The 115,343-nt window shown below is 39.8% G+C and carries 106 protein-coding genes, 2 pseudogenes and 1 other annotated feature (2 of these 109 running past the window's edge); of the genes and pseudogenes, 75 read left to right on the top strand and 33 right to left on the bottom strand.

Going from position 1 to position 115,343, the window contains the following annotated elements; genetic code table 11:
• Both COD92_RS07755 and COD92_RS07760 read left to right on the top strand, forming a co-directional pair.
• On the top strand, positions 1-390 hold the end of the coding sequence (locus COD92_RS07755) for a BglG family transcription antiterminator (RefSeq protein WP_098996114.1). Its footprint begins 1,575 nt before the window's first position; the window shows 390 of its 1,965 coding nt (coding positions 1,576-1,965); the start codon falls outside the window, past its left edge; the stop codon is at positions 388-390.
• A 20-nt stretch (positions 391-410) separates the two neighbouring features.
• A complete protein-coding gene (locus tag COD92_RS07760) occupies positions 411-1,532 on the top strand; it encodes a glycerate kinase (RefSeq protein WP_098996115.1) in 1,122 nt (373 codons plus the stop codon).
• A gap of 42 nt (positions 1,533-1,574) precedes the next feature.
• On the opposite strand, the gene COD92_RS07765 is transcribed toward COD92_RS07760, so the two are convergent.
• Positions 1,575-2,678, bottom strand: a complete 1,104-nt coding sequence (locus COD92_RS07765; RefSeq protein WP_098996182.1) for a 5-methyltetrahydropteroyltriglutamate--homocysteine S-methyltransferase — start codon at positions 2,676-2,678, stop codon at positions 1,575-1,577.
• Between the two features lie 234 nt (positions 2,679-2,912).
• Between COD92_RS07765 and COD92_RS07770 the strand changes: the two genes are divergently transcribed.
• The 3 genes from COD92_RS07770 to COD92_RS07780 all read left to right on the top strand — a co-directional run bounded on the left by COD92_RS07770 (position 2,913) and on the right by COD92_RS07780 (position 5,001).
• Positions 2,913-3,875 (top strand): bile acid:sodium symporter family protein, encoded by a 963-nt coding sequence (locus tag COD92_RS07770; RefSeq protein ID WP_098996116.1) that lies wholly within the window; start codon positions 2,913-2,915, stop codon positions 3,873-3,875.
• A 326-nt stretch (positions 3,876-4,201) separates the two neighbouring features.
• A complete protein-coding gene (locus COD92_RS07775; protein ID WP_098996117.1) occupies positions 4,202-4,627 on the top strand; it encodes a CBS domain-containing protein in 426 nt (141 codons plus the stop codon).
• Positions 4,628-4,701: 74 nt separating this feature from the next.
• Positions 4,702-5,001, top strand: coding sequence for an MTH1187 family thiamine-binding protein (locus tag COD92_RS07780; RefSeq protein WP_098531271.1), 300 nt, complete (start codon positions 4,702-4,704; stop codon positions 4,999-5,001).
• An 83-nt stretch (positions 5,002-5,084) separates the two neighbouring features.
• On the opposite strand, the gene COD92_RS07785 is transcribed toward COD92_RS07780, so the two are convergent.
• The 4 genes from COD92_RS07785 to COD92_RS07800 all read right to left on the bottom strand — a co-directional run bounded on the left by COD92_RS07785 (position 5,085) and on the right by COD92_RS07800 (position 8,027).
• The gene (locus COD92_RS07785) at positions 5,085-5,747 is read right to left on the bottom strand and encodes an amino acid ABC transporter permease (protein WP_098531270.1); all 663 of its coding nucleotides are present in this window, start codon (positions 5,745-5,747) and stop codon (positions 5,085-5,087) included.
• A gap of 12 nt (positions 5,748-5,759) precedes the next feature.
• The gene (locus COD92_RS07790) at positions 5,760-6,398 is read right to left on the bottom strand and encodes an amino acid ABC transporter permease (protein ID WP_098531269.1); all 639 of its coding nucleotides are present in this window, start codon (positions 6,396-6,398) and stop codon (positions 5,760-5,762) included.
• Positions 6,399-6,477: 79 nt separating this feature from the next.
• Entirely contained in the window at positions 6,478-7,284 is an 807-nt protein-coding gene (locus COD92_RS07795) for a transporter substrate-binding domain-containing protein (RefSeq protein WP_098996118.1), read from the bottom strand.
• 14 nt (positions 7,285-7,298) lie between these two features.
• Positions 7,299-8,027 carry an amino acid ABC transporter ATP-binding protein gene (locus COD92_RS07800; RefSeq protein ID WP_098531267.1) on the bottom strand — a complete coding sequence of 243 codons (729 nt, stop codon included), beginning with the start codon at positions 8,025-8,027 and terminating at the stop codon, positions 7,299-7,301.
• Positions 8,028-8,344: 317 nt separating this feature from the next.
• On the opposite strand from COD92_RS07800, the gene COD92_RS07805 reads away from it, so the two are divergent.
• The 5 genes from COD92_RS07805 (at position 8,345) to COD92_RS07825 (ending at position 13,244) form a co-directional block, all read left to right on the top strand.
• Positions 8,345-9,109 (top strand): sulfite exporter TauE/SafE family protein, encoded by a 765-nt coding sequence (locus COD92_RS07805; RefSeq protein WP_098531266.1) that lies wholly within the window; start codon positions 8,345-8,347, stop codon positions 9,107-9,109.
• Between the two features lie 139 nt (positions 9,110-9,248).
• Complete coding sequence (locus COD92_RS07810; protein ID WP_098996119.1) at positions 9,249-11,162, top strand: Ig-like domain-containing protein; 1,914 nt, start codon at positions 9,249-9,251, stop codon at positions 11,160-11,162.
• 164 nt (positions 11,163-11,326) lie between these two features.
• Positions 11,327-11,731: a hypothetical protein gene (locus COD92_RS07815; protein WP_098996120.1), complete on the top strand. Its 405-nt coding sequence runs from the start codon at positions 11,327-11,329 to the stop codon at positions 11,729-11,731.
• A gap of 2 nt (positions 11,732-11,733) precedes the next feature.
• Positions 11,734-12,411, top strand: a complete 678-nt coding sequence (locus COD92_RS07820; RefSeq protein WP_098996121.1) for a PspA/IM30 family protein — start codon at positions 11,734-11,736, stop codon at positions 12,409-12,411.
• Positions 12,412-12,482: 71 nt separating this feature from the next.
• Positions 12,483-13,244 (top strand): M50 family metallopeptidase, encoded by a 762-nt coding sequence (locus tag COD92_RS07825; protein WP_098996122.1) that lies wholly within the window; start codon positions 12,483-12,485, stop codon positions 13,242-13,244.
• 606 nt (positions 13,245-13,850) lie between these two features.
• On the opposite strand, the gene COD92_RS07830 is transcribed toward COD92_RS07825, so the two are convergent.
• On the bottom strand, positions 13,851-14,768 hold the full coding sequence (locus tag COD92_RS07830; RefSeq protein WP_098996123.1) for a nuclease-related domain-containing protein: 918 nt from the start codon (positions 14,766-14,768) through the stop codon (positions 13,851-13,853).
• A 246-nt stretch (positions 14,769-15,014) separates the two neighbouring features.
• Between COD92_RS07830 and COD92_RS07835 the strand changes: the two genes are divergently transcribed.
• The 12 genes from COD92_RS07835 to rpiB all read left to right on the top strand — a co-directional run bounded on the left by COD92_RS07835 (position 15,015) and on the right by rpiB (position 25,424).
• Positions 15,015-15,704, top strand: a complete 690-nt coding sequence (locus tag COD92_RS07835) for a FadR/GntR family transcriptional regulator (RefSeq protein ID WP_176541253.1) — start codon at positions 15,015-15,017, stop codon at positions 15,702-15,704.
• Between the two features lie 231 nt (positions 15,705-15,935).
• The gene (locus tag COD92_RS07840; protein ID WP_255295257.1) at positions 15,936-16,706 is read left to right on the top strand and encodes a zinc-dependent alcohol dehydrogenase; all 771 of its coding nucleotides are present in this window, start codon (positions 15,936-15,938) and stop codon (positions 16,704-16,706) included.
• A complete protein-coding gene (locus tag COD92_RS32720; protein ID WP_255295258.1) occupies positions 16,672-16,962 on the top strand; it encodes a hypothetical protein in 291 nt (96 codons plus the stop codon). The genes COD92_RS07840 and COD92_RS32720 overlap by 35 nt, the downstream gene beginning before the upstream one ends.
• Before the next feature lie 115 nt (positions 16,963-17,077).
• Positions 17,078-18,409: an MFS transporter gene (locus COD92_RS07845; protein ID WP_098996124.1), complete on the top strand. Its 1,332-nt coding sequence runs from the start codon at positions 17,078-17,080 to the stop codon at positions 18,407-18,409.
• 224 nt (positions 18,410-18,633) lie between these two features.
• Entirely contained in the window at positions 18,634-19,485 is an 852-nt protein-coding gene (locus COD92_RS07850) for a transketolase (RefSeq protein WP_098531257.1), read from the top strand.
• On the top strand, positions 19,485-20,438 hold the full coding sequence (locus COD92_RS07855) for a transketolase family protein (protein WP_098531256.1): 954 nt from the start codon (positions 19,485-19,487) through the stop codon (positions 20,436-20,438). Before COD92_RS07850 ends, COD92_RS07855 begins: the two co-directional genes overlap by 1 nt.
• A 24-nt stretch (positions 20,439-20,462) precedes the next feature.
• Complete coding sequence (locus COD92_RS07860; protein ID WP_098531255.1) at positions 20,463-21,221, top strand: SDR family NAD(P)-dependent oxidoreductase; 759 nt, start codon at positions 20,463-20,465, stop codon at positions 21,219-21,221.
• A gap of 68 nt (positions 21,222-21,289) precedes the next feature.
• Positions 21,290-22,000 (top strand): FadR/GntR family transcriptional regulator, encoded by a 711-nt coding sequence (locus COD92_RS07865; protein ID WP_098531254.1) that lies wholly within the window; start codon positions 21,290-21,292, stop codon positions 21,998-22,000.
• 355 nt (positions 22,001-22,355) lie between these two features.
• A complete protein-coding gene (locus tag COD92_RS07870) occupies positions 22,356-23,687 on the top strand; it encodes an MFS transporter (RefSeq protein WP_098531253.1) in 1,332 nt (443 codons plus the stop codon).
• Positions 23,688-23,755: 68 nt separating this feature from the next.
• Positions 23,756-24,712 (top strand): 6-phosphofructokinase, encoded by a 957-nt coding sequence (gene pfkA / locus COD92_RS07875; RefSeq protein ID WP_098531252.1) that lies wholly within the window; start codon positions 23,756-23,758, stop codon positions 24,710-24,712.
• A 72-nt stretch (positions 24,713-24,784) separates the two neighbouring features.
• Positions 24,785-24,928 carry a GapA-binding peptide SR1P gene (locus COD92_RS31525; protein WP_141561084.1) on the top strand — a complete coding sequence of 48 codons (144 nt, stop codon included), beginning with the start codon at positions 24,785-24,787 and terminating at the stop codon, positions 24,926-24,928.
• Between the two features lie 28 nt (positions 24,929-24,956).
• Entirely contained in the window at positions 24,957-25,424 is a 468-nt protein-coding gene (gene rpiB, locus COD92_RS07880) for a ribose 5-phosphate isomerase B (protein WP_098531251.1), read from the top strand.
• 121 nt (positions 25,425-25,545) lie between these two features.
• Here the strand turns inward: rpiB and COD92_RS07885 are convergent, their stop codons facing one another.
• Both COD92_RS07885 and COD92_RS07890 read right to left on the bottom strand, forming a co-directional pair.
• The gene (locus tag COD92_RS07885) at positions 25,546-26,787 is read right to left on the bottom strand and encodes an MFS transporter (protein WP_098996125.1); all 1,242 of its coding nucleotides are present in this window, start codon (positions 26,785-26,787) and stop codon (positions 25,546-25,548) included.
• Positions 26,788-26,817: 30 nt separating this feature from the next.
• Positions 26,818-27,765 carry an L-lactate dehydrogenase gene (locus tag COD92_RS07890; RefSeq protein ID WP_098531249.1) on the bottom strand — a complete coding sequence of 316 codons (948 nt, stop codon included), beginning with the start codon at positions 27,763-27,765 and terminating at the stop codon, positions 26,818-26,820.
• Positions 27,766-28,051: 286 nt separating this feature from the next.
• On the opposite strand from COD92_RS07890, the gene COD92_RS07895 reads away from it, so the two are divergent.
• From COD92_RS07895 to COD92_RS07910, 4 genes and pseudogenes are all read left to right on the top strand, one after another.
• Complete coding sequence (locus COD92_RS07895) at positions 28,052-28,459, top strand: hypothetical protein (RefSeq protein ID WP_098531248.1); 408 nt, start codon at positions 28,052-28,054, stop codon at positions 28,457-28,459.
• Between the two features lie 541 nt (positions 28,460-29,000).
• Positions 29,001-30,041 carry a DUF3231 family protein gene (locus COD92_RS07900; protein WP_098531247.1) on the top strand — a complete coding sequence of 347 codons (1,041 nt, stop codon included), beginning with the start codon at positions 29,001-29,003 and terminating at the stop codon, positions 30,039-30,041.
• 70 nt (positions 30,042-30,111) lie between these two features.
• A pseudogene (locus COD92_RS32725) lies at positions 30,112-30,483 on the top strand (hypothetical protein).
• Positions 30,484-30,528: 45 nt separating this feature from the next.
• Complete coding sequence (locus COD92_RS07910; RefSeq protein ID WP_098996126.1) at positions 30,529-31,626, top strand: L-dopachrome tautomerase-related protein; 1,098 nt, start codon at positions 30,529-30,531, stop codon at positions 31,624-31,626.
• A gap of 409 nt (positions 31,627-32,035) precedes the next feature.
• On the opposite strand, the gene COD92_RS33295 is transcribed toward COD92_RS07910, so the two are convergent.
• A complete protein-coding gene (locus tag COD92_RS33295; RefSeq protein WP_306418564.1) occupies positions 32,036-32,164 on the bottom strand; it encodes a hypothetical protein in 129 nt (42 codons plus the stop codon).
• A gap of 195 nt (positions 32,165-32,359) precedes the next feature.
• Here COD92_RS33295 and COD92_RS07920 point away from each other — a divergent pair, with 195 nt between their 5' ends.
• Positions 32,360-32,812: a CBO0543 family protein gene (locus COD92_RS07920; protein ID WP_098531245.1), complete on the top strand. Its 453-nt coding sequence runs from the start codon at positions 32,360-32,362 to the stop codon at positions 32,810-32,812.
• A 226-nt stretch (positions 32,813-33,038) separates the two neighbouring features.
• Here the strand turns inward: COD92_RS07920 and COD92_RS07925 are convergent, their stop codons facing one another.
• Positions 33,039-33,755 (bottom strand): HoxN/HupN/NixA family nickel/cobalt transporter, encoded by a 717-nt coding sequence (locus tag COD92_RS07925; protein WP_098531244.1) that lies wholly within the window; start codon positions 33,753-33,755, stop codon positions 33,039-33,041.
• Positions 33,756-34,519: 764 nt separating this feature from the next.
• On the opposite strand from COD92_RS07925, the gene COD92_RS07930 reads away from it, so the two are divergent.
• The 6 genes from COD92_RS07930 to COD92_RS07955 all read left to right on the top strand — a co-directional run bounded on the left by COD92_RS07930 (position 34,520) and on the right by COD92_RS07955 (position 40,767).
• Positions 34,520-35,221: a GntR family transcriptional regulator gene (locus COD92_RS07930; RefSeq protein WP_098531243.1), complete on the top strand. Its 702-nt coding sequence runs from the start codon at positions 34,520-34,522 to the stop codon at positions 35,219-35,221.
• Between the two features lie 168 nt (positions 35,222-35,389).
• Entirely contained in the window at positions 35,390-36,409 is a 1,020-nt protein-coding gene (locus COD92_RS07935) for a zinc-binding alcohol dehydrogenase family protein (RefSeq protein ID WP_098531242.1), read from the top strand.
• A gap of 15 nt (positions 36,410-36,424) precedes the next feature.
• The gene (uxuA, locus tag COD92_RS07940; RefSeq protein WP_098531241.1) at positions 36,425-37,495 is read left to right on the top strand and encodes a mannonate dehydratase; all 1,071 of its coding nucleotides are present in this window, start codon (positions 36,425-36,427) and stop codon (positions 37,493-37,495) included.
• 6 nt (positions 37,496-37,501) lie between these two features.
• Complete coding sequence (locus COD92_RS07945; RefSeq protein ID WP_098531240.1) at positions 37,502-38,338, top strand: SDR family oxidoreductase; 837 nt, start codon at positions 37,502-37,504, stop codon at positions 38,336-38,338.
• Positions 38,339-38,467: 129 nt separating this feature from the next.
• A complete protein-coding gene (locus COD92_RS07950) occupies positions 38,468-39,733 on the top strand; it encodes an MFS transporter (protein WP_098531310.1) in 1,266 nt (421 codons plus the stop codon).
• Between the two features lie 275 nt (positions 39,734-40,008).
• A complete protein-coding gene (locus COD92_RS07955) occupies positions 40,009-40,767 on the top strand; it encodes an IclR family transcriptional regulator (RefSeq protein ID WP_098531239.1) in 759 nt (252 codons plus the stop codon).
• Positions 40,768-40,929: 162 nt separating this feature from the next.
• Here the strand turns inward: COD92_RS07955 and COD92_RS07960 are convergent, their stop codons facing one another.
• Positions 40,930-41,922 (bottom strand): 5-oxoprolinase subunit C family protein, encoded by a 993-nt coding sequence (locus COD92_RS07960; RefSeq protein ID WP_098531238.1) that lies wholly within the window; start codon positions 41,920-41,922, stop codon positions 40,930-40,932.
• The gene (gene pxpB / locus COD92_RS07965) at positions 41,919-42,665 is read right to left on the bottom strand and encodes a 5-oxoprolinase subunit PxpB (protein WP_098531237.1); all 747 of its coding nucleotides are present in this window, start codon (positions 42,663-42,665) and stop codon (positions 41,919-41,921) included. Before pxpB ends, COD92_RS07960 begins: the two co-directional genes overlap by 4 nt.
• Positions 42,666-42,951: 286 nt before the next feature.
• On the opposite strand from pxpB, the gene COD92_RS07970 reads away from it, so the two are divergent.
• Genes COD92_RS07970 through pcp form a run of 4 tightly spaced genes read left to right on the top strand, consistent with a single transcriptional unit; the run spans position 42,952 to position 46,104 of the window.
• Entirely contained in the window at positions 42,952-43,713 is a 762-nt protein-coding gene (locus COD92_RS07970) for a LamB/YcsF family protein (protein ID WP_098531236.1), read from the top strand.
• 52 nt (positions 43,714-43,765) lie between these two features.
• Positions 43,766-44,455: a DUF969 domain-containing protein gene (locus tag COD92_RS07975; protein WP_098531235.1), complete on the top strand. Its 690-nt coding sequence runs from the start codon at positions 43,766-43,768 to the stop codon at positions 44,453-44,455.
• A gap of 14 nt (positions 44,456-44,469) precedes the next feature.
• A complete protein-coding gene (locus tag COD92_RS07980; protein ID WP_098531234.1) occupies positions 44,470-45,432 on the top strand; it encodes a DUF979 domain-containing protein in 963 nt (320 codons plus the stop codon).
• Positions 45,433-45,456: 24 nt separating this feature from the next.
• Positions 45,457-46,104: a pyroglutamyl-peptidase I gene (pcp, locus tag COD92_RS07985; protein ID WP_098531233.1), complete on the top strand. Its 648-nt coding sequence runs from the start codon at positions 45,457-45,459 to the stop codon at positions 46,102-46,104.
• A 190-nt stretch (positions 46,105-46,294) separates the two neighbouring features.
• On the opposite strand, the gene COD92_RS07990 is transcribed toward pcp, so the two are convergent.
• Positions 46,295-47,686, bottom strand: a complete 1,392-nt coding sequence (locus COD92_RS07990; RefSeq protein ID WP_098531232.1) for an aminotransferase-like domain-containing protein — start codon at positions 47,684-47,686, stop codon at positions 46,295-46,297.
• A 230-nt stretch (positions 47,687-47,916) separates the two neighbouring features.
• On the opposite strand from COD92_RS07990, the gene COD92_RS07995 reads away from it, so the two are divergent.
• Both COD92_RS07995 and COD92_RS08000 read left to right on the top strand, forming a co-directional pair.
• The gene (locus tag COD92_RS07995) at positions 47,917-50,196 is read left to right on the top strand and encodes an EAL domain-containing protein (RefSeq protein ID WP_098996127.1); all 2,280 of its coding nucleotides are present in this window, start codon (positions 47,917-47,919) and stop codon (positions 50,194-50,196) included.
• Between the two features lie 88 nt (positions 50,197-50,284).
• On the top strand, positions 50,285-51,217 hold the full coding sequence (locus tag COD92_RS08000; RefSeq protein ID WP_098531230.1) for a DMT family transporter: 933 nt from the start codon (positions 50,285-50,287) through the stop codon (positions 51,215-51,217).
• A gap of 54 nt (positions 51,218-51,271) precedes the next feature.
• Here COD92_RS08000 and COD92_RS08005 read toward each other — a convergent pair whose 3' ends face one another.
• The 4 genes from COD92_RS08005 to COD92_RS08020 form a co-directional block, all read right to left on the bottom strand.
• Complete coding sequence (locus COD92_RS08005; protein ID WP_098531229.1) at positions 51,272-52,732, bottom strand: alpha-amylase; 1,461 nt, start codon at positions 52,730-52,732, stop codon at positions 51,272-51,274.
• 208 nt (positions 52,733-52,940) lie between these two features.
• On the bottom strand, positions 52,941-54,077 hold the full coding sequence (locus tag COD92_RS08010; RefSeq protein ID WP_098531228.1) for a zinc-dependent alcohol dehydrogenase: 1,137 nt from the start codon (positions 54,075-54,077) through the stop codon (positions 52,941-52,943).
• 16 nt (positions 54,078-54,093) lie between these two features.
• Positions 54,094-54,453: a spore coat protein gene (locus COD92_RS08015; protein ID WP_098531227.1), complete on the bottom strand. Its 360-nt coding sequence runs from the start codon at positions 54,451-54,453 to the stop codon at positions 54,094-54,096.
• Between the two features lie 15 nt (positions 54,454-54,468).
• Positions 54,469-54,678 (bottom strand): spore coat protein, encoded by a 210-nt coding sequence (locus COD92_RS08020; protein WP_098531226.1) that lies wholly within the window; start codon positions 54,676-54,678, stop codon positions 54,469-54,471.
• A 182-nt stretch (positions 54,679-54,860) separates the two neighbouring features.
• On the opposite strand from COD92_RS08020, the gene COD92_RS08025 reads away from it, so the two are divergent.
• Both COD92_RS08025 and COD92_RS08030 read left to right on the top strand, forming a co-directional pair.
• Entirely contained in the window at positions 54,861-55,064 is a 204-nt protein-coding gene (locus COD92_RS08025; RefSeq protein ID WP_098531225.1) for a hypothetical protein, read from the top strand.
• Positions 55,064-55,375: a spore coat protein gene (locus COD92_RS08030; RefSeq protein ID WP_098531224.1), complete on the top strand. Its 312-nt coding sequence runs from the start codon at positions 55,064-55,066 to the stop codon at positions 55,373-55,375. Before COD92_RS08025 ends, COD92_RS08030 begins: the two co-directional genes overlap by 1 nt.
• 427 nt (positions 55,376-55,802) lie before the next feature.
• Here COD92_RS08030 and brnQ read toward each other — a convergent pair whose 3' ends face one another.
• On the bottom strand, positions 55,803-57,155 hold the full coding sequence (gene brnQ / locus COD92_RS08035; protein ID WP_098531309.1) for a branched-chain amino acid transport system II carrier protein: 1,353 nt from the start codon (positions 57,153-57,155) through the stop codon (positions 55,803-55,805).
• A gap of 184 nt (positions 57,156-57,339) precedes the next feature.
• Positions 57,340-57,566, top strand: a binding site (T-box leader).
• 167 nt (positions 57,567-57,733) lie between these two features.
• Between brnQ and COD92_RS08040 the strand changes: the two genes are divergently transcribed.
• On the top strand, positions 57,734-59,029 hold the full coding sequence (locus tag COD92_RS08040) for an amino acid permease (RefSeq protein ID WP_098531308.1): 1,296 nt from the start codon (positions 57,734-57,736) through the stop codon (positions 59,027-59,029).
• 172 nt (positions 59,030-59,201) lie between these two features.
• On the opposite strand, the gene COD92_RS08045 is transcribed toward COD92_RS08040, so the two are convergent.
• The 4 genes from COD92_RS08045 to COD92_RS08060 are packed head-to-tail and all read right to left on the bottom strand — an operon-like array spanning position 59,202 to position 62,603.
• Positions 59,202-60,638 (bottom strand): glycoside hydrolase family 1 protein, encoded by a 1,437-nt coding sequence (locus COD92_RS08045; protein WP_098531223.1) that lies wholly within the window; start codon positions 60,636-60,638, stop codon positions 59,202-59,204.
• Positions 60,631-60,993, bottom strand: coding sequence for a PTS sugar transporter subunit IIA (locus COD92_RS08050; protein WP_098531222.1), 363 nt, complete (start codon positions 60,991-60,993; stop codon positions 60,631-60,633). The genes COD92_RS08045 and COD92_RS08050 overlap by 8 nt, the downstream gene beginning before the upstream one ends.
• Before the next feature lie 23 nt (positions 60,994-61,016).
• Positions 61,017-62,267, bottom strand: coding sequence for a PTS sugar transporter subunit IIC (locus COD92_RS08055; protein ID WP_098531221.1), 1,251 nt, complete (start codon positions 62,265-62,267; stop codon positions 61,017-61,019).
• A gap of 27 nt (positions 62,268-62,294) precedes the next feature.
• Positions 62,295-62,603 carry a PTS sugar transporter subunit IIB gene (locus COD92_RS08060; RefSeq protein ID WP_098531220.1) on the bottom strand — a complete coding sequence of 103 codons (309 nt, stop codon included), beginning with the start codon at positions 62,601-62,603 and terminating at the stop codon, positions 62,295-62,297.
• 160 nt (positions 62,604-62,763) lie between these two features.
• Here COD92_RS08060 and COD92_RS08065 point away from each other — a divergent pair, with 160 nt between their 5' ends.
• Positions 62,764-64,665, top strand: coding sequence for a BglG family transcription antiterminator (locus COD92_RS08065; protein ID WP_098531219.1), 1,902 nt, complete (start codon positions 62,764-62,766; stop codon positions 64,663-64,665).
• Positions 64,666-64,806: 141 nt separating this feature from the next.
• Here COD92_RS08065 and COD92_RS08070 read toward each other — a convergent pair whose 3' ends face one another.
• Positions 64,807-65,652, bottom strand: coding sequence for a helix-turn-helix domain-containing protein (locus COD92_RS08070; protein ID WP_176541251.1), 846 nt, complete (start codon positions 65,650-65,652; stop codon positions 64,807-64,809).
• Positions 65,653-65,842: 190 nt separating this feature from the next.
• Here COD92_RS08070 and COD92_RS08075 point away from each other — a divergent pair, with 190 nt between their 5' ends.
• The 3 genes from COD92_RS08075 (at position 65,843) to COD92_RS08085 (ending at position 69,908) form a co-directional block, all read left to right on the top strand.
• On the top strand, positions 65,843-67,804 hold the full coding sequence (locus tag COD92_RS08075; protein ID WP_098531217.1) for a primary-amine oxidase: 1,962 nt from the start codon (positions 65,843-65,845) through the stop codon (positions 67,802-67,804).
• A 62-nt stretch (positions 67,805-67,866) separates the two neighbouring features.
• Positions 67,867-68,430, top strand: a complete 564-nt coding sequence (locus tag COD92_RS08080; protein ID WP_098531216.1) for a hypothetical protein — start codon at positions 67,867-67,869, stop codon at positions 68,428-68,430.
• Between the two features lie 26 nt (positions 68,431-68,456).
• Entirely contained in the window at positions 68,457-69,908 is a 1,452-nt protein-coding gene (locus tag COD92_RS08085) for an APC family permease (RefSeq protein WP_098531215.1), read from the top strand.
• 131 nt (positions 69,909-70,039) lie between these two features.
• Here COD92_RS08085 and COD92_RS08090 read toward each other — a convergent pair whose 3' ends face one another.
• The 4 genes from COD92_RS08090 to COD92_RS08105 all read right to left on the bottom strand — a co-directional run bounded on the left by COD92_RS08090 (position 70,040) and on the right by COD92_RS08105 (position 72,358).
• Positions 70,040-70,741 carry an HAD family hydrolase gene (locus COD92_RS08090; protein ID WP_098996128.1) on the bottom strand — a complete coding sequence of 234 codons (702 nt, stop codon included), beginning with the start codon at positions 70,739-70,741 and terminating at the stop codon, positions 70,040-70,042.
• A gap of 71 nt (positions 70,742-70,812) precedes the next feature.
• Entirely contained in the window at positions 70,813-71,628 is an 816-nt protein-coding gene (locus COD92_RS08095; RefSeq protein ID WP_098996129.1) for a hypothetical protein, read from the bottom strand.
• Between the two features lie 214 nt (positions 71,629-71,842).
• Positions 71,843-72,061 (bottom strand): hypothetical protein, encoded by a 219-nt coding sequence (locus COD92_RS08100; protein WP_098531212.1) that lies wholly within the window; start codon positions 72,059-72,061, stop codon positions 71,843-71,845.
• Positions 72,062-72,157: 96 nt separating this feature from the next.
• On the bottom strand, positions 72,158-72,358 hold the full coding sequence (locus COD92_RS08105; RefSeq protein ID WP_098996130.1) for a hypothetical protein: 201 nt from the start codon (positions 72,356-72,358) through the stop codon (positions 72,158-72,160).
• 394 nt (positions 72,359-72,752) lie between these two features.
• Between COD92_RS08105 and COD92_RS08110 the strand changes: the two genes are divergently transcribed.
• Positions 72,753-73,997 (top strand): cation:dicarboxylate symporter family transporter, encoded by a 1,245-nt coding sequence (locus COD92_RS08110; RefSeq protein WP_098531210.1) that lies wholly within the window; start codon positions 72,753-72,755, stop codon positions 73,995-73,997.
• Between the two features lie 272 nt (positions 73,998-74,269).
• Here COD92_RS08110 and COD92_RS08115 read toward each other — a convergent pair whose 3' ends face one another.
• The 3 genes from COD92_RS08115 to COD92_RS08125 all read right to left on the bottom strand — a co-directional run bounded on the left by COD92_RS08115 (position 74,270) and on the right by COD92_RS08125 (position 77,651).
• Positions 74,270-75,388, bottom strand: a complete 1,119-nt coding sequence (locus COD92_RS08115) for a S1C family serine protease (protein ID WP_369689347.1) — start codon at positions 75,386-75,388, stop codon at positions 74,270-74,272.
• Between the two features lie 14 nt (positions 75,389-75,402).
• Positions 75,403-76,656, bottom strand: a complete 1,254-nt coding sequence (locus COD92_RS08120; protein WP_098996131.1) for an FxLYD domain-containing protein — start codon at positions 76,654-76,656, stop codon at positions 75,403-75,405.
• Between the two features lie 167 nt (positions 76,657-76,823).
• Positions 76,824-77,651, bottom strand: a complete 828-nt coding sequence (locus COD92_RS08125) for a TetR/AcrR family transcriptional regulator (RefSeq protein ID WP_098996132.1) — start codon at positions 77,649-77,651, stop codon at positions 76,824-76,826.
• A gap of 95 nt (positions 77,652-77,746) precedes the next feature.
• Here COD92_RS08125 and COD92_RS08130 point away from each other — a divergent pair, with 95 nt between their 5' ends.
• The 20 genes from COD92_RS08130 to COD92_RS08230 all read left to right on the top strand — a co-directional run bounded on the left by COD92_RS08130 (position 77,747) and on the right by COD92_RS08230 (position 101,787).
• Entirely contained in the window at positions 77,747-80,830 is a 3,084-nt protein-coding gene (locus COD92_RS08130; RefSeq protein WP_098996133.1) for an efflux RND transporter permease subunit, read from the top strand.
• A 633-nt stretch (positions 80,831-81,463) separates the two neighbouring features.
• Positions 81,464-83,032: a LysM peptidoglycan-binding domain-containing protein gene (locus tag COD92_RS08135; RefSeq protein WP_098996134.1), complete on the top strand. Its 1,569-nt coding sequence runs from the start codon at positions 81,464-81,466 to the stop codon at positions 83,030-83,032.
• Positions 83,033-83,434: 402 nt separating this feature from the next.
• Entirely contained in the window at positions 83,435-83,779 is a 345-nt protein-coding gene (locus COD92_RS08145) for a lmo0954 family membrane protein (protein WP_098996136.1), read from the top strand.
• A gap of 25 nt (positions 83,780-83,804) precedes the next feature.
• Positions 83,805-84,446: a PspA/IM30 family protein gene (locus COD92_RS08150; RefSeq protein ID WP_098996137.1), complete on the top strand. Its 642-nt coding sequence runs from the start codon at positions 83,805-83,807 to the stop codon at positions 84,444-84,446.
• 170 nt (positions 84,447-84,616) lie between these two features.
• On the top strand, positions 84,617-85,447 hold the full coding sequence (locus COD92_RS08155; RefSeq protein ID WP_098996138.1) for an alpha/beta fold hydrolase: 831 nt from the start codon (positions 84,617-84,619) through the stop codon (positions 85,445-85,447).
• Positions 85,448-85,504: 57 nt separating this feature from the next.
• Complete coding sequence (locus COD92_RS08160) at positions 85,505-86,296, top strand: IclR family transcriptional regulator (RefSeq protein WP_098996139.1); 792 nt, start codon at positions 85,505-85,507, stop codon at positions 86,294-86,296.
• Between the two features lie 274 nt (positions 86,297-86,570).
• Positions 86,571-87,848, top strand: a complete 1,278-nt coding sequence (locus COD92_RS08165) for an MFS transporter (RefSeq protein ID WP_098996140.1) — start codon at positions 86,571-86,573, stop codon at positions 87,846-87,848.
• A gap of 159 nt (positions 87,849-88,007) precedes the next feature.
• Positions 88,008-88,544 carry a cupin domain-containing protein gene (locus COD92_RS08170; protein ID WP_098996141.1) on the top strand — a complete coding sequence of 179 codons (537 nt, stop codon included), beginning with the start codon at positions 88,008-88,010 and terminating at the stop codon, positions 88,542-88,544.
• A gap of 141 nt (positions 88,545-88,685) precedes the next feature.
• Positions 88,686-89,600, top strand: a complete 915-nt coding sequence (locus COD92_RS08175) for a VOC family protein (protein WP_098996142.1) — start codon at positions 88,686-88,688, stop codon at positions 89,598-89,600.
• 25 nt (positions 89,601-89,625) lie between these two features.
• A complete protein-coding gene (locus COD92_RS08180) occupies positions 89,626-90,417 on the top strand; it encodes an SDR family oxidoreductase (RefSeq protein ID WP_098996143.1) in 792 nt (263 codons plus the stop codon).
• Between the two features lie 25 nt (positions 90,418-90,442).
• The gene (locus tag COD92_RS08185) at positions 90,443-92,131 is read left to right on the top strand and encodes a thiamine pyrophosphate-binding protein (RefSeq protein WP_098996184.1); all 1,689 of its coding nucleotides are present in this window, start codon (positions 90,443-90,445) and stop codon (positions 92,129-92,131) included.
• Positions 92,132-92,143: 12 nt separating this feature from the next.
• The gene (locus COD92_RS08190) at positions 92,144-93,589 is read left to right on the top strand and encodes an aldehyde dehydrogenase family protein (RefSeq protein WP_098996144.1); all 1,446 of its coding nucleotides are present in this window, start codon (positions 92,144-92,146) and stop codon (positions 93,587-93,589) included.
• A 15-nt stretch (positions 93,590-93,604) separates the two neighbouring features.
• Positions 93,605-94,390 (top strand): aspartate dehydrogenase, encoded by a 786-nt coding sequence (gene nadX / locus COD92_RS08195; RefSeq protein ID WP_098996145.1) that lies wholly within the window; start codon positions 93,605-93,607, stop codon positions 94,388-94,390.
• Between the two features lie 128 nt (positions 94,391-94,518).
• Positions 94,519-95,823 (top strand): aromatic ring-hydroxylating oxygenase subunit alpha, encoded by a 1,305-nt coding sequence (locus COD92_RS08200; RefSeq protein WP_098996146.1) that lies wholly within the window; start codon positions 94,519-94,521, stop codon positions 95,821-95,823.
• A 49-nt stretch (positions 95,824-95,872) separates the two neighbouring features.
• Positions 95,873-96,382 carry an aromatic-ring-hydroxylating dioxygenase subunit beta gene (locus tag COD92_RS08205; RefSeq protein ID WP_098996147.1) on the top strand — a complete coding sequence of 170 codons (510 nt, stop codon included), beginning with the start codon at positions 95,873-95,875 and terminating at the stop codon, positions 96,380-96,382.
• A gap of 26 nt (positions 96,383-96,408) precedes the next feature.
• On the top strand, positions 96,409-97,194 hold the full coding sequence (locus COD92_RS08210) for an SDR family NAD(P)-dependent oxidoreductase (protein WP_098996148.1): 786 nt from the start codon (positions 96,409-96,411) through the stop codon (positions 97,192-97,194).
• Between the two features lie 35 nt (positions 97,195-97,229).
• Positions 97,230-98,192, top strand: coding sequence for a VOC family protein (locus tag COD92_RS08215; protein ID WP_098996149.1), 963 nt, complete (start codon positions 97,230-97,232; stop codon positions 98,190-98,192).
• 104 nt (positions 98,193-98,296) lie between these two features.
• Positions 98,297-99,574, top strand: coding sequence for a LysM peptidoglycan-binding domain-containing protein (locus tag COD92_RS08220; RefSeq protein ID WP_098996150.1), 1,278 nt, complete (start codon positions 98,297-98,299; stop codon positions 99,572-99,574).
• A gap of 52 nt (positions 99,575-99,626) precedes the next feature.
• Positions 99,627-100,838, top strand: coding sequence for a chromate transporter (locus COD92_RS08225; protein ID WP_098996151.1), 1,212 nt, complete (start codon positions 99,627-99,629; stop codon positions 100,836-100,838).
• Between the two features lie 133 nt (positions 100,839-100,971).
• Positions 100,972-101,787, top strand: a complete 816-nt coding sequence (locus tag COD92_RS08230; RefSeq protein WP_098996152.1) for an EcsC family protein — start codon at positions 100,972-100,974, stop codon at positions 101,785-101,787.
• A 124-nt stretch (positions 101,788-101,911) separates the two neighbouring features.
• Here the strand turns inward: COD92_RS08230 and COD92_RS08235 are convergent.
• Together COD92_RS08235 and COD92_RS08240 are read right to left on the bottom strand one after the other, a co-directional pair.
• Positions 101,912-102,974: pseudogene (locus tag COD92_RS08235) on the bottom strand (NAD(P)/FAD-dependent oxidoreductase).
• Positions 102,975-103,106: 132 nt separating this feature from the next.
• The gene (locus COD92_RS08240; RefSeq protein ID WP_098996153.1) at positions 103,107-104,552 is read right to left on the bottom strand and encodes a L,D-transpeptidase family protein; all 1,446 of its coding nucleotides are present in this window, start codon (positions 104,550-104,552) and stop codon (positions 103,107-103,109) included.
• A 414-nt stretch (positions 104,553-104,966) separates the two neighbouring features.
• Here COD92_RS08240 and COD92_RS08245 point away from each other — a divergent pair, with 414 nt between their 5' ends.
• The 3 genes from COD92_RS08245 (at position 104,967) to COD92_RS08255 (ending at position 109,952) form a co-directional block, all read left to right on the top strand.
• Entirely contained in the window at positions 104,967-107,303 is a 2,337-nt protein-coding gene (locus COD92_RS08245) for a YhgE/Pip domain-containing protein (RefSeq protein WP_098996154.1), read from the top strand.
• 150 nt (positions 107,304-107,453) lie between these two features.
• Positions 107,454-108,764, top strand: coding sequence for a S8 family peptidase (locus tag COD92_RS08250; protein ID WP_098996155.1), 1,311 nt, complete (start codon positions 107,454-107,456; stop codon positions 108,762-108,764).
• 126 nt (positions 108,765-108,890) lie between these two features.
• A complete protein-coding gene (locus COD92_RS08255) occupies positions 108,891-109,952 on the top strand; it encodes a tellurite resistance/C4-dicarboxylate transporter family protein (protein ID WP_255295259.1) in 1,062 nt (353 codons plus the stop codon).
• Positions 109,953-110,323: 371 nt separating this feature from the next.
• On the opposite strand, the gene COD92_RS08260 is transcribed toward COD92_RS08255, so the two are convergent.
• The gene (locus COD92_RS08260) at positions 110,324-110,671 is read right to left on the bottom strand and encodes a helix-turn-helix domain-containing protein (protein ID WP_098531327.1); all 348 of its coding nucleotides are present in this window, start codon (positions 110,669-110,671) and stop codon (positions 110,324-110,326) included.
• 184 nt (positions 110,672-110,855) lie between these two features.
• Between COD92_RS08260 and COD92_RS08265 the strand changes: the two genes are divergently transcribed.
• From COD92_RS08265 to COD92_RS08285, 5 genes are all read left to right on the top strand, one after another.
• On the top strand, positions 110,856-111,878 hold the full coding sequence (locus COD92_RS08265; protein ID WP_098996156.1) for an asparaginase: 1,023 nt from the start codon (positions 110,856-110,858) through the stop codon (positions 111,876-111,878).
• A gap of 131 nt (positions 111,879-112,009) precedes the next feature.
• Positions 112,010-112,807, top strand: a complete 798-nt coding sequence (locus COD92_RS08270) for a fumarylacetoacetate hydrolase family protein (protein WP_098996157.1) — start codon at positions 112,010-112,012, stop codon at positions 112,805-112,807.
• A gap of 530 nt (positions 112,808-113,337) precedes the next feature.
• Positions 113,338-114,639, top strand: coding sequence for a pyrimidine-nucleoside phosphorylase (locus COD92_RS08275; RefSeq protein WP_098996158.1), 1,302 nt, complete (start codon positions 113,338-113,340; stop codon positions 114,637-114,639).
• Between the two features lie 151 nt (positions 114,640-114,790).
• Positions 114,791-115,189 carry a cytidine deaminase gene (locus COD92_RS08280; RefSeq protein ID WP_098996159.1) on the top strand — a complete coding sequence of 133 codons (399 nt, stop codon included), beginning with the start codon at positions 114,791-114,793 and terminating at the stop codon, positions 115,187-115,189.
• 50 nt (positions 115,190-115,239) lie between these two features.
• On the top strand, positions 115,240-115,343 hold the 5' end (the start) of the coding sequence (locus tag COD92_RS08285) for a NupC/NupG family nucleoside CNT transporter (RefSeq protein WP_098996160.1). It continues 1,078 nt past the right edge of the window; only the first 104 of its 1,182 coding nucleotides appear in the window; the start codon lies at positions 115,240-115,242; its stop codon lies beyond the right edge, outside the window.

Here is a 115,343-nt window from a genome sequence, read left to right on the forward strand (position 1 = left end):
GATAAGAAAAATCCAAAGGACATCATCAAATCCTTAACAACTATTCTAAATATTAAAGGATTTGTCGATGATTCTTTTCAGCAATCTGTGCTAGAGCGGGAGGAAATCTCACCTACAGCAATCGGTAATCTTGTGGCCATTCCCCACCCCTTAAAACCGAATGCGTTAGGGTCCTGTATTGCCATTGGGATTCTAAAGAAACCAATAAAATGGGGAGAGCATTCGGTTCAATTGGTCTTTTTACTGGCATTGAATGAAAAGGATAAAGAAGAATTCAGCCACCTTTTTAATCATTTATGGCGGTTGGTCCAAAATAAAAAATTAGTGGATGAGCTTTGCTCTAAAGAGAATTTTGCTGATTTTATGAGTCAATTTTACTCGACCAAATAAAGTTAGAAGGAATGAAACCTATGAAAGTTGTAATCGCACCAGATTCTTTTAAAGAAAGTTTATCGGCGACAGAGGTTGCGGGTGCCATTGAAGAAGGATTTCTGAAAGTCTTTCCTCATGCTGAGTTTGTTAAGGTTCCCATGGCTGATGGGGGAGAGGGCCTTGTTCAATCCTTAGTGGATTCGCTAAATGGACACATTATTCAGCAGGAGGTAACCGGTCCGCTTGGTCATAAAGTGACTGGTTTCTTTGGGTTGATTCATAACGGAAAAACGGCTGTCATTGAAATGGCCGCTGCTGCTGGATTACATTTGGTTTCGCATGGAAATAGAAATCCGCTTCATACCACAACCTTTGGAGTAGGAGAACTAATATTGGCTGCTCTTGACCATCATGTAGAAAAAATCATTTTAGGTCTCGGGGGAAGTGCTACTAATGATGGAGGGGCAGGGATGGTTCAGGCGTTAGGAGGGAAATTACTACATGCCAACGGCTGTGAAATTGGATTTGGCGGCGGAGCATTAGCGAGCTTAAACTCTATTAATTTAGAAGGGTTGGATGTACGTTTATCTGAAATTACTTTCGAGGTTGCTTGTGATGTCGAGAACCCATTGCTTGGGCTAACTGGTGCTTCTTCCGTATTTGGTCCGCAAAAAGGGGCAACAGCAGATATGGTTCAGATTCTAGATGAGAATATAGCACATTTTGCAAGAGTGATAGAAAGAGATTTAGGGAAGCGTGTTTTTGACGTTTCTGGTGCAGGAGCTGCAGGTGGCTTGGGTGCAGGTTTATTAGCCTTTCTTCCTTGCAAGTTAAAAAAAGGAATCGAGATCGTCGTTGACGCTACTTGCTTAGAGGAGCATATTCGTGATGCGTCCCTTGTCGTAACGGGAGAAGGGAAGATCGATAGTCAAACCATTTATGGTAAAACCTCGATTGGTGTGGCAAAGGTCGCAAAAAAACATAACATTCGTGTAATCGGGTTAGCAGGTTCCCTTGGTGCCGGCTATGAAGCTGTTTATGATGGTGGCATTGATGCCGTTTTTAGCATTGTACCTGGAGTTACAACACTTGATAATGCACTTGAAAATGCCTATCCCAACATTGTGAATACTGTACGAAATATTGCAAAGCTTTTATAAAAAACAAACCCACATATTAGTGGGCTTGTTGTCGTTTGAAGCTTATTTCCACACATCTTTCGCAATAGAAATGACATGTCTAACTTTATCCCATTGCTGTTCTTCTGTTAGAAGGTTTCCTTCTTCGGTAGAGGAGAATCCACATTGCGGGCTTAGGCATAGTTGATCTAATTCTACATATTTAGCAGCTTCTGCAATACGTGCTTTTATTAATTCTGGGTCTTCTAAATCACCAAACTTAGATGTAATCAGTCCAAGAACAATTTGTAAATCTTTGCGGTTTACGTGTTTAAGCGGTGCAAACCCGCCAGAGCGCTCATCATCAAATTCTAAGAATAAGCCATCTACCTTTAATTCGCCAAAGATATATTCTGAAGCATTATCGTAACCGCCGCTAGCCGTATAAGTAGATTTAAAGTTTCCGCGGCAGATATGCATCGTGATGACCATATCTTCTGGTTTGTTGGCAATCGATTCATTGATGGCACGAGTGAAAATCTTAATTAACTCTTCTGGAGTGTAGCCTTTGTCGGCAATTTGCTGCTGGCCTTTCTCTGAGAAGAAAACTGCCCAAGATGTATCATCTAATTGCAAATAACGGCAGCCTGCATCATAAAATGCCTGAATAGCTTTTTGGTAGGCTTTAATTAAATCATCAAAGAACTCATCTTTGTTTGGATATGCCGCTTCCTCGATAACCCCTCTAAAGAAGAGCATATTTGGACTTGGAATCGTGAATTTCGCTACATGGTCACCCTTGATGCCGTCCAAGAATTTATAGTCTTCGATAAATGGATGCTGACCGAAGTCTAGTTTACCCGTTACTTTTACTCCGTGTGCTCTTGTTTGAACACCATTAAATTGAATACCTGACTCGGCTTCATAAAGCTCAACGCCCTCAAGTCCTGCTAGGAAGTCGAAATGCCACCAAGCACGGCGCAATTCTCCATCTGTTACAGCTGAAAGACCTACTTCTTTTTGTTTTTCTACTAATCTAATGATTTCTTCATCTTCGATGGCACGAAGCTGTTCCGCTGTGATTTCTCCGTTTTCTTTTTGAAGACGTGCTTGCTTAAGTCGTTCCGGACGCAGGAAGCTTCCGACATGGTCGGCTTTAAAAGGTGCTCTAGTGAGTGTTTTTGTCATTTTATCTGCTCCTTTAATAAATATAATTTTAATTATATATAAAATTTTCGAAAAATGCATAGATGGAACATATTCTAAAATCCCTCTTTAAGCTGTAAGCCTTTGCATTTTTGCAGTGTTTTTGTGGAAAAAAATTATTGTATAGAAAACATTGATTTTTTTGAAAATTTATTCTAGTATAGTGAAAGATTAATTATTTAGAAAAGCGAAAAAATTGTTTCGGGGGGTACTATTATGGGAGTTATCGAGAAAATCAGCGGATTTGCCGGAAAAACCTTTACATTATGGGTATTAATCTTTGCTGTTGTTGCTTTTAATTTTCCAGGTCACTTTGTGTGGCTGGGAGGATATATTGTTCCTTTATTAGGAATTGTTATGTTCGGCATGGGGCTGACACTGGAGTTATCGGATTTTAAGGAAGTTTTTAGAAGACCAAAGGAAGTGGCGCTTGGGGTTGTCGGTCACTTTATCATCATGCCGCTCTTAGCGTTTTTATTGGCGGTCGGTCTTGATTTACCAAAAGAAGTTGCGGTAGGGGTTATTTTAGTAGGATGCTGCCCGAGCGGAACGGCTTCGAATGTTATGGTGTTTCTAGCAAGAGGAAATGTGGCGCTGGCGGTTGCGATTGCCTCTGTTTCTACGATTCTAGCACCATTTGTTACACCATTGCTCATCCTTCTGTTTGCAAGTAAGTGGGTTGATGTTAGTGTAGCATCCTTATTCCTTTCGATTGTACAAGTTGTGATTGTCCCATTAGCGCTTGGGTTTATCATTAAAAAGTTCTTTGGAAAACAGGCGAGAGCCGGTGCCAAAGCAATGCCGCTTGTTTCCGTTGTTGCGATTGTGTTGATTGTATCTGCTGTCGTAGCAGGCAGCGCGGCTAAAATTGCCGAAACCGGTCTGCTTATTTTTGGAGTGGTAATCCTTCATAATGTGCTTGGATTCTTGCTTGGTTTCTTCTTTGCCCGTTTATGCGGAATGGATCTTGCGAAACAAAAGGCTGTCGCAATGGAAGTCGGCATGCAGAATTCTGGTTTGGGAGTAGCTATCGCCACGGCGCACTTCTCGCCATTAGCGGCTGTACCTAGTGCGATTTTTAGTGTGTGGCATAATTTATCTGGTTCGGTTTTGGCGAATATTTTTAGCCGGATGAAAGATAAGAATGAAAACGCAGAAAGTAGCAAGCATATAGCATAATCTTGAAACCTCCCAGCTGGGGGGTTTTTTGTATTGGGGTTTTGTTTCCAATTTTTGTAGAATTAGTTCTGATTTTCGTAGAATACTCACTTACTTTTGTAGAATTCTCCTTTATTATGTAGAATTCCCTCGGGCTTTTGTAGAATTTCTCCTTTATTACGTAGAATCCACTCGTACTTTTGTAGATCATCGCTAAATTGCGTAGAATACCCCCTGTTTTCCTCCTTTTAAAAAGAGTATTGCAGCCTGGGCCAATTATGCCCAATGTTTAACAATAAAATAGGACGGGTAGTAATCACATAAGAAGTAATAAAGGAGGAATTAAAGTGAATGTTGCTAGTGTAATGACAAACGACGTTGATTGCTGTACTCCTGAAAGTACTTGTAAAGAAGTAGCGATTAAGATGAAAGAACTTGATGTAGGTGTGATTCCAATTTGTGAAAATGAAAAATTAGTGGGAATCATTACCGACCGCGATTTAGTCATAAAGGGATTAGCAAATGACCTTTCGGATGAATCACCCGTTTCTGAATTAATCACAAATTTGGTAGTAAAAGGTACCAAAGACATGTCTATTGAGGAAGCTGCAAAAATTATGTCTCACGAACAAATTCGCCGTCTTCCTATAGTGGAAAATGAAAAGTTGGTGGGAATGGTCTCTCTTGGTGATTTAGCTGTAAATAATCAGTCGAGTGAAAAGGCTGGAGAAGCCCTTAAAGATATCTCGGTTCCATCCGAACCTAATAAATAAAGCACTTCTTAGAAAGTTCAAAGTTTCTATTTGAATGGATTCCTGAAAAGAAACTAACTTTAGGAGTGAACAAAATGCCGTTACTAGAAATTAGTGTCGTTCCAATCGGAACAGATTCTCCCAGTTTTAGTACACAGGTTACAAATGCTGTTCGTATAATTGAGGAAAAAGATTTAAAGTATGAGTTGACCCCTACCTCAACAGTTGTAGAAGGCGATATTGACCATTTATGGGAAGTTGCCAAAGAGATCCATCAAAAAGCTATATCAAATGGTCCAGAAAGGATTGTGACCAATATTAGTATAGATCATCGGACAGATAAAGAAATGAATATGGATCACCAAATAGACACAGTCCGTAAAGAGCTAGAATAGTTTTTCTAAACCAGACGTATATTTGACTTTTTTACTATTAAAATAGGAGAAAGAAATCCGGCCCAATTAAAGAGCCGGATTTTTTATGTTTGCTTTATTTCTAATCTTCGTGCAACTAGTGACAAGGCATAATTCACGATAAAATATAGTAACGCTACAATCACAAAAACTGGTATCACATACGATCCCTTTTGCGCGTAAATAATTTGTCCATTGTGCAATAGATCCGGCAATGCAATGACGACAGCTAACGATGTATCTTTAAGCAGAGAAATAAATTGACTGACAATAGGTGGAACCATTCTTCTCAGAGCTTGGGGCACGATAATATAGCGTAAAGTCTGGATGTAGTTCAGCCCAGACGCCCGTGCTGCTTCAATCTGTCCTTTTTCAATCGAGTTTAAACCGCTTCGGATAATTTCTGACAGCATAGCTGATTCAAAAACCGTCAACGCTGCGATGGCAGCAGTCGTTATTTCCATTTCGATCCCGATTTCGGGCAATGCAAAATAGGCGAAGAAAATGATCAGCAGCAAAGGAAGGTTACGAATCGTCTCGACAACCACGGCAAGTAATGGAGATACAACAGGGATCCGCGCATATCTGAGAGTGCCAATAAGACCGCCAATAATGAAGCTGAGCACAATTGAAATGGCAGCAACCTTAAGGGTGACACCAAATCCTTCGAGCAAAAATTTAAAATTGTCCAGTTTATATACTTCAATGAACGGTGCTAGAACATCCATCTAGGCACCTCCTCAATTACTTCTAGCCATTCGTTTTTCTAAAAATCCTACGCCAAGACTTAAAGGGATCGTTAAAATTAAATAAAATAAGGCAACAAAAACATAGGTATCAAAGGTTACGTATGTCTTTGCAGAAATTAGGTCCCCCTGATACATTAAATCCCCGCCTGCGACTACTGCTAACAATGATGAATTTTTAACTAAATTGATAAATTGGTTGCCAAGAGGAGGGATTACGATCTTGATAGCCTGGGGGAGTATAACCAATCTCATTGCCTGGCCGTAACTAAGTCCTGTTGAGCGGGCTGCTTCCATTTGCCCGCTTGGAACCGACATGATTCCGGCACGGATTGCTTCAGCTATGAAAGCCGCTGTATAGATGGTCAATCCGATTGTTCCTGCAGCCATCCCGCCAAAGTTTCCAGACAAATAAGTGAAAAACACAATAACGAGTACAGGTATATTCCGAATAAATTCAACATATGCCGTCCCAATCCAGTTAAGAGATTTAAACGGGGCGATCCGCATCACAGCAAGAAGTGTCCCCAAGATAAAGCTGCATAATAAAGCGATCAAACTGGAAATAATGGTTATTTTTAATCCTTGCAAAAACGAATCTATATTAGTTGTTAGTATCGAGAAATCCAGCAAGCGATCTCCTCCTCATAAATCAGGATGAGCAGGTCTGTAAACCCACTGCCCATCCTGACGAGAAACCCGGTATCAATCCTTAATTTTTAATCCATTTATCCTTAATTTCATCATACTTTCCTGAATCCTTCAGGCTTTTTAATGCTTTATTAAGTGCATCGACAAGCTCTTGATTGCCTTTTTTAACAGCAATCCCATAAGGCTCTTCTGTGAACGTTCCTCCGACCAGTTCAAATGACGGATCTTCTTCTGCCATCCCATAAAGAATGGCATCATCTGTTGTCAGGGCATCACCCTTACCTGCCTTTAAGGCTGTAAAGGCTTCGGCATAGTTTTCGTATTCCAGTACGGTTGTTTCAGGTGCTTTCTCACGAATATTGATTGCCGATGTCGAGCCTTTAACCGCAAGCACCGTCGTGCCTTTTTTCAAATCTTTAATGCTTTGAATCTTGCTGCCTTTTTTCACAAGTAGGGATTGACCAGCTTGAAAATAAACATCCGTAAAATCGACTTCTTTTTTACGTTCTTCCGTGATGGTCATTGTAGCGACTACCGCATCAACCTTACCATTATTGAGGAGGCCGACCCTGGTTTTTGAAGTAACCTCAACGTACTCAGGCTTAACATCCTTGCCAAACATTTCTTCTGCCAATGCTTTGGAAAGATCAATATCGAATCCTTCCACCTCACCTGTCGAAGGATTTTTCAATCCAAACAAACGAGTGTCATTTTTTACTCCAAACACGATTTTTTTATGTTCCTTGATTTGGGCAAGAACATCCTTGCTGTTGCCCTTAGAGTCCTTGTCCCCGCCGCAGCCAGCAAGAAAAATGGCAGCCATTATTGATACTACCGCCATTTTTACGAAAGTTTTTGTTTTGAACATTCCATTACCTCCAATTAATGATTTAATATACGACTGAGAAATAAACGAGCCCGTTCTTCACGCGGATTCTCATAAAACTCAGCCGGAACTGCATCTTCTAAAATTCGCCCCTCATCCATAAATACGATTCGGTCTGCCACTTCTCTAGCAAAGCCCATCTCGTGGGTTACCACGACCATCGTCATACCTTCTTTCGCTAGGGCTTTCATCACATCTAGAACCTCCCCGATCATTTCGGGATCAAGAGCCGAGGTTGGTTCGTCGAAAAGCATGATTTTCGGTTTCATTGCTAGGCCGCGGGCTATTGCTACACGCTGCTGCTGTCCTCCGGAAAGCTGAGAAGGATAGGCTTCAGCCTTATCTAAAATACCTACCTTATCGAGAAAATGTCTGGCTGTATCCTTAGCCTCTGATTCGGATTGGCCCAAAACTTTCATGGGAGCAAGAATGATATTTTCAAGAACGGTTTTGTGGGGATATAAATTAAAATGCTGAAAAACCATTCCTATATTGCGCCTTAGCAGATTGATATCTGTTTTTTTATCCCTTACTGATACCCCATTGACGGTGAGTGTCCCGTCAGAGATTGTTTCCAGATGATTGATACAGCGGAGCAAGGTACTTTTTCCTGAACCAGAAGGGCCTATTACTACTACGACTTCCCCTTGATTGATTGTCAGATTTATATCTTTTAAGACTTGAAAATCTCCATAGAACTTATTTACCTGTTTAAATACAATCATTCTGACCTCCTAATAAAAACTTATAATATATGGAAAATCCGGGATTCGTTAATTTATATTCATACCTTGTCTTATTTAAACTAGGCCTAATTTACTTGTTTTTTAGGGGGTCAGACCGGCACTGAGAATAAGTTTTAAGTGGAGACTAGGGCAGACTGTGTTCCTTTTTTATTGTTCGAAAAAATGCAAACCAAAATTTGTTCGTTCATTAGGGAAAAATTATCAGAATCTAGTAAAAAGTTTGTATTTACAAGATGACAATAAAACTATATAATCCTATATAAATACTTGGAATTAAGAATGGGCGTGAGATAGATATGAGTATAGGAATTGCATTAATGGGATTATTGGTCGGCTTTTTGGTAGGGTTAACTGGAGTGGGCGGGGCAGCACTTCTAACCCCTGTGCTAATTTTAATAGGGGTTAATCCTTCGATTGCGGTTGGGACAGACCTTGTTTATAACTCGATTACAAAATTGTTCGGTGTGTTTGGACATTGGAGACAAAAAACGGTGAATCTCCAGATGGTTAAGTATTTAGCGATTGGAAGTATCCCGAGTGCCGCGATTGCGATAGGGGCCCTTCATTTCTTTGAAGCTTCTTACCACAATCAAGAACAGATCATTCGCAATGCCCTTGGATATGTTCTCATATTTGTTTCAGTAGCTATCATCATCAAAACGTTTTTTGAAAAAAGACTACGACCTAATCGCATACAAGCCAAACCTTTGAGTGAGAAAAAGGGGCTAACAATCCTCATTGGCTGCATCTTTGGATTTATTGTCGGACTTACTTCATTAGGATCAGGTTCTTTGTTCGCTGTGGCGATGATTTATCTTTATAAAATGAAGACCTCCGAGATGGTTGGTACGGACATTACGCATGCCTTTTTTCTAGTTACAGTTGCAGGCTTGCTTCACATTGGTTTTGGTACGGTTAACTATATGCTTGTAGGGAATTTGCTTATGGGCTCGATTCCTGGAGTGCTAGTGGGGAGTACGATTTCTGCTAAGGTTCCGACGAGACCGCTGCGGGCGGTGGTGGCGGTATTGATTTTTGTTAGTGGGATAAAGTTAATCTAATTCTGTTTAGAGAAGTGTAATCAGCACTTCTCTTTTTTTCTTTTTAATAGACTTCTACCTAAATTATACCAAAGTGATAATCTATCATGTAAAATGAAGTATATGTCTATTGGAAATAAATAGTTGGGAGAATGAAAGAATGAAATCCATCTTATTAAAAGCGGTCCTTTTAACCTGTGTAATACTCCCGGTTTGGACTCATGAAGAAGCCTTTGCGGAGATGACATGGCCATCTAAATGTGCATCATTTGGAGTGTTTACGCCTAATCAAAATCCATCTTTTCAGTACATCAACTGCTTGCTGACGAATGCAGCTCTACAAGCAAACATTCCTCCGGAAGTAGTAAAAGCAGTCGCTGCACAAGAAAGCGGCTGGCGGCAATTTGATAGTGGCAAGCCTTTAATTACCTCGGACGGCGGAATTGGGATTATGCAAATTACTAATCAATCAAGCTATGATGAGCAGAGATTGAAAGATGATATCACCTACAATATCCAGGCTGGCGTTGATATTCTAAGCAGCATGTACCAGCGTAAAGATCTTCCTAAAATAAAAGAAGCTGGCCCAGAGGTCATTGAGAATTGGTACTTTCCAGTTATGGCTTACAATGGCACAAAGCCTGTAAACAGTCCTTTGGTTCAGAAAGATGGGAGTAGAAATGCGGACGCATACCAGGAAGAAGTCTTTACCAAAATTGAACAAGATAGTTTCTTAGGGAATACCAAACTAGGGCAGTACCCTTTCAGTACAGCTGACTTTGTATATAAATCAGACAGTGCTGAAAATATTTTATTTAATAAGCTACAGTATACTCTTACTGACCAGATGCATGCTTCTCTGTCTCTTTTTCAAACGGGGAACAAGGTAGTGGTCACAATAGATGGGGCAAAATTAAGGTCAGAACCAACTACGACCTCTACAAGTTTAAAAGAGTTAGCAAAAAATACAACGCTAATCATTAATGGAGATTTAAAATATGATCAAGATATAAGCAAAGTAAACCAATTTGTCTGGTACCCTGTCAAAACGGAGGACCAAAAACTAGTTGGTTATATTCCCTCTGCTTATATTATAAAAAAACTAGAATCCCCTGTGGTCAGTCCTGTGGATGATAATGATGCAGCTGTATCTGGGAAAGCACCTGCAAATGCCATAGTAAAAATCATGAATGGAACAAAGTTGATCGGCAGTGCAACGGCTGATTCAACCAGTTCATTTAAGGCTCAAATTCCTGTTCAAAAAGCTGGAACCAAATTGACGATATCGTATAAGGATAAACTAAATGCGCTAAGTCCTTCTGTAACGTTTACAGTAGCTGATAAAACAGCTCCAGCAGCCCCGACAGTGAATTCTGTCACGAATAAGTCTTCAGAACTATCTGGGAAAACAGAAGCCAATGCAACTGTGACCGTGACAATCGCTGGAAAGGGTTATAGTCAAAAAGCGGACGGAAATGGAATATTCAAAGTTCTTATTCCTGTTCAAAATGCTGGAATCAGCATTGCGGTCTCAGCGAAAGATAGTGCGGGAAATATCGGGACAGTTCGGACTGTTACAGTTGTAAAAGCCGCTCCGAATATGCCAAGTGTGAATACAGTGAATAATAAGGCTGTGGCTGTGACGGGAAAAACAGAAGCCAATGTAACCGTGACGGTCGCAATCGCGGGAAAATCCTACACGGCAAAGGCCGATCAATATGGAAACTATAAAGTGACCATACCTGTACAAAATACAGGGACAAGTCTATCCGTCACTGCAAAAGACACAGCAGGCCGTGTAAGTGCCCCAAGAAGTGCTGCAGTCATTCGTGTTGCGCCGAACATGCCGACTGTGAATCCTGTCAGATATTTTTCTACAGCCGTGACGGGGAAAACGGAGAAAAATGTAACAGTAGTGATTCAAATCGGCACGAAGACATATACCACAACGGCCAATGCCTATGGAGATTATAAATTGACTATTTCAAAGCAACGAGCAGGAACTAAACTATCTGTATATGCAAAGGATGCATCTGGAAAGGTAAGCGCAACAAGAACTGTAACGGTGTATTGATGAATCAAGGGGTAAGTCTATTAAAAGAAGGCTGTTTTCTTTGTGAAAACAGTCTTCTTTTATTTTTTTTATCACATTTTAAAAATAGTTTTTTCTTTTCACCAAGTTTTCACCATTCTCTATTAATATTCATTACATCAGGTAACGAAAGGAGGATAAAAGAGATGAATACAATAGCAAAAAAGGGTATTTTCTGGGGAGTCATCATTGCTTCCACGGTGCTAGTGATTAATGTACTCCACTTTCTACTTGGAGGCGGCAGCGCATTTGCTAGAGGTCCACGTGGTGGACATGGTCCTGGTGGAATGGGACAGCAAGGCAGCTTTGGTCACCACCAAATGATGAATGGTGCTCACCATGGAGGAGGATTCCCTTGGTTATTCTTTATTATTGGACTAGCAGTTCTAGTTCTTTTAGTAAGATGGCTTAGAAAGAAATCGAAAGCTTCTTCAATGCAACAGTTTATTGACACATCACTTGTAGGTTCACATATACCGGTAACAAACCAAAATGCTAACATTTTGGATCAATGGGAAAAAACTATTTTAACTAAAAAGGAGAATGAATAAAAATGGGTATTTTTAAACGATTAAAAACAATTACAATGGCGGAAATTAACGGTTTACTAGATGGGATTGAAGATCCAATTGCAATGCTGAATGAGTATTCAAGGGAAATGGAACAGGAAATTGTCAAAGGTCAGAATGCTCTAGCTCGACAAATTTTTGTAGAGAAAAAACAAGCAGCACTCATTTCTGAGACCAAATTAGTAGTGGACAAGCGTACTCGTCAGGCGAAGCTGGCACTTGAGCAGGGTGACGAGGCAATGGCAAAACTAGCAGTACAAGAAAAGCTCAGCAAAGAAAACCAATTGCAAGTATATGTTGACCAATTAGCTTCGATTAAGGGGCAAACTCAAATCCTTGTTGAAAAATTGGACCAGTTCAAGGAAAACTATAACCAAATGCAACAGAAGAAAATCTTGCTAGCATCACGTGCAAATGTGGCACAGTCGATGAAACAAATCCAGAAAGTAACGGTTTCTTTCAATACGGATGATATCGCAAGAGGAGTGGCCCGTGCTGAAGAGAAAATCCTCATGTTGGAAGCGGAAGTGCAGGCAGGCAATCAGTTTGCGACTCCATTAGCTCAGTTTGATGCAGCATACGACAATTATGTGAGCGATGAAGAACTAAATAAGGAACTTGAAAAGTTGAAGGGTGAAAAGGAAAAAGTGGCCGGATTATAATTCAAGGGAGGAGCACCGCCTTATAGGGTTGGTGCTTTTCTTTCTATCTGGCAAAGAGAGGAGGATTTACATTGAGTACGACAACGTTGATTTTGATTTATTTGGGTGTAGCGTTGGTGGGGAGCATGGTTCCTTTTTTAAGGTCCTATTTTGCCCACTTCCATAACTTAGTTAACCTCGTGATCAGTGCTTGCTTGGAAGGTGGTAAAATTCATCTTTATCGGGATGGTTCAGGCCAGACAACGGGGAGTGCTGTTTTACCATTTAAAAGAGCGCTTATTTCGTATGCAGGTTACACGGGCGCTTCGGTGGCAGCGATTGGATTGCTTTATTTAGTATTGAAAGGCCACTATCATTTGGTGATTTATCTATATTTAGGGCTTAGTGTTGTTGCTTTATTGTTGTGGATTCGCAATGCCTATGGGGTCCTTTGGGGACTTTCAACTGTGGTTTTGCTGGCTTTGCCGGTCTTTTTCCGCTATGAAACGGTTTTGGCTATACCTGTTAATATTAATTTCGAAACGTTACTCGTTCATATTGGTATTTTCCTAGCATCGGTTCTATTTCTTCAATCTATGATTGGTGCGGTTCAGGTATGTAGACAAGCTTTTATGTCGAGAAGCAATCCGAAGAGGAAGGCGGTACTGGTTCAAACGAAGTTTATCCCAGCAGTTGTTTTGGGAATTATTCTGTTTGGACAGACCGTTTTAGCTGGCTACTTTTTTGCCCTTAATTTTATAAGTCTACCGTTTAGCTTGGATATGGATTTACCAAATCAACTTCTTGCTGCGAAAGATGTAATTTGGTCCACAGTTAGTGGGAGTTTGAAGTAGTAAGGGATAACCAACCACAATAGTATGGCAATTATCTCGCATTGATTGGGCTGTTTTCGGAAATGAAAACAGCCCGATTTTTTGTGATGGATTTACATTTTAAACACATATAGAATGATATTGTAAAAGAATAAAAAGAGAGCATAGTGTTAGTTGATAGATTTTATTGACGACTGGGTCGGTATAAAAATAGGTACTTGGGTAGTCAATCATGTTTATTAACGACCGAGCAAGAGAAAAAAGAATACGCAGGGTAGCCAATCGGCGGTATTGACGACTGATCAGGTGAAAAATGAGGTACTTGGGTAGTCAATCAGGCTTATTGACGACCGATCAGGTGAAAAATGAGGTACTTGGGTAGTCAATCAGGCTTATTGACTACCGAGCAAGAGAAAAAAGAGCAACCTGGGTAGTCAATCAGGCTTATTGACTACCGAGCAAGAGAAAAAAGAGCAACCTGGGTAGTCAATCAACGCTATTGACTACCGAGCAAGAGAAAAAAGAGCAACCTGGGTAGCCAATCAACGCTATTGACGACCGAGCAAAGAAAAAAAGAGCAGACAGGGTAGTCAATCGAAGTAACTTAATAGAATATAAGATCATTTTTTATTCATAATAAGACCATTGACCAAATCCTATTAAAGTATAGTTTTGTTTAAGGATTCGACTAATTTGCTTTTTAGACTCAATCACCCTGCACCATTCATAAACTATATTAGTAGTGATTTTCATATCAGGAAAAAGCAGCAATAACTCCTCTACACTCCGTAAGACAGCGGAATCAACCGTTTCCACATGACCGCATGTTTCACACACAATCTTCTCCCTTCTTTCCATCGAACAAATTAACGAGTGACACACTGCGCAAATAAAACCCTTTTGCAATCCATTATAGGTATAAGGAGGTAAGCGAGTATAGGGAGAGTATGTTTTATGCATTGAAATTAACTGATCAGCAAGCAATTTATGGCGATTAGTTAGCTGTGACGGGACTTCGTTTAATTTTTTCATAAGGCTATTAAGCTGAGAGGGGTGAATAATCGGCTCGTTTAATGGGGCTTGGTATAAAGTGAAATTGGGGTTTACAAAGGTTAAGGAATCTTCAATAGGTAATTGAAAACCAAGATTTTTAAGTGAAGGGCGGAGAAGGGATTTACTGCGTTTTAATTGATCCAAAGGATTCTTTATTTCGTCCTTATTAGATAACTTAGGATAGAAATTTCCTAATTCATATCTATAATCACCTTCAAAGTTTTTAACTTCAAATGGGTAAATCGTTTGCTGAGAAATGATTAAGGTATCAATTTGAAAAAATGATTTATTATGCTCAAGGCACAAATCATTTAAAATGTACAAATCATTTTGCAGCCTTGACGTTAACTGGTCAAAGACCAGTTCCCCCTGATATCCTTTTTCTAGGTAAGCATAATGCTGCTTGTCTTTTGAAGATAACTCCATTCGTGCGTTTAAAGAGTCCAGGGCCCTCAATTCGTGTGACTTCAATCGCTTTTTATAAGGAGGCATATCAGACTTCCTTTCCCATAATTAAAATACTACTCCACATCAATTTTACAAAAAATTACTAAATTAGTGTTTGAATACTTTGTTAACAATGATAGAATAATCGCATAAAAATTGGCAAATTAATAATTGGATTAAACCTTTAGTATATTAAGTTCATTGCCCTTTTGAATAAATATCATTATAATTAAACATGTCTAATTACTCACTTAGAATACAACGTACAAATCGTAAAAAGAGGTGAATATTATGAATTTTAATCCTGTATCTAGCAAGAAATTATATATGCAAATTTATAATCAAATTCTGTCAGAAATCCAATCGGGTTCATTTAAAATAGGTGATAAACTGCCAGCTGAAAGGGAATTATGCGAAATGTTCGGTGTAAGTCGTGCCCCTATTCGACAGGCTCTTAGCGCTTTGGAGTTAAATGGAATTATTTATTCCCGTCAAGGCGAAGGCGTTTATGTGAAAAGCAATCAACTTGCGACTGATCAATCCTTCTTTAAATCAATCACCCCTGAAGACATTGTTGAGGCAAGAATGAACATCGAGCCGCTTATTGTTAAATTTGCAGCCCAAAGAGCAACGGATGAAGACATAGAGGAGCTTCGTTCAACCATAAAACAGATGGAGGACGAAACAAGGGCTGGCGTATACGTACCAGAAACAGACGAGAAATTACATTGTGGTATTGCTAAGGCCTCTCATAATGATTTATTTATCAACATCATGACTGCTATTATCAATGCGATGAAACAACAGGAAATGTGGAAATTTATTCGTGATCGGACCGTAACTCGACCAGACTACCGGGACGTTAATTTTAGAGAACATCAATTACTTATTAAAGCGATTGAGGAGCGTAACGAAAAAGAAGCAGTGAAAATTATGACTAACCATATGCAAAATTTATATGATCGGTATTGGAAGGATTAGATGAATTAACCTTTCAAACTGTATAGTACCAATACTCTAAATTCCCCATGAAAAATAGTGATGGGGAATTTTTTTATTTTCAATTAATCTAATGTTTCTTATTCATAATGCTTACTTTTCTTATTGACAAACAAAATTAAGAAAAGTATATTAAATACATAACATCTTAGTAGACAAGTGAACAAGAAGACAAGTGAATAGGAATGAAAAACATTAAAAAAGGAGGAGATTATGAGAGCAGCAGTCATCGATAAACCATATTCGATTCGTTTGCAAAAGGTTAGTTCACCGGTAATAAAGCATGCTAATGAAGTCAAAATTCAAGTGGTCGTCACTGGAATATGCGGCTCAGAAATTCATGCTTACCACGGGACCCATCCTTTTCGAATCCCACCAGTCATATCAGGACATGAGCTTGCAGGGGTGGTTGTAGAAACAGGGTCAGAAGTCAAGGGGGTCTCAGTAGGGGATCGAGTTACAGTGGAGCCTCATTATGGATGTGGTATTTGCAGATCTTGCAAAGCTGGAAATTATCATATTTGTAAAGAAAAAAGAGTGTTAGGTACACAAGAATGGATCGGTTCTTTCGGTGAATATATCGTTGTTCCGGAAAACACAATTGTAAAGCTGCCAGATAATATATCCTATGAACAGGGAGCTATAATCGAACCCCTTGCAGTAGGCGTTCATGCTGTTAGAAAGGCTGGAGTAGGTCCCAACGATAAAATAGCTATTCTCGGAGCAGGCCCTATAGGTTTGGGTTTAATGATTGCTGCCAAAAACGCAGGTGTATCCAGGATCTACATAACAGATGCTCTAGATTATAATTTAGAAATTGCCAAAAGGCTGGGTGCCACTTCTCCAATTAATACAAATGATGAGGATGCAGTTGAAAGAATAGTGGAAGAGACAGATGGTGAAGGAGTAGATACAGTATTTATTGCTGTTGGAATTCAATCCGTCCTGAATGATTCTTTCAAGATCGTCAAAAAGAGGCGGTAAAGTATCGGAAGTTGCTCTTTTTGGAAAAAAACCAGAAATTGATATTTCTTACATTCAAAATAAAGAAATCGAATTAATTGGCTCCAACATGTATGTGAGAGAGGATTTTGAGATTGCGCTTGAGGCAATTGCAGCTAATTTATTTGATACCTCTTTGTTCATAACAAAGGTTATACCAATCGATGATATCAAGGATGCTATGAATATAGTTGACCAAAAATTAGAGAATGTTATAAAGGTTTTATTGAAATTTTAAATGTCTATATTATCGTAGCTTCAATCTTTTATGGAGAAAAAAAGAATTAAAAGTTTTTTAAACCGTCTTATGTAAGGGGTTGCAAAAATTCTAGGGAATGATAGGAGGAATTGTTTTGGATATGCTTCAATTAGAGCGTTCAACTACTAAAAAGGTTACGTTAAGATTAATTCCGTTTTTATTTTTATGTTTTACAATATCGATACTAGATCGGGTAAATATTGGATTTGCAGCACTTCAAATGAACCAAGATTTAGGTTTTTCTAATGCGGTTTTTGGATTTGGGGCAGGTATCTTTTTCCTTGGTTATTTCCTTTTAGAGGTCCCGGGCAGTGCCATTATGACCAAAATTGGACCAAGAAAATGGATTAGTAGAATCATGGTTACATGGGCTATCATTGCCATTTTTATGGCTTTTGTAAAAACGCCCATGCAATTTTATACGGCACGATTTCTTTTAGGAGTTGCTGAAGCTAGTTTTTATCCATGCATGGTATTTTATTTAAGCGGTTTTTATCAAACCAAACATCATGCAAAGGCAATTGCAGGATTTATGATTGCTATACCAGGTGCGAATGCATTAGGTTCACCACTTTCCACTTTCTTACTAGGAGTCAACTGGTTAGGATTGGAGGGGTGGCAATGGATGTTTATTATGGAAGCGATTCCAGCTGTGATTTTAGGTATCATATGCTATTTCTATCTTGATGATAAAATTGAAGATGTAAAATGGTTAAATAAAGATGAGAAAAAATGGTTAATTGATATTACAACAAAAGAGAAACTTCAAAAACAGGAAGTCAAACACTACACTTTCTTGCAGGCTTTAAAGGATCGTGATGTTTTAATCTTATCTATCGGATATTTTTGCTGGATGATTGGCTATTATGGAATTGTCATGTTTTTACCAACCATTTCAAAAGGTTTAACGGAAGCAACTTCCCTTAGTACTCAATCAATGGGTTGGGTTTTAGGGCTCATGTATGTTTGTGCTATGGTCACGATGATTCTAGTTGGTAACCACTCCGACAAAAAGAACGAGCGGCGCTGGCATGTTGCCGTATGCTTAACAACCAGTGCAATTGCAATGGTCATTAGCAGCTTGGTTGCCAATACTAGTATTGTTTTATCTTTTGTCTTTTTAACAATCGCCCTTTGTGGAGCATTTGGCGCATACTCACCATTCTGGTCGATTCCTCCATCTTTCTTAACTGAAGCAGCAGCAGCAGGGGCTATTGCACTTATTAACAGTATTGGGAATCTTGGTGGATTCTTTGGACCTTACATTGTTGGATATATTAAAGATCTAACAGGATCATTTAATGCGAGCATGGTCTTCTTAGGTGTAAGTTTGATAGTAGGCTCTTGTATTGTTGTTTTCTTAGTAAAACAGTCAGGCAAGGTTTTAAGGCCGAATGTCGAAAATAAATTGGAAAAGTCTAGTTAAATAGTTAATTAATCTGTGTCTTCTAGCTGACTCAAACCTTCGGATAACAATATTTTGTTGCCCGAAGGTTTTTTTTATATGTAAGGTCAGTTTATATGAATTTTCTAATTTATTAATTTTATAAAAAATCCGTATTGACAAATAGTAGATAGGTGATATACTGAGTCCATAAGTTAACTTAGTAGACAAGTAGACAAGAAGATAACGAGGCAAGCTTATCAAAATTGAATGAGGTGACTAGTATGAAAGATGTTGGTATTAAAGAATTAAAAGAAAAAGCGATTGAGCTTAGAAAAACTGCACTCACAATGATTCACGAGGCACAATCCGGGCATCCGGGAGGTTCCTTATCTGCGGCAGATGTAGTTGCAGCACTTTATTTTAGGGAAATGAATATTGATCCAAATAATCCCCAATGGGAAGATCGTGATCGGTTCGTTCTATCAAAAGGGCATGTTTGTCCGATCCAATATTCAGCCTTAGCTTTACGAGGTTATGTACCTTATGACACCATTTACACGTTAAGAAAGTTTGGTTCTCCATTCCAAGGACATCCAGATATGAAAAAGTGTCCAGGTATTGATATTTCTACAGGGTCTTTAGGACAGGGACTTTCTTGTGCAGTTGGTATGGCACTGGGAGGAAAAAGGGATTCAAAGGAGTATCGAGTTTTCGCTATTTTAGGAGATGGAGAGTGTCAAGAAGGCCAAATTTGGGAGGCTGCACAGAGTGCGGTTAAATATCGGTTAGATAATTTAGTTGTCTTCGTGGATGACAATGGATTGCAAATTGATGGTACAACCGAAGAAATTATGCCAAATCAAGATTTAGAAAAGAAATTCCAGGCATTTGGTTTTGAAACGAGAAGAATTGATGGACATTCTATGGAAGAGATTGTTGAAACATTAGATTATATTCGCGAAGCTAAAAACGGAAAACCAAAATGTATTGTTCTTAACACGGTAAAAGGTAAGGGAGTATCTTTTATGGAACATTCCGTTGGATGGCATGGTGTTGCTCCGAATGATGTCGAGTTTCTGAAAGCAATTGAAGAAGTAGCAGGGGGGTTAAAATAATGAGCTTAATGGAAAAAGATATTGTTGTTAAAAAAGCTACCAGAGAAGCCTTCGGTGATGAAATTGTACGATTGGGGAAAAAGAACAAAAATATTTATGTGGTTGATATTGATATTGGTAAGTCTTGCAAGACGACAGAATTTGCAAAGCAATTTCCAAATCAGCATGTAAATGTTGGTATAGCTGAACAAAATGGTGCTGGATTAGCGGCAGGACTTGCGACAACAGGTAAAATCCCTTTTGTAAGCACTTACGCAGTATTTGGTTCACTAAGAATGGCGGAGCAAATCAGACAAGAAATTTGTTACCCCAACCTAAATGTAAAAATAGCCTGTTCTCATGGCGGACTTACTCCAGCGAATGATGGAGCAAGTCATCAAAGTATTGAAGATATGGGTGTTCTAAGAACTATTCCAAATATGACGGTCATTATGGGTGCTGACTATTATTCTACTAGGAAATTAATAGAACAAGCCGCTGAAATGTATGGTCCGGTATATCTTCGTTTTACTAGAGATACAGTTCCGGTTCTATATGATGAAAATGAAGAATTTACGATTGGGAAAGCAAAGCAGATCAAGGACGGAAAGGATGTCGCAATTATTGCAAATGGTGACACCGTTTATCTTGCCTTAGAAGCAGCAAAGCAATTAGAAAAAGAAGGTATATCCGTAAAACTACTGGATATGCACACAATAAAGCCTCTTGATCGAGAAGCGGTCGTTGACTGTTTAAATATTGGAAAAATCATTACAGTTGAAGACCATAATATTTTAAATGGTCTAGGAAGTGCGGTATGCGAAGTTGTTGCTGAAGAAGGCATGGGGATCGTGAGAAGAATTGGGGTTCAAGATCAATTCGGGCAGTCGGCCCCATATGAAAAGTTGTTAGAGCTTAATGGTATTACAATCGAAAATATTGTCACTACAGCAAAAAATTTAGTCAAAAACTAATAAATTATCGAGGAGAGAAGAAACATGTTTGAATTAGAAAATAGAGTAGCGATCGTTACAGGCAGTGGTTCGAAAAAGGGGATTGGACGCACAATTGCTTTAACCCTAGCAAAACAGGGGGCAGCAGTGGTTATCGCTGACCTTAATATGGACGGAATTCAGGATGTCGTTAATGAGATTAAAGAAGCTGGCGGAAAAGCTTTAGGAGTTGAATTAAATGTAACCAGCAAAGAATCGAATGAAGCCATGGTAGAAAAAGTTCTACAAACCTATGGCAGAATTGATATCCTTGTCAATAATGCTGGAATTTCACAAAAAGTAACAGTTCAAGATATGACCTTAGAGGACATCAACCGAGTATTTAATGTGAACATGTTTGGACTGTTCTTATGCACCCAAGCCGTACTAAAAACGATGAAAAATCAAAAGTATGGCCGAATCGTAAGTCTTTCCTCCGTTTCCGCCAAACGAGGAGGCGGAGTATTTGGTGGACCGCACTATTCTGCTTCAAAGGCTGCCGTATTAGGATTTTCTAAGAATCTTGCTCGTGAAGTTGCTCTTGATGGAATCACCGTAAACTGTGTGGCACCAGGTCTTGTTAATACAGACATTTGGAAGTCCCTTCCTGAAGAGGAAGCAAAGAAAGTGATCGACGGAATTCCAATGGGAAGACCAGGTGAGACTGAAGAGATTGCGGCAACTATTGCTTTCTTAGTTTCAAAAGAAGCATCCTACATTACAGGAGAAGAAATTGATATTAATGGCGGGTCACACATGGATTAATTTTATCCTTACTGTACAGGCATTCCAGTTAGGAATGCCTGTGTAATTTCAATGAACACTACAGAGGAGTGGTTGATATTAATTTTAATCCAGTGGCCAGTAAGAAATTATATATGCAAATTTATCATCAAATCCTTTCTGAAATCGAATTGGGTTCATTTAAAAAAGGTGATAAACTGCCTGCCGAAAGAGAGCTGTGCGAACAATTTGGTGTAAGCCGTGTTCCCATTCGCCAGGCCCTAAGTGCATTAGAATTGAATGGGATTATCTATTCCCGTCAGGGCGAAGGAGTTTATGTAAAAAATAATCAGATAACCCTTGATCATTCTGAATCTGCTATTTTTTTTAAATCGATCTCCCCAGAAGATATTGTGGAAGCAAGGATGACAATAGAGCCGCTCATTATAAAATTTGCAGCTGAAAGAGCAACGGATGAAGACATTGAGGAACTTCATTCGACGATCGAAGAGATGAAGAAAGAAACCATGGCTGGTGTTTATGTACCAGAAACAGATCACAAATTACATTTTAGTATTGCAAAGGCCTCTCATAATGACTTATTTATTAACATTATGGCAGCTATAAGTAATGCAATGAAACAACAAGAAATGTGGGAATTTATTCGAGATCGTACTGTCACACGACCGGATTATCGAGACACTAATTTTAAGGAGCATCAACTACTTATACAAGCCATTGAGGATCACAACGCAAAAGAAGCAGTCGAAGTCATGAATAAGCATATGAAAAACTTATATGACCGGTATTGGAAGGATTAGACCTATTAAGTTTTCAATCCTAACTCGTATTGACAACCCTTACATGCAAGGATATACTTAATGCAAAAAAGGGAACTTAGTATACAAGTAGACAAAGGTATAGGGAGCGACTATGCAGAAATTTTCTATTTATATAATAGAAGAATATGAGAGTCGCCATATCTATTTGTGTTGACGAAGTCAGTTGAATTTTTTTGGAAGCGTTTGATGTATGGGTTTACAAAAGTTTAAATACTAGTAATTTTAAATCTTTCTTAGGGGAACTATCTATTAAAGGAGAATTTAATTCCCTGTAACCTTTAATGAGATGATGGCTTGGAATAAGGAAGGGACAACAACATAAGGGGGAATTATTTTGGATCAACTTGCACTAGAGCGTTCAACTACTAAAAAAGTTACGTTAAGATTAATTCCATTTCTGTTTCTTTGTTTTACAATATCTATACTTGATAGGGTGAATATTGGGTTTGCTGCCCTGCAAATGAATAAAGATTTAGGCTTTTCAAATGCTATTTTTGGATTTGGAGCAGGAATCTTCTTTATTGGTTACTTCCTTTTAGAAGTACCAGCCAGCGCAATGATGGCAAAGGTAGGAGCAAGAAAATGGATTAGTAGAATCATGGTGACATGGGCCATCCTTGCTATATTAGTAGCTTTCGTAAAAACACCTATGGAATTTTATATTGTACGGTTTCTGTTGGGAGTTGCTGAAGCTAGTTTTTATCCATGTATGGTTGCTTATTTAAGTGGTTTTTATCAAACGAAACATCATGCAAAAGCGATCGCAGGATTCATGTTGGCGATTCCTGGTGCGAATGCATTAGGTGCTCCACTCTCAACCTATTTGCTGAGTATCAGCTGGTTTAGTTTGGCTGGGTGGCAATGGCTGTTTATTTTGGAAGCGATTCCGGCACTTATCTTAGGTATTATATGTTTTTTCTATCTTGATGATCAAATTGAAGATATAAAATGGTTGAACAAAGACGAGAAAAAATGGTTAATTGATGTTACAACAAAAGAGAGACTTGAAAAACAGCAGGTAAAACACTATACGTTCTTACAGGCTTTAAAAGATCGTGATGTTCTTATCTTATCTGCAGGATATTTTTGCTGGATGGTTGGCTATTACGGAATTAATATGTTTTTACCAACGATTTCAAAAGGTTTATCTGAGGCTACTGCATTAAGTAATCAAAGTATTGGTTGGATTTTAGGACTTATGTATGTTTGTGCCATGATAACTATGATTCTAGTTGGGAATTCTTCAGACAAGAAAAACGAGAGACGCTGGCATGTTGCCGTATGTTTATCAATAAGTGCGTTTGCCATGATTATTAGCAGTTATATTTCCAATACAAACGTTACGATTTCATTTGTATTTCTAACCATTGCTCTATGTGGAGTATTTGGGGCATACGCTCCATTTTGGGCAATCCCACCTTCTTTCTTAACTGGAACTGCAGCAGCAGGAGCGATTGCTCTCATCAACAGTGTGGGAAATCTTGGTGGATTCTTTGGACCTTACATTGTGGGCTATATTAAGGATACAACAGGATCCTTTCATACTAGTATGATTTATTTAGGTGTCAGTATGATTATAAGTTCTCTTATTGTTGTTTCCTTGGTAAAGCAGTCAGGTAAGGCAGAGAGCAAGAGTATCGAATATAAATTGAAAAAATCTAGTTAAGAAAATCTGTCATTACAGGATTTAAACATTCAATAAAATTCTTAAGTTGCGTATGAGGTGTATTGGTCATGAAAAAACTAGGGGTCCTAACAAGTGGCGGCGATGCCCCGGGAATGAATGCTGCTATAAGGGCAGTCGTAAAAGCAGCAAGTCACTATCATGTGGAAGTAATGGGGATACAGGGCGGATTCCAAGGTTTAATTGATGGTAAAATTCATAAATTAACATCCCAAGAGGTAGAAGATATTGCCGATCGTGGCGGAACGATTTTAAAAACGTCACGATCCTTAGAATTCATGGAGGAAACAGGACGAAAGAAAGCATTTAGTATATTGAAAAATTTGGATATAGATTCCTTGATTGTCATAGGTGGGGAAGGATCTTTAAAAGGAGCCGAAAAGTTACATAAACTAGGTATAAATGTGATCGGAATACCTGGAACCATTGACAATGATTTAGCTTATACAGATTATTCAATAGGATTTGATACCACTTTAAATACGGTATTGGAGTGTATCGGTAAAATTAAAGATACTGATTATTCTCATGATAAAACAACGATTGTCGAAGTAATGGGAAGATATTGCGGCGATTTAGCTTTATATTCTGCTTTAGCAGGTGGAGGAGAAATCATCTCTACTCCAGAAAGACCATTAGATTTATATTCCATCTGTTCAAAATTACGTTTTAGAATGAGTAGTGGAAAAAATGATAATCTCGTCATCGTTACAGAAAGAATGTATGATTTGCAGGACTTGCAGCACTACATTGAAAAGAAGTTAAACATTAGTGTAAGAACTACCTCATTAGGGTTCATCCAAAGAGGGGGAAATGCATCTGCATTTGATCGGGTATTAGCAAGTAATATGGGCGTTAAGGCAGTGGAACTGTTGATGAATGGATATTCGGGTCTAGCTGTTGGAATGAAAGAAAATAAAATGATTCATAAAGAACTTGGCTACGTAAATTCCGAGATAACGGATAAGCAGGATAAATATAGTTTACTAGAAAAGCTTTTAGGTTAGAAAAGTATATCCCTTTATTGTTGTGTGGATCAATAAGTTTTTATTTAACAAAAGTTAAGGGGGAAGCGAATGATGGGCGAGAAACTAATTGAAAAACAAGGTACGATTATATGTCAAGTGTGTGAAAAAGTAATTGACATTGTTGAAAGTACAGAAGGCGTTAAAACGTGGTATGGAAAGTGTCAGGATTGTTCCGAGGAGAAGAAAGAAGATTAACGTTAATGGACTGTTGGAGGAGAGTAAAATGAAAGTAGCGATTGCATCTGATCATGGTGGTATAAATATCCGTAATGAGATCATCTCATTGCTAGAAGAGATGAAAATTGAGTACTTAGATTTAGGGTGTGATTGTGACACCTCTGTTGATTATCCTGATTATGCTATTCCTGTTGCGGAAAAGGTAGCAAGTGGTGAAGTAGAACGAGGTATCTTAATTTGTGGAACGGGGATTGGAATGAGTATTTCGGCAAACAAAGTAAAGGGAATACGCTGTGCACTGGTGCACGATACGTTTAGTGCTAAGGCAACAAGAGAGCATAACAATTCCAATATCTTAGCGATGGGAGAACGTGTCATCGGTCCAGGCTTAGCCCGCGATATCGCGAAAATATGGTTAACAACCCCTTTCGAAGGCGGCAGGCACGCAAATCGTATCAATAAAATAAAGGAATATGAAGCGAGGGGACGGTTCTCTTGCTTCCTCCAAAGTTAAAAACAAACCCCCTTTCGCTAATTCGGCGAAGGGGGTTTTGCTATTTAACTTCCTTTATTCTTTTTGGGCGTCTAATTTCGAAGCACAAGAACCGTCCCCATGCTCCCATGCTCCCACCCACTTATGCTGCTTTCCTTGCAGCGGCTTCCCTCTGTCTTGTTTCCGGGAAGGTCGCGACTAGGAAGATGTATAAGCTTGAGGCAGCGATGAAGAAGATCATTGCTGGTGTGTATCCGGAAGAGCCTAGGATAAAGCTCCAAATAATTGTTGCGATGGTTTGGCCTGCGTAGGCAATGGCCCAAAATAATCCAAACATAATTGTCAATCTTTGTGGAGTCATCCCTTTTAATTCATGAGGTAGATTCAAAAAGATTGGGTACTGGATATACATCGCAAATCCAGAAATCGAAATAAGCGTATAAGATAAGAGCGGAATTTTATTAGCGAAAACAATCGCAAGAGCAAACGTTCCTACCATGACAATTCCTGAGAACAGAAGGGTAGGCTTCCGCGGTACCCCTTTATTCCCAATTGTAATCCCGGCAAACGTACCAAGAATACCAAATCCTGAAATTAACAGGTTCGTCACAGATCCATTTAATAATGTATATTGGTCAAAAATCGCTTTAAAGCTCACGAGCGATAATACATACAGAGTTAAAAAGGAAGCAAACGCCAGGCCATAGCGCCAGAGGAATCCATCCTTGAGCGCATCTTTGTAACCATACTTTTCTGTTTTTTCACCCGTTTCTTTTGTCTCAAAGTTCTCCGCTTTCCAAAGCCAGCCGATAAAAAACAAAATCGTTAAAGAAGCAAAAAACGTTAACGTTACACGCCAATTGGCTACCAATTGCTTGGCAAAAACCGTGAATAATACAGCCACAATAAAGGCACCTGCATTATAGGCGACCGTATTGGCGGCATTAATGCGCAGCTTTGTTTTTGAATTTTTTACATAGTGGGCAACGATTGGGTTCATGTAGACAATCACCATCGAGCCCCCTACGGCCATGACCATCCGAGCGACTGTATAAGCCCAATAATTAGGCAGATAAATCGCGACAAGCCCCATCATTAACAGGCCAATCGCCGTGCCTGCTGCTTTTCTTGGTCCTAATTTCATGAGTACGATCGCTGCTAAAATGTTGGCAAATACACGCGCTGTCGTAATCGAATAGTTCACTAATTGAGAAATAATCGGATCGACCGGTCCACCGAAAAATGTTTCGGTTATTTGGGGTGTTAAGGAAGAACCCGCCACCCAGTTCATGGCAAAGGTTACATAGGCCAGCCATAAAACTGCCATCATAAAATAACCTTTTTTGGTATGATTTATCGTTTCCATATTTTCATCTGCTTTCATTAGAGATTTTATCTCTGGCAAAGGGTCTATTTAAATTACAGGTTTCATTGTTTCCTTTAATACAGTAACTGAGTGATTAAATTGCTGTTTTTCTTTTTCATTTAAGTCGATTTCGATAACTTCACGGATTCCGCCACGGTTAATGACAGCTGGAACGCCGATAAACACATCTTGTTGTCCATATTGGCCATCTAGATAAGAAGATACCGTTAAGATACAGTTTTCATTATTTAAAATCGCCTTTGTAATTCGAACAAGAGACATTCCAATTCCATAGTAGGTAGCGCCTTTTCGTTCGATGATATGATAGGCCGCATCACGGACGTTAACGAAAATTTGCTCTAGGCATTCTTTGTTTAGTTTTTCGGCTGGAAGTTCTTCAAGTCTTTCCACACCTACTGAGGCGCGGCTCCAAACCGGAAGTTCTGTATCTCCGTGTTCACCAATGATATAAGCATGAACATTCCGTGTGTCCATGTTAAAATGCTGGCCAAGCGCAAAGCGGAGACGCGCAGAATCTAAGACAGTTCCAGAACCAATTACTCGCTCTTTTGGCAGACCAGACTCTTTCCAAGTCACATAGGTTAAGATGTCGACAGGGTTTGTTGCGACCAAGAAGATGCCGTCAAAGCCACTGGCCATGATGTTTTTTACGATTTCTTTAAAGATTTTTGTGTTCTTTTCGACTAATTGTAATCGGGTTTCACCTGGCTTTTGCGCCAATCCTGCTGTAATAACAACTAAGTCCGCAGTTTCACAATCTTGATAAGAGCCGCTCCATACGTTGATAGGGGATGGAGCAAATGGGATTCCGTGGTTCAGGTCCATTGCTTCGCCTTCTGATTTTGCCTCATTTACATCTATCAGAACTAACTCTTCAGCTACTCCTTGATTAATCATTGAATAGGCATAGCTGCATCCGACTGCACCTGTTCCAATTAAAACTACTCGATTTACTTTCTTATTTCTGTTTTCCATGATGATCTCTCCCTTTTATATGAAATTAATAAAATGATATAAGCTAAATTCATGATGTAATTATTAATTAATAACTTGACGATGTTAGTATATCACTTGATTGTGAAGTTTTTCACAATAAATGTGACGTTAATATGAACCTTTTGTTGAAAGCCTTTACAAGTAGCACGGGGACGGTTCTCATGCCTCGGAAGCATGAGAACCGTCCCCGTGCTTCCTTTTCACCAAGTTTTCACTAAACTCTATTAATATTCATTACATAAGAGAACGAAAGGAGATAAAAGAAATGAATACAAAAGCAAAAAAGGGTATTTTCTGGGGAGTAATGGTTGCTTCTACCGTATTGGTGATCAACGTACTCCACTTTCTATTAGGAGGAAGCAGTACGTATGCTAGAGGTCCACAGGGTGGACATGGTCCTGGTGGAATGGGACAGCGCGGCGGATTTGGCAGAGGCCACCAGATGATGGATGGTGCTCACCATGGCGGCGGATTTCCTTGGTTATTCCTTATTATTGGACTAGCTGTTCTTGTTCTATTAGTAAGATGGCTTAGAAAAAAGTCAAAAGCTACTTCCATGCAGCAGTTTATTGACACCTCACTAGTAGGTTCACAAATTCCAGTAACAAACCAAAATGCTAACATTTTAGATCAATGGGAAAAAACTATTTTAACTAAAAAGGAGAATGAATAAAAATGGGTATTTTTAAAAGACTAAAAACAATTTGGCTACTATGGGGATTTGGATTACAAAGGATTAAGTAATAGATTAAATGCTTCACTTAAGAATGCCACCTTATTGAACTAACTGCCCATTATATACAGTATCCTTTTCAAAACATTGATATGGTGCACCCTTTATCATTGTTTATATGTAACCATAGAAGAGCGTTTAAGGACTTGACTTGGAGCCTCTGTGGGCATGATTGATCTTGAAAGGCTGAAGCCGTTGTTTCATCAGGCATGCAAGCCTATCATACCCACCCCTCCAAGTAAAGTCCTATCTCAGTTTACGTTGAAAACTATAATTACTTACTAAATATAATAAGTAAATAAAGTTAGAAAATATGCTGTTGTTGTTTCGTTATTTACGATGAATACAGTCAAAAATCATACTATATATAATGGCAGTTTAGTTGAATAAAGTGAAAGACAATTTTACGAAAAATTTTAGGCAGAATATGATTTCGATTGAAGGAAAATACTATGCAAAACAATAAAAGGGAGATTTTTCTATGGACACGATCAAACCAATTAAAGTTGGTTCTACAAAATCAGACCTAAAAGAAGAACTAACCGCAGCCGAAATGGGGAAACTGTGGGCGACTTATATGGGAAACAGCATGGCAAAATGCATTATAAAGTATTACCTTCAACATGTTGAGGATGAAGATATTAAAGCATTATTAGAAAACGCATTAAAATTAAGCACAGAGTTCTTAAAAACCACGGAAGAGATTTTCAAGAAAGAAGATTTCCCAATACCAAAAGGTTTTTCGGAACAAGAAGACGTTAATCTTGGTGCCCCTCGGTTATTTCAAGATGAATATTATGTACACTATTTAAAGTATGCTGCAAAAGCGGGAATGAGTATTTATAACGTTGCTATACCACTTGTTTATAGGAGGGATGTAGAAGAGTTTTTTATTTATTGTATGGATTCCACGATGGACTTGATGAAACAAATCAAAGAAATATTAATGAATAAAGGTTTAATCATTAAACCACCTATTATTCCCGTTCCCGACAAAGTTGAATTTGTAAAGCACCAATTTTTAAATGGTTTTTTTGGAGATGTAAGACCCTTACATGCATTAGAAATTACCCATCTTTACGATAATATTGAAAATAATGTGACAAGCAAGGCACTGATAATGGCATTTAGTCAAGTGGTTAAATCTGAAAAGATACGAAATTTGTTTTTAAAAGGCAAGGATTTTACTCATAAACACGTTGAAAACTACATGGCAAAACTACATAAAGAAGATTTACCTACACCATCATTTCTTGACCATTTGGTCACCAAATCAACATTTTCTCCTTTTTCGGATAAAATAATGTTATTCCATAAGGCGGATATGTTTTCCATGAAAATTAGGGCTTATGGAAACTCTGCGGCTGTAGACGGTAGACACGATATTGGACTCATGTATACAAAGTCATTAATGACTATAGCACAATTTGTTGAAGAAGCAGCAAAAATAATGATAGAAAACGGTTGGATGGAACAACCACCATTTGCAGTTGATAGAAATTTGTTAGCCAACGATGAGTAACCCTTTCCAAATTTAGTAATAATTTAACATTTGTTTTTTTTAAAATCCAAAAGAAAAAGGTTAGACAAATGTGAATCCAAAAGAAAAATTAATATGGAGTATAGCCCTTCCAGGGTTTGGTTAATTACTTAATGGGAAATACCTCAAAGGGATTCTCTTTATTTCATTAGAATTTGTGATTAATGTTGCTCTCATTTTAATGAATTAATCATGCTTAGTTTTAACGGTGAAATTGAAAACGCCATTGACCATACAAAATATCAATGGCTTATGTTTTATCCATGTGTTTACTTTTTTGCGATGTGGGACGGTAAAAATCTTTGGGATATTGTTAGGGACTGTGTGGTTTCCTATGTTAAGTGTAATTCCTGGGGTTATTATAGGTTTACTGTCTTTTCGTATAGAAAAACTTATTAAGAAACATGCACTAGAAAAAATATAAATAATATATTGGAGATATCCCGTTTGAATGCTTGAGGAGGATATCATGAAACCTATGCTACCTATTGAAAAATATTTCGGTGAGTTAGAACTAGTTTATGCATTTTATGGCGCTATGCCTACAGGTGTTAGTGTTTCGGAAACTGGTCGTATTTTCATTTGCTTTCCGAAATGGGGAGACGATGTTAAATTTACGGTGGCGGAAATTATTGAGGATAAATTGCAGCCTTATCCTAGTTTAGAAACCAATTTGGTAAACCAAGGGAGCGTCACAATGTCATTCATTAGTGTCCAAAGTGTAGTTGCTGATGGAAGGGGTACACTTTGGGTATTAGATACTGGTGCACCAAATTTTTCTGAACCTATTAAAGGGGGGGCAAAATTAGTCGCTGTTGATTTAAAAACAAATACAATAAGAAAAATATATACCTTTACAGAAGATGTTGTCCTGCCCACAACTTATCTGAATGATGTCCGATTTGATTTTCGTGTTGGAGAAGCAGGTTATGCATATATCACGGATTCTTCTTCTAAAGGACCAGGAGCTATTATAGTAGTAGATTTAGAAAATGGAATTGCGTTTAGACGGTTAAATGGAGCAAAATCAACCTCACCCGATCCCTATTTTTTACCGAAAGTAGAAGGTGAAATTTTGATGAATCGAAACAAAGATGGTTCAACTTCTCCATTTAGACTGGCTTCTGATGGTATAGCCATTTCTCCCGATGGAAAGGTTTTATTTTTTTGTCCACTAAGCAGTCGTCATCTGTTCTCAATCTCAACAGAGGCCCTAAGAGACAGAAATATACCGGACACGGACTTACTATATCATGTTGAGTATTGGGGGGAAAAAGGGGCGTCTGATGGAATGATCACCGACGCAAAAGGAACTGTTTATGCTGGAGACTATGAAAACAATAGTATTCGAAAGATATTGCCGAATGGCACAATGGAAACAATCGCACATGATCCGAGAATTTTATGGGCGGATACTTTTTCCATTGGTCTGGATCAATATTTATATGTCATTGTGAACCAATTACATCGGCAAGCAAGATTTCATTTTGGAAAAGACCTACGACAAAAACCTTATAGTTTACTTCGTATCAAAATTGATGAATTACCTGCTCCTACCTTTTCATAATAAAAATAGTCAATTAATTGTTTTCATTATAAAGGGTAAAACAAATACGAGTATGCAAGAAGTATTAACCTTATTTACTTCTGCCAAATAAACTCAAAATGGTTTATTAGGAACAGTTTATTTGGTCAGTGTTAAACTGTTCCTGTAAATTTTTTATAATGTCGGTAAGTTCAATGCTGTATTGATATTATTTAAATCCAAATTGGTTCAATTTCCCTCTCAGTTAAAAATTTAGGAATTCGTTTTCCTTGTTTAGGTTCTTTGATTTTCGCAGCAGGATTTTTAGCTTAATGCCCTTCCTCGTGTGACCAACGAAATATTGATTTAATGAATCGAATTCGGTGAGCTAAACTCGATGGTTTTAAGTGTTCGCTTGATTTTGTTAAGTATCCCTTTAACTGTTCGATTGTTACTGATTCAATATTGACATCGTTAAAATATTGGATAAGTAGCTTAGATTGGAGCTTAAAGTCTGCGGAGAAAATCCTTCAATCCTCTCTTCCGATTCATATAGTTCCCAGGCTTTTGATAATAACAAAATAATCCCTCCTTGATCGTTGTATTAGAGGAATTATTGCCTTGGATATAGAAATGAAAACGTAAGATATTCAACTATCGGGGCAGGTTAGAGATATTCGTATTAAACTGAGGGAGTTAAAGAAGAATAATTCATCAAATAAATAATGATAATATGGTTGATATTGTTGTTTTTAAAAACGAGGTGTTCCTCTTGGTGAAGCTATTTATAGTGACGGTTATATTAGTTCTTTTAGTTGCCCTCAAAATGCCCAGAAAAAGAACTAGGCACGAGTTACTAGCTACAATACAGTTTGCATTGTTAATGAATTTTGTAACTGATTTGTATCTTGATTTAAAGTACAAACTTTACTGGTATTTTGATAAAGAAAAAATAGAGTGGTTGTACCTAGTTGTAGCCCTTGGTGAGATTGCTGTATTGGTTATTATTTATAATTATTTTCCCCTGAAATCTAATGCCATTAAGAAATTTATATATATCTTGGGATGGACCTGCATTCTTGTATTACTTGAATTGTATGCAGTTTATATTAGAGTTTTACATTATGGTGAATGGAATATAATCTATTCGGCGGTGGTTTATTTTATTTCAATGTACATCCTTTATTTCGTATTAGACTACACGGCGGATAGAAGAGAAACTCAGTAATAAAATCGCAATTTCTTCTTGAACTAAAGGGGGTTTTAGTTGAACAAGTATCTCTATTTAGAACACAAGAAAAACACCGCGAAAACACGGTGTTTTTTAATATTATTCCGTCTGCTATTTGCTTACTTTTCCGATTTTTATACTTCAAAACAGAACCCGTTACCTTTCGGCCGGCTCGTCTTATGCGTGTCGGGGCTGACCAAGGCGCTTGCGCTTTTCTTATGAACTACTGTAACCAAAGTTTATATAATCCCTCGGTTACTGCTAAGTTGTACATGTAATACATCCCAAAAACGATACTAATGACACCTGTCAGCCGGGTAAGGGTTTGATTTAGCAAACGTTTTTTAGAGCTAAAAACGAAGGGTATCCCGATAATCGTTGTAAAGAAAAGCATTCCCAAAATGGTTCCTGCACCGAATATTAGGATATAAACAGCCGCCTCCCAAACACTCTTGACTGTACTCATCGTTAGTAAGACCATTGCGCCGCTTCCGGCTAGACCATGGACTAAACCAATAAACAAGGATTTGAGGTATGAAACATTTTGATGTTGATGGTTATGCTGATGCTTCCCGTTATGAGAATGGGAGTGGAGGTGTTTATGCTCGTCCCCGTCATGTTCATGCTGGTGAAGGTGGATATTTTTAAAAGAGAGTAGAGTGGTTAAACCAAGGTAGACAAGCATGATTCCTACTAAAAATTCTAATGACATCGCCCATTTTTCGGGTATTTCCCCCTTCATTAAAATGAGAATAACCCCAATGATAAATAATGTCGCCGTATGGCCAATTCCCCAGAAAACGCCTGCTAGAGTGGATCTGAATAATTTTTTACTTTGGCTGGCAATGGTAGAAACAGCGATAACATGATCGGGCTCGATGGCATGCTTGATTCCGAGAACAAATCCTAAAGCTAGGATGGATAGAAAACCTATCTCCATAATTTCCTCCTAATTAGAAAAGACTTTTTTTAAGGTATGAATTCTAGTAATGAAAAATGCTAAAATAACTAATCTGAAAAATTATAGCACAGATCCAATAATTTGTTTACCAGTCAAACTAAATATTTTTTTATCGGAATTCCGTTCTAGAAGTTGTGAACCTTTTAAAAAGTTTTTCTCGAATCATGGAAATTGCAAGTCGGATTAGTCTTGCTTATAGAATAGAGCTGCGGCGGCAGTTCTTTCTGTTATGAAGAGGAATCAACCTAGAAGGAGAGGCGCCTCCAAACATACGCCCTCAGGGTAGTTAATGGACAGCATTGACGACCGAGCGGGGAAAAAAAGAGCCCCTAGGGTAGTCAATAGGCGCTATTGACGACCGAGCAGAGGAAAAAAGAGCCCCTAGGCTAGTCAATAGGCGCTATTGACGACCGAGCAGAGGAAAAAAGAGCTCCTAGGGTAGTCAATAGACGCTATTAACGACCGAGCAATAGAAAAAAGGGCCCCCAGGGTAGACAACGGACGCCATTGACGACCGAACAAGAGAAAAAAGAGCCCCCAGAGTAGTCAATAGACGACCCCAATGACGACCGAGCAGAGGAAAAAAGAGTCCTTTAGATAAAAAGGGTTCAAAACCCCTAAAATATCAGATTAGAATGTCATTTTAATATATATTTATTCTATATAATAGATACGCTGTTGACTTGTATACAAGATACTAGTATAATCACTTTAAAGCGGTTACATAAAAGGTTGGGTGGGACATGAACTTACAAAATATATCAACAGGAAGAGAGACATTATCCAATCATGCCTATCAGGTCATAAGGGATGCTATCGTCACTTTGCAATTTGAACCAGGGCAGCAGGTATTTGAAGCGGAACTAGGAAATCAGTTAGGGGTAAGCCGCACACCGATACGAGAAGCCTTTAGACGGTTATTGGCAGAAGAATTAATTGAAGTCCAACCTCAGCGCGGGAATCGGATTGCTTACTTATCAAAAAAGAAAATTAATGAGGCGCGTTTTGTCAGAGTGAGCTTGGAAGTGAGTGCCTTTAAGGAAGTGGCGAAAAAATGGGATAAAAATAATCCTATTTACCAAAACCTTCATAAGCAAATCGTCGATATTCTAGAAAACCAAAAGAAAATGGCGGAAGACCATAATTTCGAACTCTTTCTGCAACTCGATGAACAATTTCACTATACCATACTCGAAAGCACCGGCAATGCCACGTTAATTTCCATTATCAATCAAATGAGGGGCCATCTAAATCGCCTTAGATATTTGGAATTACAAGAGACCAAACACTTTATGCAGCTGGTCAATGAGCATAAGGCGATCTTTGAAGCGATTTTATCGAATGATGCCAGGAAGACGGAAGAACTGTTAACCAGCCATATCCGTTGGCTGGAGGATAGTACGCAGACACTTATTGAAAAATATCCTCATTTTTTCAAAGACTAAAATAGGATAATAGTAAGTACGTTTAATCAACAGAATCATGAAAAATGAACGTACTTATTTTTATAGCTTAACTTGTATACTAGTATGCAATAAATTCGCAGGAGGATGAAAGTCCTAGTCCCGCCCCCAATCCTTACAGATGAAATCTAATAAAGAAGGTGGACAAAAATGAAAGCGGTACAAGTAAGTAAACCACATGAACTAACCATTCAAGATGTTGAAAAACCGCGCATTGTCAATTCAAAGGATGTCTTAGTTAAAGTAAAACGTGTTGGTATTTGCGGCTCTGACCTTCATATTTACCATGGTACAAACCCTTTGGCGACATTACCGAGAGTTGTGGGTCATGAAGTGGCAGGAGAAGTGGTCGAAGTTGGATCAGATGTTGCGAATCTGCAAGTTGGTGATCATGTCGTCGTCGAACCGATCCGTTATTGCGGCGAATGCTATGCCTGCCGCAAGGGACAGCCGAACGTGTGCCAATCCTTAACGGTATTTGGGGTCCATGAAGATGGCGGGATGCGCGAATGGTTTGTTCTTCCTGAAAAACAACTACATAAGGTGAATTCCGATCTCCCTTGGGAAGAAATTGTTTTAGCCGAACCTTACACGATTGGCGCACAGGCTGTTTTTCGCGGACAGGTGGAAGAAGGCGACACCGTTCTAATCCAAGGCGCCGGACCGATTGGGATCTGTATCCTCAAAATGGCAAAATTCCATGGTGCCACGGTGATGGTTACGGATTTGAGTGATGAACGACTATCCTTTGCAAAGGAAAATGGAGCGGATATAGTCGTTAATGCCGGGCGGGAAGATGTTTTAACGGCTGTGCAGGAATGGACGAATGGGGAAGGAGCAAACAAAGTCATTGATGCGGTTTGCCTTCCAAGTACGTTTGCATTATCACTTGAGGCCGTTTCTTCTGCCGGAAATGTGGTCGTTCTTGGTTTTGATGAACAACCAGCCGCAATATCACAGCTTCCTATTACTAAGAAAGAAGTAACGATTACCGGTTCAAGACTACAAACCTATCAATTTCCTAAAGTAGTTCAGCTGCTAAACGAAGGAGAGCTCCGTCATAATGGGCTGGTTACCCATACCTTCCCGCTTGCACAAGTACAGGAAGCTTTTACGTTTATTGAAGAACATCCTGACCTGGTTAGGAAAGCAATTATTACGTTTGATTAAAGGCGGAGGTGTGTTATGAATATTACATTTCGATGGTATGGGCGGGATAATGATACCGTTTCCTTGGATCAAGTGAAACAAATTCCCGGCGTGAAAGGAATTGTCTGGGCATTGCATCACAAACCAGTTGGGGAAGTGTGGGAGAAGGACGAGATCCAAGCGGAAGTCAACTATATTCAATCGTTTGGATTCCATACAGACGTCGTTGAGAGTGTCAATGTCCATGAATCTATTAAACTAGGTAACAAGGACCGAATGAAGTATATCGAAAATTACAAGCAAACCATCCGACATCTTGGCGAGTTTGGCGTGAAGGTTATCTGTTATAACTTCATGCCGGTCTTTGACTGGACGCGGACCGAAATGTTTCACCCTTTGGAGGACGGTTCAACGGCATTATTTTATGAAAAAGCGAAGGTTGACAATCTAGATCCTGAGGAGCTTATTCGGACCGTATCGGCCTCGTCTGACATGACCCTGCCAGGCTGGGAACCAGAAAAGCTTGCCCGAATTACGGAATTGTTTGATGCTTATAAAGAAGTAGATGAGGAAGCCCTATGGGGGAACTTAGCCTTTTTCCTAGAGGAAATACTCCCTGTTGCGGAGGAGGCCGGCATTCAAATGGCGATTCATCCGGATGATCCGCCATGGTCCATTTTTGGATTGCCAAGAATCATTACCGGTGAACAAAGCTATGAAAAACTGATTAGCATTTCCGATTCTCCGGCAAACGGTTTTACCTTGTGTACGGGATCGATGGGAGCCAATCCGGCCAATGATATGGTGGAAATCGCCAAGAAGTACGCGAGTCGCTCACCATTCTCCCATATTCGTAATGTAAAAATCTACAAAAATGGTGATTTTGTAGAAACCTCCCATTATACACAAGATGGTTCTATTAATATTAAAGGTGTTGTGGGAGAATTGAACAAGCAGAATTATCAGGGCTATGTAAGACCAGACCATGGACGCCACATTTGGGGTGAAGTCTGCCGCCCGGGATATGGGCTGTATGATCGTGCCCTAGGCATCATGTATTTACATGGTTTATGGGATGCCTACGAATCTCAGGAAGGAAGCAGGTGAACTTCAATGCTCCCCATTCATGAAAATATAACTGGCAGGGTGGCCGTCATTACAGGAGGAAGTGGTGTCTTATGTTCAGAGGTGGCGCGTGAACTTGCCCGCCATGGCGTGAAAGTAGCGATTTTAAATCGAACGGCTGAAAAAGGACAAAAGGTAGTGGATGAAATTGTTCAGTCAGGCGGCACTGCCATAGCGGTTGCAGCGAACGTTTTGGATAAGGTATCCCTTGAGAACGCTCGAGAGATCATCCTTGAATCGTTTGGCAGTGTTGATATTTTGATCAATGGTGCAGGAGGCAATCACCCTGACGCGATAACCGGTCCTGAGACTTATGAAGAAAACGGAAGCGGGCAGTCATTTTTTGAATTAGATCCAAAGGGTTTTTCTCAGGTGTTTGACAGTAACTTTATTGGGTCTTTTCTAGCGAGTCAGGTATTCGGAAAATCTTTGCTTGAGGCAAAGGCACCGGTGATTATCAATTTTTCATCAATGAGTGCTTATGCTCCAATGACAAAAGTACCTGCATACAGTGCAGCGAAAGCATCGATTAATAATTTTACGATGTGGATGGCGGTTCATTTTGCCGAAAAGGGCTTACGAGTTAATGCGGTTGCACCGGGGTTCTTCCTGACAAACCAAAATAAAAACCTGCTGCTTAATGAGGATGGAAGCTATACCGCACGTTCGAAAAAAATTATTACCGGAACCCCTATGAAACGGTTTGGGAAACCGGAAGATTTAATAGGGACCATGCTCTGGCTTTTAGATGAAGAGTATTCCGGGTTTATCACAGGGATCACGGTACCGGTGGATGGAGGCTTTTTAGCCTATTCGGGAGTTTAAGTGCTGCTGATGAACAAAGATGAGAGTGCGAATGACTGGGGAGTCGTTCGCACAGGGATTGGATTATTTTTAAAAAGGAAATTTGAAAGCGTTGACAAGATTCTAGGGGGTATATGAATGTTAGCCAAAATGTTTTCGAAAGATAAATTGCCTATCCTGTTGTTATTATTCTTAGCCGGCGTCATTAATTATTTAGACCGTTCTGCATTGTCGATCGGTGCTCCGTTTATAAAGGAAGACTTGCACTTATCGGCCACCCAAATGGGAATTATTTTTAGTAGTTTTTCTGTTGGATATGCGATTTTTAACTTTATTGGCGGAATGGCTTCTGATAAATACGGTGCGAAACTTACTTTGTTCGTTGCGATGATTGTTTGGTCATTATTTAGCGGCGCTATTGCCTTAGCTGTGGGATTTACTAGTTTAATTGTCATTCGTGTTTTATTCGGAATGGGGGAAGGCCCGCTTTCGGCAACGATCAGCAAAATGGTCAATAACTGGTTCCCGGCTGACCAACGTGCGTCTGCGGTTGGTTTGGCGAATAGTGGCACACCACTTGGCGGTGCGATTTCTGGCCCGATTGTCGGCTTCATCGCGATTACCTTCAGCTGGAAGATTTCCTTTCTACTTATCATGGTAATTGGTCTTGTTTGGGCGGTGTCATGGTGGAAATTTGTAAAAGAAAAGCCAGCTGCGACTGCGAAAAAGGCGGCAGTGGTAAAAGCGGATCAGGTTTTACATGAAAGACGCCCATTAACTTTTTATCTAAAACAAAAAACAGTTTTATTTACGGCATTTGCGTTCTTTTCCTATAACTATATCTTGTTCTTCTTCTTAACTTGGTTCCCAAGTTATTTGGTGGATGCCCGCCATATGGATGTGAAGGAGATGAGTGTGATTACCATGATTCCATGGATTGTAGGATTCATCGGTCTTGCCTCTGGCGGATTTGTTTCAGATTTTGTTTTTAAAAAGTTTACCAACAAAGGTGTTCTATTCTCAAGAAAAGTTGTGCTTGTTACTTGTTTATTTATTTCAGCTGTTTGTATCGGATGTGCCGGCCTTGTCACAACGACTGTCAGTGCCGTAACATTGGTAGCGCTTTCGGTCTTCTTCCTATACTTGACAGGTGCCATTTACTGGGCCATCGTCCAGGACGTTGTCGAGCCAGGAAGTGTTGGATCAGTGGGTGGATTTATGCACTTTTTGGCCAATACCGCTGGAATCATTGGACCGGCATTAACAGGCTACTTAGTGGATCAATCTGGTTCATTCACGTCAGCCTTTTTATTAGCAGGCGGGCTGGCCGTGTTTGCTTCGCTATCTGTCATCCGTTTTGTTCGTCCTATCAAGTACCCCAACACAAAAAAGGCAGACGTAAATATGACTGTTTAACCTTTGGCAGATGGCTCAAACCTGTGGTTTGAGCCATCTCTTTTTTTGGAGCGAAGGGATGGTTCTCATGCTTCGGAAGCATGAGAACCGTCCCCTTGCTTCCAAATTAATTCTCCTGTTATGTCTGTCACAAATTTGATATTATAGTATAAAAAGTGTTGGTCAAACTTTTCGTTTTTTTATGAAGTTGAATTAAAAAAGAAGTTTGATAAAACCCGTTAAGCGACTCAGTCTTTACATTCAAAGAGTGCATCATCTGCAGAAGGAGGCAAGGTATGAACCATAAAAATAAAACAGTTGTCCGTTCTATGGATCTTTTAAATTTATTTAAAGATCATGCACAATTAACCTTTCAAGAGATTATTGATTTATCAGGTATTCCGAAAACATCTGTCTATCGCATGTTAATGTCTTTAGAGGAAATGGAGTTTTTAGAGAAAGGGCCGGACTCTAAATATCGATTAGGTATTATCTTTCTTAAGTTTGGCCATCTTGTTTCATCTAGACTTGATATACGGAAAATTTCATTCCCCATTATGCAAGAGCTGCATGATGATATTGGTGAAGCTATTAATCTAATTATCAAACAAGGGGATGAAGCGATTTATATTGAAAAAATCGATACCAACCAAAAAGTGCGCCTATATACTGGAATCGGCAGAAGAAGCCCTTTGTATGCTGGTGCTTGTGCTCGTGTCATTCTATCTTTTTTACCTGATTCAGAAATTCAAACATACATGGAGTCGGTTGAGTTAAGACCTTTTGCGAAAGGTACGATTACGGATAAGGAAGATTTATATAAGACAATTAGCGAAGCTAAAGAAAATGGTTATACGATTAGTTATTCTGAGTTAGAGGATCATACAGCTGCCATTGCTGCACCGATTTTCGATCATAAAGGTGACGTGATTGCTGGTCTTAGTATTGCGGGTATCGAAGCTAATTATCAAAACGAAAACATCCCTATTTTTGCAGAGAAAATAAAAGCGGCAGCCGAAAAAATATCAAAATGTTTAGGATATATTCCATCATAAAAAACATCCTCTATACACCTGTTTCAGGAGTAAATAGGGGATGTTTTCATTTTTAACTTTCCTCCATCTCAAATAGGCAGGTTCCATGGATAAACTTAGGTGTACATGCTCCTACTTTCTATCGTAGTAATGAATTGGTGATGCTCCGAGTGGATTTGTACCTTAGTAGAGTATTTTATAGCGAAAGCCTACTTTTATCTCCTCTAATATTCTTTCTTTCTTTAATAATTCATTTTCTGCCTCTTCATGTGAAACTTCCTTAAAATGGATCGTTGCAGTCGGTTGTAGTTGTGCCATGCTTGGTAAGTCTGCAGAAATAATCTGTCCAATTTTTGGATAGCCGCCTGTGGTTTGACGGTCTGCCATTAAGATAATTGGATTACCGCTTGGCGGTACTTGAATAGTTCCGTGTGTTACACCTTCAGACAATAATTGAAATTCCTCTGTTAAAGAAAGGATAGGACCTTTCATATGGTATCCCATCCGATCGGCTTGAGTTGTTAATTTAAATGGTTCATTGAACAGGCTTCTTTTACTATTTTGATCAAAACGGTCAAACTCCGTTCCTCTAATTACACGAATCGTTTTCGTTTGCTGTAAATTGATCAGATTATTGTAATTTACCGACCAGTTAATATCGCTTCCTAAATCATTCAATTTATGGAATAAGGATTGACTGAATTCATTCGTTTTATTGACTTCGATGATATCCTCTTTTTGTAAAGCCCTGCCTTTCAATCCGCCAATCCCTGCCCGAAGATAGGTGCTCTTGCTTCCCATTACTTCTGGAACAGCAATACCGCCGGCAAAAGCTACATAGGCTCTGCAGCCTTTTAAGGGGGATTTGAATTGTAAGATAGATCCTTTTCTAACCAATATCGGCCGCCACATTGCTGCTTTTTTATCATCAATGACAGCAAATAAATCTCCACCTGTAATGGCGATTAACATATCTTGCTCAAATAAAAGAGAGGTGCCTAATAATGTAATTTCTAGGGCACCTTCATTTTCTTTATTTCCTACTAGTAAATTTGCTGCCCTGAATGAATATTGATCCATCGCTCCGCTGACAATAACACCATATTTTTGAAAACCATATCTTCCTAAGTCTTGTATCGTGGTTAGCAGTCCTGGATGAAGTACTCTAACAGTCATTTATTTTGCTCCTTATATGCCTTATATTGTTCTGGGGAAATTTGAAAGAATTTAATCCTATCTCCGGCTTTAAGCAAAGTAGGCGGAGTAAGGTCAGGCTGAAATAAATTTAATGGAGTTCGGCCAATAATTTGCCAGCCTCCTGGTGTTTCTAGTGGATAAATCCCCGTTTGTTTTCCGGCTATTCCTACGGAACCGGGTACAATGGAGGACCTTGGACTCTTCTTTCGAGGCGTTGCAATTCTTTCATCCATTCCTCCCATAAATGGAAAACCTGGAGCAAATCCTAACATATATACTAAACATTCATTTTTTGTGTGTATTCGAATCACTTCTTCAGATGACATCTTGTGAAAAGAGGCTACATCATCCAAATCCGGACCATATTCTCCGCCATATAGGACAGGTATCTCAACAAGTCTTCCTCCAAAAACTTGCTTTTCGTCCATTTGCCGCAGTAAGTCATTCACAACCAAACTAACCTTTTGAAAAGGAGTCATAGGTGAATGGTGATTTTTATCGTTATTCATGAGCGAATGATGTACAACTACTGGATTGTAATAAATCGTTATATTAGTGAAAGCAGGTACTGCCTCAACAAAACCATCAAATGGATGATCTAACAATGCTGATAAAGCTTGAACTTTTTGGTGAGTAGCTGGGTTTAGTTCATCACCAAGCTGTACAATCAGTGCCGAATCACCTAAAGGTTTGATGATCGCTTCAGTGATAGAACAACTCATTCTAAAACCTCCAATTGTTTCAATATTCGGAACCGATGTTTTAAGAAACGGATTATAATAATATTATAGTTGTCAGAAAATAAAAAACAAGTTGTAAATCTTAAAAATAAGACTGTTTTGAACATTTAGGAATTACTGTCTACTCAGATATTTTATTTTATGATAGAATGAATTTAATTTTTAAAACTACAATTCCTTAATTCGGAACTAGATTTCTTTTTGTGTGGATTTGTTATGGTAAGTCTGAAATTAGGGGGATAACTAAAAAAACAAGAGGGGGATTAGATTGTATCGAGTTGACTTGAACTGCGACATGGGAGAAAGCTTTGGAGCATACCAGATGGGGACGGATGAGGAAATTCTTGACTATGTCACTTCTGTCAACATTGCCTGCGGTTTTCATGCAGGTGACCCGGCTACCATGCGAAAAATGGTTACGCTTGCATTGGAGAAGGGCATTGCGGTTGGCGCTCATCCAGGACTGCCTGATTTGGTTGGTTTCGGCCGCCGGAATATGGACATTTCCCCCCAGGAAGCCTTCGACATGATCGTGTATCAAATTGGCGCACTTTATGGATTTGTTAAAGCAGAAGGCGGCAAAATGCAGCATGTAAAACCGCATGGTGCTCTTTATAATATGGCTGCAAAAAGCAGGGAGCTGTCGGACGCCATCGCACAAGCCGTTTACAAAGTAGATTCCGACTTGATTTTATTCGGCCTTTCGGGCAGTGAACTGGTGAAAGCCGGACAAGCAATCGGTCTCCGTACGGCAAGTGAAGTATTTGCTGACAGAACCTATCAGCAAGATGGTTCGCTGACACCAAGACGGCAGCCGGACGCAATGATTACGGACGACAAATTAGCGATTGACCAGGTCATTCGCATGGTAAAAGAAGGAAAAGTACTGTCCCAACAAGGGGTAGAGGTAAAGATTCAAGCAGAAACGGTATGTATTCACGGTGATGGCCCGCATGCCTTAAATTTTGCCCGCCAAATCCGAGAATTACTTATCAATTCTGATGTAAACGTACAGGCCGCAGGCAGGTGACGAGTGCGGATTTGTTTCACTAAGTAGAACTTACCTTAAGGGAGATGATACTATGATAAAACTGATTGGAATCTTACTAGTAGCGGTTGGGTTCGGTTTTCGTCTGAACACCCTGCTGGTTGTAATGACAGCCGGTGTGGTTACAGGCTTAGTTTCTGACATGTCCTTTAATCAGGTCATGACTCAATTTGGCCAGGTTTTTATCGATAACCGTTATATGTCTTTGCCTATCATTCTCAGTTTACCTGTAATCGGATTGTTGGAACGTCACGGTCTGAAAGAAAGGGCAGAAGTACTTATTAAAAAGGCAAAAGGAGCAACAGCCGGTAAGGTGTTAATGTCCTATTTGCTCATTCGCGAATTGAGCGCGTCGCTTGGCCTTAACATTGGCGGACATCCGCAAACGGTTCGGCCGCTTGTCGCACCAATGGCAGAAGGGGCAGCAACAGCAAAACATGGGGAACTTCCGGAAAAACTCCAGGACGACATTAAAGCGCATGCAGCAGCATCTGAAAATGTTGGCTGGTTTTTCGGGGAGGACATTTTCATTGCAACCGGAGCGATTTTATTAATGAAGGGGTTTTTCGATTCAGTAGGCATGCATGTGGGCGTCTGGGATATGGCTCTTTGGGGTATCCCTACCGCGATATCAGCTTTCTGTCTTTCCTGGTGGCGTTTCCGCAGGATGGATCGACGAATTCAACGTGAAATGACAAAGAAAGAGAACAACAAGATCGCCTAGGGAGGAGACCAACAATGAATATTATTACACTGGAATATATTTATTATTTGCTCGGTATTATAACCGCATTTGTAGCATTCCGGGTAGCGATGGATAAAAAACATCCGAGCCGCATTGGTTCTACTTTGTTTTGGGGAATCTTTGCCTTCACATTCTTATTTGGTAAGCTTGTTCCTCCGATTGTAATCGGCTACCTTGTACTAGCTATGGTAGTCATTGCTGCCATCGGTAAGGTGAAAAGTGGAAACCAGGACGAGGCTCCGAAAGAGGAAAGGGATCGGCATGCCTCACGATTACAGGGCAAGGTCTTCATTCCCGCCTTGGTCATCCCAGTTTTCACGATCATCGGGTCTTTAACTCTTGGAAAAATTCATTTCGGAAAAATACATTTGGTTGATCCAGCGATGGTTACGTTGATCGCGCTTGGTCTAAGCACCATTCTCGCTTATATTGTCGCTCAGCTGCTTACAAAAGCGAAACCATCTACTGCTTTGCACGAGGGAAGCCGGTTAATGCAGGCTGTTGGCTGGGCGATCATTTTACCGCAAATGCTAGCAGCGCTTGGCGCCATTTTTGCCAAGGCTGGCGTTGGAGAGGTCGTCTCAAAAATGGTAAGTGATGTCCTTCCAACCAATATTCCATTTGTCGCGGTTGCTGCTTATTGTATTGGTATGGCGCTGTTTACAGTCATTATGGGTAATGCTTTTGCCGCTTTTGCCGTCATTACAGGCGGAATAGGTCTGCCGTTGATTGTGCACATGCATGGAGGAAATCCGGCCATCATGGCGGCAATAGGCATGTTCGCAGGTTATTGTGGAACGTTGATGACACCGATGGCAGCAAATTTCAATATTGTGCCAGCCATGCTGTTGGATCTTAAGGATAAAAACGCAGTCATCAAGGCACAGCTGCCGATTGCCATACCACTCTTGGTGATCAACATCTTATTGATGTATTTCTTGGTATATCATTTCTAATAACTAGTAGAAAGGGACACTGTTATGAAAAAGATACTTGTTACCGGTTTTGAGCCGTTTGGAGGGGAGCCCGTCAATCCGGCGCTTGAAGCAGTGAAGCTGTTAAACGGAAAAGAAATTACAGAGTACGAAGTGGTCACAAGGGAAATACCAACCGTTTTCGGAAAGGCAATTTGCAGTCTGAAAGAGTCGATAGACGAAATTAATCCTGACATGGTCATCTGCGTTGGACAGGCAGGGGGGCGTTCCACTATCACGCCTGAACGGGTAGCCATCAATGTCGACGATGCCAGAATCACAGATAATGAGAATAATCAGCCAATCGATGAAGAAATAGTTCCAGGCGGGCCAGCCGCATACTTCTCCAAACTGCCGGTCAAGGCAATGGTGAAAGTAATGAATGAAAACGGAATCCCTGCTTCCGTTTCGAATACTGCGGGCACATTTGTCTGCAACCATATTTTCTATGGGCTGATGAATTATCTTGATACCAGCGACAAGGATATCCGAGGAGGTTTTATCCATATTCCTTTCCTTCCGGAACAGATTATCCGCAACCCCGGACACCCAAGCATGAGTCTTGAATTGATTGTTAAGGGATTGGAACTATCCATTGAAGCTGCTGTATTAAATGAAACTGATATTGTAGCGGTGGGCGGAGAGATTAGTTAATTTCATAGAGGGAGTCTATTTTTAGGAGAGATTCCTTTTAAGTAATTCAAATAATAAAAGAGAACATGTTTTTACCAGGAGCGTTTCTGATTTTACAGAAACGCTTTTTTATTTTTTGTTGGGGCGGATGTTGAATTTTTATTAATAAGAATTAAAAAACCTCTTTCCGGTGATGAAAGAGGTTTTTTAGTCACAGGGAAGAGTGTACCAAATCAATAAACTTCCTAGTTCCCACCGAAATTTGTTCTTCATTAGCAAATGAATAGCTTAACCGTAGCCATGAGGATGGCTCCTTTAACGGATCGCAAATTTGGCCGGGAACAAATGATATAGAGTGCTCTAAGCTCTTTGCCAGTAAGTCGTCTGTTGAAAGCTGGTTTGGCAGCTGTACCCATAAATTCAAGCCGCCATTTGGGCTGGTCCATTGCCAATCCGTCGCTGACAACTCCTCTTCCATGATTTCTTTCCGTATTTGTAAGGCAATTCGTAGTTTCTCAACATGCTGCTGCAGCCTTGACGACGAATAGTAATGAAGGAAAATCTTTTGATTGAGCAGCGGCGAACCGTTATCCACTAACGATTTTACAGAAAGCAGTGATTTCATTACAGAAGGTTGACTGTTCATCAAAAAGGCAATCCTTAACCCAGGTGAGATATATTTGCAAAAGCTTTTAATATAGATCACCATACCAGAGGTATCATAGGTGTACATGGGCGGCGGCGGCTCTTGGTCAAAATAAATGTCATAATAGGCATCATCTTCCACCAAGAGACATCGGTATTGCTCAGCTAACTGGACCAATTGCTTCCGTTGTTCTGCTGGTACCGTGTATCCGGTTGGATTATGGAAGGTTGGATTTAAATAGAACAGACGTGGTTTGTGTTTCTTCATGATGAATTCAATCTGTTCTAAATCGTACCCGTAGGGATGAATGTCGATCGTGACAATATTAGCTCCTTGGGCTCTAAATACGTCAATGGCTGAACTGTAGCTGGGCCGCTCCAAAAGAATTGTGTCTCTTGCTTTCACAAACGCTTGAGCAATCAGATGAATGGCTTGCTGAGAACCAGCCGTAATCAATAGCTGATCAAGATTTGTCATTGTTTTATAGTGTTGATTGAAATAGTCAGAAAGCGATTGACGCAGCTCTTCGTCACCTTGAACGGTCGAGTAGGTGGACAGTACCTTTGGGTAGAGGTCAAACACTTTTTTTACATAATCAGAGATATAGCGATTCGGCAACAAATTAGGGTCAATTAATGCCTGTGAAAATTGATAGGAAACTGGTACTTTATGAATTTCTGATAAATGATTTTTTTGCACATAGGCAGAGACAATTGGGTTTTCAAAATTTTCCTTTTCACCGGATTGCACATAATAGCCGGATTTATCTTTTGAATAGATTCTATTTTCCTGTTTCAGAAGCTGGTAAGCTTTTAATATGGTTAAGCGGTGAACATTCAAGTCCGCGGCTAGTTTTCTAATCGAGGGGAGCTTTTCATCTTCTCTCCATTCACCCAGTTCGATGCGGTTTACTACATAATCATAAATTTGATTAAAAAGGTAATCAGCTTTCCTCATTTTCTTCCCTTCATTCCTCATGATTTTTAGCATGTTTCTATTGTATCTGGGCTCACCGCTTAAAGCGAAAATTAAGATGCCTCTTATCTATTAATCTGTTATTAAGGACCTAGTAAATTCCTACTTTTGTACTGTTCAATTAAGGGGAATAGGAAGCCATTTAATTTTAAAAATGTGATAAACTTACAATAAGTTTTTTGATTTTATCAACATCCAATGAGGTATAAATTGTGAATGAATCAAATTTTTTAATAGATAAAGAAATTGAAATCGAGCTGCAAAAAGCGATTGAACAGAACCAGTTTTCCCTCCACTATCAGCCGAAGCTAGATTTGAGAACAGGTGAATTAGTTGGAGTAGAGGCGTTAATTAGGTGGAATCACCCTAGATGGGGAATGGTTTCACCAGAAAGTTTTATTAGGATTGCCGAAGAGACAGGTTTGATTATCCCGATTGGAGAATGGGTTCTACTAGCTGCTTGCAGGCAAATGGTAAATTGGCAACATGAAGGTTTTTTCACAGTGGTCTCTGTCAATCTATCACCAAAGCAGTTTAGTAACTCAAATATAGTTAAGACGATTGAAGAAGTTCTGAAAAAAACAGGACTTGACCCGCACTATCTAGAGTTGGAATTAACCGAGAGTTTAAAGTCTGATATGGAGCATACCATTTCATCCTTACAACAACTGAAGCAGCTTGGAATTTCTATCAGTATTGATGATTTTGGAACAGGATATAGTTCCTTAAATTATTTAAAGGAATTCCCGATTGATACATTAAAAATTGACCAGTCTTTTGTAAAAGAACTTCATCACCAACCGAATGATGAGGCGATTGTTAAAACGATTATCTCCATCGCTCACAATTTAAACTTAAAGGTTGTGGCGGAAGGAATCGAAACAAAGGAACAGCTCATATTTCTCCAACAGCACTTGTGTGATCAGGGGCAAGGATATTTCTTTAGTAAACCTATGCCGGCGACTGAGTTAAAAGAAAAACTTTTTGAGGTTCAACAAGTTGTAAATCAATACGGTATGCCCGAGGGTACAAGGAATCGTATCTGGTATGAGGAGCTGCTGAATCAAGCGAAAAAAGAGTTAGAAGATACCGTTCGAATGCAACAAGGAATGATCTTTAAGTATAAAAAAATAGGCGGGAAATTTGTCCATACCCTCTGTGATGGCGATTTACTTTACCGGATGGGATTGACCCCTGCTCAAGTGGTAGGGAAAAGACTAGATGAATTTCTCCCTATGGATATTGCCTTGAATAAAACCCCGTACTACCAGAGGGCGTGGGATGGGGAAGAACATGTTCATTATGAGGACGAGTTTAATGGCATTGTATATCTAGCTAGTTTACGCCCTATTAGAAAAGGCGGAGAGATTATCGAGGTCATTGGGTCGTGTGTTGATATAACCGCTCGAAAGCAGACAGAGATCTCTCTACGAGAAAGCGAGTCAAGGTATCGCCTTATAACGGAGAATATGAGTGATATCCTTATGTTGTTGGATAGCCGTGGGAAGATTTTATATGCATCTCCTTCACTTGGCAGGGTACTTGGGACCCCAACAAAATCCTACGAGGGAGGGAGCTCATTCCGTTTAATTCACCCCGAAGACAGGGATGAAGTCATGAGACGATATCAGCAAATCCTAAATAAGAACCCCTACACTCGAATGGAAGCGCGTTTTTTACATGCAAATGGAAACTGGGTCTTAATTGAGGGCATCGGTACACCTGTGTTCGGCAGTCATGGTGAAATAAACCATTTTATTATCGTGGGACGCGATATTACAGATAAAAAAAGAACAGAAGAGCAATTAGCACAATCAGAGAAATTAGCCATAGTAGGAGAACTAGCAGCCGGTGTTGCGCATGAAATTCGAAATCCGATGACATCCATAAAAGGATTTATCCAGCTGTTCCAGCAAGGGATCTATAAGCCGGAGTATTTTAACGTTATTTTTGAGGAATTTCAACGGATTGAGGATATCCTTCAAGAATTTTTAAACCTGGCTAAACCACAACCATTCAAATTGAAAAAGTCTGACTTGAGATCCATTCTTCAAGATGTTGTGACCTTGCTTCGTCCAGAGGCTAATCTGAAAAATGTTCAAATCTATCATGAATATGACCATCTGCTCCCACCCATTATGTGTGATGTTAATCAAGTCAAACAGGTTTTTATTAACATCATTAGAAACAGTATGGAAGCTATGGTGAATGAAGGTAGTATTCAAATTGTTGGAAGTTTAGAAAATAAGCATGTCCTTATTAGTATTATCGATAATGGCATGGGGATAAGTGAAGACCGTCTCAAAAGACTGGGAGAGCCGTTCTATAGCAATAAAGAAAAAGGGACCGGTCTTGGTTTAATGTTATGCTTTAGAATCATCAGACAGCATAATGGGACCATTACTATAAAAAGCATAGAGAATAAAGGAACAACGGTTGAGGTTAGGTTTCCTAAGATGCACGGGGACGGTTCTCATGCTTCCGAAGCATGAGAACCGTCCCTTTGCTTACAATCTGGTCTGCTCATCTTCATCTGTTCTATTCACCATGCCCTATAATGGAGCAAAAGGGGGAATAGTTTTGGTTATTATTGGTTATTTATTTATGTGTTTGATTTTTAGTACGACTTTTCTGGCCATCAAGATTGGGATTGATGCAGGTGTGCCGCCATTTTTATCGGCAGGACTCCGTTTTTTTATAGCCGGTTTCATTCTATTTGCGTTGATGGTGATAAAAAGAAGGGCCACTCTTGGTTTGTTTTTTCGTAAAGAGATGCTGCTCTCGGGGATTGGATTAACATTTGGTACGTTTGCAACTTTATATTGGGCAGAGCAGTTCGTCCCATCCGGAACGGCAGCCGTCTTATCAGCCACAGGGCCGATGATGATCCTGCTCATCCAAACCTTTATTTTAAAAATGAAGGCTGATTCAAGTTCCTTTATTGGATGTTTGGTAGGAATCGTGGGAGTTTTTCTTCTCCTTTTACCGAGCTTTACTTTTCATATGGCTACCTTTGTGTTGGTGGGTTGTCTTTTAATTATCGTAGGTGAGGTCTTTTATGCATCAGGAACGATTTATTCAAAAAGAGTAATCAATCAGTTTGATCAGGTATCCCCGATTGCTTTGAATGCGGCTCAAATGATGCATGGCGGAATCCTGTTGATGCTCTTGTCTTTTGTGACGGAAGATATTCATTGGGATGCTATGGTAAGTCCGGCAGCGATTGGCTCTTATCTTTATTTAATTGTGTTTGGCTCTATGCTAGGTCATAGTCTCTATTACTGGCTTGTATCAAAAACAAATCCGGTTTTCCCTTCGACTTGGCTGTTTGTTTCCCCGATTCTTGCGATGCTGCTAGGAGTGGTTTTTTATCATGAAACACTTTCCTGGGTATCCGGAATAGGTGCATTAACAATTATCCTTGGAACCATCATCATTTCACTGCCAAATTTGAGATCATATCTTAAAGGTCCTATAAAAACAAGGGAAACATCCGGCGTAAAAAATAGTTAGAAAAATAAAAAGGCTGTTCTCCTGAAATTGGAATTCAAGTGACAGCCCTTTATTTTACTCTTTAGGAACGCAAGCCCAAACCGAAACACTTCCTCCGTTAACCGGGAAAGTCGCATATCCATCTTCTTCGATGATAATTTGCTCATCCCTTGAGTTCGTCAGGTCTACCCACGTTTCGCCAGCCTTTCTCTCGCCAACGTACATTCTTTTCTCACCATCATCTCCGTTGGAAATGACAACAGCACATCCGGAATGCTTAAAATTTTTAACACCCAGCCGAACCCAGCCAATCGTATTTGGATGGTCGAAGTAATCTTGTTGTTCTCCGTAGGCTTTATGGTAGCGGGCAAAAAGCAGAGAATCGAGGATTTCCTTTTTTCCATCTGCCGGCTCTGGGCCTTTGATTCCATAATAATCTCCATAGAAGAGACATGGATATCCATCTTTTCGAAGGAGAATCAGTGCATAGGCACTAGGCTTAAACCAGTCTTGGACCCACGATTCCAAGGATTCATGGGGTTGGGTGTCATGATTATCAACGAAGGTAACCGCATGCTCGGGGTGAGAACTTACAAGGGTTTCTTCAAAGATCCGGGTTAAATCAAAGTCTCTTCCTTCATTGGAGGCTTGGTTCAGCTTATAATGTAAGGCGACATCAAACAAAGAAATATTATGGTCAACGTGGTCAAGGTATTTCTGGCATGCCTCTAGGTCGTGTTTCCAAAATTCACCAACTATATAAAAATCCTCACCTCGATGATTTCTCAGCTCCTGAACAAACTCGTGAATAAACTCATGATTAATATGCTTGATGGCATCAAGGCGATACCCATCACAATCAAGGTTATCGGCAAGCCATTTGCCCCATTTGATCATTTCTTTTTTGACTTCAGGATGGTTATAGTCAATATTCGCAAACATCAGATAGTCATAATTGCCAAATTCTTGATCGACATGGTGACTCCAATCCTTACCTTCTCCAAGGATTTTATAGATTCCTAGATTACCTGTCTTTTCGTCACAATCGGTTCCATTGAAATGTTCAAACCCCCATTGAAAAGAAGAATATTTTCCCGCACGTCCTGGGAAGGTAAACTTTGTCCACCCTTCGATTTCAATGGGTTCAGATATTTCTTCTGTCCGGTTCTCCTGGTTGACTTCAACGGCTTTAAAAATTTGAGTTTCGTCAGCACCTGCCTTATGGTTCATCACTACATCTACATAGACTTTAATACCAAGATTGTGGCATGCGGATATGGCTTCGATTAGTTCCTGTTTCGTCCCATACTTTGTCCGGGTGGCTCCTTTTTGATTGAATTCACCCAGATCATATAAATCGTATGGAGCATAACCATTATTCTCAGGTGAGGACGCTTTTGTCACGGGAGGTATCCAAATAGAGGAGATGCCTTGTTCTTTTAATTGCGGGGCCATTTCCCTCAGACGTGTCCAATGAGTGCCATCCGGTTCTAGATGCCACTCGAAAAATTGCATAATTGTTTTGTTTCTTTCCATGCTCTGCTTCCCCCTAGTCATCAAATCATCAAGTATAGAATGTTTACCCAGTTAGACACCAGGTTAATCCAGGGGAGAAAGGGGAGCACTGGGGAGCACGGGGACGGTTCTCATGCTTCCGAAGCATGAGAACCGTCCCCGTAATTCTGTGATTCCGCAAAAAAACCCAGTCTTAAACTAATCAAGTCTGCGAACTGGGCATCTGTTTTTATGGTTTTAGTACAACTTTGATACAATCTTCTGTTCTGGTATCGAATACTTCATATCCATGTTTGGCTTGGTCTAGTGGAAGGACATGAGTTACGACGTCACTTGGGTCAACTTTTCCGGATGCAAATAAATCGTATAAGAAAGGCATATATGGAATAACAGGTGCTTGTCCCATTTTTATGTCGATATTTCGCTGGAATAAATCCCCGAGTGGGAAAGCGTTATAGCGGCCGCCATATACTCCAGTTACTTGTATAGTACCGCCTTTTCGAACCGCCTGACTGGCAATTACTAACGCACCCATTGCTCCACCATGCAACTTTAGTCCGCTTGCCAGAAACTCCATCGGTGTCCACTTTCCATCCATTCCGACAGCATCAATGACGATGTCAGCTCCGCCTTTGGTGATTTCTTTTAGGTATTGACCCGTGTTTTCATGCTGTTCAAAATTGACAATCTCCACGTTGTTGGTCCGTTTTGCATGCTGCAAACGGTAGTCAATATAGTCAACGGCAATGACCCGTTTAGCTCCTTTATACCAAGCGAATTTTTGAGCTAATAAGCCAACGGGACCACAACCTAGTATGATAACAGTATCTCCATCTTTCACCCCTGCATGGTCCACTGTCCAATAAGCTGTAGAGGCAGCATCCGCCATCAATACAAGTTTTTCATCTTCCACTTCACAATTTTCAGGGATTTTAAATGGAGTAAAGTTTCCATAAGGAACCCTCATATACTCCGCTTGTCCTCCAGCATAACCGCCAGTTAATTCTGAATATCCAAAGAAACCGCCCATGTCACCATGAGGATTAGAGTTATCACATTGGCTGGTTAGGTCATGCTGACAATACCAGCAAGAGCCGCAGCTTACATTAAAAGGGATGATAACTCGATCGCCTTTTTTTAGGTTTCGGACATCCGGTCCTACTTCCTCTACGACTCCCATTGGTTCGTGCCCAATGACAAAGTCCGTAGGCATACTTGGAATCATTCCATGAATTAAATGGAGGTCCGATCCACAGATAGCGGAGGATGTAATTTTTACAATGATATCATCTGAGTTTTTAATAGTGGGATCTTTAACCTCTCTAACTTCCACATTTTTGATCCCTTGGTATGTTACAGCTTTCATCTAAGTATCCCTCCTTTTATTGGTTTGGTGTAGCGAACATGCCGCCTCTGTCTGTGTCATTAGGGAATAGCGTCATTTGAGCGATTTGGACAGCTGTCTCTGCCCCTTTTAGGTCAATTGGGAACTGTTCTTTAAAGTTATAAGGATGGAGCCATTTATTCTTCATCATCAGTTCACTAATCTCCCCATGTAAATCAATGGCGGCTTCTAATTGTTTCATTAGTACTCTTCTTAATTCAGGGTTGGTCGTTTCAGTAATAGCAAAACCATAATTGCGAATCCCATTTTTTACGGATAGTAAAAAATCCATTGCAAATGTGGAATCCGCTAAATTTGGCATGCCTTCCGCATTTCGCGGGTCTAGATAATCTTTCATTTTTTCACCTCCAGTTTAATGAATAATTTGGCTTTGTTTATAAAATGGGAGTAATTCATTTATATCCTGTATTGATTGCTTTACATCCTTTTCCATGAGTTGTTTTAACTCATTATTAAAGCAAATACCTTGCATTAACTTGGACCTGAGCAAACATACTGTCTTAAAATTGATGATTTCATGTGTTTCTAATGTTTCATGTAAGGCTAATTTTTCCTGATCCATTTACTCACCTCCATTTCTTAACATAGGTATTTTCTCCATTCATCTTTTTGTTTTATGCGAGGTTTTATGTAATAACATAGAATTAATATTCTATTGATGAAATCAATAAAAAATAATGAATATTAGTCCCTGCTTAATGAAAATATAAGAGGGCAAAATACAATACTAATGGAGTGAATGGCATGGTAAAATACTTAGGATTGCATGAGACTCTTGATCTTCATGAATTGATTACCTTTAAAAACCTCTGCTTGACGAAATCAACGACGATGGGGGCATTAGTACAGGATCCAGAACTAAAAACCATACTTACAAATGATGCAGCTGCTGGACAACAGCATATTCAACAATTACAGCAATTATTAACGAATCGGGAGGCCCAATAATGAATCAATTTATTCAAAATATGGTGGGGATGGGCGGGATGACCGATCAGGTAATCGCCACCGACTTTTTAATGGCGGCTAAATCTGGGGTTCGAAACTACACAGTTGCTCTCACCGAAGCGGCTACTCCAGAATTACGAACGGCTTTAAGGGAACAGTTAAGAGATGCCATTCAAACCCATGAGAATATTACCAATTATATGATTGCAAAGGGGTACTATCATCCACATGAGTTGAGTGAGCAGCTGCAGGTTGATTTGACTGCCGCAAGCACAGCAACAAACCTTGCACAAAAAGTAGCAGAAAAATAGATTTACTCCACCGTAAAGAAACTCCCCTTCTAACAAAGATGGGGAGTTTCTTCACTTTATTGATGACAGTCTAGTGTGAAGGTTTTAATTATTTAGATAAATCACAAAAAAACTATTGAATAGCAACTAGATTTGGGTGTAAACTTTTAAACTATATGATAAAAAGAAGGAATGTTCATCTAAATTGAAGAAGCTATTACTCTTATTTTCAACAGTGATAATCGTTAGTTCTTTAGGACACCAAGCGAAAGGTGGATATAAAGACCTGCGTAGAACCCGAATTAGATCTTTTCATCTTCACATGCAAAATAAACATTTTTATTAGTTTAAAAACGTCCACAAAGGCCAACGGTTAAATGTGAAGATTATTTTGAACTAAAAAAGATGCCCCTAAAAGTTATACTTTTGGGACATCCATTGATTACTATTAATTAACAGCCACTTTTTTAGAACTCGTTGGCCAAAAATACCCGATAATCGCACCAACTACAGCTGGTAAGATCCAGCCAAGCCCAATACTGTAAAGCGGTAAATACTCAATATAGGCAGCTTTAATTGATTCGAACAATGCATTAGTCGCTCCTGGTAAGCTGGCTGCTAATGTGCTGTAACCGTCGAAGAAACTAACACAAAAAGTAAGGAACATAGACGCAGCATAGACACTTTGCTTATGTTTGAATAATGAGGAGCCGAGCGCCAACAAAATCAGAACAATCGCTAAAGGATACAATAACATTAGTACCGGCACTGCAAATTGAATAATATTGTTTAAGCCAAAGTTGGCGATAATAAATGATACCAGGCATAGGATTAGTACGAACATTTTATAGCTTACTTTTGGAAAAACACTATTGAAAAATTCACTGCACGATGTAATGAGCCCAATGCTAGTTTTTAAACATGCTAGTACGATAATAATCGCAAGTAAAATCGCACCGAATGGTCCGAAATAATGCTGAGCAACCTTAGCAAAGATCAACCCGCCATTATCAAATGTACCGATGGTCGATACGCTTGATGCCCCCATATAGGTGATGAGGCCGTAAATCAGCATCATTAGTGCCATAGCGAAGATACCTGATTTCCAAGTTGCTTTCGCAATCGTCTTCGTGTCGGTGATGCCTTGTCCCTTAATGGCATTGATGACAACGATCCCGAAAGCTAGTGATGCGAGGGCATCCATCGTATTATATCCTTCTTTAAAGCCCGTAATAAAAGCCAATCCGCTATAGTCACCTGTCGGCTTATCGAAGTGTCCCATCGGCTTGACGATCGCAATAATAATTAAGAAGAATAAAAATACTAAAAATGCCGGTGTTAGATATTTTCCGATATAGTCGATGATTTTCGCTGGATTTAATGAGAAGTAATAAACGATCGCAAAAAATAGAAAGCTAAAGATTCCGAGATATAAACTGGTGTGCTCTGGATTAATAAATGGTTCGAAACCAACTACAAATGGTACGGTTGCTGTACGCGGAATTGCGAAAAATGGTCCAATGGTTAGGTACAGAGCCATTGCGAAGACGACGCCAAATACCGGATGGACACGGCCTGCTAAGTCACGTAGTCCGTTACTTCCGGATAAACCAAAGGCCAAAATCCCCATAAACGGTAGGCCTATTGCTGTAACTAGGAAGCCGATTAAAGCCGGCCAAAAGTTTGTTCCGGCAAGCTGTCCCATTTGGATTGGGAAAATTAAGTTACCTGCACCAAAGAACATTCCAAACAGCATGGTACCGATGACTGCATAGGTTGAAAAGGATATTTTTTGTTGCATTATATGTGCTCCTTCTTGTTGAATTTGATTCATTTTAACACCTTTTTTAGTAGTAAGCTATAGGAGTTGCTGACAAAAATCTTTCCTAATATATTATTTCGAAAAATTATTGACAGAATAATAATTCAAATTCTATAATACAGAACATACTTGAAATTTGGAACTACTTCTTTAAAATTTACATAATTGAGCAATGAAGGGAATATTAGTAGTGCTTATCTCACTGTTTTTAGAGAGCTGATGGAAGGTGCGAATCAGTACAAAGATAAGGATGAACTTCGATCCCAGAGCATCTTTTTCGAAATAAAGTGGACTTTATGAGGGAAAGACGGTCGATGGACCGTTAACAAAGTCGAGAGGCAGACTTTGTCTGCAACTAGGGTGGTACCGCGATAAAAAGTCGTCCCTACTGATTTGATCAGTAGGGACTTTTTGTATTTGTTGGGCGATTTTCATTGCCGAAGGGAGTGCCCGGCTACCCATCGCGGTAAATGAGCGACACTTTAAAAAGTTATATTAAATAGGAGGAAACTATATTGGAATTACAAAAAAGATTATTGCCTCGGCATATCCGATTAATGGCAATCGGGGGAGCGATTGGCACAGGTATATTTAAAGGGACATCGGAAACCGTATCGATTGCGGGGCCTGCTGTTATATTTTCCTATCTTTTCGCAGGAATATTGCTGCTTGTTGTCATGAGTGCCATTGCCGAAATGGCGATTGCCTATCCTGGGCTGAATATGAAAGGATTTATTCGATTAGCATTTGGAGCTAGAGTTTCCTTTGTCATTGGGTGGCTGTACTGTTTCATGTGGCTCACCGTTTGTGTGATTGAGGTAATAGCAGCAGGAAGCTTCCTGCAGTACTGGTTTCCTTCGATGTCTTTATGGTCATTAAGCTTTATTAGCGCTATTTTTATTGTGGCTATCAACTTTATGAATGTTAAGAAGTACGGAGAGTTCGAATTTTGGTTCGCAGGTATTAAAATTACCATGATTGTTTTATTTATTATCCTAGGTGCAAGTATTTTGTTTGGGATTATCCCGAGCAATGAAACTCATTACCTACAAAACTATTCGCAGCACCAGGGGTTCTTTCCACACGGCTGGTCAGGCGTGTTCTCTGCCCTATTAATTGTCATCTTTTCTTATGGTGGTTCAGAACTGATTGGTTTGACGTTAACTGAAACAAAGGATGCCGAAAAGGTATTACCTAAGGTAATTAAAGGAGTCATTTGGAGGATTGTGATATTCTATACAGTCCCTATCCTGATTATTTGTGGGTTAATTCCGTGGGATGAAGTCGGCAATCAGGATAGTCCGTTTGTCCAAGTGTTATCTGCGGTTGGTTTTCCTGGTTCTGCCCATATCATGAACTTTGTCCTTATTACCGCAGTATTGTCTGCTGCAAACTCAGGTATCTATGGCTGTACTCGGATGTTATATTCCTTAGCAGCAGAAGGGGAAGCGCCGAAACAGTTTTCATTTGTGGCTAAGAACGGGGTGCCGGTATACAGTGTGATCTTGAGTGCTGTCGTTCTTGTCGGGGGGACGTTTGTTGCGTACTTTTCACCAGACCGTGTGTTTGGGTATTTGATGGCAATACCAGGATTTACAGTTTCATTGGTTTGGATTGCGATCTGTTTAGCACAGGTCAAGCTTCGTAAAACATATAACAATCTGCCGCATTTTCATGTATGGGGATTTCCTTACGTGACGGGATTTACGGCTATAACGCTAATTATTAGTTGTGTGGCATTTGCGTTCAGCGAGGGAAACCGATTAAGTATTTTTGTTTGTTTAGGCATTCTGCTAATTTTAGTAATTTGCTCGGTTATGGCTGGTAAAAAGCAGACTAATCTTAGAGTTTAAGAAAAAAGTCGGTGAATTAACTTTAAAAGGTCTCTATCAAAGTTGATAGAGGCTTTTAATATAGGCTATTATCCTTGTGAAAAATTTTTGTATGTAACTATAAAAATGGGAAAAGTACTCGACACAAAAAAAGGACCCCTTTTTAAAGGAGTCTATAAAACTATAAAATTGATTAGGTTAAATCTTCTCCGTTCGTTTCAATAACCTTTTTATACCAATGATAACTATCTTTTAATATACGTTTCTTGCTGCCATTGCCATAATCATCTTGATCAACATAAATGAAACCGTAACGTTTAGACATTTCCGATGAGGAGCAGCTGACAATATCGATAGGGCCCCAAGCATAGTAACCACGTAAATCGACCCCGTCTTTGATTGCTTCCTTCATTTGTTCGATGTGTGCGCGAAAGTAGTCAACACGGTATGGGTCATGAATTTCACCATTTTCTAATTTATCATAGTATCCCACACCGTTTTCTGTGATGTAGATTGGACATTGATATCTATCGTAGAAGAGGTTAAGAAAAGTTCTCAAACCAACTGGGTCGATTGACCAGCCCCACGGGTTTGCATCTAATTGTGGGTTACGATGTTCTTGATTTCCATTTGCATAACTTTCGGCATCGCACATCCGAGTGTAGTAGTATGAGAAGGACATAAAGTCTGCCGTATTTTTTAGTGCTTCTTCATCACCCTCGCCAAATTCCACTTTAATGCCAATATCGTCAAAATATCTGAATGCATAGCCAGGATAGTACCCACGCAGCAATACATCTGAAAAGAAGTATTCCATTTGATTATGACGAACCGCAGCTAATACATCTTCTGGTTTTGGACTGGCTGCATAAGTTGGTCCACCACATAACATCATGCCAATGTGTAAATCTGGATAGTTGTCATGAGCATATTTTGTGGCATGTCCGCAAGCAACCATTTCATTATGAACACCTTGATATTTTGCCTGAAGAAGGTTATCGACTTTATCTTCTGCAATACCTAAATGGTTAAAGGACTCATGCACAATTAGGTTAATTTGGTTGATGATAATCCAATGTTTCACCTTTTCGTGGTAACGGTCAAACAAGACCTTGCAAAAACGATTGAATAAATCGATCAGTTCACGAGAATACCAGCCTTTGTAAGCTGTTGTTAAGTATAAAGGCATTTCATAGTGTGAGATGGTAATCATCGGAACCATTCCATTTTTTATAATTTCATCAAATAAATCATCGTAGAACTGTAGTCCCGCTTCATTCGGTTCTAATTCATCCCCCTTAGGGAAGATGCGTGTCCACGCAACGGAAGTTCGAAACGTTTTAAGTCCCATTCCGGCTAATAATTTCAAATCTTCTTTGTACGTATGATAAAAGTCGATGCCCCAGCGTTTAGGAAAAATACGGTCGGTGCTATTTAAAGCTTCTTCAATGTATCGGCTATCAATTTCTAGATTTGACTTTTTCTCAATCGGAATGTCGGCGCGATATTCGTTAATATCCGCTACGCTTAATCCTTTTCCATTAATGTCATATGCACCTTCCGCCTGATTAGCGGCAATAGCGCCACCCCATAAGAAACCTTCAGGGAAACCTGTTGGTACTTTATTCATGGTCGTTCTCCTTTTCTGCTTTTTCTAATTTTGCTAACCTAGCATCATACATTTCGAAAATCTTAATCATTCGTTTGGCGATGTTAATCTCACTATAAATCGTCATTAATGTATCTTGTGCATGGGCAAAGAGGACGGAATAATCACCTTTTTCACCTTGTGTTTCTTCGGATATGGCATCGGTTTGAATACGGTGGGCCTTAACGATCTCATCATTTGCTCGTTTCATCTCTGCTTTGGCTTTTTCAAAATTACTTGTTTCAATGGCTTTTAATACATTCATACAATGAACCCTGGCATCTCCAGCATGGAGTATGATTTGCATGGCATTCTCAGCAGTTTTTTCAGAAATCATATTTTCAAATCTCCTCAGAATCATTATTTCGCTTTTCTTAGTTCCGTTTTTACTTCTTTCACATCGTTTTTCATTTCTTGTTTTTCATATACTTTAAAAAATGGATACCAGATCACGGAAGCGACCAGCACGCAGACAAACATTAAGATAAGTCCAGATATTGTACCTGTTGTAATCCAAGTTGAAATTGGGAAAGGAACGTACCATAAATCAAATACAATTTTTGGAATCGGAGCAAAGTGAATGACCTTTGTGAAAACCCAAATGATGATTGGCAGGACAATTCCGATAATCCACATTGGGAACATCATGATGGGGTTCCAGGCAATCGCCCCAAATACGACTGGCTCATTAATATTGAAAATACTGGGAGTAATACTGGCTCGGCCAAGTGCTTTGAGTTTCGCATTTTTCGAAAAAGCTAGCATGATAACTAATGGCAATGTAGTGCCGATACCTCCCACCCACAGGTAAGCCGAATACATCGTTTCAGAAGTTACAAGATTTGAGGCTCCAGCAGTAGCATTCGCTGTAATCGCAGCTAAAAGAACAGGCTTTGTTACTGGAGTCAGCACCCAAGTGGAAATTCCCATTGTGTATAAGAAACAGGTAATAAACATGATCAACGGGAAGCCCCAAGGTGATTCCATTACTTTTGCCAGAGGCATAAATATCTTCAAAATCGTGTTGTATAAATCAAAGCCAGCAATGTCTACAACTAACCACGCTGCCACAATCACAACCGCAATAGGAAGCATCGCATCAAACCAAGCGCGGACAAAATCAGGAATAACGGACTCTTCTTTAAAGAACGAGAATGAGCCGAACAGTCCCATAATCCAGCCGGTAAATACACCTGCCACGATAGCGACGAACATCCCGCCAGAACCTAATGATGCATGACTAAAACCAATTGTTTTATCTGCAATGACTTGAGGTGAAATAATAATTAAGAAAGTGATAAGACCAGTACACCCAGCAATCATACGTTGCTTACGCATACGTTTCTTTTCCATTAAGTTAAATGGAATTAGGAAAGAAACAAATAGCGATAACAACCCCATTGTCCAACCGAACAGTGTCCAGAAATTAGGGTAGTTTTTAATGTGGAATACATCACCAGGGATGGTTAATAAACAAAATAAAGAACCTAATAAAATAAATGGAAGTAATTGCATGATAGAGTCTTTTAGCGTTATGACCCATACATTATGGTTAATTTTGTTCATTCTTGGCGCGAAGTCTTTTTCTAGCCAATTAATCAGTTTCTCCATATATGGCTAACCTCGATTCGTTAAGTTTTAGAATTCCTTCAATAAATCTTCTAAAGCAGCCTCTCCATCTAAGGTAGAATAGTAGGAAGGCTTCATTAATAAAACTTTCACATCCGCATCACCAATATAATCCTCGATTTCGTCTAAGATATACGCTAAGTGAGGCCCTACCATTAAGGCGTCGATCTCATCAATGTAATTTTCAATTTCTGCCTCACCGCGTGCTTTAATGCTAATATCAAGGTTACGTTTCGCAGCAGCTTTCCGAATATTTGAAGCCATAAAACCAGAACTTGCCCCAGATCCACATACTAGTAATACATTTAATTTTTCCATGAAAATAACCCCTCCAATAAATTGATAGCGTTTTCTTTTCTACAACCCTACTATAAAATTAATATTGGAATCTTTCCAATAATCCTTTACACTGGGGTGGTGCAAATATATATATTTAGTAGTGCAAATCGACCTTTTAAGATGAAATGAGGCTAGATTTATGAATATAAAATACAGAAATATACTTCGTCATCTGAGTACTCAACAAGACTGGACTTCATCAGCCCAGCTTGCTAACTTATTAGGTATTTCAAAAAGAAGTGTGAAAACCTATATTGCCGATATTAACTCAATGGAAAAAGAGTTGATTATATCATCAAAAAAAGGATACCGAGTAGAAATAGAAAAATTAACCCCATTTTTAAATTCGTTGGAAAAATCGATACCACAAACACCAAAAGAACGAGCGGAATATTTATTAAAAAGTCTTGTGAATGCTGATGGTCCACGTAATATTTTTGACTTAAGTGATGAATTATATATCAGTGAGGTCACTTTAAAAGGGGACTTACGTAAGGTCAAAAAACGTTTAGCGGATTATAATTTGGAACTTAGGGTGTCTGGTGACTCTATTGAAATGGTTGGACCAGAAAAGAGTAAACGAAAATTAATGAGTTCCATTCTTTATAGTGAAACAAATGATAACTTTCTTGATATTGATAAGCTTAGGTCATCTTTTGAGGGTTATGATATCGACTTTATCCGCGATGTCATTGCGGAAGTCTTTTCAACTTTTCACTATTTTACTAATGATTATTCCCTTACCAACATCATCCTTCACATTGCCATCGCCATTGACCGAATGGAAAACGGCTTTATTTTTTCAAAACAAGTGGACGGAGAAGCCAGTCTGGAAAAGGAATACAAAATCGCTAATGAGATTGCCAAAAGACTTGAGGAGCACTTTGGTGTAGAGTATTCCGAGGGAGAAATTCGTGACCTGGCTCTGCTTATTTCCAGCAGTGGGACGAGTGTTAACTTCATGCACCTGCAGCTGTCGGATTTGCAGGATGTAGCAGGAATACGATGCTTAAATCTAGTAGGGAAAATCATTGAAGACTTGCGAAGTAATTATTACATTGTGATTGAGGATCCGGATTTTTTGGTGCGGTTCACCCTTCATATTAAAAATTTAATCATGCGTTTAGAGAATGATTTTGTGAGTAAAAATCCTTTGACTTCAACGATTAAGCTGAATTGTCCTTCTATCTATGACTGTGCCGTTCATGTATCCTATACGATTAAGGAAGAGACGGGATACACAATGAATGATGATGAGATCGCCTATGTGGCCTTTCATTTAGGCTATGCTTTAGAGATGCAAAAGCAGGCTCATTCCAAAATTACTTGCGCCATTCTTTTTCCGTTTTATTATAATTACAACGTGCAGATTACTGAAAAGTTGACTAAGCAATTTGGTGAAGACCTTCTAATTCAACATATAGTAACCAACGAGGGCGATTTGAACGTTTTGAATTGTGATTTAATTATCTCAGCTGTCCAACTAAATTCTGTTCCGAAGATTCCATATGTATTAATTAATCCATTTTTTACAAGCGTTGATCAAAACAAAGTGGCCCAAAAAATTAATGATCTTAAAGAATCGAAAAGGAAAGATTCTTTCAAGAGGAATATTGAGGCGATTACGGAACAGCAACTATTTGAAATTGTTGATTTTCCTGGGACAAAAGAGGAAGTCCTCACTAGAATGTGCACAATTATGGAACAAAAGGAGTTTGTTGATTCTAGTTTCCTTGCAAATGTAATAGAACGTGAAGCTATGTCGTCCACGGCTTTTGGCCGTATAGCAATTCCTCATGCAATCAAAATGAATGCGAAAAAGACCGGTATGTTTGTTCTAATCAGTGATATGGGGATCAAGTGGGGTGATCTCACGGTTAACGTTGTATTACTTTTTTCTGTTAGCAAGGATGACAGGAAAATATTCCATGAGGTAGTGGATTCACTTGCCACCATTTTTACTGTAGATGGGAATGTTTCTCTAATCATGAATGCAGAGGATTACAAGAGTTTTGTTGATATATTAGTTTCATGTTACTAAATTACGATTTTATTGGGTCTGAGCCCCCAAGGGTAAAGTGGTATTACGCATAGTAATGAATAACTTTATAAAGCATATAAAAATATACAATGACTAGAAGAAACCTGAATAATCCACAGCGATTTTTCAGGTTTTTGTATTTTAGGAGATTGTTGATATAGTGGTTTGATCATTATTTGCAAAAGAATGATTAAATAAGTAGCGATATTGTTCCGGAGTCACTTCCATATATTTTTTGAATCCTTTATAAAAGTGGGATGTATCATAAAAACCATGTTCTTCTATGATGTCGTCTAGATCTAGATTATGGTTTAGTAGTTTGTGAACAGAATGTTGTAATTTCACAATCTGACTAAATTGTTTAGGAGAAAACCCAATATAATCTTCAAACTTCTTTCGAATATAACGGTCTGAATAACCTGTCTCACATGCTAATTCCTTTATATTTAACTGCCCCTCCGTAGAATAAATTTTGTTTAGGCAATAGGTAATGAGGTTTCGCTCATAAGCCCCTTCAGGTCGATGTGACTTTAAATACGCATCGAAATATATTACACGTTCCTGAAAACTTGATCGAGCCTCCAATTCCTCTAGTAAGGAATGATCAATATGGAGCACATCAGATAGAGGGATTTGTTGTTGTTGAATCAGTTCTTTGGTTGAACATTTAAACTTAAAACTGGACTGTTCTGGCAATAGTCGTACCCCGAAATATTCTGAATCCTTTTTAAAGGTGTAGGAACAACGATGTTGAGGGCTAGTGCCTATTACTGCAAAAGAGTTGGAAGGATTAAAGCAAAAGAGTAGATCGATGCAGCCGTCTGGAATGATGGGTAAGGTTCCTGGTGAGCCTCGGTCTATTTTGAATTGGTAAAATAAAGAAACCTCTCTTACAGACGTTTTCTCCGGTTGGTGCTCTCTATATAAGTGACAATGCGACTTCATCTCTGGTTGTGTAGGATTGAAAAAATACCCTTTTGTTTTCATTTTAAAACCCCTCAACTTTTCTAAATTCACACAGTGATTATAGTACAAACAAAAATTTAGTACACACTTCATGTAAGAAAAACTAACGTAAAATGTTCTGAATATTAACATTGTTCCGTTTTTTACAATGAAATTTAGAAATATCACATGTATAGTGAGAGCAAGCACAAAACAAAAGGAGGAATTGTTCATGCAAGCACATGAAACGATAGTTAGTACTGTCAATCATCCATTGGAGCCCTTAACAGCCGAAGAGATTAAAAAGGCTGTTGATATTTTAAGAACCAAGCAAAATTTAAATCACTTTGCAAGGTTTGTTACGGTTGTCTTAAACGAGCCGGCAAAGGATATTGTGCTAAGCTTTGAGCCTGGTAAAGAAATTAACCGAGAAGCATTTATGGTGATCTTAGATAACGAATCTGAGAAGACCTACGAGGCAGTTGTTTCTATCACAAAAGGTGAAGTGGTCAGCTGGGAGCACGTTCCTGGAGTTCAACCGGGTGTGATGCTGGATGAATTTGAAGAGTGCGAACAAGTGGTGAAGAACAGTCCCGAATTTAGGGAGGCTTTGTTAAAGAGAGGGATTACAGACGTCGATTTGGTTATGGTCGATCCTTGGTCTGCAGGTCATTTTGGGATCGAAGAGGACGAAGGAAAAAGATTAGCCAGAGCGATCTGCTGGGTAAGAAAATTTCCTAATGACAATGGCTATGCCTATCCTTTAACAGGGATTGTCGTCTATGTGGATTTAAATAAAATGGAGGTTCATCGATTCGAAGATCATGGTGTAAGATCCCTTCCTCCGACAGATGCAAATTACACTCCTGAAACATCCGATTCTATTACCCTTCGAACGGATCTAAAACCATTAGAAATTGTTCAACCGGAAGGACCAAGTTTTGAAATCGATGGTCATTTGATTAAATGGCAGAAATGGATCATTCGCTTTGGATTTACGCCACGGGAAGGATTGGTGCTTCACCAAGTAGGATATGAAGATAAAGGGAAGGTCCGCCCCATCCTTTATCGGGCAGCTCTATCAGAGATGGTCGTGCCTTATGGTGACGGGAGCTTCGCTCATAGCAGCCAAAATGCTTTTGATGCTGGTGAATATGGTCTTGGGCAGTTGGCTAACTCTTTAGCGTTGGGTTGTGATTGTCTTGGAGAGATCCGTTACTTTGATGCTGTCATGACCGATAGCAGAGGTAATGTCCGGACGATTCCGAATGCGATTTGTCTCCATGAAGAAGATTATGGGATTGCATGGAAACATACCGACTGGAGAACGGATCAAGTGGAGGTCCGCCGTTCCCGTAGATTAGTCTTATCCTTCTTCTGTACGGTTGGAAACTATGATTACGGATTTTATTGGAGCTTTTATCAAGATGGAACCATAGAAAATGAAGTGAAGTTAACAGGGATGTTAAATACGGGTACCTATGATGAAAGCGGCACATCTAAATATGGAACAGAGATTGCACCGCAATTAAATGCAGTTTATCATCAACACTTCTTTAACTTCCGCTTAGATACCATGCTAGACGGTATGAAAAATTCAGTCGTGGAGATCAATACCCTGCCGGAGACGGAAGGGCAGCATAATCCATATAACAATGCGTTTTATATCGACACCAAAACATTTAAGACAGAGCAGGAAGCTCAGCGGATTTTGGACATGGCCTCACAACGTACATGGAAAATCATTAATCCAAATTCACTCAATGCCGTTGGGAAGCCGGTTGGTTATAAAATTATGCCAGGTGAAAATTGTCTGCCATTTGCAAGTGATGAATCTAGTGTCATGAAGCGGGCTGGATTTCTCAAGAATCATTTGTATGTAACGCAGTATGATTCAAAAGAAATGTATGCAACCGGAAACTATCCAAACCAGCATAAAGGTGGGGATGGGCTGCCAAAGTATGCGGCAGCCAACCGTAATATTGAGAATGAAGATTTAGTTGTTTGGTATACCATGGGCCATCACCATATTACAAGACCAGAAGATTGGCCGGTTATGCCTACCGCTTATATCAATTTCCAACTGAAACCAGTAGGGTTTTTCGATCGCAACCCAGCTATTGATTTACCTCGTCCAACACCAAAAACATCTGCCTGCCATTCTACAAGCGGATCACAGTGTCATTATTCATAGCCTAATAAAGGAGGAGATTTGATTCTCCTCCTTTTTAAAAAGACAATTAGGGGGAGAAAAACATGTTGTTAATGGTTAGTTTGATAATGGTTCTTGTGTATAGCACCTACTTTTTTGTTAGCTCTCGTTCCGAGAAGAGGAGTGGGACACTATCTACTTGTGTCCCAATGATACTAGGGATGACGAGCAGTATAACAATAGGTTTAGTGATTGCCATTTTATTACCTAAGATGCTCGCTGTTACTACCATCCTTTCTATTATTGTAAGTGCTGGTATCGCATGCTTAATAGGATCACGGTTTGGTGTTCGTGGAATAATTGAATCCCAAGCTTCTAGTTTAATGGGCGCTATGATGGGGGCGATGTTGGGAGTAATGCTTGCAGCGAATGAAATTACTTTGATGGTCATGACGATGGATGTTATTTATCTTCTGAGTATCTGTTTGATGATGTTATTACTAACGAAAGATTCTATGGTGAAAAAACAGAATATTTTTAAAAGTAAACCAGCAACTTTTTATCTAGTCTTTCTTTTGAGCATTTGCCTGATTGGGACTACAGGATTTTTGCAAAAGGAGGATACGCAGGTAGAAGTAGATACCATGAGTCATATGCATGAACACTAAAATTTGATATTGAGGGGAGAGTAGTCATGGAGATGCAAAATAAACAGTTGTTGCAAGAGGTCACTCCAGATATCTCAAGTGACTCGAAAATATCCAAGTTTGGGTATGAACAAGAATTAAAAGGATCCATGAATGTTCTACAATTAACGGCATTCGGACTCAATTATATGCTCCCCTTAGCACCAGCAGTCATTTTTGGTGTATTACTATCAACCTCTGGCGGGACTGTCGCCTTACCGTTTTTCCTTGCGGGGATTGCCATGCTATTAACGGCTTTTAGTTATGCCACAATGGTGAGAAATTACCCTCTATCGGGGTCTGTTTACAGCTATGTCGGGCGCGGATGGAATCCTCATCTTGGATTTATTGCAGGCTGGGTTGTGACTTTAGATTATGTACTCATTCCAACCATCACTTCTGTTAGTGCAGCTTATTTAGTACAACAGTATTTTCCGGCTGTTCCCTTTTGGATTCTGTTAGGAATTTTCTCAATTGGAATTGGTTTGCTAAATTTATTTGGAGTCGAATTAATGACAAAAATGGGACTCTGGTTTTTGATTTTGGGTGAGTTTGTGGTATGGACTTGTATTTTAGTTTGGGGCAAAGCGGTCTATTTTGATGGGATAGGAACGGGCACGTTATTTAGTACTCAACCGTTTCATTTCGATCATGTTACTGGACTTGTGGGTGCAACATCACTGGCTGTATTGAGCTTTCTAGGGTTCGATGCCATTACTACGTTAGCAGAAGAAACAACGAACCCAAAAAGAGATATACCGAAAGCAATCTTTATGTGTGTTGGTCTTGGACTTGTCACAATGGTGGTGTGTGGTTATGTTGCCATGCTCGTTATTCCTGATTGGAGAAGTCATATACATGATGAAAACTGGATGAATACAGTTCTATTTCAAGTGTCTAAGATGACTGGGGGAGATTGGTTTGGTCTCTTTTTCACTGCCGGTTATTTAAGTTCGTTGGCGATCTTTAATCTAGTGGCAACTGCTGCTGGGGCTCGCTTGTTATATGGAATGGGCCGTGACAATCTGTTGCCAAAAGGGATTTTTGCAGCGATTAATAAACGATTTAACACACCGCATTTTAATATTTTACTAATAGTAGCCGTTGAATTCATTCTAGGAAATACAGTAGATTTAGGTACTATTTCCAACCTAGTAAACTATGGAGCATTTTTTGGTTTTGCGGCCTTAAATCTTTCGGTTATTTGGCTATATTATGTAAAGAAAAAGGGAGAAGCCCCATTAAGTCTTGGTTATTCACCCAATTGGCTGCCAACCGGAAAATATCATTTCCGCTATTTCATTCTTCCGCTTTTGGGATTTAGTATTATCGCTTATGTTTGGTTTGGAATGGACAGACTAGCTCTACTAATAGGGACTATTTGGCTGATCATCGGGTTTGTCTTTTTATTCTTTAGAACGAATGGGTTTAAAAAATTACCACCCCATTTGGAGCAATAACAGTGAATTCCGTCATTTGAAAGTCCTCTTCGGATCAGGGAGAGGACTTGATAACATATGATACCCGGTTAATTTTTCAAATTGTATGGTAATGGTAACGGTAAAGTATTCCATTAATCAGCTTTAAGAGCTTAAAATAGTAGTTTTATCAGTTCTTCAAGCTGCTGATAGGAATTTGTCTCATGAGTTGGATGTATATGTTCAATCGTCCTTGCTTTGTTCTTGTTATTAATCCATACAGAGCCCCAACCAGCATTATGGGCTCCTATTATGTCATTCTCAAAAGAATCTCCAATCATATAGGAATCGGAACTAGATGTATTGGTTTTTCCATTAACATAATCAAAGAAATCCTTGTGTGGCTTTGCATAGCCCACTTCGCTAGAGATATAGATATTGTTCTTTGGTAACCACTGTGAGAGATTTAGTGATTCTAGTTTTAACCGCTGATGGGTGGAAGGACCGTTTGTGGTTACATAAACAGGAATGCCCTTATTGCTTAAGTATTGAAGGATATTTTTCATTTCTGGAATAAGGGTGACCTTGTATTGCTGGTCTTTATATTCCTTCTGAAAGGCATCAGCCTCATCAGTCGTAATCGTATATCCGAAATCTTTAAAGGCATTGATCATGCGATATTGATGCATCTTTTCTAATGACATTTCTCCAGACTCTGTCAGCGCAAACACTTTATCACTATACTCGCGGCTCTTTTTAAAGAGTTCTAGAATCGAAATATCGGCGAACGTTGAAAAAACTCTAGTATACGCTTCTTGAAAGGGTTGGAGTTGGTCATATAATGTATCATCTAGGTCGAAGAAAATCGATTTCATGCGCTACACTCCTCTTCATGGCATTCAACTCTTCTATTATAGTAAAATGCGGAACCCAAAGGAAGCTCTCTTTAGGAAACGATTCTAAAAACGACTTCTTGATCGTTCAACCCAAACTCATTATGGAGCTTTTTATGAAAAAGGTTGCAAAATTTGATTTCTGTTATCCCGTAAAAATACGCATATGGGTTCTTGATATTTCGGTCAAACTTTAGCTTCCGAATCAGTTGCTTAAAGGATTGAATGGCAACATCAAGGACGACCTCAGGATCATTTTCCCATGAATTGCGGTAGGCCGTGATTTTTGCTGTTTTCCAAAACTCTTCGATGGATTTTGCATCGTTAAAAAAGTATTTAACTTGCTGAACAAAAGGCTGTGGAACACGATCGCTCACGTATGTATGATCTAATTTGGACGGTTCTTCTATACGTTCTTTTATCTTTTGATCTTTTTCAGTTTTTAAAAGATTACTAGCTTCTTTAGGGTAGTTCATTATTTCCTCTTTGGGTGGTTCATTTGAGGGAAAACGATTAAATTGGTACAGATTACTCGACTGTGAACCGTTTTTTCTTTCGGTTTCGAAGACAGTGAAAATGCCTAATTTCGTGGCTTTAAGGATCATCCGTTTAAAAGTAGAACGAGAGATGCCGAGGTCCATGTATTCTTCATGGATGGCTTTTAAGATGGTGCCAATTTTGGCATTGCAAACGCCGGGGATTTTAGCTGCGTAACGTACCAATCTTTTTAATCCCATTAACTCTCCTTTTGAAAAATCTTGCTTATGTTCTAACATCCACATCTCGATATGGTGATTGAATTCCTGAAGCGAACTGAATTGCGAAAACTGTTCGAATCCTTCAATGTTTCCTGACTTAAGATTGAACATTGCTAACACCCTTTCATCGCTAAATTGGTGCCGTTTGTCATCGAATCTGACGTATCTGGCATCTCCACGATATCGGGTTAAGCTTGGTAAATCGAATTCCACTTTTTCGAATTTGGAGGCGAGTTTGATGCTTTAAGTGCCTTTTTGGGCTTCAAATGTGAAATTTGGAGCCGTCTTTTGCTATTTGAGCTGAATTTAGCATCATTTTGTTTTTCTAAAACAATTTAAATCTAGCGATAATGATTGTCCAAATAATGAATGTTAATATGGGCAGTGAGACGAGCGTGACTAAAAACGACCGTTCGAATAGGTTATAGCCCTTTTTTTCGGCAAACCATTCACACAATAGGACAAGGATATAAAGTAAGATGAGTTGGACTGAAAGAGATATGAGTTTAAATAGTACAAATTGAAAGAAACCATGATTGTCCATTTTATTTCCCCTTTCACTTATTTATAATTATTCAGCAACCGGGGGAAGTATTATTAACTGGAATGGAAAAAGGCCCCTTTCTAAAGGAGCCTTTCATTATAATAATAGAGTTTCTTTTTTATCTAGATAAAGGTCGTACATCTCTAAACACTCGAGAAGTTCATGTTTATACACTAATAATGCCTTTTTCACTACCAAGTTGTTATTTTTGCTGTCGAGCTCCATATTACACTCTTCCAGTTCCTTGCTTTTTACTGTTTTTAACTCCCTAAAAATGCTCTCTAAATCTCTCCCCATTTGCATAACCTCCAAAACTATTTTCTTTTTCTAATAAAAGCATGGACAGATTTTTCGTATTTTATGCAAAAGTCTTACAGGGGCTTGCTATTAAAAATCTTTTTTGAATAAATCCGTTTTGTTTAATAAATATCACCAAAATAGGAATAAATATCCATGAGGATTATCCTAAAATATCTAATTGTAACTTTGTTTACAGGGATTTAATACTATCGCAATAGTAATAAAATCATTTAAAAATGAGTACTGCCATTATTTTCAGTGTTGCGCATATCTAAAAAAATATCTAGAATTATATTGTAGTATCATGATATGATATTGATTAAACCTAATTTATGTTTTTATTTATATAGTAATAAATTTAGTTGCATTCTTAAGGAGAAGGGGAGAGGTTATGAAAAGAATAAGTCTTGCATGGCAAATTTTCATTGGTTTGGCACTAGGTATTATCGTAGGTGCTATCTTTTACGGTAATACTCATGTAGCAGATTTTCTTCAGCCGATTGGTAATATCTTCATTCGCTTAATCAAAATGATTGTTGTCCCAATTGTTATCTCAAGTATTATCGTTGGGGTTGCCGGTGTGGGCGATTCGAAATCGCTTGGTAAATTAGGCGGCAAAACCATTTTATATTTTGAAATTATTACAACTATTGCGATACTGGTTGGTTTAATATTTGCTAATGTCTTCCACCCAGGAACTGGTGTTGATCGTTCCCACCTAACGAAGACAGATATCAATACGTATGTGGAAACAGCGAAAACCACTGAATCTCATTCTTTTGCCGATACGTTTGTTAATATCGTTCCAACGAATATCATTCAGTCATTAGCAAATGGTGATATGTTAGCCATCATTTTCTTCTCGGTTATGTTTGGTCTTGGTGTAGCGGCGATTGGAGAAAAGGGCACGCCAATTATCAATTTCTTTAAAGGTACGGCCGATGCAATGTTTTATGTAACTAACCAAGTTATGAAATTCGCTCCACTGGGTGTTTTTGCACTTATCGGCGTGACAGTTTCAAAATTCGGTTTATCTTCACTTATTCCATTAGGAAAATTAGTTATCGTTGTTTATGGCGCGATGTTCTTCTTTATTTTGGTTGTCCTAGGTATTACTGCAAAGATTGTGGGAGTTAATATTTTTAAATTCTTAGCTTACTTAAAAGACGAGTTATTACTTGGTTATTCTACAGCAAGCTCGGAAACCGTTCTTCCGAAAATCATGGAAAAAATGGAGAAGATTGGCTGTCCGAAGGCGATTACTTCTTTCGTTATTCCAACCGGTTACTCGTTTAACCTTGATGGATCCACGCTTTATCAAGCGATTGCGGCATTGTTCATTGCACAAATGTATGGAATTCACTTGAGCATTACTCACCAAATTACGTTAGTGCTTGTCTTGATGGTAACGTCTAAAGGTATTGCGGGTGTTCCAGGGGTATCTTTCGTGGTTCTACTTGCAACGTTAGGAAGCGTGGGAATTCCGGTTGAAGGTCTTGCGTTTATCGCTGGTATTGACCGTCTTCTTGATATGGCTCGTACATGTGTAAATATTGTTGGTAACTCTTTAGCTGCAGTTGTGATCTCAAAATGGGAAGGTCATAAGATTAAAGATGAAAGTAAATTAGCAGCTTAATTGTTGGAGAAGACAGAGATGCAGATTGCACTCTGTCTTTTTTGTTTCTTAAAATTGTATGGAGAGAGATGTTCTCGGGTTTTACGAAGGATTGGCTTATAAAAGGCAGATGAAGGACGAAACGGTTTGAGGCCAAACGTTTAATTAGAAAAAAGACGCAAAATTTGTTGCTTTAACGAATACAATTAACCTTTTGTATAAATAAAAGAGCAGACCACATAAGCGTGTTCTGCCCAGATTAGAGACAAATGACATAGAGATAAGACGTTCCTCTAATGAATCTCCTTGGCTGTCCCACTTATAATCTTTAATTGGTCATTTTCATAACCGACTTTATACTGAACCTTATATTTAGCATAACTTTCATTTCCATCTTCCAACTCAACAGCAGTTATAATTCCAGAAACGGTAATGTTATCTCCATCCACAGAGGTTTGGATATCGCCTATCGTGGTAGACTTAGTCTGGATATATCCATTTCGAAATTTGGAGAATTCTGTTTTACTCTGCCAGGAGCTTCCTAATAAAGAATAGGCGGTGACGTAATCATGAGAGTTTAGACTTTCGTAAAAATAGTTAACGAGATAACTAGCTGTCACGTCTGGAGACTCTTCATCCTCACTAACATCTGCTGCTGCTGTTTCAACAGAGGTGGCAGGTAATTCCGTTAGTGGAGATTTAGACCAACCCTCTACAAGCGACAATATATTAACAATTGGTATACTAAATCCGATGGAGCCCTGATCGGTTCCTGCAGAGTTTATTCCAAGGACTTCACCAGTCTTGCGGTTAATCAGGGGTCCACCTGAATTACCAGGGGCTATCGGAGCGGAAATTTGATAAGCATCCTTATAATGAAAAGGTTCAATGTCAAAGTCTCTTCCGACGCCACTAATAATCCCAGTTGTCACCGTGTTTTGCAAGCCTAAGGGACTGCCAAGGGCTAATACTTCTTCACCCACATCGGACTTCTTTTGGCTAATTTGTAATGGTCCTTCAGAAGCTAATCCTGGGACACGAACAACGGCTACATCGACATCCTGACTAATTCCAATCACCGTTCCTTGAAACTCCCTGGCATCCGCCGTTTTAATTTTGACCGTTTTGGCCCCGCTCACCACATGGGCATTTGTGATAATGTCACCGTTTTTATTATAGAGAAACCCCGAACCCAAGGTGCCATTATCTTGCTGGATCATGACAACTTCTTTTTGAACATCATGAATAATATCCTTTAACTTCTTCTCTGACACTTTGGCCTTTGCTACATTCGGTACGAACAGTGAGGTGTTTTTTAACTGGGCAGGAATTTCTTGATGCCAGTAAAAAATCAGACCCCCGCCAGTTCCTAAAATAAGCAGCGAACTAGCCACACTAATAAGCCATTTCATCATCATTTCCCCTTTTAATCTAATTCCCAAGTAATTTTAGTTATTTTGACAGTGCAATCCTGATAAACGCCATATTGGTAATCATCAAAACTGCCATTTTGACCAGGATCTAAATAAAAAGGATCACCATATGTATAATCCGAACCAAGGGAATCTCCGTTTATATCATAGACTGTATAATAGAGTTTGATGGAGGAAATGGGTACCGTAGCATCATTTTTTAGGTTACCTGTAATATGCAGGTCACCATACTCATCCGTATAAACATTTAAATTGTCGACTGTAACAGCGGCGGTATGGTTGTTTAGATCCTCTTGAGCGGCCACCTCTATCGCTTTCTGAATGCGATCCTGCTCAGCCTTCTCAAAAGCAGTCTGTTTATTTTTAATTCGGTCTTTAAAAGACAGCAGTTTCGTATCGTTCGCTGCATATTCAAGGCCTTTATCGACGGTTGTCATCGCTTCGGCAAAATTATTCTCACCTAGTTGATTTTCTGCAGTTTTTGTAGTCAATTCAACCACTTTGGCTAAAATTAATCGTTTGACTTCATCCGTTTCTGAAGAATTAAGGGAAGATAAAGCATTTAATTTTCCGGCTAGCTCCTCAACTGTATTTAGGTGGTTGATATCTACTTTTATTTTTGCAACTGCCAGTGTAGTTGACTTTTCTTCCAATTGTTTATTCAGTAGAGTGTAAAGTGGACCTTTTAAGGTTTGTAGGGTTATTCTTAATTTATTAATCTGTGAATCTGCTTTGTCCATTTGCTGGGTTTTCAGGGAATTAGAAATTTCCTTTAACGAATTCTCTACTTGAATGGCCTTTGTTACTTTTTCTTCATCTTCTATTAAAACTTTATAGTTCGGCCTTAATGTCTTTGCTTTTTTTAGTGTAGATAGTGCCTTGGTGTATTCGCCTTTTAAGGCATTCTCTTCCGCTTTTTCTTTTAAAGAGGTAACATTTTTATTTGTCTCTACCTGATGATTATAGTAGGCATAAGCAGATCCAGCGGAGAGTACCAATGAAAAAATTGGAATGGCAATAGGCCACAATAGGGCGGATTTACTAAGGTTCCGTTTTTGAACTCGTGTTTCTTCTGCTGTATTCATAGTGAGTACCTGTTGGTCGTTGTTGGGATTCTCTTTTATTCTTTCTTCTACTTGGTCTCCAACTGATTCTGGTACTGGTTTTACTGCTAATTGTGTCCCGCAATTGGGGCAGAATCGGGCGTCTTCATTATGTATCTTTGTACCGCATTGCTGACAATACACCTTCTCATCACTCCTGTAAAATAGGAAATTATAGGTATATTATACTAGTAAAATAAGAAAAGTGTAGAGTCAATAATCATTTTGTGTCATTTTTTGTTTAAGAAATGATGATAACACTTTGTGTAAGCTCAATAAAAAAGCAGAACACGTATAAGCGTTCTGCTTTTTTAAAAATTATAAAACCGACCAAGTAAAAAGGAGATCCATTTACAATGCGGATGATTGCGGATATTCTCAATCAGCCCTCTGATGAGAACAGGACGATAGGTTGGCTCCACCAGCTGCTCTTTCAGTAAAAGTAGTGATTCTTTCTCCACTGATTCCTCCATTTCCTCCATTCTCTGTTCAATAATTTCAAGGATTTGTTCCTTAGTGATCTCTTCATTTATCGAACTTTTAAACATCTGAATAAGCTCTTCCGAAATAAACGGAACAGTCGTATGCTGCGCAAGCAAGTTTGTTTTTTCCACAAGTGATTGAGACAGCAATTCCAAATTGAGCGGGACATGATAAAAGAAAAATAATTGTGAATAGGTGTTCATGAATCCTTTGATACAATACATTAAATCATATTTCGTTTCTCTGACCGCTTCACCATATAATTTAGCCAGCATTGAAAGAATGGTTTGGTCGACTAAACGATCATAGAATTGCATTTTTACCAAAAGGTCATTATTAAAGGTGTGGGATTGCTCCTTCATCAGTAATTTCGCGAAATCTGAGTGCTGATAAGAAGTTTGGAATATGGTGTAATAAAATTTATGTAAAAGTTCGTCCTTGTTTGTATTTCTGACTACATAGTCAATATCAGAGGTCAGTTGATTCATGAAGTGGTCAATCAGCGCCAGAATCAATTCGTCCTTCGATTTAAAAGACAAATAAAACGCTCCTTTAGAAATGCCGCAATGTTCAGTTATCTGTTGAACGGAGGTAGCTTCAAACCCTTGCTTAGCAAAAAGTTCAAGTGCTTTTTCCATAATTAGTTGTTTTTTCATTGTACCCGCTCCTAACGTCATTTATTGACAAATGACTGGTTGGTCATTATTATAAATAATTGAGCTAAGTAAGTCAATCAAGGGTAGGTGTAACAGTGAAAGGGATAGCGAATTTTGTACTTGGGAATAAACTGGCCGTCTGGCTGCTAACGATTATCATTACTGTATCTGGGATCTATTCAGGTACACGCATGAACATGGAAACAATCCCTAATATATCGATTCCATACTTGATGGTGACAGGTGTTTATCCGGGGGCCACTCCTGAAAAGGTAATGGAAGATGTATCGATGCCAATCGAGAAAGCAGCTGAAGGTCTTGATCATGTAAAATCGGTACAATCCAATTCATATTCGAACATGTCAAGTATTCAGGTCGAATATGAATACGGTATCGACATGGACGAGGCAAAGCGTGCCTTGAAATCAGCATTAGATGACGTGAAGTTACCAGATGGAGCACAAGAACCAAAGGTTACGGCCATCAGTATGAACATGATGCCGGTTGTGGCTCTCAGTGTGAGCAGTTCAAAAGAAGATATTGTAGATTTAACTTCAACCGTAGAAGATATTCTACTTCCGAAGATTGAAAAAATCGATGGAGTGGCGTCTGCCACTATTACAGGCCAGCATATCGATGAAGTTGACCTTACCTATAACCAACCCAAATTGAAAGAATTTGGTCTAACGGAAGATAAAATGAAACAAATGATTCAAGCCAGCAATATGGCGGTTTCTTTAGGCCTTTATCAGTTTAAAGAAGGTGAGCAGGCTGTTGCAATTGACGGCAAATATATGACCGCGGATGAATTGAAAAATACGATCATTCCTGTCACACCGACTAAAACACGTCCATCCCCATTTGTGAAATTAAGTGATATTGCAAAAATTGAAACTGTGGGTAAAGTGCAGTCCGTTTCCCGGACCAATGGGAAAGAAGCAATTGCGATTCAAATCGTGAAAGAGCAGCGTGCCAACACGGTTGATGTCGTTAACAGTGTCAAGGATTTGGTGAAAGAGCAAAAGTCAAAAATCGATGGTCTACATATTGATGTGACTCTTGACCAAGGTAAACCAATTCAAGAATCCATCTCCACCATGGTGGAAAAAGCTGTATTTGGCGGTTTCATTGCCGTATTGATTATCTTATTATTTTTAAGAAGCTTTAAATCAACGATTACGTCGATTATCTCGATACCAGTGTCAATTTTCATGGCGTTACTGATTCTCCACTGGCTCGATATTACGCTTAATATTATGACACTTGGAGCGATTACGGTAGCAATCGGCCGGGTCATCGATGACTCAATCGTTGTCGTAGAAAATATTTATCGCCGCTTGCATTTAAAAGAAGAGAAATTAAATGGCCGCGCCCTTGTGCGTGAAGCGACGATTGAAATGTTTAAACCTATTTTATCTTCGACATTAGTAACGGTTGCGGTATTCGCACCATTGATTTTTGTAGGTGGAATGGTTGGTGAGTTGTTTGCACCGTTTGCTTTAACGATGACATTTGCGCTGGGTGCTTCGTTACTCGTCGCGATTACGGTTGTACCGGCACTGTCACATACCTTATTTAAGAAAAAGTTATATGGGGAAAAGACAGGAAAACGTCATAAAGAAGTCGGTGAGTTAGCGAAATGGTATAAGTGGGCGCTTGAAAAGGCCCTTAATCATAAAGTCATTACGTCCATCATTGCAGTTGTGTTATTAGCCGGCAGTCTGGCGTTAACGCCATTAATCGGCTTCAGCTTTATGGGAAGTGAAGAAGATAAGGTCATGTATTTAACTTATACACCTAAAGCAGGTGAGTTAAAGGATGAGACTCTAGAGAACGTTAAATACGTTGAAGATAAGATGATGAAACGTGACGATATTGATATTGTTCAGATATCGGTGACCGATAAAGCGGACACATCCACTGCCATGTTTGGCGGCAGCGGTGGCGGGGGCTTAATGTATCTGATTTTTGACCCGGATACTAAGGATTTCCCTAAGGTTAAGAATGAAATAGAGGACTACCTGAAGAACCTTGGCCAATCAGGTAAATGGAAGAGCCAAAACTTTGGTGCAACGTCCGTTGGTTCCAATGAAGTCAGCTACACCATCTATAGTGAAAATCTTGATAAACTCTACCAATCGGTTGATAAGGTTGAAAAGGTATTGAAGAAGGATAAAGGTCTTAAGGATGTTACTTCTAGTGCAGAAGATCCTTATGTCGAATACACCTTTAAAGTAGCACAGAATGATTTGATTAAATATGGGTTAACCACAGGTCAGCTTGTGATGATGTTGAACCCGACGAAGACACAGGATGTGTTAACGACGATCGAGAAAAACGGTGAATCCCTGGATGTTATCGTTCAGCAAGAGCAGTCGAAACAGCCGGCATCGATTGATGAAATGTTAAAAACTCCAGTCCCAACAGCGATGGGTACGACTGTGCCGCTTTCACAACTTGTAAAAGTGGAAAAAGGGACTACATTAAATACACTGGCACGCAGCAAGGGTGAGTACTATGCAAGTGTTTCTGGAACTATCCTTGATAAGGATGTTAAAAAGGTAACCGATAGACTCAAGGAAGAAGTGGATAAACTTGATTTGCCAAAAGGTGTTACGGTCGGCACTGCAGGTGTGCAGGCGGACATGACGGATACCTTTACGCAGCTTGGTGTTGCGATGCTAGCGGCGATTGCGATCGTGTACTTCATTCTTGTGGTAACCTTCCGTGAAGGTGTCGCACCGTTTGCGATTCTGTTCTCGTTACCGTTCGCGGTAATCGGTTCGTTTGTCGGTCTATTAATTGCCGGTGAGACGATTTCGGTTTCGGTTATGATGGGTCTCTTGATGTTGATTGGTATTGTCGTAACGAATGCGATTGTACTCGTGGACCGAATTATTCATATGGAACGTGATGGATTGACGATGCGTCAAGCGGTACTGGAAGCGGGTGCGACCCGTTTACGTCCAATCCTGATGACTGCGATTGCTACAGTCGGTGCGTTGATCCCGTTAGCGCTCGGTTCAGGCGGAGGCGGTTTAATCTCGAAAGGACTTGGAATTACCGTTATTGGCGGTTTAACAAGTTCGACGTTGTTAACATTGTTCGTGGTTCCGATTGTTTATGAGGTATTATCGAAGTTATTTAAGAAAAATCGACGTGAAGAACAAGAAAACTAAGATATGGCCCAACAAGATGATGAGTCTTGTTGGGCTTTTTTTAGCTAAGAGTCGGTTTTTCGGCGGTTTTTTTGAATTTATCAGCGGTTTGACCCTTTTATCAGCCTTTTTAAAAATAGGTGCCTAAGGTTTGTTCAATGTGAGTTAAATTTTGTTTCTTACATACATTATATAAAAAGGTTTCCATTTTTTGAAAAGAGGGTGTTGTAGATAACGACCATCCAAGAAATTGCTGAGGTCCTCACCGGTATTGATCATTCGCTTGCCCCAATCTGGAGCCAAAATGATATCATCAAAAAGAATATAGCCATAAGTTTTGATTATTGGTTAGAAGATACCGGGATACCAATCACCTTAGCTGAATTTGTGGAGCAGTATTTGGCGCATGCCGAGTATCTGGGGGAGATGTTTTCGTCTCGTATCGAACTAGATAATGGTTGATTTTACAGGGAGAAGTGTTCAAAGCACTTCTCTTTTTATTTTAGTTTTTAATAAAAGCGTTTTCTTTATAAAAAGTCCTACCTTTTTAGTATTTCTTCTAGTAAACTACCACTTTTGTCGGATGTTCTTTTGTCGAAAATTGCATTAATATGACTATTGAAGTAAATAAAGGAAAGGTAGGAATTATTAAAAGTGAAGAAAAATTTAGTAACAGCCGCTGCAACTGCCGGGCTCGTTCTTACTGCTTTTGGGGCCACAGCAAGTGCACAGGAACCCGCATATACGGTTCAGCCAGGAGACAGCCTTTGGAAAATTTCTCAATCAAATCATGTGACTATAAATCAATTAAAAGAGTGGAATGCTCTATCAGGTGATACAATCTACGTCAATCAAAAGCTATCACTTACTTACACGGTAAAAAAAGGTGATAGTCTTTGGGCGATTGCAAGAGATAATGGTACAAGTGTAAGTGAATTAAAACGCTTAAATGGCATGACATCAAGTTTCCTTCGTGCTGGCCAGCAATTGAAGGTAGCAGAAACGAGTGTAAGTGGTTCTTCTTATACCGTTCAAAAAGGTGATTCGCTTTCAGTGATAGGAGCTCGTTTTAATGTAACTGTTCCTCAGCTTAAATCTATGAATCAATTAACCTCTGACACTATTTATGCTGGGCAGACGTTAAATGTGAGTAGTAATGGGGATAATACTAGCACTGTGGCTAAGTCAGATTCAGTTACAACTGGAAGTACTGCGACCCCTTCAAGTGTGGGAACAACTGGAGGTGCTAAGGCAACATCAAGTGTGGCAACAACTGGAGGCACTGCAACACCTTCAAATACTACAGTACCTGAAAAGGCACCAGTAACACCGGCAACACCGGCAACATCTGCAACACCGACAACACCGGCAACATCAGCAGCACCGGCAACACCAGCAGCACCGGCAACATCAGCAACACCGGCAGCACCAGGAACACCAGCAGCACCGGCAACATCAGCAGCACCGGCAACATCAGCAACACCGGCAACATCAGCAACACCAGCAGCACCGGCAACACCAGCAGCACCGGCAACATCAGCAGCACCGGCAACATCAGCAACATCAGCAGCACCGGCACCATCAGCAGCACCAGCAACACCGGCAGCACCAGCAACATCAGCAGCACCGGCAAAACCAGCAACACCGGCAGCACCAGCAACATCAGCAGCACCGGCAAAACCAGCAACACCGGCAACATCAGCAGCACCGGCAACATCAGAGAAAGCACCAGTAACATCCGGATCAACAGCAACACCAGAAAAAGCACCAACAACATCAGAATCAACTGCAGCGTCTAATCCAGCAGCAGTTCAAAAGCCAGCAACTTCTACTGAAGCAGTACAAAAACCGGCAACGGCATCTACTTCAGTTGTTGAAGGAGTTATCGCTGAGGCTCAAAAATATATCGGTTCCCCATATAAATGGGCAGGAAATACTCCAGCAGGATTCGATTGCAGTGGCTTTACCGTATACGTATTTAATAAAGTAGGAATCTCTCTACCACGAACAGCAGCAACACAATGGGATGCGGCAACACCAGTCAGTTCGCCACGAGTGGGTGACCTTGTCTTCTTTGAAACCTATAAAGTCGGACCATCCCATGTTGGAATCTATTTAGGAAACAACAAATTCATCAGTGCGGCATCAACGGGAGTAGTCATCTCTGATATGACTTCTTCTTATTGGAAAACTAGATACCTAGGTGCAAAATCACCTTATTAATGGTGCCTGACACCGAAAGCCCTACAAGTATATTGCTTGTAGGGTTTTTGTGTTTAAATGGAACACCCTGGGTTAATGTCAGTGAGCGGATTCTGCCCGCTTCACTAGAAAATACTCAGANNTCAGAAATGGTAACAAAAAGGATTAATTGTACCCGTTTCGCTCAGAAAATCACTCAAATGGTCATAAAAAAAGATTATTTTGACCATTCCTACCAAAACTCACCCTTCATGGGCAAAATTAATTCACCTAAATGCCCAATTTATCAGGTCTCATCTCAACTACGTCTTAAGTCTGATATAAAAATCAAGCTCTAGCGCAATTATGGAAAAGAAAGAAAAAAGGTAAGATGATATCAAGATAAAGAAACAAATACATGAACAATTCCAAGGAGGAATTAAAATGAAAAAGTTTGGTTTATTGTTAGCAGGCGGGCTGGCTGCTCTTATATTGCTCCACTCCATCGGCCCAATGGTTGGATTACTGGTTAGTCTCGTATTGCTTTACTTCATCTTTAGACAGTTTCTCAAAACGGATTCGATTGCATGGAAGATTGGTTTAGTCGTTATTGGCTTAATAGTCCTGTCTTCCACAATCCACCACATCCCAGCTCTTATCGGAGTGGCTGCTGCTTATGTGCTTTACCTAGTTTATAAAGAATGGAACAAGAGCAAAAAGGCACCTAAAAGCAATGGTAATGACCCATTTTTAAACTTTGAAAAGCAGTGGAATGAATTTAAAAAATAATTTTTATTAAAAGGAGAGAAAAACAATGACAAACTTATTAACAAGAATCAAAGACATCATTGTAGCGGATTTAAATGAGGCCCTTAATAAAAAGGAAAATCAAAACCCGATTGCCATGCTCAACCAATACCTGCGCGAATGCGAGCAGGAAACTGAGAAGGTCGGCAAGTTAGTCGGGCGTCAATCTCAATTGCGAGATGAATTTACAAGAGAATATAGTGAAGCCATAAAATTGGCTGAAAAAAGAAAGCACCAAGCAGAGGTTGCCTCATCCGCTGGGGAAATGGAGCTTTACCAATTTGCGGCAGCCGAGCAGCACCATTACGAGGAACGGGCACAGCGCCTGCAAGCCTCTCTCACACAAGTGACCGATCAGCTTGGTGACTTGGAAAGAAAGTATGAAGAGATGAAGCGAAGAGTGAAGGATATGCAGATTCGCCGGATGGAGTTAATGGGCAGGGAAAATGTAACCCGCGCTAACTTGGAAATGAACCAGGTGTTAGAAGCTGATTCTTACGCGAATCCTTCCTTTTCTAAATTCAAGGAGATTGAGGGTTATATGGACCGACTAGAGCAGAAGGTGAAGAGTTCTTTCTTCAGCAGTACCATTGATGAACGAATTGCACAGCTGGAGAAAGAAAAAAACTTAAATCTAACAAAAGAATAATAGAAATAGCAGTGGTCCTAAAAAGGAGGGCTACTGCTTATTTAGTTATTAACCCTTTGTGTCAATTTTAGTAACTTCAGAAAATTCCGTTGACTTATCCTGAATTTGATTTATCATTTAATTATGAAACGTTGTTTCGCTAATAAAACGTGGTTGTGTGGAGGGAGTATATGCCTTATTTACAAGTAGAGGATTTAAAGATTCATTATGAAATCGAGGGCGAGGGAGCTCCATTAATTATTTTACATGGAATGGGGAACAACTCTCAATCATGGAAAAAACAATTAAAGGGCTTATCTGAGCATTACACGGTTATAGCTTGGGATGCGCCTGGGTATGGGAAAAGTTCTGATCCAACAGTAGAGTTAAAGGAATTCAAGCAATTTGCAGATGTATTAAAAGGATTTATTGATAGCTTACAATATGAATCTGTTACAATTCTGGGTCATTCTATGGGTTCAGCCATAGCAGTTGATTTTTGTTATCGCTTTCCGCACATGGTAGATGCCTTAATCATTTCTGATGCGACAAGAGGGGCAGCCGCCTTGAGCAAGGAAGCGAATGAACAGAAATTAAACAATCGATTAACCAACATTGAAACATTAGAGCCAAAAGAACTGGCCGCCCTGCGTGTAACGGAGCTTCTTTCTCCACAGCCGGCGCCTGAAGTAAAGAAGGAGGCAGAAAGAATCTATTCGCAAATAAGACCGATGGGATTCCGATCAGTAGCCTATTCACTTTTTCATTTGAATCAAATGGAGATCCTGCCTCGCATTTCTGTACCTACCCTTGTCATTTGTGGAGAATTAGATAAAGTCACGCCGGTATCTGAATCACAGATTTTCCATGATGCCATTAAAAATTCAACCTTTGTTACGATCCCTTTGACAGGTCATTTGTGTTATCAAGAGGATCCCAATCAATTTAATTCAATTGTCCTAGACTTTCTAACCTCTTTAGACAAGGTTAAGGATGCGCACTGTAATGCCCTCTTTGATTAAACTTCATGAAATATAGTAGAATAAGTAAATTAAAGATAATGAGATGGTGAAATAGTTATGGTAAAGGATGAAAAGGAACGTTATAATGCCAACGCTTTAGTAAGAGGATTGGAGATATTAAAGTTATTCAGTGAGGAGCGCCCGACATTATCGTTGGTAGAAATCGCAAAGGAACTAGATGTGAGCCGGACAGTTCCATTTCGATTATTGTATACACTCCAAACTTTGGGATACCTCCACCAGGATGAACATACGAAACGCTATAGTTTAACTCCAAAGGTATTGGAATTAGGATTTGCGTATTTAAGCACATTGAAACTCCCTGAAATTGCGCAGCCATACTTAGAAAAATTAAGAGATGAAACAGGGGCTTCTTGTCATTTATCGATATTGGATGGTCAGGAAGTCGTTTATGTTGGCAGTGCGCCTGTTAGAGGTGTTTCGGCGGTAAATGTGAATATTGGGCTAAGGCTGCCTGCACATGCCATTGCAAATGGGAAAGTGCAGCTTGCCTATCAACCTCAGGACCAATTAAATCAAATCTTGTTTGGCTCTAATTTAAAACCATATACGGAAAGAACGCAAACAGATTACATGGAATTTCAGCAGGAATTGGCTGCAATTAGGCAAAAGGGATATGCGATTACAAAGGGAGAGTTTCACCATGGAATTCAATCGGTTGCAGCTCCTGTATTCGAGCGTACCGGTAACGTAATGGCAGCCCTTAACATTGTCGCAACAGAAAAAACGTTCAATAGTGAATTTATTGAAAAAGTAGCTTTACCAAAAGTGCTTGAAGTTTCTAAAATATTATCCGGTTTTATGGGCTATCATCTAAAAATTAATTAAAGCTTGCAGCTAGATGCAAGCTTTTTATTACGTGCTGCATGTTTTGCATATGAAACGTATTTTAAATAATAAAACAAAACTGATATTTTGTGTTGACACAATTTTCTAATAATTTTAAAATAGACTTAGTGGTAAACGGTGTTTTGTATATAAAACACTTGGACTGCTGCAAATACTCAAAAAAGGAGGAGTGAATGTCAGTTATAGCCTTTGAATTATAGTATACTATGAATAATAATTTGGAAGCGTATTCATTTGAAAAGGGGGCTCTTTAATGCTGAAAGGTAACAAACGATGGATCTATATTGCGATGCCTATATTCTTCTTTTGGTTTTTTGGACAAATTGATAAATTAGGTATTTCTATTATTCAAACCGATCAAGGCTTCTTACGTGATCTTGGATTAACAGGAGCAGATAGGAATGCCAAGATTGGAATGATTACCTTTGTATTTACCATTTCCTATGCATTGTCTAATATCTTTTGGGGATTTATCATTGACAAACTTGGAGCTAGAAAGACAGGAATTTTAGGTCTTTCTGTATGGGCACTGACCATGGTTATTGGCGGGTTATCCACTTCTTATGAAATGTTTATTTTTAGCCGTATTGTTCTTGGAATGGGTGAAGGTATGATGATCCCCATTTGCGGAAAGTTCATTTCAAACTGGTTTCATCAGCGTGAACTTGGCCGGGCGCAATCTTCTTGGCTTGCAGGAAACTATTTAGGACCTGCATGTGGAGCTGTTATATTAACGCTTGTTATTGCTACCTTCCATTGGCAGGCTGCCTTTTTCGCTTTAGCTGCGTTTAATATTTTAATTGTACTTCCAATGTTTATATTCCTTACTCGTGATACCCCTGAAGAACATCCAGGACTAGATAAAAATGAATTAGCCTATATTCGGCAATCAGATTCCAAAGAATCTACTAAAAAACTAAACTTTACTCAAGACTTCCGTTATTGGATTGTTTGGTTTGGAATGTTAGTTTCGTCGTTCTTATTTTTTGGTATTAGCATTTGGCTCCCGACTTATTTAGTCGGAGCAAAGGGCTTTACAAGGGAGGCAATGACTGGAATCACCTCTTTATCTTGGCTATTTGCTTTAGGTTTTGTATTAATTTGCGGATTTTTAGCGGATAAAACTAAGCGCCCTGGTTTAATAGCGACTATTTTATTTCTTTTAACTGCTTCCTTCTTAACTGCTGCGATATTATCTCCACAGCCAGTAATGGCCGGGGTTTGCATGGGCTTAGCGATGGGATCGCAAGGCGGTGTTTTCCATATCAGTAATTTATTTATCGTCAAATTCTCTACACCTGAAACAGCTGGACGTGCTGCCGGGTTGATGGGATTCACCAACATCCTTGGCGGTTTTTCAAGCTATATTATGGGTTGGATGGTTGACGTTTCGGGCGGGGACTTTGGACCTTCTATCGTTATGCTAATTATTGCTGCTGCGCTAGGTTTCGCTGCTTATCTGTTTACATTGAAAAAAGAAGCATCTGAGCTTAAAATGGAGAATTTGCCGCCTAATCATGTAACTGTCTAACAAACATATAAATATGAGTATTGGTTTCGTATACAAAACACCGTTGTAAAAAATTAAATTTTCTCAATATTTTTAATTGACAATTATAATATTGGGATTTATTATTGGTTTATAAACAAAACAATGTTTTATATATAAAACATAGAAGGAGTGTTATGAATGTCCCAGGAAAAATTTTCATTAGAAGCGTTTGAGAACAAATATGTTGCGAGGTTAAAGGATCGCTCTCTTGATTGGAATGTGTTGAAGTTTCAGGAAGAAATAAACCCGGCTTATCGTAGAGCGCAAATGAGATACATTGGACGTGGTGCAACAGCTAATAACGATGCCAATGTCATTCCGGCTGAACACTTTACCTTAAGCACGATGGTTTTACCAGCGGGATGTGAGGGACCGCTTCATTTACACGACGATGTGGAAGAAGTTTTCTTTGTCATCAAAGGAAGTGTGACAGCGCTTATCCAGGAAGAGGGAGAAAACGAAATCCATGAAATCATCTTAAATGAGAGAGATTGTATTAGCTCCCCACCGGGAGTATATCGTGGTATTCGAAACGATGGTGACGAAGAGGCTTTGATGCTGGTTATGTTAGGAGCAGTGAAGCCAAATTTACCAACCTATCCAAAAGGCAGTGCTTTAGAAGAACTTCGTATCCAACGAGCAAAAGAAAGAGAAGCCATTATTAAAGGAAACTAATTTTAAAATTAGGCAGTTGTTTCGACTAAGCATACTCCCTGATTCCTGAAAAAGTCTTCATTGACAGGGATGGTCCTCCTACTTCAATACGGGATCATCCCTGCCTGAATTTAAAAGTTTATTAAAAGTGGAGGTGGCGAGATGTTAGGAATTACACATTTACGGCATATTAGCTTAATTACCCAGGTACTAAAAGAACAAGCTGATTTTTATGAAAAAATTTGGGGTTTAGATAAAGTTTCGCAGGATGATCAATCAGTTTACTTTCGGGGGGCAGGTCCAGAAAATCATATCTTAAGCCTGCATGCCGGTGAAAAAAGTGGATTGCACCATATTGCATTTGGAATGGTGGATAAAAATGCCGTCGACCTGGCAGCCGAAATTCTTGCTTCAAAGGGCGTGAAGATTGTCTCCCCACCAGGGTATCTAGATGAAGAGGGGAAGGGTTATGGTTTGCGTTTTGTCGATCCTGAAAATCGCTGTATCGAATTATCCGCCTGGGTGGAAATGCATACCACTATTTGGCAAAAGAAAAATGTGGATCCGGTCAAACTTAACCATGTCGTGATGAATACGAAAGACCTTGATATGATTACTGATTTCTATACTAATGTCTTAGGGTTTAAGGTGACCGACTGGAGTGAGCACCAAATGTCCTTCCTTCGCTGTAACAGGAAACACCACTCCATTGCCTTCAATCAGGATCAACACGCCTCTGTTAATCATATCGCCTATGAAGTGGATACAGTGGATGAGGTTATGAGGGGAATTAGTAATGTAAGAAAAGCAGGCTATCAAGAGATTTGGGGCCCGGGGCGCCATGGTCCTGGAAATAATGTTTTTTGTTACTTTCAAGATCCAGGGAAGTTTGTGATGGAGTATACCTGTTATCTAGAAACGATTGAAGATGAGTCAGAATGGAGAGCGCGTGTCTGGAAGCGGGTTCCGCATCTCATGGACCAATGGGGAATTGCCGGACCTCCAAAACCGGAAACACGGGCAGCGATGGCTGGAAAGCCAGACCCGGGTTGGGTGGATGTAATAGAATTGGTTTAGCGGCTGGATGAAAAGGGGTGGTACCATGGATTTAGGATTAAAAGATAAGGTAGCTGTTATTATGGGCGGCACATCTGGCGTTGGTTTAAAAACAGCTGAGATGTTTCTTCAGGAAGGTGCCAGAGTAGCAGTTTGTGGAAGAGATATGAAAAGAAAAGAAAAAGCATATGATCATCTGCTGAAATTTGGAACAGAAGATTCCATTTTTGCAGCGACATGTGACGTAACGAGTAAGGACGATGTGAACACTTTTATAAACGGAGCAGCTGCTAACTTTGGCGGGATAGATATTCTTGTGAATGCTGCCGGACAAAGTGTGATGGGCTACTTTTTTGATGTAACGGACGAACAATGGGAACAGCAGATTCAGTTAAAATACTTTGCCATTATTTATGCAGTCAAGGCGGTTCATCCTTATTTTATCAAGCGGGGCGGCGGCAGAATCATTAATATTAATGCCACATTAGCAAAAGAGCCGGAAAGGCATATGATTGCTACAGCTGCAACAAGAGCTGGATTATTGAATTTGAGTAAGACTCTGTCACAAGAGCTTGCGTCAGAGAATATTTTAGTCAACTCTGTAAGCTTAGGTTTGATTCGAACGGATCAATGGGAGCGGCGCAGGCTAAAAAATGCCCCCGATATGAAAGCAGAAGATTATTATGCCGATTTGGCTAAAAAAAGAAATATCCCGTTAGGCAGAGTAGGGGAAGCAGAAGAAGTAGCAAGTGTTATTTTGTTTTTAGCCTCAAGCCAAGCAAGCTATGTATCGGGATCAACAATAGAAACAGCTGGAGCGTTAGGGAAAGCGCTTTAATTTTTGGAGAAGGCAGGAATGAATGATGAGTGAACAAAATCAAAAGGAATTTACGACTGCTGATGCAGTTGTGAAAGAACTTGTTCGTGCTGGAGTGGAAGTAGCATTTGGAATTGTTAGTATCCATAATATGCCGATTTATGATGCTATTCTTCGTGAAGGGAGTATTCATTTAGTCTGTTCCCGCGGGGAAAGCGGAGCGGTCAATATGGCAGATGGATATGCCAGAGCCACAGGTAAATTAGGAGTTGTGATTACGAGCACTGGGACAGGAGCAGGAAATGCAGCAGGCTCCTTAATTGAGGCATGGGCAGCAGGAGTTCCTGTTCTTCATCTTACCGGTGAGGTAGCTTCTCCATACTTAGGAACTGGCAGAGGGTATATCCATGAATGCAAAGACCAGCTGTCCATGATGGAAGGTTCGTGTAAAAAAGCAGTCCGCTTAAGAAGACCCGAGCAAGCTGCAGCAGTCGTGAGACAAGCCATACAAGACGCGTTTGCTTATCCAGCAGGACCAGTAACACTTGAAATCCCCATTGATTTCCAATCTGCTATTATCCCAAATCATCCGATTGAAGAAATCATAACAACAGCTCCAACTAATAAAACTATTCCATCCTTGCCTGAAGAGGCAATAACTAAAATCTGTCACGCCCTTAGGCCGGTGATTTGGGCAGGAGGAGGAGTGATTTCCTCTGGCGCAACCAAAGAAGTCGAGGCATTAGCTGAAATGATTGGGGCGGCTGTGATCACAAGCCAATCTGGAAAAGGAAGTATACCTGAAAATCATCCACAATGCATTGGCCACTTTGCCGCTTCTGAATTAACGAAAAACCTGCTGAAAAACGCTGACCTGTTGATCAGTATCGGTGTTCGATTCAGAGGAAATGAAACATCGAATTGGAAAGTTCCTGTTCCAAAAGAACATATAGCCATCGATGCCGACTGGCTGGCGATTAATCGTAACTATGAAGCTACTTGCGGACTCGTAGGGGATGCTAAACAGATTTTACAGGCTTTAAACGAAGCATTATCCCATAAGTCCATTACTCCGGATCTTTCCTATCTTGATGAAGTGCAGTCAGTCCGTGAAGAATTGCGGACTCAGTTAAGAGCGACACTTGGTCCTTATGAACAGATTCTTGATGGCATGAGAGAAGTGCTTCCAAAAAACACTATTTTAGTCCGAGATGTCACTGTTCAGGCAAATGTATGGGGGAGCCGCCTGTTTGAAATATATGAACCAAGAACCTCGATACATGCGTCGGGCGGCGGGATTGGTCAAGGACTGCCAACAGCCATTGGTGCGCAAATGAGTGATAAAGATCGAACTGTGGTACTTATGGCAGGAGATGGAGGGTTCATGGTCAATGTCGGTGAAATGGCAACCGCAGCACAGGAAAAACTGCCTTTGATTGTTGTGTTGTTTGATGATGCCGGTTATGGTGTGCTCCGAAATATTCAAAGTGCCGCTTACGGACGTCAGGTAGCCGTGGATTTATTAAGCCCTGACTTTGTGCTATTAGCAAAGTCGATGGGATTCGATGCCTCACGAATTAGTTCCCCAACGGACTTTGTTACAGATCTTAAGAAGGCTGTAGAAAACAAAAAGCCAACGATGATTGTTGTAGACATGGAAGCGGTCGGCCCGATGGCAAAACCATTTGGAGGACCTCCGGGAGCAGCAGATGCATTTAGACCAAAAAAATTATAAGGAGGAAAGATAGTGATTTCAACGTATCCATTTGTTTCAGGCAAATATCTGATCGGCGGAAAGTGGATTCAAGCAGAACAAACAGCAGCAGTAACCAACCCGGCTAATACGAGTGAAGTTGTTGGTGAAGTGGCTTTATGTTCAAAAAATGATGTAGGGCAAGCCGTTTTCACTGCTGCTAAGGCTTATGAAGGCTGGTCGCAAAGTGATATTTGTGACCGGGCAAACCGGATGAGGCTTGCAGCCGAGGAAATTAAAGCAATCGTTGAAGAGAATGTTACTTTACTAGTCCGCGAGAATGGTAAGGTATTAGTTGAGGCGAAGAAGGATTTACTCAGGTGTATAGATATTATGAAACAAGGGGCGGAAGAATTATTAGAATGGTGGCAGCCTGAAAGTTTACCTGGCAGCCAAAAAGTGCAAATCAGAAAGCGGCCGCGCGGTGTGGCAGCCATTATCTCTCCTTGGAATTCTCCACTGATTCTTACATTTAAGCGGGTTATTCCAGCAGTATTGGCAGGAAACACAGTAGTCGTAAAGCCGGCGACCAGTTGTCCATTAACGATTATGACTTTCTTAAAGGTGGCAGCTTCCTATTTTCCGGATGGAGTCATTAATGTGGTAACAGGTTCCGGTAGTGTCATTGGCGATTCTCTTTGCTCTGACCCAAGGGTTCGTACGATTGCATTCGTTGGCAGTACGGAAACCGGTAAAGAAATCATGCGTTCAGCAGCCGGTACGGTAAAGAAACTGTACATGGAACTGGGCGGAAATGATGCGGCGATTGTTCTGGCTGATGCCAAATTGGATGAAGAAGCGATCAAACGCCTGCGTTTTGGAATCCTTCGTGCGGCAGGGCAAGTATGCTCAGCGATTAAAAGAATCTATGTTCACGAATCTAGGTATGAGGAAGTCATTGGAAAATTAAAGAAGGAATTCAGTCGAATTCGAGTTGGAAACGGTATTCAGCCTGATGTTGAAATGGGTCCGTTAAATAATAAATCCCAATATGACTATGTTAACGGTCTGATCAAACGGGCAGCGGAATCAGGGGCAACTGTATGGACTGGAGGAATTCAACTCGATCCTGAATCGTGGGATCAAGGCTATTTTATCATGCCAACCATCATTACTGGAGTAGACCAAACAAGTGAAATCGTACGTACAGAACAATTTGGTCCGGTTATCCCAGTATTGCCGTTTTCAAATATTGATGAAGTCGTAAGGCTTGCAAATGATAGCGAATTTGGTTTACGGGCGTCCGTTTGGACAGAGGATGAAACACTTGCGATGAAATTAGCCGACCGCTTGGAAGCTGGAGCCGTATTTCATAATAACCACACGGTTTTCCAGGACCTTCACCTTGATTTCCCTGGATTAAAAGAAAGCGGCCTGTCCCGTGAAACCAGACATTGTGGGCTTGAGTATTTCGCAGATTCATATGGTCTGGCCAACTAAAAAGGGGGATGCCTGATGAGAATAGGGTTGATTGGCGGAGGAAATATTGGAAAGTTCCTTCTTCAAAGCATCAATATGGATGGTCTTCTTCCAGACGGAAAAATTGTTGGCCTTTATACCCGCAACCAGCAAAGTGCCGAACAGCTTGCTAGGGAATTTGATACAGAAAACTATTTAGATATTCAGTCACTAATAGAATCTGCTGCAATTGATTTAGTCATAGAAGCGGCGAATATTCAAGTAGTAAAAGACTACGCTGCTGCTATTTTAAAAGGTGGAAAAGATTTAGTCGTAAGCAGTGTGGGTGCTTTAGCTGATGGCCATTTTTATCAGCAGCTAGAAAGAATATGCCAAGAAGCCCGCTCGAAAATTTATTTACCGGCAGGGGCAATTGGTGGACTGGATATATTGAAAGCTGCGAAATCTATTGGCGAACTTGAGTCCGTTTCGATTATTACGAGGAAACCGCCGATGGCATTGCCTGGTGCTCCTGCTGATAGAGAGCAAGTGATGTTCGAAGGCACTGCAAAAGAAGCCATAGAATTATTCCCTAAAAATATAAATGTATCGATTATTTTGTCCTTGGCAGGGCTGGGACCGGATAAGACAGGTGTAAAAATAATTTCCGATCCAGCTGTGAGAAAAAATAGTCACTTGATAGAGGCTGCGGGGTCTTTCGGAGCATTATCTCTTCAAGTAGAAAATGATCCGATGCCCAATAATCCTAAAACAAGCTACTTGGCAGCCTTAAGTGTATTGTCTGTATTGAAAAATAAAGATGCAGTTGTTAAGGTGGGTTAGATGGTAGAATGAAGATATGGATAGCCATTCTAGTATTCTAGTAAAGAAAACAGGGGAAACCCAATCTTTTTAGACAATATTCTCCTGTAAATAGGAAACAACATTTAATAGTAAGGGGGAATAGGCATATGATGAAAACGAACATCAAGCTTGAAGACATATCGCAAACAGACATGATTGACTATTTAAAAGAATCCGTGCAGCCTGAAAGTGGCGCAATTCCTGCTTTTCTTTTAGGTGATCCAAAGGTTTATGACATCGAACACAAAAAAGTATTTTTAAAAACCTGGCTGTTTATTGGCCATGAATCAGAAATCCCTAACAAAAATGATTTTATTACAAGAGACCTAGCAGGCTATTCCGTCATTATTTCCAGAGGTGCAGATGGTGAAATCCGCGGTCTTTATAATATGTGTACCCATCGTGGCATGAAACTGTGCCGGGCAGATGCAGGGAATAAATCATCGTTTACATGTCCGTATCATGGCTTTAATTTTAAAAATACCGGGGATTGTATTGGGGTACCTCTTCAAAGGGATCTTTATGGGGAGGGGTTCGATAAATCTGGGTTAGGGCTCCATAAAATCAGAATCGAATCTTACAAAGGTCTTATGTTTGGCACTTGGAATGACGAAGCCGAGCCTTTAGTAGATTTTTTAGGTGACTTTAAATGGTATCTTGATATTTTAGCAGGCCGGGCTGAAATGGAAGTTATCGGGCCGCCGCAAAGATTTATTATCCACTCAAACTGGAAAATTGGTGCGGATAATTTTGTAGGTGACTCCTATCATACCATGGTTACTCATGGTTCAATTGTTAAATTGGGAATGGTCCCAAGTGCGACTTATTCGAAAAAAGGCTATCAAATCTATACAAAAAACGGGCATGGGCTAAATCTAGGTACACCTAATCCTGATTTTGCTTTTCCGGAAGAACTTAAAGATGAGTACAAATCTAATTTAACAGAAGAACAGTATGAGGTATTATCTAATCTGAAAAATATGATTGGCAATATCTTTCCTAATCTATCTTTCTTAATTTCTCATACGAAAGTAAAAGGCCAGTTGATCTCAAATACCTCAGTCCGCCTTTGGAGACCGGTTGATGTGGATAAAATGGAGGTCATTACTTGGTTTTTAGTAGAGAAAAACGCTTCAGATGATTGGAAACGACGTTCTCGAGAGTCGTTTATTTTAACATTCAGTCCTTCAGGAATCTTTGAACAGGATGACACCGAGGTATTTACAGATATTACTGCTGCAGCCTCTGGTCCGATGCCATTAGTGAAAGGGCTTACCTATAATTATACGATGGGCTTACACCGGAAACCTGTAGCGGATTTTATTGGACCAGGAGTCGTTTTTGATGATAAATTCACAGAGGCCAATCAACGGAACTTTTATCGATACTGGCTCGATCTCATGACTTCTTGATTTTGTCTGAAGTCGGAGAGATTCTATTAAAACGATTGGAGGAGTCATGATGAGTTTAGAAAAGATGCTGGCAACCTATGAATTTGAACAATGGCTGTATTTAGAAGCTAAGCTGCTCGATGATATTGATTTTGATGGCTGGTTTAGCTTGCTGCACCCTGACATTACCTATCAAATGCCGGTTCGAGTCAATAAGGAAGGGATTGAACGTCCGGATTATTCCTTAGATATGTTTGCATTTCATGATGATATTGAATTATTGAAGATCCGCGTAGACCGTTTGAAAACAGATTACGCCTGGGCGGAAATTCCTCCTTCACGGACACGAAGATCCGTCAATAATGTCCGGCTCCTTGACTACATTCCGAATGAAAAAGCCGCTGTAAACAGTTATTTGACAATTTATCGAAGCCGAAGTACAGATATCCATCACGATTTAATTTCTGGGGAACGTCAGGATGAATTCACGTATGTGGCTGGGGAATGGAAGCTGTCGAAGCGCGTGTTCATTGTAGACCAAACCACATTAAATACAAGAAATCTCGCTATTTTTGTTTAATGGCTGAAGAGAAAGGGGCAGACTTGATGGCTCAGCTTAACGGCAAATCTATTTATTTGACCGGTGGTGCCTCCGGTATTGGAAGGGCTGTCACCGAGGCATTTATCAAAGAAGGCGCAGCTGTTACGATCCTTGATAAGTCGGCAAAGGGATTACATGAATTAAAACAGCAATTTGGTGAAAAGGTTCAATGTATCGAAGGTGACGTAACGGTATATGAAGACCATGTTCGTGCAGTTGAAACTGCAGTAGAATCCTTTGGGAAGTTAGATGTCTTTGTTGCCAATGCAGGTGTTTTTGATGGATTTGCCAAATTTGAACATGTTACACCGGAAGCGATGTCAGCTGCTTATGACCTGCTGATGGATATCAATGTGAAGGGCTATTTTAATGGGGCAAAAGCTTCGGTTGCGGAGCTTAAGGAAACATCCGGGAATATGATTTTTACTGTTTCTGGGGCAGGATTCTATCCAGATGGAGGCGGAGTCTGGTACACCGCGAGCAAACATGCTCAAATTGGTTTAATGCGTCAGCTTGCGTTTGAATTAGCACCTGAAGTTCGAGTGAATGCGGTGGCTCCAGGAGGTACTTTAACTGCATTACATGTTATTCCGCCGCTCGAGCCCTTCGTAAAGATAGTTGATAATGAAACGAAAGAGAAAAGCATTAAAAAACGGAATCCACTGCAAATTGCGATGAAATCGGAAGACCATGTAGGGGCATATATCTTGCTTGCTTCGGACCAGGCACGTGCTATTACGGGTGAGGTAATCTCTAGCGACGGAGGATTAGCTGTTCGCGGGCTTGGTTGATTACGATCTAAAAGACAAACTGAGGTGATTGTAAAATGGCCCACTCATTAACTGATAAAAAGCCGTTAGCTGGAAATAACGTCATTAATCAAATTGCATTTGTTGTTCGGGATATTGAGCAGGCATCAGAAGCATTTGCTCAACTTCTGGGTATACCGAAACCAAATTGGTTCTTAACAGGTGATCGTGAAGTTTCAAAAGTCACTTTTCGCGGCCAGCCAAGTGATTCTCGCAGTAAGCTCGTATTCATGAATACACCCACAGTGCAAATTGAACTGATTGAACCAGATCAAGAACCTGGGACCATGCGTGAATTTTTAGATACAGTAGGTGAAGGGATTCACCATTTCGCCTTTGACGTGGATTCCATTAAAGATAAACTTCCTGTTTTTGAGGAAAATGGTTATGCATTGCTCCAAAGTGGTGCATATACTTCCAGTGATGGAAGATATGTATATGTCGATACCTTAAAGAGTCATAAGATTCTAATGGAGCTCTTAGAAAGTGCTGAACCGAGAGATACGGCTCCTAAAACTGATGTCTTCACCCCGTTATTAGGAACGAATAAAATAGAGCAGCTTGCTATTGTCGTAAAAGATCTTGATGCTGCTGCAGAAGAGTACTGTAAGTTATTAGGTGTAGAAAAACCTCCTGTTATTCAGTCCGGTCCAAGTGAGCTTACTCAAGTTATTTTTGAAGGAAAACCAACTGAGGGTAAGTCAAAATATATGTTTATTAATACCCCTTTACTTCAACTTGAATTAATCGAGCCAGGGGATTCGCCAAGTACGTGGAAAAAGCACCTGGAAACACAAGGAGAAGGGGTCCACCATATTTCATTTTTGGTAAATGATATGGACGAAAAAGTGAAGTTAATGGAGAATATGGGCTATCCAATTATTCAAAGGGGAAATTTTTGGAATGGCAACGGAAGATACGCTTATATAGATACCACCTCTACATATAAAGTAATAATTGAACTGCTTGAAAGATTTTGATTGGCAAGAAAAACGGACTTGTGACAAAAGTCCGTTTTTTTCTTTTACATACACCAGTATATTAATTTCACTCGTTAATATGATGTTAGGGAAGGGGTGAGAGGATGACGGTACATGTCGTTGGTACTGGTGAAAATCTGTGGTCTATTTCCCAAAGGTATAATGTGTCAATGAATACCATCGTTAGTGTAAACGGGTTACCATCTACCACAGCCCTTGTTCCCGGTCTGGCTCTTTATATTCCGGACAATAGTCTGCCGATACGGGCGTATCAAATAAAAGCTGGTGACACCCTTTGGGAATTGGCCGAGCGATTTAAAACCAATCCTTCATCGATAAGTCCTGCTAATCCAGGAATTGATTTGAAACGACTTCGAATCGGTCAAGTCATTAATATTCCCTCACCAGTCAAATTGACCCTTAGTACGCTTGGATTCTTAGTGCCTTCCGGAACGACTGCAAACCTTCCCATTATAGATTCTCTTTCCAATCAACTAACCTATTTAGCGATCGTGAACTATGCCTTTACCAGTGAGGGTTTCGCTTACGCTCAAATAGATGACTTTGCCATCATTGCGAAATGCAAACAATTAAATATTATCCCATTATTAATGATCCGGAACTTTACCACTAGTGGGTTTAGTGCTGAGCTAGCAGGAGGGGTCCTTGGAAATGCCACCTACCGACAGAATTTAATCGCAAGCATCGTCAATCTCACAACCAGCCGAGGGTTTGGAGGTGTAAGTCTCGATCTTGAATTTATCCCTCCGGCAAGGCGAAATGATTTTAATTCGTTTTTACAAGAATTAAAGGGACAATTAGGACAGCTGATTCTGAATGTGAACGTCCACGCCAAAGCCGCGGATTTGCCGACGAATCGGATTGTGGGGGCTTATGACTACGCGGCGATTGGAAATATAGTTGATCTTATGGCAGTCATGACGATTGATTATGGCTATCCGGGCGGACCTCCAGATCCAATCTCACCAATTCAATGGGTAGAACAAGTGATTAATTACGCAATCACACAAGTTAGCCCACAAAAATTGCTGATTGCCATGTCGTTATATGGCTATGACAAGGTGGTCGCCACGAATGCTACTAAAGGATTATCTGTGCTTGCGGCACAAAATCAAGCCATTTCCGTTCGAGAACCCATTCAATTTGATTCTACATCGAAATCTCCCTGGTATCGATATTGGATCGGCACGGCAGAGCATGTGGTTTGGTTTGAAGACATTCGAAGCTATATTGAAAAGTATAAATTGATTGATATTCACCAATTAGTTGGAACCACTTTTTGGCAAATCAGTTTGCCAGCACCACAGAATTGGGCATTCTTAAATAAGGTTATAACAGTTATAAAAAACAGGGGAAAATAACTTATAATTACAATGGAGATAAGAGGATTTTGGATAAAAGGGGGGAGAATCAATGAAACATGAAGCTGTAAGAGAAGACAAGAGAAGGACTTCTATGCAGACTTTAGTAGAGCTATGGCTGGTATCAACAAAATTGGGATTAACCTCTTTTGGCGGGCCGATTGCTCATATAGGCTATTTTCATGAGGAGTATGTTAGACGTAGAAAGTGGATGGATGAAAAAAGTTATGCTGATTTAGTGGCTCTATGTCAGTTTTTACCCGGTCCTGCTAGTTCCCAAGTGGGAATTGGAATTGGTGTGATGCGTGCGGGTGTTTTAGGTGGCATTATCTCCTTTCTTGGATTTACGTTACCATCTGTATTGGCACTGATTATTTTTGCGTTGATCTTGCAAGGAATAGACATTAAAAATTCGGGCTGGATTCACGGTTTAAAAGTTGTAGCTGTTGCGGTTGTAGCGCAGGCTATTTTAGGCATGGCCCAAAAATTGACGCCCGATTTAAAAAGAAAAGCGCTTGCCTTATTCGCATTGATTGCCACGTTATTATGGCAAACCTCATACACGCAGGTAGTGGTCATCTTGATTGCAGCCATTTTTGGTTTTCTTATCTACTCTAAGAACAATGGAAATATAGATTCTAAAAATCAATTTCCTATATCGCGTAGGTTTGGCGTTATTTGTTTAAGCTTATTTTTTGCATTATTGATCCTTCTTCCGCTAGTAAGAGAGATTACTTCGTGGCATTGGATTGCGGTTTTTGACAGTTTTTATCGGTCTGGTTCCCTTGTATTTGGCGGGGGACATGTAGTACTGCCATTGCTTGAACGGGAATTTGTACCGAACGGATGGATCAGTAAAGAAGTATTCCTTGCGGGATATGGTGCGGCACAAGCTGTTCCTGGTCCGTTATTCACTTTTGCCGCTTATTTAGGTGCGGTTATGAATGGGGGGATTGGTGGGCTAATTGCTACGCTCGCAATCTTTTTACCGGCATTCCTGCTTATTCTTGGGACCCTGCCTTTTTGGGAGACTCTACGGCGTAATCAAAAAATTAATGGAGCGTTAATGGGCGTAAATGCAGCAGTGGTAGGGATCTTAATTTCTGCCTTTTATCAGCCAATCTGGACTAGTTCCATTATGGAACCAATGGATTTTGCTTTTGCCGCAGTTCTATTTAGTATGCTAGTTTATTGGAAGTTGCCGCCTTGGGTAATCGTTGTTACTGGTGCAGCAGGTGGTTCGCTACTAACATTTCTTTCATAAGGATTGTGAAAATCGTAGGTGATTTAACATAGATGCATGCACCATCCACCTTTCCATATATTGAAACCAAACAAGTTAGTTTACGTATGTATATAAGCGGCTATTAATATAGAAGAAAGGTGGCTATGTATAAATGGAAACTAGAGAACAATTATTGGACGAGCTATCTGTAATTGAAAAATGGGAAAAAGACCAAAGTGACTTGTGGTTTTGGGAGCGGCTGGGGCGACTGCCATTTAAGCTTCTGGATAAACTAACTCCTCAATTCATTCATAACAAAGTTGGCAGCTTACTTGAAGAAATCGGTTCTTATATACAAACTGGCGGCAGTTATTTAATTAAAAAAGAGACTATTTTTGAAAAAGTAGAAAAAGAGATTGGGAAGCCAATCAACGATGTATCGGATATTAAAGAAATCCCTATTACGACAATGCATAAGTTAAGCATTGAGCTTACTGAGCAGAGGAAAAAGTTTGCTGCCATCCAAGGAGCCAGCACTGGAATCGGCGGAATTTTTACGCTTGCGATCGATATCCCGGCTTTAATGGCTATTTCTTTAAAAACATTACAGGAAATTGCGCTTATTCATGGTTATGATCCAGGCGAGCAAAGTGAGCGGGTTTTCATTGTGAAATGTTTGCAATTTTCATCTGCTGATATTGTCGGGAAACGAGCGATTTTGAATGAGCTTTCCCAGTATGGTCGACTAGAGAGCAGATCGGGTGAAATGGTTTCACAGCTGCAAGGATGGCGTGAGGTAGTGTATACATATCGGGATCAGTTTGGCTGGAAGAAGCTTTTTCAAATGGTACCGATTGCCGGGATGATTTTCGGGGCATTTACAAACAGGTCAATGATTAATGATCTTTCTGAAACAGGCATGATGCTTTACAGAAAAAGAAGGATTTTGGAGAGGTTGGAGCAAGAGACGAAGGACCTGCGAGATTAGGCAGGTCTCTTTTCTTAAGAATTGTGCTATCCGCAAGTAAGCGGTCGCCATCAGCAAGTAAAAATGAGTTATCCTCCAGTAAACGGATGCTATCCACAAGTCAAAGTATCCATCAGAAACACTATCAATGTCTTTTTAAAAGCGGTCGATCCTGCAAATACAACGCCATGTCCTGGCTGCTTCCTTTGACGATATCTTCGACAATAATCTTCGCGAGCAGCTGGCTGTAGACGGTGCCGTTATCACCAAAGGCAAATAGAAAATAGCTGTTCGGATATTCATCATAAACACCGATAATCGGAAGGCCGTCAACAGTGCCTCCATAGAAAGCCGCTAAATAGAATTCCGGCTGCACCTGAATATCGGGAAACTGCTTATTAAACTCCTCAATCAACTTATCCTTCTTGTACATCAACTTACTATCCCGGTCATCAGGGTAAGTTGCATTATCATCGAGGCCGCCGATGATGATACGATTGTCCGCTGTAGTACGCATAAATAGATAAGGACGGGCCGTTTCCCAAAGGAGTGTGCGGTTATTCCATGTTGAAAAATCATCGACTGGATCTGTGGTAACCGTATAGGTACTCACAAAAGAAGCTTTTTTCTCTTTTTTAATATCGATTCCCTCATAGCCGGCAGTGAAAATAACATGGCGCGCTTTAATCGAGTGTCCCGTCTTCGTTGAAATGACCATCCGTTTCTGCTCCACATCGTAATGGTGACCATTCATTTCCGTATTTTCGTAAATACGAACGCCTTTTTTTGCGGCATAATCAATCAATGCATGAGTAAACTTGAAAGGATTCAGTTCGCCATCGTTGTATGAATAAATCGCTGCTTCTCGGCTAAAAGGATATTTACTTTCAATGTCGTCCTTTGTCCAAAAATCCAGCTCGCAGTTATGCTCCTTTAAAAAGTCGTATTCTTTTTTTAGTTTCGCCACATCTTCTTTCGGAATATTGAATCAGTGCCGTATTTGTACTGGTACTGCCGCTGCCGATTTTCCCTTTTTCGATGGCAATTACATCTAAACCGGCATCCGCGAGGTAATAGGCACACTGGGCAGCAGAGCTTCCACCGCCGATAATACACACTTCACAAGTAAGATCCTCTGCCAAAGATGGATAGGATGGGGCGTCGGGAAAAGTCATTGGCCAATAATATGTTCCAGATTGTAAGTTCATTCTGTTTCCTCCTACTTTTTACACGGATATTGTTACTATTTCCATTCAGGTGTTTAGCATGCAGGAGATTGTTCAAGAAATGCAAAGGGACGGTTCTTCTGCTTCCGAAGCAGAAGAACCGTCCCCACGCTTTTAATAAATAACAACCGGCTCGTATGTGCTGAGGTTGTTATAAACTGTTTTCATAACACTAGATGGTGTGTTGACGCAGCCGCCAGAACCTGCATTTAGGTAGGCTTTGCTTGACCAGTTTGATCGCCAGCTGGCATCGTGAAAACCTTGACCGCTGTTTGTAAATGGTGCCCAATATTGGACTTCAACTTCATAAGATCCACTACCTACGTGACTGCCTTTTAATGTGGATGGTGTTCGTTTGTAGAGGATATACCACACGCCTTTATCGGTATCTTCACCCGTACTGTGTTTACCGGTCACGACACTCGTTGTGACGACTAATTTTCCATGTTTGTAAATCCATATACGCTGCTCGGCAATCGAAACTTCAGCATAGGTATCGCCAATGCCATTGTTCGCGGTCGTTTCATAACCGTAGCCTTCCCCGCTCCAGCCATGTCCGATAATACTAGAAGCAGAAATGGATGTTGTTCCTTTTTCAAAAGCGGCCTGGACCTGTGCAGTTTCTTTATCCACATCTAATGCCCAGCCATAGCCTTGTCCTTTAACCGAAATCACTGAACCTGAATGGGTCTTAAATGTGAAGTTTTTATTTAATGTAGACTGAGAATCATTAATTTCAGTAATCTTGTTTTTAATATCTTCTGTATCAATACTAACTTTTAAATCTTTAGTCACAGAAGCACTTTTGATTAATTCGCTTGCTTTTAGTGAATAAACTTGATTCTGTACTTTATATTCAACGGTTTTCTGAAGGAGTTCTTGCAGCTTTTCTTCTTCTTTTTTTACAACCTCACTGTCTTCTTTGACCGGAAGTATAAACACAGGATCCAGACGGATTTCACTAGTAAAACCCTGCTTCTCGAAGGCCTTTACTAGACCGGCGACATCGTATTGCTCCCCGTCAATGCTTTTTGAAACGACAATTTTACCTTGTTCCAAATGAGCTTGTGCATCTTGGGGCACTTTTAAACTCTTATTCATAGAGATTAGCTTTTCTTCCAATTGTTTTTTCAATTCTTGGCTGTGATACGTATCTGGTTGGGTTGGCATAAGTGAATAATTTTTTGCCTTTGATGAAGGGAAAAACGTCTGCTGGCTTTTTGCTATTTTTTTAACACCTGACAGGTCTTGATCCGTAAATCCCATCTTCGTATCTGTTCCATCTAATATTTGTTGTTGGCCGACATAGACTTCGTTTTTTAATACAGTTGTTTTTAATTTACCAAGTGCCTCATCTGCGGTTAGTCCACTGACATCTATCCCATTAATCTTGATATTTGCATTAAAGTAGTTTGCCTGATAATAACTGATTCCACCCAATATGAGTGCAACCAGAACGGTGATACCTGGTGTGACAAACTTCCAGTTTTTATACCATTTGGTTGGCTTTCCCTGATGTTTACCTATTTCCACTGATGATTCATTTACCGCATTTTCCATGAAAATTCCCCCTCAACCCGGTGACCCAGCAATCAACGTCAACCGCCTTTACTTTTCACTTTGCTTTCAATAGTTACAATTATATTACAACATTCTTAAAATAAACTTAAATTATTACAACTATTCTACTAAATTTTTTTTTTTGAATTTGTCGTAATTTGTAACTGTGTGAAATATTTAATAAAGTTGTGATAGTAGGAAATTATAGTTGAATCCAATAATAAGCCGTGGTATATTAATACAGTCCAATAAATGACTGAAATACCAAAATGGTCAATTAACAGGAGATGGTTATGGCCCAATACTCGGAAGGTGACTTGTATTTCACGGAGGAAAATTTTTTTTATAAAAAAGTGACCAATTGGATAATTTGGTCACTTGTAAATTTAATAGAATAATAATGAGGTGAATCACATGAAAGCTTTCACATCGGTGAAAAGTGAGTTTCTGAAAATCCTTCGCACGCGTAAATTGCTAATCGCTATTATCGGTGTGATGACAATTCCGGTGCTTTATAGCGGAACTTATTTATGGGCCTTTTGGGATCCATATGCCCATTTGGACCGAATGCCTGTGGCGATTGTGAATAACGACCAAGGTGCTGTCTACAATGGGGAGAAGTTAACGATTGGTAAGGATTTAGTGGAGAATTTAAAGGAGAAAAAAAGCTTTAACTGGAATTTTGTTAGTGCCAGTAAGGCAAAAAAAGGCTTGGAAAATCAAGATTATTATTTAGAAATCGAAATTCCTAAAGATTTTTCAAAAAATGCTACCACGTTACAAAGTGATCATCCTGAAAAACTAAATCTCATCTATACCGTTAATGAAGGGAATAACTATTTATCATCGAAAATCGGCGATTCGGCGATTGAAAAAATAAAAGAAGAAGTGTCCAGCTCTGTCACGAAAACATATGCAGAGTCGATGTTTGACAGTTTAAAAGATGTTGCTGACGGATTGAACAAGGCAAGTGACGGGGCCGGGGAGCTTTATAATGGAATTACCGAAGCTAAAGATGGTGCCGGAAACCTAGAGGATGGAATTAATACTGCCGGCAGCGGTGCGGCAAAATTAGCGGATGGTGCAAAATCAGTGGATTCCGGTACCAAAACCATTAAGGAAAACCTGGAAGTTTTAGCAAAAAAATCGGTTGACTTTTCAAAAGGGGTTGTATCGGCTTCATCTGGCTCAAAAGAGCTTCAAAGCGGATTGGAGCAATTTAACACTGGACTTACCCAAATGAAAGAGGCCAACACAAAGCTATTAACAGGTGCGACTCAAAGTGAATCCGGCACTAAGCAATTATCGGATGGCTTAGCTTCAGCCGCAGCTAATTTACCTAGTCTGCAAAAAGGTTCACAGCAGCTTGCGGACGGTGCTTCCCAGCTGTCTGATTCCTTAGATCAATGGAAGACAGGAGCAGACCAAACAAAGGCTGGGGCCGATTCCGTAAGCCAAGGACTGGAGCAGCTGCTTGGTCAAGTAAGCAGCATGGCGGATAGTTCGACAGACCCAGCCGAAAAGGCAAAATTGACTGCCCTAAAGGACAGCCTGACACAATTATCACAAGGCAGCCAGCTGGTCGCTTCAGGTGTGGGTAATTTGTCAAGCAGTGCTGGCCAAATCAAACAAGGCGCTGGTTCGTTATCTGCCGGCGCGGGTCAGTTAAATCAAGGTCAAGAGAAATTGGCCGATGGCATTAATCAATTATCAGGCGGAGCAAAACAGGTATTAGACGGTCAGGGACAGTTAAAGCAAGGGCTTGCGCAGTTCGGGTCCAAGCTTGATGAAGCCCAAACAGGGTTCGGCCAAATTGTGAACGGCTCAAACAGCCTGACATCTGGGTTAGGCCAATTAGCATCGGGCTCCACTTTATTACAAGATGGGACGAATAAGCTTGCACAGGGAGCGAATCAATTAGCGTCTGGTACCACATCGCTTTACAATGGTGAAAAGGACTTGAATAACGGGATGACCAAGCTTGCGGATGGATCATCGGATTTAACGAGCGGTATGGCGAAACTGGCGGATGGCTCGAAGGAATTGAGCGATCAGTTAGATAGCGGAGCTAAAGATGCCAGTGATGTTAAAGCTAATAACGGTGTGTATGATATGTTTGCTAAACCGGTTAGTCTTAAAAGTTCGAAAATGAATCATGTTCCCAACTACGGCAGCGGCTTGGCACCTTATTTCTTATCACTTAGCTTATTTGTCGGTGCTCTTATGCTGTCTGTTATTTTTCCAATGTTTATACCAGCTTCGGAACCGAAGAGCGGATTTAGTTGGTTTTTAGGAAAGGCAGGGGTTATTTTAGCGGTTGGTATTGGCCAGGCGTTGTTAGTGGACGCGGTCATGCTTTTAGGCCTCGGGCTTGAAGTGAAGAGTGTTCCTTCTTTTATTCTGTTAAGTATTATTACCAGCTGGACCTTCTTGGCAATCATTCAATTCCTTGTGACTACACTTGATAATCCGGGACGTTTCTTAGCCGTGATTATCTTGATTCTGCAATTAACAGGCAGTGCGGGAACGTATCCGATTGAACTAGGACCAACATTCCTCCAGCATATTAGTCATTTCTTGCCAATGACCTATTCGATTTCTGGTTTCAGGGCGGTTATTTCAACTGGTGACTTTGGGTCTATGTGGGGGAATATCGGATATCTTGCCGTCTTCTTTGTTCTATTCCTAGCGGCAACCTTGACATTCTTTATCGTGAAATTCAAACGACAGCCAGAAGTGCAGGTACAATAAAATATTGATGAAAAATGGCAGCTTGAATACAGGCTGCTATTTTTTATTTAAGGCTTACTTTCGCCTTTTTTTGACACCTTTTGGACAAGCGTTGATACGATATCTTTTTCCATTCATAGACTGATAGAGCAAAAGAATGGAGGGATATGATTGTTTGGTTATACAATGGTTCAAATGGTACGATCATATGCACATAAATTAGATCATTCATTACGTGAAAGTATCTTAAACCTCTATAAACCCTTCAAATGGACACCATGCTTTTTGCATAATTTTTTTGAAGGGTCTATAAAAAAGAGAAAAAAATTATCTGTTATTATTGAGTTCGAAGAGGGTTGCTTTGAAGACGGGTGCCAAGTATTAAATGAAATATTGGGACGCCATAAGAAAAATAGATTGAGACATCATTTTCACCGGATTTCCTGCAGCAGTGCCGACCTTACGCCTAATGGATTAGAAGAGATTCTCGTAAATTGCAGCCATATTAAGAAAGTGTATTTAAATAGTGAAGTGAAGGCTTTTTTAAACGTAGCTGTACCATCAGTGAATGCTAAAGGAATCGTAAGAAACGGAAAAGAATTAACTGGCAGCGGGGTTAAGATTGCCATCGTCGATACAGGGATTTATCCACATCCTGATTTATCTGGCAGAATTACAGATTTTGTTGATTTTATTAATAACAGGACAGCTCCATATGATGATAACGGTCATGGGACGCACTGTGCGGGAGATGCCGCTTCAGCCTCATTAAGGTATACGGGGCCTGCTCCAAAAGCAAATCTAGTTGGGGTTAAAGTTCTGGACAGATCAGGTTCAGGTTCTCTTGAAACGATTATGCGCGGGGTGGAATGGTGTATTCAATACAATGAACAAAACCCTACTAATAAGATCGATATTATTAGTATGTCGTTAGGAAGTACTCCCCGCACTTATCGATTAGAGAATCAAGATCCAATGGTTAAAATTGTGGAGAGTGCTTGGCAATCCGGCATCGTCGTATGTGTCGCAGCTGGAAATGAAGGTCCGGATCGGGGTACCATCGCAAGCCCGGGTATAAGTGACCGAGTGATTACGGTGGGAGCATTCGATGACAAGGACACATTGCAAAGAACAGATGATGATGTCGCCAGTTTTTCCAGCCGGGGGCCAACAATTTATAATGTTAAAAAGCCGGATATTTTAGCACCAGGGGTTGATATTGTTTCATTAAGGTCACCTAACTCCTATTTGGACAGGGCTCAAAAGAGCAGCCGAGTAGGGAGTAATTATTTTACTTTATCGGGAACTTCTATGGCGACACCGATTTGTGCTGGAATCGTTGCTTTAATAAAAGAAAGTAATCCTCAATTGAACCCTGATGAAATCAAAAACTCATTAACGTCCGGTACCGTTTTGTGGAAGGACAAGGACTACAATGTATATGGTGCAGGGTATATTGATGCTAATAACTCGATTCCTTAATCATGTGAGAGGGTGTTCTAGTATTAGACGCCCTCTTATCTTTTCTACTATCAACTCGATTATAAGTTTTGCATAGTACATATGTGATAAAATGATATAAAGAGAGACTTAACAAGGGGGGAGACCGTGATTTCTTTTTTAAAACAAAAAGCAGTTCATCTATTCCCAGGCTATTTTGCGCTGGTAATGGCCACGGGGGCCCTCTCCATCGGAACTTATCTGCTTGGAATGGATCTGATTGCTAAGATTTTACTATATTTTAATGTGGCCGCTTATATTAGTTTATGGGTCCTAACGCTTACTCGGCTTTTTTGTTATTTTCCTAGAATGGCTGCCGATTTGATGAGCCATACCGTTGGCCCCGGATTTTTTACGTTAGTCGCAGGAACCAGTATGTTTGGCTGCCAACTTATTATTATTACTGATTTATATACGGTTGCCATGTATTTATGGGGGCTGGCGATTCTTTTATGGGTCGTGATTATGTATACTTTTTTTTCGACGGTTACGATTCGCAAGGATAAACCAGCGCTTGCCGAAGGGATTAATGGGGCTTGGTTAATTGTTGCAGTCGCAACGCACTCGATCTCCATTCTTGGTACACTGCTTGTGTCCCATGTGGAGCATGGGCATGATGTTGTCTTGTTTTTTACGTTATGTATGTATTTCCTTGGCTGTATGTTGTATCTTAATATCATTACGTTGATTTTTTACCGCTTTACCTTTTTAAAGCTTGATCATTCAGCCTTGACACCTCCCTACTGGATTAATATGGGTGCGGTTGCAATTACCACTTTGGCAGGTTCTTCACTTATTTTAAATGCCAAGTATTGGCCATTGCTGGTTGAAATTACTCCTTTTTTAAAAGGGTTCACGTTGTTTTTCTGGATTATGGGTACCTGGTGGATTCCTCTGATGTTTATTTTGATGATCTGGCGTCATCTTTATCATCGTTATCCTTTATCGTATGATCCTCAGTTTTGGGGGATGGCGTTTCCGCTAGCGATGTATACAACGAGCACCTATCAGTTGTCTAAGGCACTGGGTGTTCCATTTTTAACGGTGATTCCTAAGTTTATGGTGTATATTGCACTTGCTGCCTGGGTATTTGTGTTTTTTGGCATGATACACCACTTGTTTTTTCAACGTATTCATTACTCTAAGTCAGTGGAGGAGAGAAGCTTGTAGAGCGGTGTTTCTACGAGCTTTTTTTCGATCTTTTGTTCTCCATGCAGTAGGATTGGATCATTCTAAATTACTTAAGATACGGTGAACCGTACCACAAGTAACTGAGGTTTTTTGGCTTGTAAGATTGGAATTGTTTTTACAATATAGCACCGGAGATAGAAAAAGCCATAAAGGACATACCACTAATGGAATATCTTTTATGGCTTACCTATTCGAAAGAGAGTAATCTTTTAAGAGTACTCATATTAATGCGTTACGTTGAACCCTATCAAATGTAAATAAGGCTTTTCTGAAAAAAGTAACAGCACCTTCCAATTTTGAATTTAGAGGTGCTGTTTTTTATTGGAATACCCATTGATTATCTTCAATATCTAGGATTCTTTATTCATTTCCTCTGCTCTCAACATTCTTTTCACCCTCACAAAAGAGACAAAATCGATTAATTCATCGGCTGACAAAAGTACCCCATCTATTGAAAGTCTGTGAGAGTGGCTTTTTATAAAATTTGTAATCTCTATAAAATCGTCCTTTTCTGCTCCTAATAAATAATCAACCGTTGTATCAAATAAACCTGCAATTTGTAATAAGGAGTGGAGGGAGGGTTCACGGTATCCTGATTCGTATCCAGCATAAGTGCTTTTTGCTATCCCTAGTTTGTCGGCCGTTTCTTGTAGGGACCATTTTCGCTCTTTTCTTAATACAGATAAACGTTCCAGCATGCTCTCGGGGCCTCCAACTTTTTAATATTGGATTTATTATACCATTGAAAATTGGCGAATACTAGAAAAAATACGCGAAACGAGAACAATATATTGATTTTTCATAATTTAATTATATAATATCTAATATAAATACGCGTTGCGCGTAAATGTTGACCATCCTTTTTCAATGGAGATGTTGCTTGTGAAGAAGATTTTATTGCTTGCTACCGGTGGAACGATTGCCTCAGTGGAGAGGAATGAGGGGCTGGTTCCAGAATTATCTGTTGAAGAATTGTTGAACTTTTTACCAGAAACATCAAGTGATGTACATGTTGACGGTAGAATCATCATGAATATTGATAGTACCAATTTGCAGCCAGAGCAATGGATAAAGATCGCTGAGGCCGTCTATACCCATTATCATGATTATGACGGATTTGTCATTACACATGGAACAGATACGTTAGCGTATACATCCTCTGCCCTTTCTTATATGCTTCAGGGTCTGGAAAAACCGGTTGTGCTGACCGGATCGCAGGTTCCAATCAGCTTCAAAAAAACCGATGCGAAGAAAAATGTTTCCGATGCCCTTCTGTTTGCTTGTGAGGATATTGGCGGAGTATTTGTCCTATTTGATGGCCGAGTCATTCTCGGAACGAGAGCAGTCAAAATGAGAACAAAAAGTTATGATGCATTTGAAAGTATTAACCATCCGTATGTAGCTTACGTAAATAGTAATGAAATTGACTACAAATGGAAACCTGTTCGTGCCTCAAAAAAGTTTTCTTTTAATGCTAACTTATGTACCGATGTATTTCTGATGAAATTATATCCTGGTATGAAGCCCGAGACTTTTGATTGTCTAAAAGATTTATATAAAGGAATAATAATTGAAAGCTTTGGAAACGGCGGCTTGCCTTTTGAAGGAAGGAACTTGCTTTCAAAAATCCAAGAGCTTACGGAAAAGGGGATTGCGATCGTTATCACAACGCAATGCCTGGAAGAAGGGGAAGACCTGCTTCTATATGAAGTGGGCCGTAAGGTGGCGCAGCATCAAGTTATTTTATCTGGGGATATGAATACAGAAGCAATCGTTCCCAAATTAATGTGGGCGTTGGGACAAACTCATTCTCTGGAACTGGTTAAGAAAATCATTGAAACTCCAATGGCAGAAGACTTAACCGTCAGATCAGCTAAAGAGGACGATATAGAAACGGAACTTTAGTTTGCTTTAATAGAGGAAATCGAAAAATATGTCTATTATGAGGGCGATGTAAATTGTTTTTGGGCGACATACAATTCTGCCGTTATAAAGACACGTGACGAGATACATCCATAAATGGAGTGGGTACGCTAATGAAGGTTTTACAAAAAACACAAACGATCGTTCGTTATCAGAATGATAACGGTAAAGTTTTTTACGGAATTGTTGAGGGTGATGAGATTTTACAATTGTCCAGTAATTTTACTGAAATTGCAAACAATGAACTAAAATATGATGGTATAAAACTTAAATATAGTGATGTCAAAGTTTTAGAGCCTGTAGCACCCTCAAAGGTGATTAATTTTGGCTGGACATATGCTGAACATGCAAGGGAGACTGGGGGACAGGCTAACCTCAAAGAACCATTTATGTTTTTAAAACCAGCCTCTTCCTTGATTCCAAATGAAGAGGATATCATTCTTCCGTCAAGTGATTTAACCAAGCAGGTAGAAATGGAAGGGGAAGTAGCCCTTATCATTGGGAAACGTGGTAAAAATATAAAAGAAGAAGAGGCATTGGATTATGTTTTTGGCTGTACGATCTTTAATGATGTAACGGCAAGAGACCTTACAAAAACGGATCCCCAGTTTACACGCGGCAAAGGTTTTGACACTTTTGGACCGTTGGGGCCGTGGGTTGTGACTGGCCTCGATCCAACTAATTTACGAATCGTTACAACTTTAAACGGAAAAGTCGTACAAGATGGTAATACGAATCAGATGTCACTTTCCATTCCTTTCCTTATCAGCTGGGTTTCACAGATTATGACACTGGAGCCTGGTGATGTTCTGGCTACTGGTTCACCATCTGGCAGTTGTCCAATGAAGGCAGGCGATGTCGTAACTGTGGAAGTAGAGAATATCGGTAAACTATGTAATTATGTATTGTAGCAGATATAAAAAAAGAAGAAGGGGCCTAATTAGGCCTCTTAGGAGCACGGGAACCGTCCCCGTGCTTCTTATTTTGATTGGAAATATTCAAGTAATCCTAGATAGATTCCTTGAGCTGCGTTATTAGGGAAATTAGAGCTTATTTCCATAACAAGAAGATTTGTAAGATCATTCTTTCTTATATTTTTCTGATGAATCATAAAACTAAAACAACTTGGAAACCTCTTTACAAAATAGGTTACTACTAATATAGTAATCACATGGATTAAAAAGATCTTTTCCAGTGGTAAAAAATAAAACTTTTACAGAAATGAAAGCGCTGTCGTTATAGAAACGAATCAATGTAAAGGTAAACCCGCCTCATGGTTGAAATTACCATTAACTTCAAAAAAAGAAAGGGTTTACAACTTTAGTGACAAAGGAGTAAAATGAATTTGTCAGTTAGACGTCTGACATCCTACTTTTGTATGCAGGTACTAGGTTTCGATAAAAATATTCGTTGATATTTATATAAAAAGAGGTGCGCTCCAATGAGAATGGTTGATTTAATTGAGAAAAAACGTGATGGTTACGAATTAACCAAAAAAGAAATTGAATTCTTGATAAACGGGTTTACAAAAGGAGATATTCCTGATTATCAAATGTCAGCTTTTGCAATGGCTGTGTTTTTTCAGGGAATGACAAAAGAGGAACGCGTTTACTTAACGGAGGCGATGGTTCAATCAGGTGATCAAATCGACCTCTCAGGCATTGTAGGGATAAAAGTAGATAAGCACAGTACCGGTGGAGTTGGCGACACAACAACCCTTGTGCTGGCACCGCTTGTTGCTTCTGTCGGTGTTCCAGTTGCAAAAATGTCAGGAAGAGGCTTAGGCCATACTGGAGGTACCATTGACAAATTGGAATCCATTAAAGGATTTCATGTGGAAATTTCAAATGAAGAATTCACCCAATTAGTGAATCAAAATAAAGTAGCTGTCATTGGTCAGAGCGGGAATTTAACACCTGCTGATAAAAAATTGTATGCACTTAGGGATGTAACTGCAACAGTTGACTCCATTCCGCTGATTGCCAGTTCCATTATGAGTAAGAAAATTGCTGCAGGCGCTGATGCGATTGTTCTGGATGTCAAAACAGGCAGCGGAGCGTTCATGAAAAATCTTGATGATGCGAAAGAATTAGCTCAGACGATGGTGGAGATCGGCAATGGCGTCGGGCGGAAAACAAAGGCGATCATTTCCGATATGAGCCAGCCGCTCGGCTTTGCAGTCGGCAATGCTCTTGAAGTAAAAGAAGCGATTGACACGCTTAAAGGACAAGGACCTGATGATTTGCAAGAACTCTGTTTAACCCTTGGAAGCCATATGGTAGTATTGGCGGAAAAAGCTGCAGATTTCAACCAGGCGCGTGAAATGTTAGAAGAGTCCATTCAGAGCGGTCTGGCATTGCAAACCTTTAAAACCTTCCTTGAAGCACAAGGAGGAGATGCATCGGTTGTGGATGATCCTGCTAAACTTCCAACTGCATCCTATCTGGTTGAAGTTCCGGCAAAAACTTCTGGTTATGTGGCTGAAATTACGGCGGAAACGGTTGGAATCGCTGCAATGATGTTAGGAGCAGGACGGGCCACAAAAGAATCTGTCATTGATTTGGCGGTAGGCGTTGTCCTTCATAAGAAGGTAGGGGATTATGTCGAGGCAGGAGAGTCCTTGGTTACGATTCATAGCAACAAAGAAAATGTTCAGGAAGTAATCGAAAAGATTTACTCAGCTTATAAAGTTACAGATGAAAAGGTAGACGCACCTAGACTCATCTATGCTGAAATTCAATAATTGGTAAAGAAATAGTAATTGCTTGTGAATTAGCGTTCAGGTGGAAAGAACGTAAATGAGAAACATCATCTTCTGCATACTAGAAATATCTAGAGGCTGGTCTCACCCGCCAGCCTGGATCCTAAAAACATATTTAAAAGGATGACGAAACATGGACATGCAAACATTACTCGATCAAGCAATCGAAGCCAGGAAAAAAGCGTATACGCCCTATTCAAATTTTCAAGTAGGCGCAGCAGTTTTGACAAAAGATCATCATGTCTTTCAAGGATGCAATATTGAAAACGCCTCCTATGGATTGGCCAATTGCGCTGAAAGAACGGCTATTTTTAAAGCGGTTTCTGAAGGAAAAAAGGAAATAGATACAATCGTTGTTGTTGCTGATACGGAGGGCCCTGTTTCACCTTGTGGTGCCTGTCGTCAAGTAATGGCCGAATTCTGTGATAAAAACACAAAAATTATTTTAGCTAATTTAAACGGCGAGAAGATGGAGACCACCATTGATGAATTGCTGCCCGGTTTTTTTTCTTCTAAAGATTTAACAAAATAAATTTTTGTTTGTGATGTAAGCGAATACGAACTACTTTTGGAGGACTTACAATGAAATACATCATTGCGATTATCGGACTGCTTGTTGTTTTCGGACTCGCATACGTGGCAAGTAATAATCGGAAAAACATCAAAATAAAACCGATTATTCTTAT

Source organism: Bacillus sp. AFS037270 (genome assembly GCF_002585305.1).

Bases quoted from the DNA above. Each gene is read 5' to 3' on its own strand.
- COD92_RS08125 (WP_098996132.1), bottom strand. From the start codon at position 77,651: ATGAAAAAACAACTAATTATGGAAAAAGCACTTGAACTTTTTGCTAAG.
- COD92_RS08110 (WP_098531210.1), top strand. From the start codon at position 72,753: ATGAAAAGAATAAGTCTTGCATGGCAAATTTTCATTGGTTTGGCACTA.
- COD92_RS08150 (WP_098996137.1), top strand. From the start codon at position 83,805: ATGACAAACTTATTAACAAGAATCAAAGACATCATTGTAGCGGATTTA.
- COD92_RS08025 (WP_098531225.1), top strand. From the start codon at position 54,861: ATGGTAAAATACTTAGGATTGCATGAGACTCTTGATCTTCATGAATTG.
- COD92_RS08045 (WP_098531223.1), bottom strand. From the start codon at position 60,638: ATGAATAAAGTACCAACAGGTTTCCCTGAAGGTTTCTTATGGGGTGGC.
- COD92_RS08015 (WP_098531227.1), bottom strand. From the start codon at position 54,453: ATGAAAGATTATCTAGACCCGCGAAATGCGGAAGGCATGCCAAATTTA.
- COD92_RS07990 (WP_098531232.1), bottom strand. From the start codon at position 47,686: ATGAGGAAAGCTGATTACCTTTTTAATCAAATTTATGATTATGTAGTA.
- rpiB (WP_098531251.1), top strand. From the start codon at position 24,957: ATGAAAGTAGCGATTGCATCTGATCATGGTGGTATAAATATCCGTAAT.
- COD92_RS07900 (WP_098531247.1), top strand. From the start codon at position 29,001: ATGGACACGATCAAACCAATTAAAGTTGGTTCTACAAAATCAGACCTA.
- COD92_RS07975 (WP_098531235.1), top strand. From the start codon at position 43,766: ATGATAAAACTGATTGGAATCTTACTAGTAGCGGTTGGGTTCGGTTTT.
- COD92_RS08105 (WP_098996130.1), bottom strand. From the start codon at position 72,358: ATGGGGAGAGATTTAGAGAGCATTTTTAGGGAGTTAAAAACAGTAAAA.
- COD92_RS08060 (WP_098531220.1), bottom strand. From the start codon at position 62,603: ATGGAAAAATTAAATGTATTACTAGTATGTGGATCTGGGGCAAGTTCT.
- COD92_RS07810 (WP_098996119.1), top strand. From the start codon at position 9,249: ATGAAATCCATCTTATTAAAAGCGGTCCTTTTAACCTGTGTAATACTC.
- COD92_RS08070 (WP_176541251.1), bottom strand. From the start codon at position 65,652: ATGAAAACAAAAGGGTATTTTTTCAATCCTACACAACCAGAGATGAAG.
- COD92_RS07765 (WP_098996182.1), bottom strand. From the start codon at position 2,678: ATGACAAAAACACTCACTAGAGCACCTTTTAAAGCCGACCATGTCGGA.
- COD92_RS08160 (WP_098996139.1), top strand. From the start codon at position 85,505: ATGGTAAAGGATGAAAAGGAACGTTATAATGCCAACGCTTTAGTAAGA.
- COD92_RS07830 (WP_098996123.1), bottom strand. From the start codon at position 14,768: ATGCCTCCTTATAAAAAGCGATTGAAGTCACACGAATTGAGGGCCCTG.
- COD92_RS08170 (WP_098996141.1), top strand. From the start codon at position 88,008: ATGTCCCAGGAAAAATTTTCATTAGAAGCGTTTGAGAACAAATATGTT.
- COD92_RS07795 (WP_098996118.1), bottom strand. From the start codon at position 7,284: ATGTTCAAAACAAAAACTTTCGTAAAAATGGCGGTAGTATCAATAATG.
- COD92_RS07945 (WP_098531240.1), top strand. From the start codon at position 37,502: ATGCTCCCCATTCATGAAAATATAACTGGCAGGGTGGCCGTCATTACA.
- COD92_RS08100 (WP_098531212.1), bottom strand. From the start codon at position 72,061: ATGGACAATCATGGTTTCTTTCAATTTGTACTATTTAAACTCATATCT.
- pcp (WP_098531233.1), top strand. From the start codon at position 45,457: ATGAAAAAGATACTTGTTACCGGTTTTGAGCCGTTTGGAGGGGAGCCC.
- COD92_RS07980 (WP_098531234.1), top strand. From the start codon at position 44,470: ATGAATATTATTACACTGGAATATATTTATTATTTGCTCGGTATTATA.
- COD92_RS08005 (WP_098531229.1), bottom strand. From the start codon at position 52,732: ATGGAAAGAAACAAAACAATTATGCAATTTTTCGAGTGGCATCTAGAA.
- COD92_RS07910 (WP_098996126.1), top strand. From the start codon at position 30,529: ATGAAACCTATGCTACCTATTGAAAAATATTTCGGTGAGTTAGAACTA.
- COD92_RS08095 (WP_098996129.1), bottom strand. From the start codon at position 71,628: ATGTTCAATCTTAAGTCAGGAAACATTGAAGGATTCGAACAGTTTTCG.
- COD92_RS08090 (WP_098996128.1), bottom strand. From the start codon at position 70,741: ATGAAATCGATTTTCTTCGACCTAGATGATACATTATATGACCAACTC.
- COD92_RS07770 (WP_098996116.1), top strand. From the start codon at position 2,913: ATGGGAGTTATCGAGAAAATCAGCGGATTTGCCGGAAAAACCTTTACA.
- COD92_RS31525 (WP_141561084.1), top strand. From the start codon at position 24,785: ATGGGCGAGAAACTAATTGAAAAACAAGGTACGATTATATGTCAAGTG.
- COD92_RS08280 (WP_098996159.1), top strand. From the start codon at position 114,791: ATGGACATGCAAACATTACTCGATCAAGCAATCGAAGCCAGGAAAAAA.
- COD92_RS08185 (WP_098996184.1), top strand. From the start codon at position 90,443: ATGAGTGAACAAAATCAAAAGGAATTTACGACTGCTGATGCAGTTGTG.
- COD92_RS08260 (WP_098531327.1), bottom strand. From the start codon at position 110,671: ATGCTGGAACGTTTATCTGTATTAAGAAAAGAGCGAAAATGGTCCCTA.
- COD92_RS07855 (WP_098531256.1), top strand. From the start codon at position 19,485: ATGAGCTTAATGGAAAAAGATATTGTTGTTAAAAAAGCTACCAGAGAA.
- COD92_RS07815 (WP_098996120.1), top strand. From the start codon at position 11,327: ATGAATACAATAGCAAAAAAGGGTATTTTCTGGGGAGTCATCATTGCT.
- COD92_RS08030 (WP_098531224.1), top strand. From the start codon at position 55,064: ATGAATCAATTTATTCAAAATATGGTGGGGATGGGCGGGATGACCGAT.
- COD92_RS07780 (WP_098531271.1), top strand. From the start codon at position 4,702: ATGCCGTTACTAGAAATTAGTGTCGTTCCAATCGGAACAGATTCTCCC.
- brnQ (WP_098531309.1), bottom strand. From the start codon at position 57,155: ATGCAACAAAAAATATCCTTTTCAACCTATGCAGTCATCGGTACCATG.
- pxpB (WP_098531237.1), bottom strand. From the start codon at position 42,665: ATGAGTTGTTCTATCACTGAAGCGATCATCAAACCTTTAGGTGATTCG.
- COD92_RS08230 (WP_098996152.1), top strand. From the start codon at position 100,972: ATGGAAACTAGAGAACAATTATTGGACGAGCTATCTGTAATTGAAAAA.
- COD92_RS07805 (WP_098531266.1), top strand. From the start codon at position 8,345: ATGAGTATAGGAATTGCATTAATGGGATTATTGGTCGGCTTTTTGGTA.
- COD92_RS07800 (WP_098531267.1), bottom strand. From the start codon at position 8,027: ATGATTGTATTTAAACAGGTAAATAAGTTCTATGGAGATTTTCAAGTC.
- COD92_RS07890 (WP_098531249.1), bottom strand. From the start codon at position 27,765: ATGGAAAACAGAAATAAGAAAGTAAATCGAGTAGTTTTAATTGGAACA.
- COD92_RS08115 (WP_369689347.1), bottom strand. From the start codon at position 75,388: ATGAAATGGCTTATTAGTGTGGCTAGTTCGCTGCTTATTTTAGGAACT.
- COD92_RS07760 (WP_098996115.1), top strand. From the start codon at position 411: ATGAAAGTTGTAATCGCACCAGATTCTTTTAAAGAAAGTTTATCGGCG.
- COD92_RS07840 (WP_255295257.1), top strand. From the start codon at position 15,936: ATGAGAGCAGCAGTCATCGATAAACCATATTCGATTCGTTTGCAAAAG.
- COD92_RS07925 (WP_098531244.1), bottom strand. From the start codon at position 33,755: ATGGAGATAGGTTTTCTATCCATCCTAGCTTTAGGATTTGTTCTCGGA.
- COD92_RS08165 (WP_098996140.1), top strand. From the start codon at position 86,571: ATGCTGAAAGGTAACAAACGATGGATCTATATTGCGATGCCTATATTC.
- COD92_RS08020 (WP_098531226.1), bottom strand. From the start codon at position 54,678: ATGGATCAGGAAAAATTAGCCTTACATGAAACATTAGAAACACATGAA.
- COD92_RS08210 (WP_098996148.1), top strand. From the start codon at position 96,409: ATGGCTCAGCTTAACGGCAAATCTATTTATTTGACCGGTGGTGCCTCC.
- COD92_RS07785 (WP_098531270.1), bottom strand. From the start codon at position 5,747: ATGGATGTTCTAGCACCGTTCATTGAAGTATATAAACTGGACAATTTT.
- COD92_RS08175 (WP_098996142.1), top strand. From the start codon at position 88,686: ATGTTAGGAATTACACATTTACGGCATATTAGCTTAATTACCCAGGTA.
- uxuA (WP_098531241.1), top strand. From the start codon at position 36,425: ATGAATATTACATTTCGATGGTATGGGCGGGATAATGATACCGTTTCC.
- COD92_RS07895 (WP_098531248.1), top strand. From the start codon at position 28,052: ATGAATACAAAAGCAAAAAAGGGTATTTTCTGGGGAGTAATGGTTGCT.
- COD92_RS07885 (WP_098996125.1), bottom strand. From the start codon at position 26,787: ATGAAAGCAGATGAAAATATGGAAACGATAAATCATACCAAAAAAGGT.
- COD92_RS08055 (WP_098531221.1), bottom strand. From the start codon at position 62,267: ATGGAGAAACTGATTAATTGGCTAGAAAAAGACTTCGCGCCAAGAATG.
- COD92_RS08215 (WP_098996149.1), top strand. From the start codon at position 97,230: ATGGCCCACTCATTAACTGATAAAAAGCCGTTAGCTGGAAATAACGTC.
- COD92_RS07955 (WP_098531239.1), top strand. From the start codon at position 40,009: ATGAACCATAAAAATAAAACAGTTGTCCGTTCTATGGATCTTTTAAAT.
- COD92_RS08040 (WP_098531308.1), top strand. From the start codon at position 57,734: ATGGCAATCGGGGGAGCGATTGGCACAGGTATATTTAAAGGGACATCG.
- COD92_RS07930 (WP_098531243.1), top strand. From the start codon at position 34,520: ATGAACTTACAAAATATATCAACAGGAAGAGAGACATTATCCAATCAT.
- COD92_RS07835 (WP_176541253.1), top strand. From the start codon at position 15,015: ATGAATTTTAATCCTGTATCTAGCAAGAAATTATATATGCAAATTTAT.
- COD92_RS08200 (WP_098996146.1), top strand. From the start codon at position 94,519: ATGATGAAAACGAACATCAAGCTTGAAGACATATCGCAAACAGACATG.
- COD92_RS08080 (WP_098531216.1), top strand. From the start codon at position 67,867: ATGTTGTTAATGGTTAGTTTGATAATGGTTCTTGTGTATAGCACCTAC.
- COD92_RS32720 (WP_255295258.1), top strand. From the start codon at position 16,672: ATGATTCTTTCAAGATCGTCAAAAAGAGGCGGTAAAGTATCGGAAGTT.
- COD92_RS08220 (WP_098996150.1), top strand. From the start codon at position 98,297: ATGACGGTACATGTCGTTGGTACTGGTGAAAATCTGTGGTCTATTTCC.
- COD92_RS08075 (WP_098531217.1), top strand. From the start codon at position 65,843: ATGCAAGCACATGAAACGATAGTTAGTACTGTCAATCATCCATTGGAG.
- COD92_RS07950 (WP_098531310.1), top strand. From the start codon at position 38,468: ATGTTTTCGAAAGATAAATTGCCTATCCTGTTGTTATTATTCTTAGCC.
- COD92_RS08180 (WP_098996143.1), top strand. From the start codon at position 89,626: ATGGATTTAGGATTAAAAGATAAGGTAGCTGTTATTATGGGCGGCACA.
- COD92_RS07935 (WP_098531242.1), top strand. From the start codon at position 35,390: ATGAAAGCGGTACAAGTAAGTAAACCACATGAACTAACCATTCAAGAT.
- COD92_RS08065 (WP_098531219.1), top strand. From the start codon at position 62,764: ATGAATATAAAATACAGAAATATACTTCGTCATCTGAGTACTCAACAA.
- COD92_RS07960 (WP_098531238.1), bottom strand. From the start codon at position 41,922: ATGACTGTTAGAGTACTTCATCCAGGACTGCTAACCACGATACAAGAC.
- pfkA (WP_098531252.1), top strand. From the start codon at position 23,756: ATGAAAAAACTAGGGGTCCTAACAAGTGGCGGCGATGCCCCGGGAATG.
- COD92_RS08225 (WP_098996151.1), top strand. From the start codon at position 99,627: ATGAAACATGAAGCTGTAAGAGAAGACAAGAGAAGGACTTCTATGCAG.
- COD92_RS08240 (WP_098996153.1), bottom strand. From the start codon at position 104,552: ATGGAAAATGCGGTAAATGAATCATCAGTGGAAATAGGTAAACATCAG.
- COD92_RS08245 (WP_098996154.1), top strand. From the start codon at position 104,967: ATGAAAGCTTTCACATCGGTGAAAAGTGAGTTTCTGAAAATCCTTCGC.
- COD92_RS08270 (WP_098996157.1), top strand. From the start codon at position 112,010: ATGAAGGTTTTACAAAAAACACAAACGATCGTTCGTTATCAGAATGAT.
- COD92_RS08050 (WP_098531222.1), bottom strand. From the start codon at position 60,993: ATGATTTCTGAAAAAACTGCTGAGAATGCCATGCAAATCATACTCCAT.
- COD92_RS08145 (WP_098996136.1), top strand. From the start codon at position 83,435: ATGAAAAAGTTTGGTTTATTGTTAGCAGGCGGGCTGGCTGCTCTTATA.
- COD92_RS08205 (WP_098996147.1), top strand. From the start codon at position 95,873: ATGAGTTTAGAAAAGATGCTGGCAACCTATGAATTTGAACAATGGCTG.
- COD92_RS08155 (WP_098996138.1), top strand. From the start codon at position 84,617: ATGCCTTATTTACAAGTAGAGGATTTAAAGATTCATTATGAAATCGAG.
- COD92_RS08010 (WP_098531228.1), bottom strand. From the start codon at position 54,077: ATGAAAGCTGTAACATACCAAGGGATCAAAAATGTGGAAGTTAGAGAG.
- COD92_RS08085 (WP_098531215.1), top strand. From the start codon at position 68,457: ATGGAGATGCAAAATAAACAGTTGTTGCAAGAGGTCACTCCAGATATC.
- COD92_RS08275 (WP_098996158.1), top strand. From the start codon at position 113,338: ATGAGAATGGTTGATTTAATTGAGAAAAAACGTGATGGTTACGAATTA.
- COD92_RS07860 (WP_098531255.1), top strand. From the start codon at position 20,463: ATGTTTGAATTAGAAAATAGAGTAGCGATCGTTACAGGCAGTGGTTCG.
- nadX (WP_098996145.1), top strand. From the start codon at position 93,605: ATGAGAATAGGGTTGATTGGCGGAGGAAATATTGGAAAGTTCCTTCTT.
- COD92_RS07820 (WP_098996121.1), top strand. From the start codon at position 11,734: ATGGGTATTTTTAAACGATTAAAAACAATTACAATGGCGGAAATTAAC.